This is a genomic window from Ruegeria sp. PrR005 (genome assembly GCF_010500245.1).
GTDB classification, from domain to species: domain Bacteria; phylum Pseudomonadota; class Alphaproteobacteria; order Rhodobacterales; family Rhodobacteraceae; genus Ruegeria_B; species Ruegeria_B marisflavi.
Map to the genome: position 1 here is coordinate 458,440 of NZ_JAAGOX010000011.1, position 113,441 is coordinate 571,880.

At 63.3% G+C, this 113,441-nt stretch carries 103 protein-coding genes and 1 pseudogene (2 of these 104 only partly in view); 54 read left to right on the forward strand and 50 right to left on the reverse strand.

What is annotated here, in order from left to right:
* From G0P99_RS08680 to G0P99_RS08710, 7 genes are all read left to right on the forward strand, one after another.
* Positions 1 to 108: the 3' portion of an amino acid synthesis family protein gene (locus tag G0P99_RS08680; RefSeq protein WP_164128981.1), read on the forward strand. The gene continues 474 nt to the left of window position 1, outside the view; 108 of the gene's 582 nt are visible here — the last part of the coding sequence; the start codon falls outside the window, past its left edge; its stop codon occupies positions 106 to 108.
* Positions 105 to 686, forward strand: a complete 582-nt coding sequence (locus tag G0P99_RS08685; protein ID WP_164128982.1) for an amino acid synthesis family protein — start codon at positions 105 to 107, stop codon at positions 684 to 686. The genes G0P99_RS08680 and G0P99_RS08685 overlap by 4 nt, the downstream gene beginning before the upstream one ends.
* A gap of 87 nt (positions 687 to 773) precedes the next feature.
* Positions 774 to 1,988 carry an ABC transporter substrate-binding protein gene (locus tag G0P99_RS08690; RefSeq protein WP_164128983.1) on the forward strand — a complete coding sequence of 405 codons (1,215 nt, stop codon included), beginning with the start codon at positions 774 to 776 and terminating at the stop codon, positions 1,986 to 1,988.
* Between the two features lie 66 nt (positions 1,989 to 2,054).
* A complete protein-coding gene (locus G0P99_RS08695) occupies positions 2,055 to 3,899 on the forward strand; it encodes an ABC transporter permease (protein ID WP_164128984.1) in 1,845 nt (614 codons plus the stop codon).
* A complete protein-coding gene (locus tag G0P99_RS08700; RefSeq protein ID WP_164128985.1) occupies positions 3,896 to 4,669 on the forward strand; it encodes an ABC transporter ATP-binding protein in 774 nt (257 codons plus the stop codon). Before G0P99_RS08695 ends, G0P99_RS08700 begins: the two co-directional genes overlap by 4 nt.
* A complete protein-coding gene (locus G0P99_RS08705) occupies positions 4,662 to 5,363 on the forward strand; it encodes an ABC transporter ATP-binding protein (protein WP_164128986.1) in 702 nt (233 codons plus the stop codon). The genes G0P99_RS08700 and G0P99_RS08705 overlap by 8 nt, the downstream gene beginning before the upstream one ends.
* A 62-nt stretch (positions 5,364 to 5,425) precedes the next feature.
* Positions 5,426 to 5,863, forward strand: a complete 438-nt coding sequence (locus G0P99_RS08710) for a MarR family winged helix-turn-helix transcriptional regulator (protein ID WP_164128987.1) — start codon at positions 5,426 to 5,428, stop codon at positions 5,861 to 5,863.
* Here the strand turns inward: G0P99_RS08710 and G0P99_RS08715 are convergent.
* From G0P99_RS08715 to ychF, 3 genes are all read right to left on the reverse strand, one after another.
* Positions 5,858 to 6,970, reverse strand: a complete 1,113-nt coding sequence (locus tag G0P99_RS08715; protein ID WP_203583024.1) for a CaiB/BaiF CoA-transferase family protein — start codon at positions 6,968 to 6,970, stop codon at positions 5,858 to 5,860. The two genes, G0P99_RS08710 and G0P99_RS08715, sit on opposite strands and share 6 nt — an antisense overlap.
* Before the next feature lie 45 nt (positions 6,971 to 7,015).
* Complete coding sequence (locus G0P99_RS08720; protein WP_164128988.1) at positions 7,016 to 8,182, reverse strand: amidohydrolase family protein; 1,167 nt, start codon at positions 8,180 to 8,182, stop codon at positions 7,016 to 7,018.
* Between the two features lie 84 nt (positions 8,183 to 8,266).
* Positions 8,267 to 9,364, reverse strand: a complete 1,098-nt coding sequence (ychF, locus tag G0P99_RS08725; RefSeq protein ID WP_164128989.1) for a redox-regulated ATPase YchF — start codon at positions 9,362 to 9,364, stop codon at positions 8,267 to 8,269.
* 188 nt (positions 9,365 to 9,552) lie between these two features.
* Between ychF and G0P99_RS08730 the strand changes: the two genes are divergently transcribed.
* Positions 9,553 to 10,041: an acyloxyacyl hydrolase gene (locus G0P99_RS08730; RefSeq protein WP_164128990.1), complete on the forward strand. Its 489-nt coding sequence runs from the start codon at positions 9,553 to 9,555 to the stop codon at positions 10,039 to 10,041.
* Positions 10,042 to 10,119: 78 nt separating this feature from the next.
* Entirely contained in the window at positions 10,120 to 10,911 is a 792-nt protein-coding gene (gene trpA, locus G0P99_RS08735) for a tryptophan synthase subunit alpha (protein ID WP_164128991.1), read from the forward strand.
* A gap of 3 nt (positions 10,912 to 10,914) precedes the next feature.
* Here the strand turns inward: trpA and G0P99_RS08740 are convergent, their stop codons facing one another.
* Positions 10,915 to 11,358, reverse strand: a complete 444-nt coding sequence (locus G0P99_RS08740) for a MaoC family dehydratase (protein ID WP_164128992.1) — start codon at positions 11,356 to 11,358, stop codon at positions 10,915 to 10,917.
* A gap of 108 nt (positions 11,359 to 11,466) precedes the next feature.
* Here G0P99_RS08740 and G0P99_RS08745 point away from each other — a divergent pair, with 108 nt between their 5' ends.
* The 5 genes from G0P99_RS08745 (at position 11,467) to G0P99_RS08765 (ending at position 15,833) form a co-directional block, all read left to right on the forward strand.
* Positions 11,467 to 12,630, forward strand: a complete 1,164-nt coding sequence (locus tag G0P99_RS08745; protein ID WP_164128993.1) for an alpha-hydroxy acid oxidase — start codon at positions 11,467 to 11,469, stop codon at positions 12,628 to 12,630.
* Between the two features lie 124 nt (positions 12,631 to 12,754).
* A complete protein-coding gene (locus G0P99_RS08750; protein WP_164128994.1) occupies positions 12,755 to 13,378 on the forward strand; it encodes a 50S ribosomal protein L25/general stress protein Ctc in 624 nt (207 codons plus the stop codon).
* Between the two features lie 138 nt (positions 13,379 to 13,516).
* Entirely contained in the window at positions 13,517 to 14,206 is a 690-nt protein-coding gene (pth, locus tag G0P99_RS08755; RefSeq protein ID WP_164128995.1) for an aminoacyl-tRNA hydrolase, read from the forward strand.
* Positions 14,207 to 14,282: 76 nt separating this feature from the next.
* Positions 14,283 to 15,446 carry a serine hydrolase gene (locus G0P99_RS08760; RefSeq protein WP_164128996.1) on the forward strand — a complete coding sequence of 388 codons (1,164 nt, stop codon included), beginning with the start codon at positions 14,283 to 14,285 and terminating at the stop codon, positions 15,444 to 15,446.
* A gap of 9 nt (positions 15,447 to 15,455) precedes the next feature.
* Positions 15,456 to 15,833, forward strand: a complete 378-nt coding sequence (locus G0P99_RS08765) for a DUF2237 family protein (protein ID WP_164128997.1) — start codon at positions 15,456 to 15,458, stop codon at positions 15,831 to 15,833.
* On the opposite strand, the gene G0P99_RS08770 is transcribed toward G0P99_RS08765, so the two are convergent.
* From G0P99_RS08770 to ihfB, 8 genes are all read right to left on the reverse strand, one after another.
* On the reverse strand, positions 15,812 to 16,339 hold the full coding sequence (locus tag G0P99_RS08770; protein WP_164128998.1) for a helix-turn-helix transcriptional regulator: 528 nt from the start codon (positions 16,337 to 16,339) through the stop codon (positions 15,812 to 15,814). The genes G0P99_RS08765 and G0P99_RS08770 overlap by 22 nt on opposite strands.
* 36 nt (positions 16,340 to 16,375) lie before the next feature.
* The gene (locus G0P99_RS08775) at positions 16,376 to 16,831 is read right to left on the reverse strand and encodes a hypothetical protein (RefSeq protein WP_203583025.1); all 456 of its coding nucleotides are present in this window, start codon (positions 16,829 to 16,831) and stop codon (positions 16,376 to 16,378) included.
* Between the two features lie 25 nt (positions 16,832 to 16,856).
* Entirely contained in the window at positions 16,857 to 17,234 is a 378-nt protein-coding gene (locus G0P99_RS08780) for a hypothetical protein (RefSeq protein ID WP_164128999.1), read from the reverse strand.
* Between the two features lie 455 nt (positions 17,235 to 17,689).
* Positions 17,690 to 18,940 carry a tryptophan synthase subunit beta gene (gene trpB, locus G0P99_RS08785; RefSeq protein ID WP_164129000.1) on the reverse strand — a complete coding sequence of 417 codons (1,251 nt, stop codon included), beginning with the start codon at positions 18,938 to 18,940 and terminating at the stop codon, positions 17,690 to 17,692.
* 105 nt (positions 18,941 to 19,045) lie between these two features.
* The gene (locus G0P99_RS08790) at positions 19,046 to 19,294 is read right to left on the reverse strand and encodes a hypothetical protein (protein WP_370462735.1); all 249 of its coding nucleotides are present in this window, start codon (positions 19,292 to 19,294) and stop codon (positions 19,046 to 19,048) included.
* A 47-nt stretch (positions 19,295 to 19,341) separates the two neighbouring features.
* On the reverse strand, positions 19,342 to 19,992 hold the full coding sequence (locus tag G0P99_RS08795) for a phosphoribosylanthranilate isomerase (RefSeq protein WP_164129002.1): 651 nt from the start codon (positions 19,990 to 19,992) through the stop codon (positions 19,342 to 19,344).
* A gap of 6 nt (positions 19,993 to 19,998) precedes the next feature.
* Complete coding sequence (locus G0P99_RS08800) at positions 19,999 to 20,349, reverse strand: lipopolysaccharide assembly protein LapA domain-containing protein (RefSeq protein WP_203583050.1); 351 nt, start codon at positions 20,347 to 20,349, stop codon at positions 19,999 to 20,001.
* A 7-nt stretch (positions 20,350 to 20,356) separates the two neighbouring features.
* Positions 20,357 to 20,641, reverse strand: coding sequence for an integration host factor subunit beta (ihfB, locus tag G0P99_RS08805; protein ID WP_011046553.1), 285 nt, complete (start codon positions 20,639 to 20,641; stop codon positions 20,357 to 20,359).
* Positions 20,642 to 21,040: 399 nt separating this feature from the next.
* On the opposite strand from ihfB, the pseudogene G0P99_RS25035 reads away from it, so the two are divergent.
* Positions 21,041 to 21,364 (forward strand): annotated as a pseudogene (locus tag G0P99_RS25035) (glutaminase); the annotation flags it as partial.
* Positions 21,365 to 21,479: 115 nt separating this feature from the next.
* The gene (locus G0P99_RS25040) at positions 21,480 to 21,650 is read left to right on the forward strand and encodes a glutaminase (RefSeq protein ID WP_370462736.1); all 171 of its coding nucleotides are present in this window, start codon (positions 21,480 to 21,482) and stop codon (positions 21,648 to 21,650) included.
* An 86-nt stretch (positions 21,651 to 21,736) separates the two neighbouring features.
* Here the strand turns inward: G0P99_RS25040 and rpsA are convergent, their stop codons facing one another.
* Positions 21,737 to 23,410, reverse strand: coding sequence for a 30S ribosomal protein S1 (rpsA, locus tag G0P99_RS08815; RefSeq protein ID WP_164129004.1), 1,674 nt, complete (start codon positions 23,408 to 23,410; stop codon positions 21,737 to 21,739).
* Positions 23,411 to 23,650: 240 nt separating this feature from the next.
* Complete coding sequence (locus G0P99_RS08820) at positions 23,651 to 24,649, reverse strand: aldo/keto reductase (protein WP_164129005.1); 999 nt, start codon at positions 24,647 to 24,649, stop codon at positions 23,651 to 23,653.
* A 149-nt stretch (positions 24,650 to 24,798) separates the two neighbouring features.
* Between G0P99_RS08820 and G0P99_RS08825 the strand changes: the two genes are divergently transcribed.
* Positions 24,799 to 26,274, forward strand: a complete 1,476-nt coding sequence (locus tag G0P99_RS08825; protein WP_164129006.1) for a sulfatase-like hydrolase/transferase — start codon at positions 24,799 to 24,801, stop codon at positions 26,272 to 26,274.
* Positions 26,275 to 26,284: 10 nt separating this feature from the next.
* Here G0P99_RS08825 and G0P99_RS08830 read toward each other — a convergent pair whose 3' ends face one another.
* Positions 26,285 to 26,890 carry a TetR/AcrR family transcriptional regulator gene (locus G0P99_RS08830; RefSeq protein ID WP_239059732.1) on the reverse strand — a complete coding sequence of 202 codons (606 nt, stop codon included), beginning with the start codon at positions 26,888 to 26,890 and terminating at the stop codon, positions 26,285 to 26,287.
* Positions 26,891 to 27,005: 115 nt separating this feature from the next.
* On the opposite strand from G0P99_RS08830, the gene G0P99_RS08835 reads away from it, so the two are divergent.
* The 8 genes from G0P99_RS08835 (at position 27,006) to G0P99_RS08870 (ending at position 38,006) form a co-directional block, all read left to right on the forward strand.
* Positions 27,006 to 28,322: an NAD(P)/FAD-dependent oxidoreductase gene (locus tag G0P99_RS08835; protein ID WP_164129008.1), complete on the forward strand. Its 1,317-nt coding sequence runs from the start codon at positions 27,006 to 27,008 to the stop codon at positions 28,320 to 28,322.
* Positions 28,319 to 29,221, forward strand: coding sequence for a bile acid:sodium symporter family protein (locus G0P99_RS08840; RefSeq protein ID WP_164129009.1), 903 nt, complete (start codon positions 28,319 to 28,321; stop codon positions 29,219 to 29,221). Before G0P99_RS08835 ends, G0P99_RS08840 begins: the two co-directional genes overlap by 4 nt.
* Positions 29,218 to 30,141, forward strand: a complete 924-nt coding sequence (locus G0P99_RS08845; protein ID WP_164129010.1) for an SDR family oxidoreductase — start codon at positions 29,218 to 29,220, stop codon at positions 30,139 to 30,141. Before G0P99_RS08840 ends, G0P99_RS08845 begins: the two co-directional genes overlap by 4 nt.
* Positions 30,138 to 30,893: an SDR family NAD(P)-dependent oxidoreductase gene (locus G0P99_RS08850; protein WP_164129011.1), complete on the forward strand. Its 756-nt coding sequence runs from the start codon at positions 30,138 to 30,140 to the stop codon at positions 30,891 to 30,893. The genes G0P99_RS08845 and G0P99_RS08850 overlap by 4 nt, the downstream gene beginning before the upstream one ends.
* Before the next feature lie 81 nt (positions 30,894 to 30,974).
* Positions 30,975 to 33,470 (forward strand): heavy metal translocating P-type ATPase, encoded by a 2,496-nt coding sequence (locus tag G0P99_RS08855; protein WP_239059733.1) that lies wholly within the window; start codon positions 30,975 to 30,977, stop codon positions 33,468 to 33,470.
* A 10-nt stretch (positions 33,471 to 33,480) separates the two neighbouring features.
* On the forward strand, positions 33,481 to 33,870 hold the full coding sequence (gene cueR / locus G0P99_RS08860; protein WP_164129012.1) for a Cu(I)-responsive transcriptional regulator: 390 nt from the start codon (positions 33,481 to 33,483) through the stop codon (positions 33,868 to 33,870).
* A 92-nt stretch (positions 33,871 to 33,962) separates the two neighbouring features.
* On the forward strand, positions 33,963 to 34,835 hold the full coding sequence (locus tag G0P99_RS08865; protein ID WP_164129013.1) for an NAD(P)-dependent oxidoreductase: 873 nt from the start codon (positions 33,963 to 33,965) through the stop codon (positions 34,833 to 34,835).
* Positions 34,836 to 34,949: 114 nt separating this feature from the next.
* Positions 34,950 to 38,006 (forward strand): aminotransferase class III-fold pyridoxal phosphate-dependent enzyme, encoded by a 3,057-nt coding sequence (locus tag G0P99_RS08870; protein ID WP_164129014.1) that lies wholly within the window; start codon positions 34,950 to 34,952, stop codon positions 38,004 to 38,006.
* Positions 38,007 to 38,013: 7 nt separating this feature from the next.
* Here the strand turns inward: G0P99_RS08870 and G0P99_RS08875 are convergent, their stop codons facing one another.
* Both G0P99_RS08875 and hemP read right to left on the reverse strand, forming a co-directional pair.
* Positions 38,014 to 38,457, reverse strand: a complete 444-nt coding sequence (locus G0P99_RS08875; RefSeq protein ID WP_164129015.1) for a hypothetical protein — start codon at positions 38,455 to 38,457, stop codon at positions 38,014 to 38,016.
* The gene (gene hemP / locus G0P99_RS08880) at positions 38,454 to 38,621 is read right to left on the reverse strand and encodes a hemin uptake protein HemP (protein WP_164129016.1); all 168 of its coding nucleotides are present in this window, start codon (positions 38,619 to 38,621) and stop codon (positions 38,454 to 38,456) included. Before hemP ends, G0P99_RS08875 begins: the two co-directional genes overlap by 4 nt.
* 176 nt (positions 38,622 to 38,797) lie before the next feature.
* On the opposite strand from hemP, the gene G0P99_RS08885 reads away from it, so the two are divergent.
* Entirely contained in the window at positions 38,798 to 39,718 is a 921-nt protein-coding gene (locus G0P99_RS08885; protein ID WP_164129017.1) for an MBL fold metallo-hydrolase, read from the forward strand.
* Here G0P99_RS08885 and G0P99_RS08890 read toward each other — a convergent pair.
* The 4 genes from G0P99_RS08890 to G0P99_RS08905 are packed head-to-tail and all read right to left on the reverse strand — an operon-like array spanning position 39,715 to position 45,632.
* Positions 39,715 to 41,019 carry an FAD-binding oxidoreductase gene (locus G0P99_RS08890; protein ID WP_164129018.1) on the reverse strand — a complete coding sequence of 435 codons (1,305 nt, stop codon included), beginning with the start codon at positions 41,017 to 41,019 and terminating at the stop codon, positions 39,715 to 39,717. The two genes, G0P99_RS08885 and G0P99_RS08890, sit on opposite strands and share 4 nt — an antisense overlap.
* Positions 41,016 to 41,690 carry a TetR/AcrR family transcriptional regulator gene (locus G0P99_RS08895; RefSeq protein ID WP_164129019.1) on the reverse strand — a complete coding sequence of 225 codons (675 nt, stop codon included), beginning with the start codon at positions 41,688 to 41,690 and terminating at the stop codon, positions 41,016 to 41,018. The genes G0P99_RS08890 and G0P99_RS08895 overlap by 4 nt, the downstream gene beginning before the upstream one ends.
* A 13-nt stretch (positions 41,691 to 41,703) precedes the next feature.
* A complete protein-coding gene (locus tag G0P99_RS08900; RefSeq protein WP_164129020.1) occupies positions 41,704 to 43,227 on the reverse strand; it encodes a trimethylamine methyltransferase family protein in 1,524 nt (507 codons plus the stop codon).
* Positions 43,224 to 45,632 (reverse strand): FAD-dependent oxidoreductase, encoded by a 2,409-nt coding sequence (locus G0P99_RS08905; protein WP_164129021.1) that lies wholly within the window; start codon positions 45,630 to 45,632, stop codon positions 43,224 to 43,226. Before G0P99_RS08905 ends, G0P99_RS08900 begins: the two co-directional genes overlap by 4 nt.
* Before the next feature lie 149 nt (positions 45,633 to 45,781).
* Between G0P99_RS08905 and G0P99_RS08910 the strand changes: the two genes are divergently transcribed.
* Positions 45,782 to 46,387: a M23 family metallopeptidase gene (locus G0P99_RS08910; protein ID WP_164129022.1), complete on the forward strand. Its 606-nt coding sequence runs from the start codon at positions 45,782 to 45,784 to the stop codon at positions 46,385 to 46,387.
* Between the two features lie 79 nt (positions 46,388 to 46,466).
* A complete protein-coding gene (locus G0P99_RS08915) occupies positions 46,467 to 47,108 on the forward strand; it encodes a phosphoribosyltransferase (protein ID WP_164129023.1) in 642 nt (213 codons plus the stop codon).
* Positions 47,109 to 47,115: 7 nt separating this feature from the next.
* Here G0P99_RS08915 and G0P99_RS08920 read toward each other — a convergent pair whose 3' ends face one another.
* Together G0P99_RS08920 and G0P99_RS08925 are read right to left on the reverse strand one after the other, a co-directional pair.
* A complete protein-coding gene (locus G0P99_RS08920) occupies positions 47,116 to 47,745 on the reverse strand; it encodes a glutathione S-transferase family protein (protein ID WP_164129024.1) in 630 nt (209 codons plus the stop codon).
* 97 nt (positions 47,746 to 47,842) lie between these two features.
* Positions 47,843 to 48,346: a class I SAM-dependent methyltransferase gene (locus G0P99_RS08925; protein WP_370462740.1), complete on the reverse strand. Its 504-nt coding sequence runs from the start codon at positions 48,344 to 48,346 to the stop codon at positions 47,843 to 47,845.
* A 235-nt stretch (positions 48,347 to 48,581) separates the two neighbouring features.
* Here G0P99_RS08925 and G0P99_RS08930 point away from each other — a divergent pair, with 235 nt between their 5' ends.
* The 4 genes from G0P99_RS08930 to G0P99_RS08945 are packed head-to-tail and all read left to right on the forward strand — an operon-like array spanning position 48,582 to position 54,453.
* A complete protein-coding gene (locus G0P99_RS08930) occupies positions 48,582 to 50,354 on the forward strand; it encodes an ABC transporter ATP-binding protein (RefSeq protein ID WP_164129026.1) in 1,773 nt (590 codons plus the stop codon).
* Positions 50,347 to 52,263: an ABC transporter substrate-binding protein gene (locus G0P99_RS08935; RefSeq protein ID WP_164129027.1), complete on the forward strand. Its 1,917-nt coding sequence runs from the start codon at positions 50,347 to 50,349 to the stop codon at positions 52,261 to 52,263. The genes G0P99_RS08930 and G0P99_RS08935 overlap by 8 nt, the downstream gene beginning before the upstream one ends.
* A gap of 13 nt (positions 52,264 to 52,276) precedes the next feature.
* Positions 52,277 to 53,305, forward strand: a complete 1,029-nt coding sequence (locus G0P99_RS08940; protein ID WP_164129028.1) for an ABC transporter permease — start codon at positions 52,277 to 52,279, stop codon at positions 53,303 to 53,305.
* On the forward strand, positions 53,302 to 54,453 hold the full coding sequence (locus G0P99_RS08945) for an ABC transporter permease (RefSeq protein ID WP_164129029.1): 1,152 nt from the start codon (positions 53,302 to 53,304) through the stop codon (positions 54,451 to 54,453). Before G0P99_RS08940 ends, G0P99_RS08945 begins: the two co-directional genes overlap by 4 nt.
* A gap of 63 nt (positions 54,454 to 54,516) precedes the next feature.
* On the opposite strand, the gene G0P99_RS08950 is transcribed toward G0P99_RS08945, so the two are convergent.
* Positions 54,517 to 56,862 carry a mechanosensitive ion channel family protein gene (locus tag G0P99_RS08950; RefSeq protein WP_164129030.1) on the reverse strand — a complete coding sequence of 782 codons (2,346 nt, stop codon included), beginning with the start codon at positions 56,860 to 56,862 and terminating at the stop codon, positions 54,517 to 54,519.
* 253 nt (positions 56,863 to 57,115) lie between these two features.
* On the opposite strand from G0P99_RS08950, the gene G0P99_RS08955 reads away from it, so the two are divergent.
* Genes G0P99_RS08955 through G0P99_RS08990 form a run of 8 tightly spaced genes read left to right on the forward strand, consistent with a single transcriptional unit; the run spans position 57,116 to position 64,893 of the window.
* A complete protein-coding gene (locus G0P99_RS08955; RefSeq protein ID WP_164129031.1) occupies positions 57,116 to 58,396 on the forward strand; it encodes a nucleotide sugar dehydrogenase in 1,281 nt (426 codons plus the stop codon).
* 9 nt (positions 58,397 to 58,405) lie between these two features.
* Positions 58,406 to 59,620, forward strand: coding sequence for a glycosyltransferase family protein (locus tag G0P99_RS08960; RefSeq protein ID WP_164129032.1), 1,215 nt, complete (start codon positions 58,406 to 58,408; stop codon positions 59,618 to 59,620).
* The gene (locus G0P99_RS08965) at positions 59,617 to 60,861 is read left to right on the forward strand and encodes a glycosyltransferase (RefSeq protein WP_164129033.1); all 1,245 of its coding nucleotides are present in this window, start codon (positions 59,617 to 59,619) and stop codon (positions 60,859 to 60,861) included. Before G0P99_RS08960 ends, G0P99_RS08965 begins: the two co-directional genes overlap by 4 nt.
* Before the next feature lies 1 nt (position 60,862).
* Positions 60,863 to 61,942, forward strand: a complete 1,080-nt coding sequence (locus G0P99_RS08970) for a glycosyltransferase family 4 protein (protein WP_164129034.1) — start codon at positions 60,863 to 60,865, stop codon at positions 61,940 to 61,942.
* On the forward strand, positions 61,939 to 62,523 hold the full coding sequence (locus tag G0P99_RS08975; protein ID WP_164129035.1) for a histidine phosphatase family protein: 585 nt from the start codon (positions 61,939 to 61,941) through the stop codon (positions 62,521 to 62,523). Before G0P99_RS08970 ends, G0P99_RS08975 begins: the two co-directional genes overlap by 4 nt.
* Positions 62,520 to 63,659 (forward strand): glycosyltransferase family protein, encoded by a 1,140-nt coding sequence (locus G0P99_RS08980; RefSeq protein WP_164129036.1) that lies wholly within the window; start codon positions 62,520 to 62,522, stop codon positions 63,657 to 63,659. Before G0P99_RS08975 ends, G0P99_RS08980 begins: the two co-directional genes overlap by 4 nt.
* The gene (locus G0P99_RS08985; RefSeq protein ID WP_164129037.1) at positions 63,656 to 64,420 is read left to right on the forward strand and encodes a polysaccharide deacetylase family protein; all 765 of its coding nucleotides are present in this window, start codon (positions 63,656 to 63,658) and stop codon (positions 64,418 to 64,420) included. Before G0P99_RS08980 ends, G0P99_RS08985 begins: the two co-directional genes overlap by 4 nt.
* Entirely contained in the window at positions 64,417 to 64,893 is a 477-nt protein-coding gene (locus G0P99_RS08990) for a class I SAM-dependent methyltransferase (RefSeq protein ID WP_164129038.1), read from the forward strand. The genes G0P99_RS08985 and G0P99_RS08990 overlap by 4 nt, the downstream gene beginning before the upstream one ends.
* 146 nt (positions 64,894 to 65,039) lie before the next feature.
* Here G0P99_RS08990 and G0P99_RS08995 read toward each other — a convergent pair whose 3' ends face one another.
* The 10 genes from G0P99_RS08995 to G0P99_RS09040 form a co-directional block, all read right to left on the reverse strand.
* A complete protein-coding gene (locus tag G0P99_RS08995; RefSeq protein WP_164129039.1) occupies positions 65,040 to 66,851 on the reverse strand; it encodes a calcium-binding protein in 1,812 nt (603 codons plus the stop codon).
* A 92-nt stretch (positions 66,852 to 66,943) separates the two neighbouring features.
* Positions 66,944 to 68,893 carry a calcium-binding protein gene (locus G0P99_RS09000; RefSeq protein ID WP_164129040.1) on the reverse strand — a complete coding sequence of 650 codons (1,950 nt, stop codon included), beginning with the start codon at positions 68,891 to 68,893 and terminating at the stop codon, positions 66,944 to 66,946.
* Between the two features lie 218 nt (positions 68,894 to 69,111).
* On the reverse strand, positions 69,112 to 70,296 hold the full coding sequence (locus G0P99_RS09005; RefSeq protein ID WP_164129041.1) for a calcium-binding protein: 1,185 nt from the start codon (positions 70,294 to 70,296) through the stop codon (positions 69,112 to 69,114).
* Between the two features lie 185 nt (positions 70,297 to 70,481).
* Entirely contained in the window at positions 70,482 to 72,197 is a 1,716-nt protein-coding gene (locus G0P99_RS09010; protein WP_164129042.1) for a calcium-binding protein, read from the reverse strand.
* 81 nt (positions 72,198 to 72,278) lie between these two features.
* Entirely contained in the window at positions 72,279 to 73,208 is a 930-nt protein-coding gene (locus G0P99_RS09015; RefSeq protein ID WP_164129043.1) for a calcium-binding protein, read from the reverse strand.
* A gap of 33 nt (positions 73,209 to 73,241) precedes the next feature.
* The gene (locus tag G0P99_RS09020; RefSeq protein WP_164129044.1) at positions 73,242 to 75,641 is read right to left on the reverse strand and encodes a hypothetical protein; all 2,400 of its coding nucleotides are present in this window, start codon (positions 75,639 to 75,641) and stop codon (positions 73,242 to 73,244) included.
* A 65-nt stretch (positions 75,642 to 75,706) separates the two neighbouring features.
* Entirely contained in the window at positions 75,707 to 77,683 is a 1,977-nt protein-coding gene (locus G0P99_RS09025) for a calcium-binding protein (protein ID WP_164129045.1), read from the reverse strand.
* 46 nt (positions 77,684 to 77,729) lie between these two features.
* Positions 77,730 to 77,954, reverse strand: coding sequence for a hypothetical protein (locus G0P99_RS09030; RefSeq protein WP_164129046.1), 225 nt, complete (start codon positions 77,952 to 77,954; stop codon positions 77,730 to 77,732).
* 389 nt (positions 77,955 to 78,343) lie between these two features.
* On the reverse strand, positions 78,344 to 83,404 hold the full coding sequence (locus G0P99_RS09035) for a pre-peptidase C-terminal domain-containing protein (protein ID WP_164129047.1): 5,061 nt from the start codon (positions 83,402 to 83,404) through the stop codon (positions 78,344 to 78,346).
* A gap of 90 nt (positions 83,405 to 83,494) precedes the next feature.
* On the reverse strand, positions 83,495 to 83,746 hold the full coding sequence (locus tag G0P99_RS09040; protein WP_164129048.1) for a peptidoglycan-binding protein: 252 nt from the start codon (positions 83,744 to 83,746) through the stop codon (positions 83,495 to 83,497).
* A gap of 908 nt (positions 83,747 to 84,654) precedes the next feature.
* Between G0P99_RS09040 and G0P99_RS09045 the strand changes: the two genes are divergently transcribed.
* Positions 84,655 to 84,870: a hypothetical protein gene (locus G0P99_RS09045; protein ID WP_164129049.1), complete on the forward strand. Its 216-nt coding sequence runs from the start codon at positions 84,655 to 84,657 to the stop codon at positions 84,868 to 84,870.
* 17 nt (positions 84,871 to 84,887) lie between these two features.
* On the opposite strand, the gene G0P99_RS09050 is transcribed toward G0P99_RS09045, so the two are convergent.
* The 4 genes from G0P99_RS09050 to G0P99_RS09065 all read right to left on the reverse strand — a co-directional run bounded on the left by G0P99_RS09050 (position 84,888) and on the right by G0P99_RS09065 (position 86,592).
* Complete coding sequence (locus G0P99_RS09050) at positions 84,888 to 85,088, reverse strand: DUF2892 domain-containing protein (protein ID WP_164129050.1); 201 nt, start codon at positions 85,086 to 85,088, stop codon at positions 84,888 to 84,890.
* Between the two features lie 93 nt (positions 85,089 to 85,181).
* Entirely contained in the window at positions 85,182 to 85,607 is a 426-nt protein-coding gene (trxC, locus tag G0P99_RS09055; protein WP_164129051.1) for a thioredoxin TrxC, read from the reverse strand.
* Between the two features lie 80 nt (positions 85,608 to 85,687).
* Entirely contained in the window at positions 85,688 to 86,056 is a 369-nt protein-coding gene (locus G0P99_RS09060; protein WP_164129052.1) for a hypothetical protein, read from the reverse strand.
* A gap of 155 nt (positions 86,057 to 86,211) precedes the next feature.
* Positions 86,212 to 86,592, reverse strand: a complete 381-nt coding sequence (locus G0P99_RS09065) for an acyl-CoA thioesterase (RefSeq protein WP_164129053.1) — start codon at positions 86,590 to 86,592, stop codon at positions 86,212 to 86,214.
* Positions 86,593 to 86,721: 129 nt separating this feature from the next.
* Here G0P99_RS09065 and G0P99_RS09070 point away from each other — a divergent pair, with 129 nt between their 5' ends.
* The 3 genes from G0P99_RS09070 (at position 86,722) to G0P99_RS09080 (ending at position 88,147) form a co-directional block, all read left to right on the forward strand.
* A complete protein-coding gene (locus tag G0P99_RS09070) occupies positions 86,722 to 87,105 on the forward strand; it encodes a hypothetical protein (protein ID WP_164129054.1) in 384 nt (127 codons plus the stop codon).
* A 56-nt stretch (positions 87,106 to 87,161) separates the two neighbouring features.
* Positions 87,162 to 87,719, forward strand: coding sequence for a L,D-transpeptidase (locus G0P99_RS09075; RefSeq protein WP_164129055.1), 558 nt, complete (start codon positions 87,162 to 87,164; stop codon positions 87,717 to 87,719).
* 221 nt (positions 87,720 to 87,940) lie between these two features.
* Complete coding sequence (locus G0P99_RS09080) at positions 87,941 to 88,147, forward strand: cold-shock protein (protein ID WP_164129056.1); 207 nt, start codon at positions 87,941 to 87,943, stop codon at positions 88,145 to 88,147.
* Between the two features lie 106 nt (positions 88,148 to 88,253).
* Here the strand turns inward: G0P99_RS09080 and G0P99_RS09085 are convergent, their stop codons facing one another.
* On the reverse strand, positions 88,254 to 88,883 hold the full coding sequence (locus G0P99_RS09085) for an arylesterase (RefSeq protein WP_164129057.1): 630 nt from the start codon (positions 88,881 to 88,883) through the stop codon (positions 88,254 to 88,256).
* A 49-nt stretch (positions 88,884 to 88,932) separates the two neighbouring features.
* Between G0P99_RS09085 and G0P99_RS09090 the strand changes: the two genes are divergently transcribed.
* On the forward strand, positions 88,933 to 89,628 hold the full coding sequence (locus G0P99_RS09090; RefSeq protein WP_164129058.1) for an ABC transporter ATP-binding protein: 696 nt from the start codon (positions 88,933 to 88,935) through the stop codon (positions 89,626 to 89,628).
* Positions 89,625 to 92,153, forward strand: coding sequence for an ABC transporter permease (locus tag G0P99_RS09095; RefSeq protein WP_164129059.1), 2,529 nt, complete (start codon positions 89,625 to 89,627; stop codon positions 92,151 to 92,153). Before G0P99_RS09090 ends, G0P99_RS09095 begins: the two co-directional genes overlap by 4 nt.
* Here G0P99_RS09095 and G0P99_RS09100 read toward each other — a convergent pair whose 3' ends face one another.
* Complete coding sequence (locus tag G0P99_RS09100) at positions 92,154 to 92,600, reverse strand: Rrf2 family transcriptional regulator (RefSeq protein WP_164129060.1); 447 nt, start codon at positions 92,598 to 92,600, stop codon at positions 92,154 to 92,156.
* Positions 92,601 to 92,700: 100 nt separating this feature from the next.
* Here G0P99_RS09100 and G0P99_RS09105 point away from each other — a divergent pair, with 100 nt between their 5' ends.
* Positions 92,701 to 93,270: a gamma-glutamylcyclotransferase family protein gene (locus G0P99_RS09105; RefSeq protein WP_164129061.1), complete on the forward strand. Its 570-nt coding sequence runs from the start codon at positions 92,701 to 92,703 to the stop codon at positions 93,268 to 93,270.
* A gap of 46 nt (positions 93,271 to 93,316) precedes the next feature.
* On the opposite strand, the gene gltX is transcribed toward G0P99_RS09105, so the two are convergent.
* Both gltX and G0P99_RS09115 read right to left on the reverse strand, forming a co-directional pair.
* Complete coding sequence (gene gltX, locus G0P99_RS09110) at positions 93,317 to 94,642, reverse strand: glutamate--tRNA ligase (RefSeq protein WP_164129062.1); 1,326 nt, start codon at positions 94,640 to 94,642, stop codon at positions 93,317 to 93,319.
* Between the two features lie 63 nt (positions 94,643 to 94,705).
* Positions 94,706 to 95,134 carry a DUF1801 domain-containing protein gene (locus G0P99_RS09115; protein ID WP_164129063.1) on the reverse strand — a complete coding sequence of 143 codons (429 nt, stop codon included), beginning with the start codon at positions 95,132 to 95,134 and terminating at the stop codon, positions 94,706 to 94,708.
* A 118-nt stretch (positions 95,135 to 95,252) separates the two neighbouring features.
* Here G0P99_RS09115 and G0P99_RS09120 point away from each other — a divergent pair, with 118 nt between their 5' ends.
* A complete protein-coding gene (locus G0P99_RS09120) occupies positions 95,253 to 96,185 on the forward strand; it encodes an MBL fold metallo-hydrolase (protein WP_164129064.1) in 933 nt (310 codons plus the stop codon).
* Here the strand turns inward: G0P99_RS09120 and G0P99_RS09125 are convergent.
* From G0P99_RS09125 to G0P99_RS09140, 4 genes are all read right to left on the reverse strand, one after another.
* Positions 96,182 to 97,513 carry an FAD-binding oxidoreductase gene (locus tag G0P99_RS09125; RefSeq protein ID WP_164129065.1) on the reverse strand — a complete coding sequence of 444 codons (1,332 nt, stop codon included), beginning with the start codon at positions 97,511 to 97,513 and terminating at the stop codon, positions 96,182 to 96,184. The genes G0P99_RS09120 and G0P99_RS09125 overlap by 4 nt on opposite strands.
* A 114-nt stretch (positions 97,514 to 97,627) precedes the next feature.
* A complete protein-coding gene (locus tag G0P99_RS09130; protein ID WP_164129066.1) occupies positions 97,628 to 98,284 on the reverse strand; it encodes a hypothetical protein in 657 nt (218 codons plus the stop codon).
* Between the two features lie 150 nt (positions 98,285 to 98,434).
* Entirely contained in the window at positions 98,435 to 98,926 is a 492-nt protein-coding gene (locus G0P99_RS09135) for a hypothetical protein (RefSeq protein WP_164129067.1), read from the reverse strand.
* Positions 98,927 to 99,226: 300 nt separating this feature from the next.
* Positions 99,227 to 100,885 carry an NAD+ synthase gene (locus G0P99_RS09140; protein ID WP_164129068.1) on the reverse strand — a complete coding sequence of 553 codons (1,659 nt, stop codon included), beginning with the start codon at positions 100,883 to 100,885 and terminating at the stop codon, positions 99,227 to 99,229.
* 159 nt (positions 100,886 to 101,044) lie between these two features.
* On the opposite strand from G0P99_RS09140, the gene G0P99_RS09145 reads away from it, so the two are divergent.
* Positions 101,045 to 102,466, forward strand: coding sequence for a 2-isopropylmalate synthase (locus G0P99_RS09145; protein WP_164129069.1), 1,422 nt, complete (start codon positions 101,045 to 101,047; stop codon positions 102,464 to 102,466).
* On the opposite strand, the gene G0P99_RS09150 is transcribed toward G0P99_RS09145, so the two are convergent.
* A complete protein-coding gene (locus tag G0P99_RS09150; RefSeq protein ID WP_370462741.1) occupies positions 102,463 to 103,989 on the reverse strand; it encodes a cryptochrome/photolyase family protein in 1,527 nt (508 codons plus the stop codon). The genes G0P99_RS09145 and G0P99_RS09150 overlap by 4 nt on opposite strands.
* Positions 103,986 to 104,651, reverse strand: coding sequence for an SDR family NAD(P)-dependent oxidoreductase (locus G0P99_RS09155; RefSeq protein WP_164129071.1), 666 nt, complete (start codon positions 104,649 to 104,651; stop codon positions 103,986 to 103,988). Before G0P99_RS09155 ends, G0P99_RS09150 begins: the two co-directional genes overlap by 4 nt.
* Before the next feature lie 276 nt (positions 104,652 to 104,927).
* Here G0P99_RS09155 and G0P99_RS09160 point away from each other — a divergent pair, with 276 nt between their 5' ends.
* Entirely contained in the window at positions 104,928 to 106,502 is a 1,575-nt protein-coding gene (locus G0P99_RS09160) for a 2-isopropylmalate synthase (protein ID WP_164129072.1), read from the forward strand.
* A 30-nt stretch (positions 106,503 to 106,532) separates the two neighbouring features.
* Here G0P99_RS09160 and G0P99_RS09165 read toward each other — a convergent pair whose 3' ends face one another.
* Both G0P99_RS09165 and G0P99_RS09170 read right to left on the reverse strand, forming a co-directional pair.
* Entirely contained in the window at positions 106,533 to 108,275 is a 1,743-nt protein-coding gene (locus G0P99_RS09165; protein WP_164129073.1) for an adenylate/guanylate cyclase domain-containing protein, read from the reverse strand.
* Between the two features lie 256 nt (positions 108,276 to 108,531).
* Positions 108,532 to 109,317 carry a 23S rRNA (adenine(2030)-N(6))-methyltransferase RlmJ gene (locus tag G0P99_RS09170; protein ID WP_164129074.1) on the reverse strand — a complete coding sequence of 262 codons (786 nt, stop codon included), beginning with the start codon at positions 109,315 to 109,317 and terminating at the stop codon, positions 108,532 to 108,534.
* Positions 109,318 to 109,481: 164 nt separating this feature from the next.
* On the opposite strand from G0P99_RS09170, the gene G0P99_RS09175 reads away from it, so the two are divergent.
* The 4 genes from G0P99_RS09175 to mrdA form a co-directional block, all read left to right on the forward strand.
* The gene (locus G0P99_RS09175; RefSeq protein ID WP_011046181.1) at positions 109,482 to 110,528 is read left to right on the forward strand and encodes a rod shape-determining protein; all 1,047 of its coding nucleotides are present in this window, start codon (positions 109,482 to 109,484) and stop codon (positions 110,526 to 110,528) included.
* 77 nt (positions 110,529 to 110,605) lie between these two features.
* Complete coding sequence (gene mreC, locus G0P99_RS09180; protein WP_164129286.1) at positions 110,606 to 111,514, forward strand: rod shape-determining protein MreC; 909 nt, start codon at positions 110,606 to 110,608, stop codon at positions 111,512 to 111,514.
* Positions 111,507 to 112,043: a rod shape-determining protein MreD gene (locus G0P99_RS09185; protein WP_164129075.1), complete on the forward strand. Its 537-nt coding sequence runs from the start codon at positions 111,507 to 111,509 to the stop codon at positions 112,041 to 112,043. Before mreC ends, G0P99_RS09185 begins: the two co-directional genes overlap by 8 nt.
* A gap of 1 nt (position 112,044) precedes the next feature.
* On the forward strand, positions 112,045 to 113,441 hold the 5' portion of the coding sequence (mrdA, locus tag G0P99_RS09190) for a penicillin-binding protein 2 (protein ID WP_164129076.1). 550 nt of this gene lie beyond the right edge of the window; 1,397 of the gene's 1,947 nt are visible here — the first part of the coding sequence; it begins with the start codon at positions 112,045 to 112,047; the stop codon falls past the right edge of the window.

The window sequence follows — 113,441 nt, forward strand, 5'->3', positions numbered from 1 at the left end:
GCCGACGAGATGGCGCTGATGCTGGTCATGACCACCGGCCCGCGGGTGCATTCACGCTCAGGCGGGCTGGAGGCATGGCAGATCAAGGGAGAGGACGGACTGAGATGACCAAGATCCGCAAGATCGCTGTAATCATTGAAGAAACCCGCATCGAAGCAGGCCGCGAGATCGACCCGCCCACCCGCAAGGCGGTGGCCGTGGCGGTGATCGAGAACCCGTTTGCCGGACGCTATGTCGATGACCTGACCGAGCTGATGGACAGCGGCGCGGAACTGGGCGCGCTCTTGGGCGAGCGCTGTGTGCAGGCGCTCGGCATCACGCCGCAACAGGCTGAAAGTTATGGAAAATCCGCTATGGTGGGCGAGAATGGCGAGCTGGAACACGCCGCCGCCATCCTGCACCCCAAGCTGGGCGCCCCCCTGCGCAAGGCGGTGGAAAAAGGCGCGGCACTGGTGCCCTCGTCCAAGAAGATGGGCAGCCCGGGACAGGTGCTGGATGTGCCGCTGGGCCACAAGGACGCGGCCTATGTCCGCAGCCATTTCGACGGGATCGAAGTGCGGCTGAACGATGCGCCACGCGCCAATGAAATCATGGTCGCGGTGGCCGTCACCGACAGCGGCCGTCCGCTTCCGCGCGTCGGCGGGCTGACCCACGCCGAGGCCGAAGGCAAGGACGGGTTGCGCTAACATACTGAAACCAATTTACTTTCATCGATCAAACTTGCAGAAGTCGGAGCAACCGGCCGCACTTATCAGATCAACAGGAGGACTGAAATGACACTGATCAGACGTACCGTTCTGGGCGCTCTGGCCGCATTGCCGCTGGCGGCACTGTCGCCACAACTGGCCCGCGCCGCCGAAACCATCGTGCTGGGCGAGGTGAACAGCTATACCCGCCTGCCCGCCTTTACCGAGCCCTACAAGAAGGGCTGGGAACTGGCCATCGAACAGATCAACGCCGGAGGCGGCGTGCTGGGCAAGGAGCTGGTCGTGGTCAGCCGCGACGACACCGGCGACCCGGCCACTGCCATCCGCATCGCCGAGGAGCTGATCGCCAAAGAAGGCGCGGTGATGATCTTTGGCACCTTCCTGTCCAATATCGGGCTGGCGGTGTCGGATTTCGCCAAGCAGAAACAGGTGCTGTTCCTGGCCTCGGAACCGCTGTCCGATGCCATCGTCTGGTCCAAGGGCAACAAGTACACCTATCGCCTGCGGCCCTCGACCCATATGCAGGCCGCGATGCTGGCCGAACAGGCGGCCAAGCTGGATGCGGTGAAATGGGCCACCGTGGCGCCCAACTATGCCTATGGTCAGGACGCGGTCGCGGCCTTCAAGGCGGAATTGACGCGCCTGCGCCCCGATGTGGAGTTTGTAGAGGAACAGTGGCCGCCTGTCTTCAAGATCGACGCCGGCCCCACCGTGCGCGCGCTGGAGGCGGCCAAGCCCGACGCGATCTATAACGTGACCTTTGGTGGCGACCTGGCAAAGTTCGTGCGCGAAGGCTCGTTGCGCTATCTCTTCGACGACCGCCCGGTCGTGTCGCTCTTGACCGGCGAGCCGGAATATCTGGAGCCGCTTCAAGGTGAGACGCCGAATGGCTGGATCGTGACCGGCTATCCCTCGACCGATATCGACACGCCCGAGCACAAGGCATTCGCCGAGGCCTATATGGCCAAGTTCGGCGAGGCGCCAAAGACCGGCTCGATCGTGGGCTATAACTCGGTCCTGTCGATTGCGGCGGCGATCACCAAGGCAGGCTCGACCGACACCGACGCCCTGCTGGCCGCGATGGAAGGTCTGGAAGTGACCAGCAGCCCGACCGGCCCGTTCATTTTCCGCGCCGCCGACCACCAATCGACCATGGGCGCCTATGTGGGCAAGACCGCGCTGGTCGATGGCCAGCCCAAGATGGTGGATTGGACCTATGCAGATGGCGCGGCCTATCTGCCGTCGGAGGAAGAGGCAGCCAAGCTGCGCCCGGCGGAATAACGCCCTGAAACCCGAGGGGCCACGCGCCCCTCGGGACCCTGACCTGACCAGAGGAAGACCGGCCTGATGGGCTTTTATCTCGCACAATTGCTGACGGGACTGGCGAACGCGTCCTCGCTGTTCCTGATCGCGTCGGGCTTGTCGATCATCTTCGGCGTGACCCGGATCGTGAATTTCGCCCATGGCTCGTTCTACATGCTGGGGGCCTATCTGGCCTATACGCTGGTCACCACGTTACAAGGCGGCATACCGGGCTACTGGTTCAGCGTGCTGGCGGCGGCGGTGCTGGTGGGCGGCATCGGGCTGGTGGTCGAGATGACCATCCTGCGCCGCATCTACCGGGCGCCGGAACTGTTCCAGTTGGTCGCCACGTTTGGCGTGGTGCTGATTGTACAAGACGCAACGCTGGCGATCTGGGGGGCCGAGGATCTGTTGGGCCCGCGCGCGCCCGGCCTCGACCGCGCCGTGCGCCTCATGGGCGAGCCGATCCCCGAATACGACCTGGCCCTGATCGCCATCGGCCCCGCCGTGCTGGCCGCGATCTGGCTGGTGTTCCATCGCACCCGCTGGGGCATTCTGGTGCGCGCCGCAACGCAAGACCGCGAGATGGTGGGCGCCCTGGGCGTCAATCAGGCCTGGCTGTTCTCGGCCGCCTTCGTGCTGGGCTCGGCGCTCGCCGGGTTGGGCGGCGCATTGCAAATCCCGCGCGAGGCGGTGTCGCTGCAAATGGATCTGTCGATTATCGGCGAAGCCTTTGTCGTGGTGGTGATCGGCGGCATGGGCAGCGTCACCGGCGCCTTTGTCGCCGCGGTTCTGATCTCGGTCCTGAACGCATTCGCCATCCTGATCTTTCCGCAGATTTCCATCGTGCTGCCCTTTGTCGTGATGGCGGCGGTGCTGATCGTGCGGCCCTATGGGCTGTTCGGCCGCCCCGGCAGCGAGCATGGCGGCACCGAAGAGCCGGAACAGCCGCTGCGCCTGCTCGATCAGAGATCGACCATGGTGCTGCTGGCGCTGGTGGCGATGCTGGCATTCAGCCCGGCGGTGGTGTCGGATTTCACCACCATCCTGCTGGTCGACGTCATGGTGGCGACACTCTTTGCCGTATCGCTGCATTTCATGATGGGTGTGGGGGGCATGGTCAGTTTCGGGCACGCCGCCTATTTCGGGGTCGGCGCCTATGCGGCGGCGATGGCGGTCAAGGTGCTGGGCTGGGGCATGTTGCCCGCCATGGCGCTGGGGCCGGTGGCGGCAGCGCTGGCGGCGCTGTTCTTTGGCTGGTTCTGCGTGCGCCTGTCCGGCGTCTATCTTGCCATGCTGACCATGGCGGCAGCGCAGATCCTGTGGGGTGTGACCTTCCAGTGGCAGGATGTCACCGGCGGCGATGACGGCATTCTGGGGGTTTGGCCCGATGAATGGGCCTCGTCCGACCGGGTCTATTTCTATCTGGCGCTGGTCCTGTGCCTGGGTGGCATCTGGCTGCTCAGGCGGGTGGCGCATTCGCCCTTTGGCTATACCCTGCGCGGGGTGCGCGACAGCCGCATCCGGGCCGAAGCCATTGGCATCGACACAAGGTTCCATCAATGGATGGGCTTTACGCTGGCCGGAACGCTGGCGGGGCTGGCGGGCGTCGTGTTCGTGTTCTCCAAGGGCTCGGTCTTTCCGGACGCGCTCAGCATCGGGCACAGTATCGACGGGCTGATCATGGTCCTTCTGGGCGGCATCCATGCGCTGGCGGGGCCAGTCTATGGCGCCATGGCGATGGTGCTGATCGAGGATTGGGTCAGTCGGCTCGACTATTGGCGCTTCATCTTCGGCGGTATCATCCTGACCGTGGTTCTGCTGGCGCCTGACGGGCTGGCCGGTGGCGTCCGGCGGCTGATCCAACTGGTGCGGAGGGATGCGGCATGACCCCGGTTCTTGAGGTGCGCGGCCTCTCCAAGGCCTTTGGCGGGGTGCAGGCCGTCGACGATGTCAGCTTTGAGTTGCGACAGGGAGAGTTTCTGGCCCTGATCGGCCCCAATGGCGCGGGCAAGACCACCTGTTTCAACATGCTCAACGGCTATCTGCCGCCCAGTTCCGGTTCGGTCAAACTGAACGGGCGCGAGCTGATCGGGACGCCGCCGCGCCGGATCTGGCGGCTGGGGGTCGGGCGCACGTTTCAGATTACCGCGACCTTTCTGTCGATGACGGTGCTGGAAAATGTGCAGATGGCGCTGATCTCGCATCACCGCCGGGTCTATGACCTGTTTTCGCGGGCGACGCGGATGTATCTGGACGAGGCGATGGCGCTGCTGGATCTGGTATCGATGCGCGAACAGGCGGACCGGCCCTGTTCGGAACTGGCCTATGGCGACCTGAAGCGGCTGGAACTGGCGATTGCGCTGGCGCATGAACCGGCGCTCTTGTTGATGGACGAGCCCACCGCCGGGATGGCCCCGTCCGAGCGCGTGGCTCTGATGGGGCTGACGGCGGATATCGTGGCACGCGGCAAGGTCTCGGTGGTCTTTACCGAACATGACATGGACGTGGTGTTCGCCCATGCCCACCGGATCCTGGTGCTCAATCGCGGCCGATTGATCGCCGAAGGCACCGGCGCCGAGATCCGCACCAACCCGCTGGTGCAAGAGGTCTATCTGGGCGGTGGCCGCCTGTTCGAGAAGGAGCGCGGCAATGCTTGAGATCGACGGCCTGACCGCCCGCTACGGGCGCGCGCAGATTCTGAACGGCGTGTCGCTGACACTGGGCGACAACGAGGTGGTGGCGCTCTTGGGTCGCAACGGTGCGGGCAAGTCCACCACGATGAAATCGGTGATGGGTCTGGTGCGCCAGACCGGCGGCAGCATTCGCCACGACGGGCAAGAGATCAGAGGACGAGCGTCCCACACCATCTGCCGTGCGGGAATCGGATACGTACCCGAAGACAGGCGCATCTTTGGGGAACTGACGGTAGAGGAAAACCTGGAAGTGGGCCGCCGCCCCGCCCGCGAGGGTGCCCCGCAATGGACCACCGAACACCTGTTTCAACTGTTCCCGAACCTCGCGGAACGGCGGCGCAACCTGGGCAAGCAACTGTCGGGCGGGGAACAACAGATGCTGACCATCGCGCGGACGCTGATGGGCAACCCCTCGCTGGTGCTGCTGGATGAACCCAGCGAAGGCATCGCCCCGGTGATCGTCGAGCAGATGGCCAACGTGATTTCAGAGCTCAAGCGCGAGGGGCTGTCGGTGCTGATCTCGGAACAGAACCTGCATTTTGCGCGCGAGGTGTCGGACCGGGCCTATATCATCGAAAAGGGGACGATGCGGTACGAGGGGAAGTTTTCGGACCTGGATGCGAACCCAGAGATTTCAACCAAGTACCTTGCCGTGTGACTGGCCATTGGGCGAGAGACGCGCACCTTTGCGGGCGCGGTACTGACCGGAGAGAAGAACAGATGGACGACAAGGCAGACCATGACAGCGGACCCTACCTGCTTGACGATCAGGTGGGCTACATCCTGCGTCTGGCCAGCCAGCGCCATGCAGCGATCTTTCAGGCCCATGCCGTCGAAGGGTTGACCGCCACCCAGTTCGCCGCGCTGGTGCGCCTGTCCGAGCATGGGAAGTGCTCACAAAACCGGCTTGGACGACTGGCGGCGATGGACGTCGCCACCATCAAGGGCGTAGTCGACCGGCTACGGCAGAAGGGGTTCACGCTGACCGAACCCGACCCCGACGACAAGCGCCGGACGCTGATTTCGCTGTCGCCTGAGGGCGAGGCGCTTGTCGCGCGCATGAAAGAGGTGGGCGCGCGGATCACCGAAGAGACGCTGGCGCCACTCAGCCCGGCCGAGCAGCGCAACCTGATCCGGCTCTTGCAGAAGATCTCATGACCGGGCGGGCTTCTTTGGCGAAGCCCTGTCGAGCACCAGTTCCGAACGCGAAAACCGGATCGGTGTGCGTAGGCCCGGCACGCCCTCGGGGTCGATCCGCATGCCGCGATGGGCGATCTGCGGGTCGTCCAGCGCCTCGGCCACCGAGTTGATCGGCCCACCCGGCACGCCACCCTTCTCCAACGCGGCCAGCAGATCCGCCTTGGTCCATTTCAGGCAGGCCGCCGTCAGCAGGTCGGTCATCTCGGCCCGGTGCGCGACCCGGTCGGGATTGGTGGCAAAGCGTGGGTCATTGATCAGCTCGGCCACACCAAGAATGGTGCAGAGCGTGCCATATTGCCGGTCATTGCCGCAGGCGATGATGATATGGCCATCGGCCACCGGAAACACCTGATAGGGCACGATATTGGGATGGGCATTGCCCAGACGTGTCGGGCATTGCCCCGAGGCAAGGAAGTTCATCGCCTGGTTGGCCAGCACCCCTGTCATGCAGTCGAGCAGGCTGAGATCCACATGCTGGCCCATCCCGGACCGTTCCCGTTCGGCCAATGCCGCCTGAATGCCGATGACGCCGTAAAGCCCGGTAAAGATATCAGCAAAGGCAACGCCGATCTTTTGCGGCTCGCCCGCCGGATCGCCAGTCAGGTCCATGATGCCGCTCATGCCCTGGATCAGAAAGTCATAGCCCGCCCGATGAGCATAGGGGCCATCCTGTCCGAACCCGGTGACCGAACAATAGACAAGGCGCGGATTGACCTCTTTGACGCTGTCATAGTCGAGGCCGAATTTCTTCAGCCCGCCGACCTTGAAATTCTCGATCAGCACATCCGCCTCGCGGATCAGGTCGAGCAGTTTGTCGCGGTCGCCCGCATCGCCGAAATCGAGCGCGATCGAGGTCTTGCCCCGGTTGGCACCGTGGAAATAGGCGGCCGAGCGGTCGCCCTCGCGCTCGATGAAAGGGGGGCCCCATTTGCGGGTGTCGTCGCCCTCGGGACTTTCGACCTTGAGCACCTCGGCGCCTAGATCGGCCAGGGTCTGGCCGATCCACGGCCCCGCCAGAATACGGGCCAGTTCGACCACTTTCAGCCCTTGCAACGGTGCGCTCATAATTCCTGCCCTTTCCCTGCCGGTGACGTCAGGGCAGGTTCTGCCCTAGCTGACGATCCGGGGCAAGCGGGTTGCGGGCGGCGTGTTGCGGCTGCGTTCACTGCGCACCACCCCGTCGATCACAGTCATGCCGACGCCGGGCAGGTTACCCAACTGCACCGATTCAAGAATGGTCTTGCCCGGCGCATGCTGCGCCTGATCCATCAGCACGAAATCGGCGGCATAGCCCCGTTCCAGCAGGCCGGTATCCAGCTCGCGCTGACGGGCGGTGTTGCCGTTGGCAAAGCAGAACGCGATCTCGGCCGGGACATTGCCCAGCGCCGACAGCATCGCCACCATCCGCAGGATGCCCAGCGGCTGCACGCCCGAGCCCGCAGGCCCATCGGTGCCCAGAATGATCCGGTCCATCTGCTTCAACTCGCGCGCGGTGTTCAGCGTCAAAAGCGCCGCGCGCTCGTTGCCGTTATGCACGATCTCAAGCCCGGCGGTGCAGCTTTCGCACAGGCACATGATCTGATCGTCCGGCAACGCCGAATGGCCGCCGTTGATATGGCCGATCACGTCAGTACCGGTTTCCAACACCATGTCGGCGTCTATCAGGCCCGATCCCGGGATCGAGGGGCCACCGGTATGAATGGTGGATTGGATGCCGTACTTACGCGCCCAATCGACCATCTGGCGGGCGGTCTTGCCGTCCTTGACTGTGCCCAATCCGACCTCGCCCAGCAGCTTGACCCCGGCATCGGCCAGTTCCTTGAAATCCTGCTCGACCATGCCGTGCTCGATCACCGGCGCGCCGGCCATCACCTTGACGCCGGAAGGGCGGAAGTTCTCGTACCAGCGCTGTGCCGCGATCGCCATCGCCTTGAGACCGACGATATCCTTGGGCCGCCCCGGCATATGCACCTCGCCCGCCGAAATCAGCGTGGTCACGCCGCCATGCAGGGTGCTGTCGATCCAGTGCAGCTGTTGCTGTCGCGGGGTATAGTCGCCCACCACCGGGTGGACATGGCTGTCGATCAGGCCGGGTGCCAGGGTGACGCCATTGGCGTCGATCAGCGTGTCGGCGCCTTCGGTGTCGAGATCACCCTCGTACCCCCAGTCAGATATCCGCCCGTCGATGGCAATGACGCAATCGCCGTCATAGATGGGCTCTTCCATCTTACCCGAGAGCAAAAGGCCAATATTGGTGATCACAAGCTTGCCCGACATGGCGCCCTCCGCGAAACTAGAAACTCGTTAGCACGCTAACATAGTCGCGGATTCGGTCAAGCGCCGGTTGGGCGGCCTCAAGGATCAGGTGTTGAACAGGAAGTGCAGAACATCGCCATCCTTGACGATGTAGCTTTTGCCTTCGGACCGCATCTTGCCAGCCTCTTTAGCGCCCTGCTCGCCGTTACAAGCGATATAGTCGTCGTAGGCGATGGTTTCGGCGCGGATGAAGCCCTTTTCGAAATCACCATGGATCACCCCCGCGGCCTGCGGCGCGGCGGTACCTTGGCGGATGGTCCAGGCGCGCGCCTCTTTCGGGCCGACGGTGAAATAGGTTTCCAGATGCAAAAGCGCGTAACCCGCCTTGATCAGCCGGTCGAGCCCGGCCTCTTCCAACCCCATCTCTTCCAGGAACATGGCGGCCTCGTCATCTTCGAGCTGGCTGATCTCTTCCTCGATCTGGGCCGAGATGATCACGTGGCTGTTGCCCTGCGCGGCGGCCATTTCAGCGACGCGGGCGGAATGGGCGTTGCCCTCGGCGGCCTCGGCCTCGCCCACGTTGCAGACATAGAGCACCGGCTTGGTGGTCAGGAGTTGCAGCATCTTCCACGCCTTTGCGTCTTCGTCGCTGACCTCGACCACGCGGGCGGGCTTGCCCTCTTCCAACGCGGTTTGCGCCATGGCCAGCAGCCGGTCCTGCTGTTGCGCGTCCTTGTCATTGCCCTTGAGCTTGCGCACCAGATTGGCGCGACGCTTCTCGATGCTTTCCAGATCGGCGAGCATCAACTCCGTCTCGATGGTTTCGGCATCGGCCACCGGGTCGACGCGGCCCTCGACATGGGTCACATCGCCATCCTCGAAACAGCGCAACACATGGGCGATGGCGTCGACCTCGCGGATGTTGGCCAGGAACTGGTTGCCCAGCCCCTCGCCCTTGGAGGCGCCTTTGACCAGACCGGCGATGTCCACAAAGGTCATGCGGGTCGGGATGATCTGTTTCGACTTGGCAATCGCGGCCAGCTTGTCCAGCCGGGCATCGGGCACGCCCACCTCGCCCACATTGGGCTCGATGGTGCAGAAGGGAAAGTTTGCCGCCTGCGCCGCCGCGGTGCGGGTCAATGCGTTGAACAGGGTCGATTTGCCCACATTCGGCAGACCCACGATACCCATTTTGAAACCCATGACCGTCTCCTGATGCCATCCGACGGGGCCTTCTAGGCGGGAGCGGGCAAATGCGCAAGCCATGTGACCAAACCACGCGGCGGCGCGCTCACGAAACGTCGAGCAATCGTGAAACCTGGATGCCTTGCGGGTTTACAGGTCGGTACACCATTTGAGGGCGGAAGCAACATTCCTGACCGAAGGCCGCCATGAAATTCTTCGCTTACATCGCTCTGCTGGCAACCTGCTGTGCCGCTCCGCTCCATGCGCAATCCCTGATCCTTGGGTCGGGATACGCCGATTTCCAATATGAACGCTCCGAAGATCAGGCCGTCTTGTCACTGGAGTACCAGCATACGCCGTTCTGGGAACGCGGCAGGTTGAGCGCCCGGCTGGCGGCGGCGGCCACGCTGCACAGCAACGGCGATTTTCACCTGGGCGCCGGGGTTGCAAGCGAATATGCGTTTGACCGCAACTGGTTCATCGAAGCCAGCGTTCTGCCCGGCGTCTATTTTGAAGGCGAGGACAGCAACACGCTGGGCAGCCGGTTCGAGGTCCGAAGCCTGCTGGGCGTGGGCTATCGGTTCGACAATGGTGATGCCGTGTCGCTGGCGATCACGCACAAGTCGAACGCCTCGGTGTCCGAGTTCAACCCCGGCGTCAACACGGTCCTGCTACGGTTTCACCGCTCTTTCTGATCCGTCTCGCGGGTGTGGGATTGATTTTCCGCGCGGTTTTCTGCACATCGGGCCGATAGCAGAACGCAAGGACGCCCGATGACCCGTATCGACGCCAAATTCGCCGAGTTGAATGCCCAAGGCAAGAAAGCCTTTGTCTCTTATGTGATGGCGGGGGATCCGGATTTCGACACTTCTCTGGAGTTGGTTAAAGGCCTGCCCGGCGCGGGTGTCGATGTCATCGAGCTGGGCCTGCCCTTTACCGACCCGATGGCAGACGGGCCGACCATCCAGCTGGCCGGTCAGCGGGCGCTTGACGGTGGCATGACCTTGCAGCGGACGCTGGATCTGGCGACCGAGTTCCGCAAGACCGATGGCATCACCCCCATCGTGATGATGGGCTATTACAACCCGATCTACAGCCGCGGCGTCGGCCGGTTCCTGGCAGATGCCAAGGCCGCCGGGATCGACGGGCTGATCGTGGTGGACCTGCCGCCCGAGGAAGACGCCGAGTTGTGTCTGCCCGCACAGGCGGCCGGGCTGAACTTTATCCGTCTGGCGACACCGACGACCGACGACAAGCGCCTGCCGCGCGTGCTGCAAAACACCTCGGGCTTTGTCTATTACGTGTCGATCACCGGGATCACCGGGTCGGCCGAGGCGCAGGCGACCGATGTCGGCCCCGAAGTAGCCCGGATCAAGGCTGCGACCGATCTGCCGGTGATCGTGGGGTTCGGCATCAACACGCCCGAGAAATCGCGCGCCATCGCCAGCGTCGCGGATGGCGCCGTTGTCGGCTCGGCCATCGTGGCCCAGATCGGCGCGGGCAAGCCGGTGGCCGAGGTTCTGGCCTTTGTCAAAACCCTGTCGGACGGCGCGCACAGCGCCTGACCGTCAGGGCCGACGCCGTAGGATGTTGACGCCCGAGTATTCGGCGACCTTCTGGCCATCCTGATTGTAGATCTCGCTGAGCACCGTGATCCGGCCCCGGTCGGGTCGCGATCGCGACGCCATGCTTTCGGTAACCGTCGCCACGACGCGCAGCATGTCGCCCGGGCGCACGGGCACCACCCACTTTACATCGGTCATACCCGGCGAACCCATCGAGGCCTCTGCCCAGAGGCCAGAGGCATACCAGCGCTCGAACGCGGTGACGAGCGTGTGCCAGCCGCTGGCGATGATGCCACCGAAGGGTCCGTCTTTGGCCGCCTCGGGGTCGATATGGAACGGCTGTGGGTCCCATTTGCGCGCGAAATCCATGATCTCTTCGCCGGTCATCTCCCAAGGCTCCGATTCGTAGCGGAAGCCAACGGGAAAATCCTCCCAATACTTTGTCATGCCACTTGCCCAAGCTTGATCGTCGGGGGCACAGTGTCGCGGTCGGGGCGGATTGCCAAGCGATGAAATGATTGGTAAATAAAACTAACCAATTTCGAGGGACTGCACATGGCCGTCATTACCAATATCGAAGACCTCAAGCGGATATACGAACGCCGCGTGCCGCGCATGTTCTACGACTATGCCGAGAGCGGCAGCTGGACCGAGCAGACCTTTCGCGAGAACTCTTCTGACTTCAACCTGATACGCCTGCGCCAGCGGGTGGCGGTGGACATGTCGGGCCGCTCGACCGCCAGCCAGATGGTAGGACAGGATGTGGCGATGCCGGTGGCGCTGGCGCCCGTGGGGCTGACGGGCATGCAGCATGCGGATGGTGAGATCAAGGCCGCCCGCGCCGCCAATGAATTCGGCGTGCCCTTTACGCTCTCGACCATGTCGATCAACTCGATCGAGGAAGTGGCCGAGGCCACCGGCCGCCCGTTCTGGTTCCAGCTCTACACCATGCGCGACACCGATTATACCAGCCGCCTGATTCAGCGCGCCAAGGCCGCCAAGTGTTCGGCGCTGGTGATCACGCTTGACCTGCAAATCCTGGGTCAGCGCCACAAGGACCTGAAGAACGGCCTGTCCGCTCCGCCGAAACTGACACCCAAGACCATCGCCAACCTGATGACGAAATGGGCCTGGGGGATCGAGATGCTGGGCGCCAAGCGGCGCAACTTCGGCAATATCGTGGGCCATGTGCAGGGTGTGTCCGACACCGCCAACCTGGGTGCCTGGACCGCCGAGCAGTTCGACCCGACGCTCGACTGGGGCAAGGTCGCCAAACTTATGGAGCAATGGGACGGCAAGGTGATCCTGAAAGGCATCCTGGATGCCGAGGATGCGAAGATGGCCGCCAAACTGGGCGCCGACGCCATCGTTGTCTCGAACCATGGTGGTCGTCAGCTTGACGGTGCGCTGAGCTCGATCCGGGTCCTGCCCGAGATCATGGACGCCGTGGGCGGCGATATCGAGGTGCATCTGGACAGCGGTATCCGCTCGGGCCAGGACGTGCTCAAGGCGCTGGCGCTGGGGGCCAAGGGGACCATGGTCGGCCGCGCCTTTGTCTATGGTCTGGGTGCCATGGGGCAAAAGGGCGTGACCACCGCGCTGGAGGTGATCCGCAAGGAACTGGACACCACCATGGCGCTGTGCGGCGAAAAGAATGTCGCCAATCTGGGCCGCCACAACCTGCTGGTACCCGAGGATTTCGGCGGTCGCTGGGCCTGATCCGATAATCAGGGGGAAATCGGGCAAATCCCCCTTTCCTTTGCAGCAGATCCGCTGTAAGAGCGCGGCTTCACGCGGGGCTACAGCCTTGGAGGAGCCCCGCCCTAACATTGGAGATACCAACATGGCTGGAGAGATTCCTGATCTCGTAGCTCTGGAACGGACGGGGACAGGCAAGGGCGCCGCTCGTCAGGCACGCCGCGACGGCATGGTTCCGGGGATCGTTTACGGTGGCGACAACGAGCCGCTGCCGATCAACGTCCCGTTCAACCGACTGCTCAAGATGCTGAAGGCGGGCCGGTTCAAATCGACGCTCTTCAACCTCAAGGTCGAAGGCCACGAAGACGTGCGCGTGATCTGCCGCAACGTGCAGCGCGATGTCGTCAAGGACCTGCCGACTCACCTGGACCTGATGCGCCTGCGCCGCACCAGCCGGATCAACCTGTTCATCCACGTTGATTTCGTCAACCACGCAGCAGCCCCCGGCATCAAGCGCGGCGGCGTTCTGACCGTGGTTCGTCCCGAGGTTGAACTGGAAGTCACCGCAGGCGAGATTCCGGAAAAGATCACCGTGGACCTGACCGGCCTGAACATCGGCGACGTGGTCACCATCTCGATGGTCGACCTGCCGGAAGGCGTGAAGCCGACGATCGACCGCGACTTCGTGATCGCCAACATCTCGGCCCCGTCGGGTCTGGCGGCCGCGTCGAATGACGCCGAAGACGAAGACGGCGAAGCCGAAGAGTAATCTTCGCATTCGTCGAAAAATCAGGGGCGGGGCACATGTGGCCCCGCCTTTCTCATTGTCCACGCCCCGGCAACATCTGGCCTTTTCGACCGGCAGGCGGCAAGAAGGACCGGCAACAGGCAAAGCAAGAGGCCCGACATGCGACTGTTCGTCGGACTGGGAAATCCGGGCGCAAAATATGCCCGCAACCGGCACAACATCGGCTTTATGGCCGTGGACCGGATTGCAGAGGACCATGGGTTCGCCCCCTGGAAAACAAAGTTCCAGGGGCAGATTTCCGAAGGTCGCCTGGGCACCGAGAAGGTTCTGCTTCTGAAGCCCGAGACATTCATGAACCGCTCCGGGCAGTCGGTGGGCGAGGCGATGCGGTTCTACAAGCTCGACAGCACCGATGTGACCGTGCTGCATGACGAACTGGACCTCGCACCGGGAAAGGTGCGGGTCAAGGCGGGCGGAGGTCATGCGGGCCACAACGGGCTGCGGTCGATCCACGACCATATCGGCGCGGCGTATGACCGTGTCAGGCTGGGTATCGGCCATCCCGGGCGCAAGGAAGCCGTCGCGGGCTACGTCCTGCACGATTTCGCCCGTGCCGACGAGGACTGGCTTGAAAACGTCCTGCGCGGCATTTCGGACGGGGCCGCCGCCCTTGCCGCCGGTGACGGCGCCCGGTTCATGAACGCCGTCGCCCTGCGCACCGCACCGCCCAGGTCCTCGACCGGGACAGCTCCGAGGCCAGAGGAGAACCCGGCCAAGGTGAAAGAGCCACAGCCAGCCCCCGAGGACAATCGCAGCCCGCTTCAGAAACTGGTCGACCGGTTCAAGTGACGGCTGCCGCCACGTAGGTGTTGCCGTATGGCGACGGCGTCGCCACTCTGTGCTGCAAAACGCGCGGGAGAAAACGATGAGAACATTCGGCAAATGGTTGGGGCGCATTCTGCTTGCACTGGTACTGGCGGCTGCCGTCGTCGGTTTCTGGAAGCGCGAAGAGATCACCCGGCTTCTGGCGGTGAACTCGCTGTTCTCCGCCGAAAAGATTGTCGATAACTTCTCGCACATGGACGCCGCGTTTCTGACCGCATCCGTACCGCGCGGACCGCTGCCAACCTCTGATCTGCCTTTCGGGGAACCCTTTGAACTGCCGTCAGGCGGAGCGGACTGGATTGAGGATCGCGCAGTGACCTCGCTGCTGATCCTCAAGGACGGCCAGATCCGCTATGAGGAGTATTTTCTGGGCACCGGGCCGGACGATCGCCGGATCTCCTGGTCGATTGCCAAGAGTTACATTTCGGCCCTGTTCGGTGTGCTGCTGGACGAGGGCGCCATCGCCTCGATCGACGATCCGGTTGTGAAATATGCCCCCCAGCTCAAGGGCAGCGCCTATGAGCCCGCCAGCATCCGCAACGTGCTGAACATGGCCAGCGGCGTCACCTTTGACGAGGATTATTTCGACAAGAATTCCGACATCAACCGGATGGGCCGGGTGGTGGCCTTGGGCAGCACGCTGGACGATTTCGCTGCCAGCTTTACCGAAAGTTTCGCCGCCCCGGGCGAGACCTGGCAATATGTCTCGATCGACACCCATGTGATCGGCATGGTGATCCGGGGCGCGACCGGGCGCAGCGTGACCGACCTGCTGGCGGAAAAGATCATCGCGCCGCTGGGGCTGGAACGCGACGGCTATTACATCACCGACGGTGCTGGCGTGGCGTTTGTGCTGGGCGGGCTCAATTTTACCACCCGTGACTATGCCCGGTTCGGCCAGATGATCATTCAGAACGGCGCTTATGGCGGCAAGCAGGTGGTGCCGGCGGATTGGCTCACCGCCTCGACCACCGCCAGCGCCCCGACGGCACCGGGCAAGATCGGCTATGGCTATCAATGGTGGATCCCGGTGGGTGCCGGTTCGGGCGAATTCCTGGCGCGCGGCGTTTATGGTCAATACATCTATTTCGACCAGCCGCGCGGGGTTGTGATCGTCACCACCGGTGCTGATCGCAGCTTTCGCGGCAAGGGCGTGAACGAGGCCAACATAGAAATGTTCCGCAAGATCGCGGAAAACCTCTAGGATCGGATCATGATACCCGACCCGAGTCTCAATGTTCTGGGCGGGGCGCTGGCGTCCTGCTCGACCGACCCTGTCACTGGATTCTTCCGTGACGGGTATTGCAACACCTGTACGCAGGATCAGGGCAGCCATACCGTCTGCGCGGTGATGACGGCCGAGTTCCTGGCCTATTCCAAATATGTGGGCAACGACCTGAGCACACCCCGGCCCGAGTTCGGCTTTGCCGGGCTGAAACCCGGCGATCGCTGGTGCCTGTGCGCGGCTCGTTTCATGCAGGCCGCAGACGAGGGCTGCGGCCCGCAGGTGCATCTGGAAGCGACCCACAGGCGCGCGCTGGAGGTGGTCCCGTTGGAGGTGCTTGAGCGTCACGCGGTGCGGCGCGACTGATCCTTGTCCTTCTGCTCCGGCATCAGGTCACCGGCCATCAGATCCTCGATAAACAGGCCCAGCAGTTGGGGCCGCCCCGACACGCCCGCCTTGCGATAGATCGCGTTGGTCTGCGCCTTGACCGTCCCTTCGGACGTATTGCGCAAAGCCGCGATTTCCTGAAGGCTGCACCCTTTTATTGCAAAGAGCGCCACATCCCGTTCGGCCGCCGTCAGGCCCCAGTCGTCGAACCTTTCGTCCAGCAACTCCATGAAAGCACCGGATGCCGCGCGCAGCTTTGCCTCGGCCCGGCGCGCCCGGCGCCAGGTCCGGCTGAGCGCCAGCCAGCCCAGGACTACTCCTAGAAGCAGGCCAACCGCCGCCCCTATTTCCAGCAACTCTCGGGTCTGCCAACTGATCGGGGTGGTACGCAGCCCGACCACCGTCAGCAGGATATCGGACACGAAGAAGATGGCACAGACCGTCTGGACGAGAGCAATCGCCAACAGGACCCCAGCGCCCTTCATGGGCTTTCCATCCTGCCTTCGAAAGCGTTTACCCGGTCAATCATCGCCGTCACTGCCCGAGCCGCTGTTGCCGTCATCACCACCGTGACCGCTGTTCCCGCCGTCGTCGCCTCCATCCTCGCCATCAGAGCCCGACCCGGAACTCGAATCCTCGCCGCCTCGGCCACGGCCACGCCCCCGACCCTGGCCCCCGTCATCCTCTGTCTCGGTCTCAGTCTCCGTCTCGGTTTCCGACGACCGGTCGAGCAAACCGCCACCAGTGGAGGATTTGCCACTCTGCCAGTAATCCCGCAAAATCTCGCCGGTGCGCGGATTGACGATGATCTCTCGTTGCTCGCCCGGCCGCCGCGCGACGATGCGCGCGCGTCCAAGTAGCGTCCGGGTGACCTCGATCGACCTGTAGCCCTGCGCCCTGAGCTGCCGGGTGATGGCATCCGTCGCCGATTGCGCCCAGGCCGCACCGGCCCCGAGAGACAACGCGAAAACCGACATGATAAAGCTTCTGCGGTGCATTTGCTTACCCGATCAACAAGGCTCCTGCCCGGGTCAGGGCAGGAGATGCGGCCAGTTTGCCGCTTCCAGGGGTCATGGCAACCCCCGGTCTGTCAATCATCGTCGCCAGGGCCGTCATCGCCATGCCCACCATGATCATCGCCCGCGTCATGGTCCGGGCCGTCATCAGCGCCACGCCCGCGCCCGCCATGGTCATCGCCCACATCGTGGTCGGGGCCGTCATCGGCACCGCGTCCGCGCCCGCCATGGTCATCGCCCGCATCGTGATCCGGACCATCGTCCGCTCCGCCTCCACCATGGTCGTCGCCGACATCGTGCCCCGGACCATCATCCGCACCACGTCCACGACCCCGGCCGCGCCCGTCGTCCTCACGACTTGCAAGCGCAAAGCTCCCGACCGCAGTTTCCGCAGCCGCGGCGGTCAGGCCAGTTTGGTTAGGTGCAATCATGTCGGTCTGCACCACACTTGCCTCGGCCAGGCCAACCAGCCCGCCGACAAGGATTGCTCCGGCCGTAATCGCAACCCTGGATGTCATCGTCTTTCGCATTTCATACCTCCGTCACCAATGCATGCCGTTGGAAACCAAGCGGCAGGGATCAGGCTGCACGGCTGGCGCGATGGGGGAATGGGTCTGCGGTTTAGGGCGGCGGCAACAAGATGAACGGCAGAAAATAAACAAATGTTTATTATTTTTATCAATATGTTAGGAGGAAATCCCCCTTAGATCGCCCGCCCCTGAACAAGAAAACAGCGGCCCCGTGAGCCGCTGTCTTTTGCTTTTGGTTTATCCCGACTGGGTCGAGAACGTTCGGCCGGAGCCATCCGGAACGGGCGACTCAGTCGTCCGCGTCGCGCCCTTCGGTGTCGGACATGTCAAAGCCCAGGAACTTCGCCACGGTAAAGATGTCTTTGTCGCCCCGGCCACACATGTTCATGATGATGATGTGATCCTTGGGCAATTCCGGTGCGATCTTCATCACGTGGGCCAATGCGTGGCTGGGTTCCAGCGCTGGGATGATCCCCTCGGTCGCGCAGCAAAGCTGGAACGCCTCCAGCGCCTCCTTGTCGGTGATCGATACATATTTGGCGCGCCCGACCTCATGCAACCAGGAGTGTTCCGGGCCGATGCCCGGATAGTCGAGCCCCGCAGAGATCGAATACCCTTCGAGGATTTGGCCATCATCGTCCTGAAGCAGATAGGTCCGGTTGCCATGCAGCACGCCCGGGCGCCCACCGGTCAGCGAGGCGCAATGCTCCATCTTCTCGTTGACGCCCTTGCCGCCGGCCTCGACCCCGATGATGTTGACCGATTTGTCGTCAAGGAAGGGGTAGAACAGACCCATGGCGTTCGATCCACCACCGATGGCGGCGATGATGGTGTCGGGCAGACGGCCTTCGGCCTTCATCATCTGTTCCTTGGCTTCCTTGCCGATGATCGACTGGAAATCACGCACCATCGCCGGATAGGGGTGCGGGCCCGCTACGGTGCCAATGCAATAGAAAGTGTCACGCACATTGGTCACCCAGTCGCGCAACGCGTCATTCATCGCGTCCTTGAGCGTGCCCCGGCCCGAGGTGACCGGGATCACCTCGGCACCGAGCAGACGCATGCGGAACACGTTTGGCGCCTGGCGGCGCACGTCATGGGCACCCATGTAGACCACACATTTCAGGCCGAACTTGGCGCAGACCGTCGCGGTCGCCACACCATGCTGTCCAGCACCGGTTTCGGCGATGATCCTAGTCTTGCCCATGCGGCGCGCCAGGATGATCTGGCCCAGCACGTTGTTGATCTTGTGTGCGCCGGTATGGTTCAGCTCGTCGCGTTTCATATAGACCTTGGCGCCGCCCAGATGCTCGGTCAGTCGCTCGGCGAAATACAGCGGCGAGGGGCGCCCCACGTAATTGGCCCAAAGATCGTCCATCTCCGCCCAGAAACTCGGGTCGGTCTTGGCCTTCTCATATTCCTCTTCCAGCGACAGGATCAGCGGCATCAGCGTTTCGCTGACGAAGCGCCCCCCGAAGATCCCGAACCGGCCCTGTTCGTCAGGCCCGGACATGAAGGAATTGAAAAGGTCGTTGGCCATGGCGTGCTCCCTTGTATCGCGGTTCAGCACTAGCTGGACATCGCGCAAAGGTAAAGCGGTCAGACTTTCGCGAAAGTCTGATAACAAATCCTGAACAGGATTTGTTTACAAACTTTCATCGGAAGTTTGTTCCGGCGCGGTGATCAGACGAACTGGCTCAGCATTGCAGAATACGATCACCTGCCCGGCATTCTCGACCGCGGTAAAGCCGCGGCGCCGGATCTCGGCCAGAAACGCGTCGCGCCCGACCCACCGTTCCATATCGCGCACTTTGCGGCGCACCACGCTGCCGGCGCGGGCCGATTTGGCAGTGAACAGATGGTCGAACCATTGTTCCGGGGTCTGGGGTGGCAAGGCGCAATTCATACCGCCACCCTGCCAGAATCTCGGTAAAGAAACGGTTACCCTGCTTTCACAGCCGCAAGAAACGCCTGGATCAACCCAGAATCCTTGATCCCCGGTGCTGTCTCGACGCCGGAAGAGACGTCAACCTGTCGCGCCCCGGTCAGACGTATCGCCTCCGCAATATTCTCCGGCGTCAAGCCTCCGGCCAGCATCCACGGCTTGCGCCAGTATTTCCGCCCCGCCAGCAAGCGCCAGTCAAAGGCCAGCCCGTTCCCGCCGGGCAACTCCGCCCCTCGGGGCGGTTTGGCGTCGATCAGCAACTGATCGGCAACATCGGAATAGAGGTCAATCTGCGCCAGGTCCGACGCCTCGGCAATTCCGATGGCTTTCATCACCGGCAGACCGTAACGCGTCTTGATTTCCGTCACCCTGCCGGGTGTCTCCTTGCCGTGCAGCTGCAACATGTCCAGCGGCACCGTATCGACGATGGCGTCCAGTTCCGCGTCCGAGGCGTTCACTGTCAGCGCCACCTTAGCCACGCCGCCAGGAACGCCGACCGCCAGGTCGGCCGCCTGGCGAAGATCCAGATGCCTCGGCGATTTGGAAAAAAACACAAATCCCACATAGCGCGCCCCGGCCTCCACCGCCGCGTCGACATGGGCGGGGTCGGACAACCCGCAGATCTTGACCGAGATGTCAGAAGGCATCCGTCGTCAGGCTACGTCATCAAGAAGCGCCAGAACGTCGTCCTTGTCGCCGCTCTGCTTCTGTTTCAGCGACTTCACCTCGCGCTCAAGCTTGCGCACTTCGCGATGTTTGACATCCGCCGTGCGCCGGTGCTTGTGCTCTCGCAGCCATTCCCACACAAACCCGATGACAACACCGGCCGCGATGCCGCCGAGCACCACCAGAAACAGCGGCAAGGTCAGTGCGAAGTTGAAGCCAAGCAAGTGGGCCAGATCCTCGGGCAACAGTTGCAAAGTTACCATCTGGCGATTGGCCAGCGACACAGAAACCAGGATTACTCCCAGCGTTCCGAGAAAGGCGTAGCGAATGTAGCGCATCATGAGTTCAGGCTTTTCCGTTCAGACGATCCCTGAGCAGCTTGCCGGTCTTGAAGAACGGCACGTGCTTTTCCTCTACATGGACTGTATCGCCGGTTCTGGGATTGCGACCAATGCGCGCGTCCCGCTTCTTGACCGAAAATGCGCCGAACCCGCGCAGCTCCACCCGGTCGCCGCGCGCCATCGCGTCGGTGACCTCCTCAAAAACGGTATTCACGATCCGCTCGACATCCCGCTGATAGAGATGCGGGTTTTCGTCGGCAATCTTCTGGATCAGTTCCGAACGGATCATGCGCCTGGCCCTCCCAACGCCAAAGGTCGTCTCTTTTCTTTTTGGAACTATAGGCAGAAAACCGTTCTGCGGAAACAGGTTACCGATCTCCGCAAAGCCATATTTCGACATTTGGACGAAAATAACCGGCAACAAGCCGGTCAACCACCAGGGCGTTTGGCCCAGAATGCGGAACGACAGCCCGCGTCAGCGTACTTCGGAGACCAATTGCCGCAAGCGCGAGAGCGCTTGATTCGGATCGCCCTGTGCACGCAACAGGGCACCCCGCCCAACCAGACCCGGGCAGGAATTTCCGTTTTACCACCGGAAGAGGACACCGCTATGACCTGTTTTTGAAACCAGCGGGAAACGCTCCTGGAAAAAGGAACTTATCACCCTTCTACGGGTATCGTGGCAAGGATGCGGACCGCTCCCGACAAAGGTCGGGTCACCGATTACATCCCCGAACGCGCCTCGGTCGATCCAGATCGGTTTGGTTTTGTGTTGGCCTTGGCCGAGGGCTGCTGCTCCACCGTCGGGGGCGGGGATACGCCGTTCTTTTTCCAGTCGGTCTCCAAGATCTTTGCGCTCGCGCTGGCGCTTGGCCGGTTGGGTGACGGGCTTTGGCATCGAGTTGGGCAGGAACCATTCGGCCTGCCGTTCTATTCCATCCTACAGTTGGAACACGAAGGTGGGATTCCGCGCAATCCCTTCATCAATGCTGGTGTGCTGGTGGTCAGTGACACCATTCTTGCCCCTCATCAGCCGTGGAAAGTCCTGAGAGAGGTTTTGCGTTTCTGGCGCGTTCCCGGAGCGGACCTGCGGGCACTGCGACGGGGCCGGCGATTTCGCCTATCGCGTGGGTCTTCCCGGTCAGAGCGGTGTTGGCGTCGGTATTCTGGTCATCGCGCCGGGCCGGGTGTCGGTTGCGGTCTGGTCACCGGGGTTGAACCAGCACAGAGACTCTGCCCGCGGCTCCCTGGCCGTGGAACCTCTGGCGCAGGAGACGGGCTGGTTGATCCTTGGATAGGAGGGCGCCAAACGGCCACAGCGAAACGAAAAGCCCCGCAGGATCGCTCCTGCGGGGCTCTTTGTTGTTTGGCAGTCCGGGTGGACTTACTTGTCGCCCTTCAGCGCGGCACCCAGGATATCGCCCAGCGATGCGCCCGAATCGGACGAGCCGTACTGTTCCACGGCTTCCTTCTCTTCCGCGATCTCGCGGGCCTTGATCGACAGGCCCAGACGACGGGTCTTGCTGTCCACGTTGGTCACACGGACATCGACCTTGTCACCGACCGAGAAACGCTCGGGGCGCTGATCGGCACGGTCACGCGACAGATCCGAACGGCGGATGAAGGACTTCATGCCTTCGTATTCCACCTCGATGCCGCCATCTTCGATCGCGGTCACGTTCACGGTGATGACCGAGCCGCGCTTCACGCCGCCAACGGCCTCGGCGAACTTGTCGCCGCCCAGCGCCTTGATCGAGAGCGAGATACGCTCCTTGTCGATGTCGACTTCGGAAACCACGGCCTTGACCACATCGCCCTTGCGATAGTTCTGGATCGCGTCCTCGCCCCGCTCGTCCCAGCTGAGGTCCGAGAGGTGAACCATGCCGTCGATGTCGCCGGGAAGGCCGATGAACAGACCGAATTCGGTGATGTTCTTGACTTCGCCTTCGACCTCGGTGCCCTCGGGATGGGTCTCGGCAAAGACTTCCCACGGGTTGCGCATGGTCTGCTTGAGGCCCAGCGAAACGCGACGCTTGGCGCCGTCGATTTCCAGAACCATGACTTCCACTTCCTGGCTGGTCGAAACGATCTTGCCGGGGTGGACGTTCTTTTTGGTCCAAGACATTTCCGAAACGTGAACCAGACCTTCGACACCCGGCTCCAGTTCGACGAACGCACCGTAGTCGGTGATGTTGGTCACGCGGCCGGTGTGAACCGATTCCAGCGGGTACTTGGCGGCAACCAGATCCCACGGATCTTCTTGCAGCTGCTTCATGCCCAGGCTGATGCGGTGAGTGTCCTTGTTGATCTTGATCACCTGGACCTTGACGGTCTCGCCGATGTTCAGGATCTCGTTGGGGTGGTTCACCCGGCGCCATGCCATGTCGGTCACGTGCAGCAGGCCGTCCACACCGCCCAGGTCAACGAACGCACCGTATTCGGTGATGTTCTTGACCACGCCGTCGACGGTCTGACCTTCGGTCAGGTTGCCGATTACCTCGGCGCGCTGTTCGGCGCGGCTCTCTTCCAGGATGGCGCGGCGCGACACGACGATGTTGCCACGGCGACGGTCCATTTTCAGGATCTGGAAGGGCTGCTTGAGACCCATCAGCGGGCCGGCATCGCGCACGGGGCGCACATCGACCTGCGAACCCGGCAGGAAGGCCACGGCACCGCCCAGATCGACGGTAAAGCCACCTTTGACACGGCCAAAGATCGCGCCTTCGACGCGCTGATCGTCGGCATAGGCTTTTTCCAGACGGTCCCAGGCTTCTTCGCGGCGGGCCATCTCGCGCGAGATGACGGCTTCGCCACGAGCGTTCTCGGCGGCGCGCAGGTAAACTTCGACCTCGTCACCAACGGCAATCTCGGGAGCTTCGCCAGGGTTTGCGAATTCTTTCAGATCGACGCGGCCTTCCATCTTGTAGCCGACATCGATGATGGCCTGGCCCGCTTCGATCGCGATGACCTTGCCTTTGACAACCGAACCCTCTTCGGGGGTGTCCATCTCGAAGCTTTCGTTAAGGAGCGCTTCAAACTCTTCCATTGTGTTTGCCATGTGGCGTCGTTTTCCTAACTATCTACGTTTTTCTGGCCGAGCGGTTGTCTCCGCCGGTCTTGATTCATGCCCGCCTTGAGCGGAACGGATTGGTCAGGCGTCGCGCTGTTCTTGCCATAAAACAAAGAGGGCCGGTGTTCCCGACCCTGCTCGTCTCTTTTTTCTATGGCTCACTTCGCCTTGTCGACGTCGCGCGGTATATGCCGATGCAGCCCGAAAGGCAAGCCTGACTTGACCCGCTCAGCAATATCGCTCGGGTCCAACCCATTGTTCGTCGCTGTAACGGTCGCCATGGGCCCAGCCGACCGGCAGGACGGCCTCGATCCGGGCCATGTCTTCATCGCTGAGAACCCGTTCGGTGCCGGTCAAAAGCTCCTTGAAATGCTCAACCGACCGCGTGCCGGGGATCGGGATGACATGGTCGCCCCGGCGCAGGAGCCAGGCGATCGCCAACCCTGCCGCTGGCATGCCCATCTCGGCAGCAAGCGCCCGGAACCTGTCGGTCAGGGCGATGTTGGCCGAGTAATTCGGTTCGTTGAACCGGGGGTTCGGGCGCAGGAAGTCTAGCGATTGCACCGCGTCGAGCGACAGCGGCGTATCGGTGAGAAACGACCGCCCCACCGGCGAGAAGGCAACCATCGCCACCCCCAATTCGGCGGTGGTCTGAACCAGGCCAAGATCAGGAAACCGGGTCGAGAGCGAGTATTCCGATTGCACCGCCGCCACCGGATGCACCGCAACCGCCCGGCGCAACGAGGATGGCGCGATCTCGGAAAAGCCGATGGCGCGGGTCTTGCCCGCCTCGACCAGTCGCGACAGGTTTCCGGTGGCCTCTTCGATGCTCATCGACGGGTCGCGGCGATGTGCATAGAACAGATCGACACAGTCCACGCCCAGACGTTGCAGCGATTTGTCCAGTTCGGCTTCGAGATGGGCCTGCGAGTTGTCAAACCTGCGCTTGCCCTCCGCATCCCGGGTGATCGTCGCCTTGGTCGCGATCACGAAATGATCGCGCGCGCCCGGGTTTTTCTTGAAGTAATTGCCGATCACCTGTTCCGAGCGGCCCATGCCATAGACATTCGCCGTATCCAGATGGGTGACACCGGCCTCTATCGCCAGATCCAGAACGGCGTGACCGTCCTTCTCGGTCGTCGGCCCATAGAAATCGGTAAACGACATAGCCCCGAACCCTAGTGCCGAGACCTCGGGCCCGTTCCGCCCCAGTTTCCGTTTCTGCATCCGGCCTCTCCCCTTCCCGTCGCGCTTGGGAAGTTATGCCGGGTTTTGAATACGGCAACAACCGTCGCAACCGTCCGATGCGTCGCAAACGGGCCAGCGCAAGCCGTTCAGCCGGTCAAGGATAGGGCCCTAGCTGATGGAGCAAAGACATGTCCCCTGCCGTGAATTTCCTGGTTCTGATTTCCGACGAACACCGCAAGGATGCCATGGGCTGCGCCGGTCATCCGATCGTCAAGACACCAAACCTCGATACCCTGGCGGCGCGCGGAACGATGTTCACTGCGGCCTATACGCCCTCACCCATGTGCGTGCCGACCCGCGCCGCACTGGCGACCGGCGACTGGGTACACAAGACCGCTCATTGGGACAGCGCCACACCCTATGCAGGCCACCCCCGAAGCTGGATGCGCCAGTTGCGCGATACCGGGTGCGAGGTCGTATCCATCGGCAAGCTGCACTTCCGCTCGGCCCAGGATGACAACGGGTTTTCCGAGGAAATCCTGCCGATGCATGTCGTTGGCGGTGTCGGCTGGGCAGTCGGCCTGCTGCGGGACAATCCACCCCCCTATGACTCGGCGGCGGAACTGGCCGCCGATGTCGGTGTCGGGTCCAGTACATATACCGACTACGATCTGGACATAACCGCAGCGACTGAGGCCTGGCTTGCCGATCCGGCCCGCCGCGACCAACCCTGGGGGGCGTTCGTTTCGCTGGTCAGTCCGCATTATCCGCTGACCTGTCCGGCGGAATGGTACAATCTGTACGATCCCACCGCCATGGACCTGCCGGTGGGGTATGGCGCGGGCCTGCCCGACCATGCCGAGCTGCGCAACATCGGCGCATTTTACAATTACGACGACTATTTCGACGAACAGAAGATGCGCGAGGCCAAGGCCGCCTATTACGGCCTGACCTCCTTCATGGACCACTGCGTTGGCCGCGTGATCGCGGCGCTAAATGCCAGCGGGCAGCTAGAGAACACGGTCGTGATCTATGTCTCCGACCACGGCGACATGATGGGCGATCAGGGCTTCTGGACCAAGCAGGTGATGTACGAGGCCAGCGCCGGCGTGCCGATGATCGCAGCCGGACCGGGCATACCAAGCGGCCAAAAGGTGGCAACATGCAGCAACCTGACCGATATCGCCGCCACCGCGCGGGATGTGTGTGGTCTTGCCGATGACGCCGGAAATGCGGGCCAACCCGGCATGTCGCTGCGCAAGCTGGCCAATTCGCCCTATGACCCCGACCGGACCGGGTTCAGCGAATACCACGATGGCGGGTCAAGAACCGGATCCTTCATGGTCCGGTGGCGGGACTGGAAATATGTCCATTACGTTGGCCACCCGCCGCAGCTATTCGATCTGGCCTCGGACCCGCATGAACTGGTCAATCGCGCGACGGAGGGGGCAAACGACCACGCGATTGCGGCAGCCCTGGCCGAAGGCGAGCGGCGCCTGCAGGCGATCTGCGATCCGGACGCGGTCAATGCCCGCGCCTTTGCCGACCAGCGGCGCAGGATCGCCGAGCTGGGGGGCGAGGAGGCCTGTCGCACCGCCTTTGTCTTTAACCACACGCCAACGCCTTCGGAACAGGCGAAGATGCGCGAAGGCAGCCCTTTGTAATCGGGCGCGGTTAGGTGTCCGAGGTCAGGATCGCATAAACACCGGCCGTGCAGAATGCGATCAGCCGATCCAGTCCGACCGCATCGCTGCCGGGGCTGAGCGCTCCGATCCGCCAGGCCGAATGGACATGCGCCAGCATGGCCGATACCGCATAGACCTGACCTGCGGCGACGGTGCCCGGTGGAGCACCGGGAAACAGGGCCGCGATCTCGGCAATGAATCGCTGCGCGGTCGGGTCGAAGCATTCCGCCGCCAGGTCACGCCAACGCGGATCGGCCGAGACATGCGCCACCAACCGGCCATAAGCGACCCAACGCGGGTCGCCCCCCTGCGCCAGTTCCACATAGGGCCGGACAAAGCAGTCGAGGATCGTTCCCAGATTCAGTGGGGCGCAGGCGCGGGCGGTCTCCAGCGCCTCTATGCGCAGGCGTGACAATTCCCCCGCACGGCGCGCGACGATCAGGTGAAACAGCTCTTCCTTGCTGCCACCGTGATGGGCCACCAGCCCGCCCTGCACCCCCGCCGCTTTGGCGATGTCGCGAATCGACGCGCCCTCGAATCCACGTGCGGCAAAGAACTGCTCCGCCGCATCCAGAATACGCGCCCGTGTCTGCAAGGATCGCGCCGATGGCGCCCTTTGCCGTTGTTTTTCCAAAACAAACATCCCTTTTGCAAATTATCTTGCCTTATTTTGAACGGTCGTTCAACTTAAGAACAACGGGAGGATACAGATGACCGAAACGCGCTACAGATTTGCCCTGATCGGGGCAGGTCCGATGGGGCTGGCCATGGCAAAGGTGATGCTGGAACAGGGCATCGCCTTTGACGGGTTCGAGCTGCATTCGGATGTGGGCGGGCTTTGGGACATCGACGGGCCGCGCTCGACCATGTACGACACCGCGCATCTGATCTCCTCCAAGCGGATGACCGAATTCACCGATTTCCCGATGGAGGATGGGGTTGCCGAATACCCCTCGCACCGGGAGCTGAAACGGTACTTCAACGCCTTCGCCGACCATTTCGGGTTGCGCGAGCATTACCGGTTCGGGGCCGAGGTGCTGCGGTGTGAGCCGCTGGGCGGGCCGGGTGACGGATGGCGTGTCACATGGCGCGACGCAGAGGGGGAGCAGGCGAGCACCTATGCCGGGGTGATGATCGCCAATGGCACGCTGTCAGAACCCAACATGCCTGAATTCAAGGGAAAATTTGACGGCGAACTGATCCATTCCTCGGCCTACCGGCATCCCTCGCAATTCGACGGCAAGCGGGTGCTGATCGTGGGCGCGGGCAATTCCGGCTGTGACATCGCGGTGGATGCGATCCATCACGGGGTGATGTGCGACCTGTCGATGCGGCGCGGATACTATTTTGTACCGAAATATGTCTTTGGCAAACCAGCCGATACGCTGGGCGGCTTGATCAAGCTGCCGATGTGGCTGAAACGGCGGGTCGACGGGATGATCCTGAAATGGTTCGTGGGCGATCCGCAGAAATATGGATTTCCCAAGCCCCACTACCAGCTTTACGAAAGTCACCCGGTGGTCAACTCGCTGGTTTTGTACCACGCCGGACACGGAGATGTGCGGATTCGTACCGACATCGAGCGGCTGAATGACCGTTTTGTACACTTCACCGACGGCAGCAAGGAAGAGTACGACATGATCCTCGCCGCCACCGGATACAAGCTGTTTTACCCGTTCATCGACCGCGACCTGCTGAACTGGCAGGGCGATGCGCCGCATCTTTACCTCAACGCGATGCACCCCGAGCGCGACGACCTCTTTGTTCTGGGTATGGTCGAGGCCAGCGGGCTGGGCTGGCAGGGCCGCCATGAACAGGCCGAGATGGTGGCCCGCTATATAACCGGATTGCGCAGGGGCAGCGCGGCGGCGGCGGAGCTGAAGGCCGCCAAGGCGGCGGGGTTCGAACGGGCGACCGGCGGCATGAATTACCTCAAGCTGGCGCGCATGGCCTATTACGTGGACAAGGCCACCTATCGCGGCGCAGTCACCGGCTGGATCAAGCGGCTGAAGGGGGCGCGGGCATGACCGGCATCGACGATATCCTGCTGAATTTCTCGCCAGCCTCGCTGATGCTGCTGAACGCAATCCTGGCAGTGGTGATGTTTTCCATCGCCATCGACCTGACGGTCGAGGATTTCCGTCGCCTGTCGCGCGGGCCGAAACCGGTGCTGGTGGGGTTGTTCTCGCAATTCGTGGTGCTGCCGGTGCTGACGTTCGCGCTGGTCTGGGTGACCGCACCACGCCCCTCCATCGCACTGGGGCTTATTCTGGTGGCGGCCTGTCCGGGCGGCAATATCTCGAACTTCATCACCCATCGGGCGGGCGGAAATGCGGCGCTGTCGGTGTCGATGACAGCCTTCGCCACGGTGGGCGCCATCATCATGACCCCCGCCAATATCGCGCTGTGGGGGAGCCTGTATCCGCCCACCCGCGCCATCCTGCAAGAGACCCGTATCGACCCGGTGCAGATCGCCATCACCGTTGGGCTGATGCTGATCCTGCCGCTGATCCTGGGGGTTGTGCTGAACATGCGCCGCCCCTCGCTGACCGCGCGGCTAAGGCGGCCGCTGCAACTGGTCTCGATGGGGATATTCATCGCGTTCATCATACTCGCTCTGGCTGCGAACTGGGGGTTCTTCCTGAGTTTCGCCGGAGCTGTCGCCGGGCTTGTGATCCTTCACAATGCACTGGCCCTGGGGGGCGGCTGGGTTGTGGCCACTCTGACCCGGCTGTCCCCTTATGACCGGCGCGCGGTGACGTTCGAAACCGGCATCCAGAACTCGGGCCTTGGACTGGTGTTGATCTTTGCCTTTTTTCAGGGGCTGGGCGGAATGGCAGTGGCGGCGGCATTCTGGGGGATCTGGCACGCGATCTCGGGCCTTGGCCTGGCAATGATCATGTCGCGAACCGAGGCCAGGCGATGAGCCGCATCCTGATCACCGGCGCGGCGGGCATGGTGGGCCGGGCGCTGCTGGAAGAGTTGGACGGGCACGAGGTTTTTGCCACCGATCTTATCCCACCTAAAGCGACAGGCGCCGTGACTTGGCTTCCGATGGATGTCACTACCGATGATCCCGATCGGATCATCGGCCAGATCCGGCCGGAGGTAGTGATCCACCTCGCCTCGATCGTGACACCCGGCGTGGCGCGCGCGGTTGCGCATCGCGTCGATGTGGGCGGCACGCGCGCGGTGCTGGATGCTTGCCTTGCCTATAGGGTGCGGCGGCTGGTGGTGACCTCGTCGGGGGCGGCCTATGGCTATCACGCCGACAACCCGGTGCCGCTGCGCGAAAGCGATCCGCTGCGCGGCAATCCCGAGTTTGCCTATGCAGATCACAAACGGCAAGTCGAGGAGATGTTGGCCGAGACACGGCAGAGCACGCCCGAGTTGGAACAGGTGGTGCTGCGGGTGGGCACCGTGCTGGGCGCAGGAACCGAGAACCAGATCACAGCCCTGTTCCACAAGCCCCGCCTGCTGGCGCTGCGCGGCTCGGAAAGCCCGTTTGTGTTTATCTGGACCCGCGATCTGGCGCGCATCCTGGCGCGGGCGGCGGGCGACGGACCCGCAGGCATCTACAACGTATCGGGCGATGGCGCGATGGGGGTTTCGGACCTGGCCCGTGTTCTGGGAAAGCCGGTGCTGCGCCTGCCTGCGCAGGCGTTGAAAGCGGCGCTTGCGGTGGCGCGGCCATTCGGCCTGTCGCGCTATGGGCCGGAGCAGGTGCGGTTCCTGCAATATCGCCCGGTGCTGGCCAATGACGCGTTGAAAGAGGTGTTCGGCTATACGCCCGAGCTGACCAGCGCGCAGGTCTTCGACCTGTGGCGGCGGGAGTCGGGGTTGTGAAACGGGCCGTGATCTCGGGCGGCGCGGGGGGCCTGGGCCGGGCATTGTCCGATGGCTTGCAGGCGCGCGGCTGGCATGTGGTGCTGCTGGACCGCGATATCTCGGGCGTTGAAATCAGCGAGATGCAACAGGCGATCCAGTGCGATCTGACTGACCCAGAGCAGTTGACGGCGGCCTGTGCGGCGGCGGTTGGACCAAATGGCGTGGACCTTGCCATCTATAATGCGGGCATCACCCAGATCGGCCTGTTTGCCGACAGTGACGCGGCCAGTCACCGCCAAGTGTTCGAGATTAACTATTTCGCCGCCGTGAACATGGCCCGCGCGTTGCTGGCCCCTGTGCGGCAGGCGCGCGGCGCCCATCTGGCGATCTCTTCTGTGGCGGGGTTCGCGCCGCTTTACAGCCGCACGTCCTATGCCGCGTCGAAACACGCGCTCGAGGGGTTCTTCAAGTCGTTGCGGTCCGAGGAGCGCGCGCATGGGGTGCGGGTACAGATCGCGGCGCCCTCGTTCGTGGCCACGAACCTGGGCAATGCGCAGGCGCAGCCCGACGGCATCGCGCGTCCCGGATCGGCCACCGACGGGATGGATTACATGACGCCCGAGGCTGCGGCGGCCACCATCCTGCACGGCCTCGACCGCGGGCGTGACATGATCCCGGTGGGCCGGGTGGCGCGGCTGGCCTGGTGGATCAATCGGCTGTCGCCGGGCCTCTATCAACGGCTGATGGAGCGCAAAATCGGGCGCGGGTGAGATTTTTTCCGGCACACCCCTTGACCTTCCCGTGACTGGAAGCCCCATCTGGAGGGTGACCAGAGGACAAGGACGAGTCGCATGTCAGCACAAACCACATCGCTGAAGATCACCGGCATGAGCTGTGCCGGCTGCGTGGGCCGGGTGGAACGCGCCTTGCAGGCGGTTCCGGGCGTGGCCGAAGCGAGCGTCAATTTCGCCAACCGGACGGCGCAAATCACGCATGAGGGGCCGGTGGCCGATCTGACCCAGGCCGCCGCCAAGGCAGGCTATCCTGCGGAACTGACCGAGGCGGTTCTGGATGTCGAGGGGCTGAACTGCGCCTCGTGCGTGGGCCGGGTCGAGCGGGCGCTGAACGCGGCACCCGGCGTGGTCGAGGCGCAGGTGAACCTGGCCAATCGCAGCGCGCGGGTGACCTATGCCGTGGGCGCGACCGATCCGGTCGCGCTGGCCGCGGTATCGACAGCGGCGGGATATGCCGCGCGTCCGCATGCCGAGGCCGGGGATGATGCGCCGGCGCATGATCACGCACAGGCGGAAATCGCCGAGTTGCAGCGCAGTACGCTGTTTGCGGCCGCGCTGGCACTGCCGGTGTTCCTGCTGGAGATGGGCGGCCATGTGATCCCGGCCTTTCACCATTGGATCGCGGGAACGATCGGGATGTACACCAGCCAGCTGATCCAGTTCGCGCTGACCACCGTTCTGCTGTTCGGGCCGGGGCGCGTGTTCTATGCGCGGGGCATCCCCGCCCTGCTGCGCGGCGCACCCGACATGAACGCGCTGGTGGCTTTGGGCACGGGGGCCGCCTATGGCTTCTCGGTGGTGGCAACCTTTGCCCCCGGCCTGCTGCCTGCGGGAACCGCCAATGTCTATTTCGAGGCCGCCGCCGTCATCGTTGTGCTGATCCTGCTGGGCCGCTGGCTGGAGGCGCGGGCGCGCGGGCGCACTGGCGCCGCAATCGAGGCGCTGGTGGGGCTGCAACCGCGCCATGCGCGGGTCGAGCGTAATGGACAGGCGGTCGAGGTTGACATCGCCGACATTCAAACGGGCGACACACTGATCATCCGACCCGGTGAACGCATCCCGGCGGATGCGGTGGTGCAGGACGGACAAAGCCATGTTGACGAGAGCATGATTACCGGCGAGCCGGTGCCGGTCGCCAAGGCGGCGGGCGATACACTGGTGGGCGGCACCGTGAACACGGCAGGCGCCCTGCGGGCGCGGGCCGAAAAGGTGGGCGCCGACACGGTGCTGGCCCAGATCATCCGCATGGTGGAACAGGCACAGGGCGCCAAGCTGCCGATCCAGTCTATGGTGGACCGGATCACCCTGTGGTTTGTCCCCATCGTGATGGGGATCGCCGCGCTGACCGTGCTGGTCTGGCTGGCCTTTGGCCCCTCGCCCGCTTTGGGTCATGCCCTCGTCGCCGGTGTGGCGGTGCTGATCATCGCCTGCCCCTGCGCCATGGGATTGGCCACACCGACCTCGATCATGGTCGGCACGGGACGAGCTGCCGAGCTGGGCGTTCTGTTCCGCAAGGGCGACGCGCTGCAACGGCTGCAAGAGGCAAAGGTGATTGCCTTTGACAAGACCGGCACGCTGACGCTTGGACGGCCGGAACTGACCGACCTGACACCCACCCAAGGGTTTGACCGTGACACCGTTTTGCGGCTGGCGGCGGCGGTCGAGGCGCAGTCGGAACACCCGATCGCCTCGGCGATTGCCCGTGCGGCCAAGGGCGACGTGCCCGTGGTGGACGGGTTCCAGAGCCTGACCGGGCTGGGCGCCCGCGCCGTGGTCGAGGGCCAGGACGTGCTGGTCGGCGCCGACCGGCTGTTCGCCCGCGAAGGTATCGACCTGGGCCCGCTGGCCGAGATCGGGGCGGGTTGGGCCGCCGAGGGCAAGACGCCGCTTTATGCCTCGGTCGGGGGGCGTGCGGCGGCGGTGCTGGCGGTCTCGGACCCGGTAAAGCCCGGTACGTTCGAGGCCATCGAACGGTTTCATGACATGGGCCTGACGGTTGCCATGATCACCGGTGACAATACCCGCACGGCGCAGGCCCTGGCGGCGAAACTGGGGATAGACGCGGTCACCGCGGAGGTGATGCCCGAAGGCAAGGTCGCGGCGTTGGATGCGCTGCGGGCCGACCATGGCGCGCTGGCCTTTGTCGGTGACGGTATCAACGACGCCCCCGCGCTGGCCCATGCCGATACCGGCATCGCGGTGGGCACCGGTACCGATGTGGCCATCGAGGCTGCCGATGTGGTGCTGATGTCGGGCGATCTGCGCGGCGTGGCCAACGCGCTGGAGGTGAGCCGCGCCACCATGGGCAACATCCGCCAGAACCTGGGTTGGGCCTTTGGCTATAACGTGCTGCTGATCCCGGTGGCGGCGGGCGTGCTCTATCCGTTTGGCGGGCCGATGCTGTCACCGGTGCTGGCGGCGGGCGCGATGGCCTTGTCGAGCGTCTTTGTCGTCACCAACGCGCTACGGCTGCGGCGGGTGCGGGCCGCGTTGCCTGCCGCGCGGCAGGCTGCGACCCAGACCCCGGCAGCGGCCCCTGCCCCGGCGGAATGAGGAGACTGGCATGAATATCGGAGATGTTGCGACCCGCAGTGGCCTGCCGGCCAAGACCATCCGCTATTACGAGGATATCGGCCTGATCGCGCCGCAGCGGGACTTGAACGGTTACCGCAGGTTCCGTGAACGGGACCTGCACAAGCTGAATTTCCTGGGTCGGGCCCGGGCGCTGGGGTTCACCATCGAGGATTGCCGCACCCTGCTTGCACTGTACGAGGATCAGAGCCGCGCCAGCGCCGATGTGAAACAGGTGGCACGCGATCACCTAGTCCGGATCGAGACCAAACTCGCCGATCTGATCGCCATGCGCGAGACGCTGACGGAACTGGTTGATGCCTGCGCGGGCGATCAACGACCCGATTGCCCGATCCTGCGCGATCTGGGTGGCGAAAGCTGACGCGCGGGGTTGCCCTTTGACCTGCGTTTTGCTTTGTCTCTCGGGGATATCCCGGACGGGGGGAGCCGCCGGGCAACAGAGAGGATCCGGACATGGCAAAAGTTGCATTCCTTGGCCTGGGGGTTATGGGCTATCCGATGGCGGGGCACCTGAAGGCCGCCGGTCATGAGGTGACCGTATATAACCGCACCGCAGCGAAGTCGGAAAAATGGGTGACCCAGCATGGCGGAGCGATGGCCGCGACGCCGCGCGAGGCCGCCGAGGGCGCCGAATTCGTGATGGCCTGTGTCGGCAACGATGACGACCTGCGCGGCGTCTGCAACGGACCCGATGGCGCGCTGGCGGGCATGGCCGCGGGCAGCGTGTTTGTCGACCATACGACGGTGTCGGCCAAGGTCACCCGCGAGCTTTATGCCGCCGCCAAGGCGGGCGGTGCGGGCTTTGTGGACGCGCCCGTCTCGGGCGGTCAGGCCGGGGCTGAGAACGGGGTTCTTTCGGTGATGTGCGGCGGCGACCAGGCCGATTATGATCGCGCCGAACCGGTGATCGCCGTTTATGCCCGCATCTGCCGCCGCATCGGCGAGAGCGGTGCCGGACAAGTCACCAAGATGTGCAACCAAATCGCCATCGCGGGGCTGGTGCAGGGCCTCGCGGAATCGCTGCATTTCGCCGAGAAGGCCGGTTTGGACGGGCGCGCGGTGGTCGAGGTGATCAGCCAGGGCGCCGCTGGCAGCTGGCAGATGGCCAACCGGTACGAGACCATGCTGGACGACCACTGGACCCATGGCTTTGCGGTCGACTGGATGCGCAAGGATCTGGGCATCTGCCTGGACACCGCCGACGAGACCGGCGCCAGCCTGCCGGTCACGGCGCTGGTAGACCAGTTCTACAAGGACGTGCAGAAGATGGGCGGCGGGCGCTGGGACACCTCGAGCCTGCTGGCGCGGTTGCGCAAGCTGGGCTGAGGCAAAGGGGGCGCTGCCCCCGTCCCCTGCGGGGACTCCCCCGGAGTATTTTGAGCGAAATGAAGAACCGGGGGGCAATGGCCGCCTCGGCACGAAGGTGATGGGAGAGCGGCGGTGCTGACGGAGTTCTGGGCAGAGGCCCTGCGGACGCATTGGGGGATCGAGGCGGTCTTGGAACGGCTCGATGGCGAATATGACCTGAACTTTCTGGCCCGGGGCCGGAACGGGCGGGACTATGTGCTGAAGGTGATGCGGCCCGGATGCGAGGCCGGGCTGGTCGAGATGCAGGTGGCGGCGCTGGAGCATATCGCCGAGGCCGCGCCCGGCCTGCCCTTTCCCAAGGTCTTTGCCGCGCTCGATGGCGCGATGTTGCCCGAGATCGCAGATGAGGCGGGCGCGCCGCGTCTGGCCTGGCTGCTCGAGCGGCTGCCGGGGCGCTGTTACGCGCGGGCCTTGCCACATTCCGAGGATCTGATCCTCAAGCTGGGCCGCGTGCTGGGCGCCACCGACCGGGCGCTGGAGGGGTTCGCTCATGACGGTCTGGCGCGGGATTTCAAATGGAACCTGCTGCAGGGCGGTTGGATCGACTCTGAGCTGGCGGCGATTGCCGATCCTGCGCGGTGGGCGCTGCTGGAGGGGATCGCGGCGGAGTTTTCCGGGTTGCGCGACCAACTGGCCGCCCTGCCGGTTCAGGCGATCCACAATGATGTCAACGATTACAACATCCTGGTCGAGGGCGGGCTGGACGAGACCCGCAAGGTCTCGGGCCTGATCGACCTGGGCGACATGTGCGCGGCGCCACGCGTCTGCGATCTGGCGATTGCCGGGGCCTATGTGGTGCTGGACCATCCAAGGCCCGAGCGGGCGCTGGCGGCGCTGGTGCGCGGCTATCACGCGGCCAACCGGCTGAGCGCGGCAGAGGTGGACCTCATCTGGCCGCTTCTCAGGATGCGGCTGGCGGTGTCGGTGGTGAACTCGACCTTGATGGCGGTCGAGAACCCGGACGACCCCTATGTGACGATCAGCCAGGCCCCTGCCTGGCGGTTCCTTGAAAACACCTCGGTCAATGGCGGGCTGATGGCGGCGCGGCTGCGAGTAGCCTGTGGCTTGCCGGTGACCGATGGGGCCGAGCGGGTGCAGGCCTATCTGAACCAGAACCGGGGCCGTTTCGCGCAGATGTTCGGCACCGATCTGGGCGCGGCGCCGATGGGCTCTCTCTCGGTCGAGAATTCGACCTGGCCGCAGAACCCGTTTCACATGCCACTGGAAGAGGCCGCACGCGTTGGTGAGGAGTTCGGCACCGACCTGTGGCTGGGCTATTACAACGAGCCACGCCTGATCTATGCCGAGCCGGGTTTCCGCAAGGGGCCGTGGAAGGCCAGCGACCGGCGCACCGTGCATCTGGCGGTGGATGTGTTTGCGCCTGCCGGAACCGTGCTCTACGCGCCGCTCAGCGGGCGGGTCGAGGTGGTGGAGAACCGGACCGGGCATCTGGATTATGGTGGCGTCGTGATCCTGCATCACGAGACACCGCAGGGCGATGCCTTCTATACGCTTTACGGGCACCTGGACCCCGAAGTCTGCGACCGGCTGAAACCGGGTGATCCGGTGGCACAGGGCGCGGGTTTTGCGCGGCTGGGCGATGCAAGTCAGAACGGTGGCTGGGCGCCGCATGTGCATTTCCAGCTGGCGCTGACGACGCAAGGCATGGAGGCCGACTGGCCCGGTGTCGGCGACCCGGACGAGATGGACCTGTGGCACGCGGTCTGCCCCAACCCGGCGGCGCTGCTGAACCTGCCCGATGACAAGGTGTTCTATCGCCCCACCGACAAGGCCACCGTGCTGGCCGGGCGGCGGGCACATTTCGGCGGCAACCTGAGCCTCACCTATGACGATCCGGTGATGCTGGTACGTGGCTGGAAACATCACCTGTTCGACGAATGGGGCCGCCCCTATCTGGACGCCTATAACAACGTGCCGCATGTGGGCCATGCGCATCCGCGTATTCAGGCGGTGGCGGCGGATCAGCTGAAGCGGATGAATTCAAACACCCGCTATCTGCATCCGGCGCAACTGGCATTCGCCGAAAAGGTCCTGTCGAAACTGCCCAAGCGGTTCGAGGTTTGTTTCTTCGTTAACTCGGGGACCGAAGCCAACGAACTGGCGCTGCGCCTGGCGCGGGCGCATACGGGCAACATCGGCATGGTGACGCCCGATCACGGTTATCACGGCAATACCACCGGCGCGATTGCCATCTCGGCCTACAAGTTCAACAAGCCGGGCGGCGTGGGTCAGGCCGATTGGGTCGAACTGGTCGAGGTGGCCGACGACTATCGCGGCCGTTTCAAGCGCGACGATGCGGAGCGCGCCCGGAAATTCGCCGATCTCGTCGATCCCGCCATCGCGCGGTTACAGGACAAGGGCCATGGCGTGGCCGGTTTCATCGCCGAGACCTTTCCCAGCGTCGGCGGCCAGATCATCCCGCCCAAGGGCTATCTGGCGGCGGTCTATGACAAGATCCGCGCGGCGGGCGGGGTGTGTATCGCTGATGAGGTGCAGACCGGGCTGGGGCGGCTGGGTGACTACTATTTCGGCTTTGAACATCAGGGCGCCGAGCCAGATATCGTGGTGATGGGCAAGCCCATCGGCAACGGCCATCCGCTGGGCGTGCTGGTGACGACGAAAAAGATCGCCGAGAGTTTCGACAACGGGATCGAGTTCTTCTCGACCTTTGGCGGCTCCACCCTGTCCTGCCGGATCGGCAAGGAGGTGCTGGATATCGTCGATGACGAGGGCCTGCAGGAAAACGCGCGCCTGATGGGCGCGCGGCTGATGACCGGGCTGCGCGCGCTAGAGCGGGAAACCCCCTGCGTCGGCGATGTACGGGGCATGGGTCTGTTCCTGGGGGTCGAGTTGATCAACCCGGACGGGTCCGAGGGGACCGAGATTTGCCGATACGTCAAGAACCGGATGCGCGACCACCGCATCCTGATCGGCAGCGAGGGGCCCAAGGACAACATCCTGAAGATTCGCCCGCCCCTGACCATCGAGGCCGAGGATGTGGACATGATCCTGTGGGCGCTGCGCACGGTGCTGGCCGAGGTCGGCGACTGGGCGCCTGCCCCGGTCTGCGATCACGATCACCATCACGCGGGCTGCAACTGCTGCTGAAGCGGGCTTAGTGCAGGAACCCCGCCCGGTCTTCTGCCCTTCGGCCCGGTGCCGTCGGGATCACCGGGCGGCGGTTCAACGCCAGTCCCAGCTGTTCGCTCAACGCCACCAGTGCGGGGGCCAGATCGGGCCGGACGATCAGTGCCGCCAGCATCAGCGCATCCTCGCGCGCGCCGGTGGCGGCGGCGGCCACCATATGGGCAAAGCAGGCCTCGTCCGCGCCCAGACAGGCGCAACCAAGACCATGCCGCATCAAAGGGCGACGCCCGTAAGAGGCGCAAAGGCCGCAGATCTGCTTCAACACCTCGGCAGAGCGTCCTTTGGGCAGGGCCGCGCGCCCTTCGGCCGCGTCGCTCCACAAGCGCAGGCAATGCACGGCCGAGGCCTCGAGCGCGGGCAGGTCGGCCAGATGGCCGACGGCGGCGGCCCCCCGGTGAATCTCGGAACTCATTTGGTCAGGATCAGCTTGCCCGCGCGGGTGATGCGCAGGGTGTAGAGCTGATCTCCCAGCCGGATATGGGCAAGGTTGCCACCCTTTGTCAGGTCTTCGGCCGAGTATGACGGCAGGACCGGCGTGGCGTATCCGGCAAGGGTCGGTGGGGTCTGAATGGTCATCTGGCGGTCTCCCGAACTGCGGAACGAGCTTTTGGCTGCCGGGAGATCCGGTGGCTTGCCTCTTATATCTGACTTTTTAACTCAGGTATGTCAATTGCTTTCTGCCGGAGCTGGAAATCTATCGCCGGGCCCTAAAATTCATGTTACTGAATGCGAGAATATCTGAGGAGCCTGCCATGACACTGACCCGCCGCACCCTGATGTCCCGCCTTGGCGCTGGCCTGGCGCTGAGCGCCGCGGCCCCGCTGCGGGTGTGGTCCGCTGTCGAAACGCAATTGGGGACGGCGCGCATCACCAGCCTATCGGACGGTTATCTGACCCTGCCCGCCTCTTTCATGTTCGGGCCAATGCCGCAGGCCGACCTGCCCCCCTTGCTGGAGCGCTTCGGTTTGCAGGGCGACATTCTGAAACCGGACTGCAATGTGACGCTGTTGCAGGTCGAGGGCCGCAATGTGCTGTTCGACGCAGGATCTGGCAGCGCGTTTCAGGACAGCGTGGGACAGCTGGTCGATGCGCTGGATGCGGTCGGACTGGCCCCCGACGACATCACCGACGTGATCTTTACCCATGCCCACCCGGACCATCTGTGGGGCGTGCTGGACGATTTCGACGATCCGCTCTTTGCCAATGCCCGTCACATGATCGGGCGGGCGGAACGGGATTACTGGCTGGACCCGGCGACGGTCGACGCGATCGGGGCCGATCGCGCCGCGTTTGCCGTGGGCGCCGCGCGCCGGCTGGAAGCACTGGAAGACCTCGAGACCTTTGAGGATGGCGACGAGATCCTGCCCGGGGTCGCTGCGGTGGCCACCCATGGCCATACACCGGGGCATATGTCGTTCGAGATCCGCTCCGGCTCCGAGGCGCTGATGGTGGTGGGGGATGCCATCGGCAACCACCACCTGGCCTTTGCCCGGCCCGACTGGCCTTCGGGCGCCGACCAGGATCTCACGGCGGGCGCCGCGACACGCGTCGCCTTGATGGACCGGCTGGCAAGCGAGCAGATGACGATGATCGGCTATCACCTGCCCGATGGCGGCATGGGCCGGGTCGAGCGCGGCGAAGACGGCTATCGCTTTGTCCCGCTGGGGGGTTAACCCAGCACCGAAAAGCTGCTTTCGTCGTTGATGGGCCGCTTGCGCGAGTAGAAGCCCACGTCGATGCTGCGCCCGATATAGGGCAGGTCAAATTGCAACGGCGCGGTGTCGTGATCGCCGCCCTCCTCGCAATAACGCACCAGCGCGGCCATCATCTTGCCCGCGATGGGCGCGTTCTTGTACTGGTTGCCGCTGGTGCCGCAGGCCATGTAGAACCCGGGCAGAGACGACTTGTCGTAGATCGGGATCCAGTCGGTCGAGGCATCGTAAAGGTCGACCACACCGCGCGTTTTAGAGGGGATGCCGAGGCTGGGCACCCTTTGGGCATAGCGCATCGCCTGGGTGGTCCATTGGTCGGTGAAATCGCGGTTATAATGCACATCGTCCTCGCACCACTGATGCGGGTCGCATTCCGGATCCTCTGACCCGATCAGGATGTGGTTGCCGTGTTCGGGACGGCAATAGCAGGCGATATCGCTGTCCGAAACGATGGTACCCTGCCGTTCGAAATCGAATCCTTCGGGCGCGGGCACATGCACCACCTCTTGCCGCAGGGGGCGGGTCTGGATGGTCATGTCCCCGGTCACACCCGCCATGTGATTGATGATCGACGAGCCCGGCCCGGCGACGTTGATCACAACCGGCGCATGGATCTCTTCGCCCGAGGCCAGCCGGACACCGGATACCCGGCCGCCCGCTTGCAGGATCGCAGCCACCTCGGCCCCTGTGCGGACCCTTGCGCCATGCCGTTCCGCCGCCGCCATCAGGTTCTGCGCGCTGAGCGCGGGATCGGTGACATAGCCGCCGTTCGGCCAAAAGACCGCGCCACCCATGCGGTCGCCATTGGGTTTGCCGAACTCCGGATCGTCGAGGCGCCGGGCGGGCGCGAAACTGTCGAGCGCGTAGATCGGCAGGCGGGTGAGCACCTGATCGGCGGTCCATTCCTCGAACGGGATACCCAGATCGGCCGAATTACGGATGTGCTTTTCCAGGTTGCCATTGGCCTCTGTCTTCATCACCAGACAGCCGGTCTGGCGGAACTGCGCCAGCGGCACATCCGACGGCAGGCCCAGATAGACCGCCCAATCGCGCCAGTAGTGATAGCCCTCCCAGGCAAAGGCGGTACCGTCGAAGGTCGAGTAATGCATCCTGATGATGGCGCAGGACCCGGCGGTCGAGCCATGCCCCACCTGTGCGTTGCGGTCCAGGGACAGGGTTTTCCACCCGGCCTTGGCCATCTCGAATGCAATGGCCGCGCCGATCACGCCGGTGCCGATGATGATCGCGTCGGGATTGCTCATCTCTGTCTTCCTTCCCAGAAACCGCGTGCAAAGGACTGGAACGCTTCGACCTCCTCTTCGCGCGGATGCACGCCGGTGAACACGAACAGGTAGTGCCGCACAAAGGACAGCCGCTGGTTGATCGGCTCGTAGAGCTGCGCCAGATCATAGCCGATCTGCATGTAATAGAGCACGCGGGCGCGGGTTTCGGCCTCGACCTGCGCATAACCATAGCGCAGGAACATGTCGGTCAACGCGTTCAACCGCTGGGTATCCGACTGGTCCAGTAATCGCCGCACCTTGCCCGACCGGCGTGCCCAGTCGCGCACCGCGAAATCAAGCGCGGTGTCGAACAGGGCCGGGTCGACCACGCAGTGAAACAGGTTGCAGACCGCGCCGGTGATGGTTTCTGCCGGAAGCTCGGTCTGGGCGATCAGGCCAGCTGTGTTGGTGGCCTGCCATTTCGCCAGCAGCGCATCCAGAAGGTCCTGTCGCGACTTGAAATACCAATAGAACGAGGAGCGAGACACCGCCATTCGTTCCGCCAGGTTCAGAACCTTGACCTGTTCCACCCCGTCCGTCACCAGCACATCCATCGCCACGTTCAACCAGTCGTCGCGGGTCACCTTGATATTGCCCACAAGGGGTTCGGCGGTCGGGTTGTCGCGATGCAGGATGGGTTTGGTGTTCATTGCGGGTCCGGTCTCAGCTTTCAGGGGGCGCGCCCCCTGCGGCGGTGCGGCGCGCGATGAAGTCTTGCAGCGCCGCCACCCTGTCGGGATCCTGCGCCGGTGGCTGGAAGTTATCCACGATCCCGCGCCAGATGCCAGTGGCGCGATGATTGGCATCGACCGCCCCACGCTCGGTCCAGGCGCCGTAATTCGACCAGTCTCCCACCAGCGGCTCGTAGAACTGGGTCTGGTAGCGGGCCATCGTGTGTGCAGCGCCAAAGAAATGGCCCATCGGTGGCACCTCGCGCAGGGCATCCAGCGCGATATCGGCATCGGTGGAGGGCGTGCCCGCGCACAGCTCGGCCACCATTTGCAGCACCTCCAGATCGGTGATGATCTTTTCGTATGAGACGGTCAGTCCACCTTCGAGCCAGCCTGCCGAATGGATCGTCACCGTGGCCCCGGCGAGGAGACAGCCCCAGAGGCCGAACTGCGTCTCGTTGGCGGCCTGGGCGTCGTTGATATTGGCGGCACTTCCCCCGGCGCAGCGCCAAGGCAGGCCGATGCGCCGCGCCAGTTGCCCGGCCACTAGCGAGGCTGTGAAATGCTCGGGCGTGCCAAAGGCAGGGGCGCCCGATTTCATGTCCACATTGCTGGTAAAGGTGCCATAGCAGACCGGCGCGCCGGACTGCGCCAGTTGGCTGAGCGTGATGGCGGCCAGCGCCTCGGCATGGCTGAGCGTCATGGCGCCCGCCACCGTCACCGGCGCCATCGCCCCCATCAGGGTAAAGGGGGTGATGATCGCCATCTGACCATGCCGGGCAAAGTCGATCAGCCCCTGCGCCATCGGCAGGTCGATGGTGCGCGGTGAATTGGTGTTGATGATCGTGTAACACCAGCTTTGCGCCCGGAAATCGGCGTCGGACAGGGCGCGAAAGTCGCGGATCATCTCGAACCCGTCCATCACCTGCGGCGTGCCGCGGGCGTAAAGAAAGGGCACCTTGTCGGACTGGGTCAGCTCGACCTCGGTCATTGCCATGTGGCGCAGATGCATCGGCACGTCCTGCGCCTCGACCAAAGGCGGCACCATGTGCAGCACGTCGAAACTCTGGGTGATCTGCACCAGTTCGCGGAAATCGGCGATGGTGCCGGGGCGGCGGCCGCGCGCCAGGTCGGTGGCATGCGGGCACCCGGCACCGGGCTGGAACATCATCCGGCCCAGTTCCATCGTCAGATCCCGTTCAGGTACCGCGCCTTTCAACGCAAAGGAACGCGGCGCGCTGGCCAGCGCTGCGGCCACCATGTCACGGCCTATGTAAGCCATCTCGCCGTCGATGCGGGCACCGCCCTGCCGGTAGAGATCACGCGCGCCGGGGTGCAGCACCTTGATGCCGAGCTCTTCGAGAACCGTCAGCGACGCCTCGTGCAGCGCCTCGATCCGGTCATCGGAAAAGGCCGCCATCGGCGGGAACGGGTTGCGCAGGTTGCGGTAATCGACTTTGCGGGCGGGGGCCGAGACATCGGCCCGCGCCCGCCTGCCCCGCCGCCCCGCGCTCATCCGCGCATCGCCTTGCCCTCGGGGTCATAGGGCGACGGCGCGATAATCTTGGCAGGCCGTTCGACACCCACGACATGCACGCTGACCTGAGTGCCCGGCTGTGCCCGTTCCCGGTCCACCAGCGCCATGGCGAGCGACTTGCCGGTGTAATGGCCATAGGCACCCGAGGTGACAAAGCCGATCTGCTTGCCATCGGCCCAGACCGGTTCATAGCCCGAGGCATCGGCGTCGGCCGCGTCAACCTCCAGCGTGACCTGCACCCGTGCAGGGCCATTGCCGTCGCGCTCGGCGATGGCCGCGTCGCGGCCGATGAAATCGCCCTTGTCCCAGGCGATCCAGCGGTCCATGGCGGTCATGCCGGGGGTGCGGTCCTGGGTGAACTCCGCCGACCAGATGCCAAAGCTCTTTTCGATCCGGGTCGAGAGCAGGGCGTTGAAACCGACCTCGCGGATGCCCTCGCCCGCCCCGGCCTCCAGCAGCATCCGGCGCAGCGCGATATGCTCGCCATAGCGGCAGTTGATCTCGTATCCCATCTCGCCGGTGACCGACATGCGGGCGACGCGGGCGCGCACCAGACCGATGTCAAAGGTACCGCAGCCCATGAATTTCAGCCCCGAGATGTCCTGTTCGGCCAGCTTCTCGATCACCACGCGGGATTTCGGGCCGACAAGACCGAAACCGCAGATCTCTTCGCCCAGATCGCGGACCGAGACACCATCTTCGAGGTGATCGTTGAACCAGCGCATGTGCCAGGCCCGCAGATAGTAGGACCCCATGATCCACCATGTTCCGTCGCCCCAGTTGAGCAGCGTCAGGTCGCCCTTGAGGCGGCCCGTCTCGCTGAGCATCACGGCAAGACGCGCGCGGCCCGGAGCGGGCAGCTTGGTGGCAAAAAGCTTATCCAGCCAAGCTTCGGCGTTGGGTCCCGAGACCTCGAACCGGGAAAAGCCGGTGATGTCCAAAAGACCCACGCCCTCGCGGATTACACGGCATTCCTCGGCCACTATCGGATGCGCGTTCGAGCGTTTCAGGGTCAGGTTCTCGACAAAATCCTTGGACGGTGCAAAGTAGAGCGGCACCTCGAGATCCCAGCTCACGCCCCACCGGCAGCCCGCGGCCGTCATCGCGTCATGCGCCGGGGCCATTTTCAGAGGGCGGCCTGCCGGAAGCTGCTCATTCGGGTAAGACATGACGAAGCGGCGCGAATAGAACTGGCCGGTGGTTTCGCGAATGTAGCGTTTGTTCTGGGCATAATCGCCATAGCGCGCCACATCCATCGACATGGCATCCGCCTCGGGCTCGCCATGGATCATCCATTCGGCCAGCGTCTTGCCGACGCCGCCGCCCTGAAGGAAGCCAGCCATGACCGCGCAGGCCGACCAATAGCCGCGCTTGCCCGGTACCGGGCCGACCAGCGGGTTCCCGTCGGGCGAAAAGGTGAAGGCGCCGTTGACCCAAGTCTTGATGCCGACATCCTGGATCGAGGGATAGCGGGCAAAGCCCAGCATCAGCTCGTTCTCGATCCTGTCGAGCTGTTCCTGGAACAGCTCCTCGCCATAGTTCCACGGCGCGCCGTCCATTGCCCAGTGTTCATGGTTGATCTCGTATATACCGACCAGAATGCCCTTCTGGTCCTGCCGCATATAGGTGAAGCCTTCGAGGTCGACGGTCATCGGCATTTCGAAATCTGCCGCTGCGACCTCGGGCACCGTATCGGTGATCAGATAGTGGTGTTTCAGCGGCGACACCGGCAGTTCGACGCCCGCCATGCGGCCCACCTGTTTGGCCCAGAGACCGGCCGCATTGACCACGTGTTCGCAGGTAATCGTGCCCTTGTCGGTGACCACCTGCCAGCCATCGGCGGTCTGGACCAGACGCTCGACCTTGGTGTCCTCGTAATACTCCGCGCCGCGCTTGCGGGCAGCGGTGGCATAGGCCTGCACCGTGCCGGTGGTGTCGATATAGCCTTCTCGGTCGGCCCACATCGCGCCCAGAACGCCGTCGGTCGACATGATCGGGCAACGCCGTTGCGCCTCTTGCGGCGTCAGAAGTTCGCAATCGTCGATGCCGATGGACTGAAAGATGCGATAGTTCGCCTGCAACCATTCCCAGCGTTCCGGCGTGCCCGCCAGTGTCAGGCCGCCAGTCATGTGCAGCCCGATGTTCTGGCCCGATTCCTTTTCGATCTCGGATAGCAGGTCGATGGTATAGGCCTGCAAGGCCGCCATATTGGGATCGGCGTTCAGCGCATGGATGCCGCCCGCCGCGTGCCATGAGGAGCCGGACGCCAGGCGCCGCCGCTCCAGCATCACCACATCGGTCCAGCCGAACTTGGCCAGATGATAGAGAACCGAGGCGCCCACCACGCCGCCCCCGATGACCACAACGCGATACTGAGACTTCATCCGGACTCTCCTGACTGGATATCAGCAGGCTAGTGGCAAGGGGAAAATCTGTCTAGACATTTATGTACAGTACTGGAAATCCCGTTCCAACTTGCCCGAAAACGCCGGATATGTTGAGATTTGCAGGTATTTTCTGTTCTGGAATTGTGATGACCAAATCCGCGCAACTACTGGGTACCCTGATGCTGTTGTTGACAATGACCGCCTGCATCGGGATCGAGAAATACGGCAGCGCGGACTATTACGACCACCTTGTTCCCGAGGAAATCGAGGTGATCATGCCGCCAAACGCCCCCTATATCTCGGAGCAATTCCGCTATGACGGCGAAAAGATCCATCAGGGCATCGATATCTGGGGCAAGCGGGGAACGCCGGTTCTGGCGGCGGCGCCAGGCAAGGTCAGCAAGAGCTTTTACGAGCCGGCCTATGGGCATCGCATCGTCATAGACCATGGCCTGGCGCCAAATGGCGAGCGGCTTTTTACCGTGTACAAGCATCTGGACCAGCGCCTGGCGCAAGAGGGCGAAGCCGTGGCACGGGGTCAGCAGATCGCCACCATGGGCGATACTGGCGCTCTGGGCATGCTGGTGCATCTGCATTTCGAGACCATGCGCTGGTCAAGAACCAAGGGTGAAATCTATTACGATCCGCATCTGGTGTGGATGGACGGGGTCGGCCGGGTGACCTGTTTCGAAACCGGCAAGCGTTATGCGGATGAACCGTTCCGCACGACCTATCCGGTGCGGTGCAAGTGACGGCCCCCAGCTGTATCCCGCATGTCCGTTTGGGTGTATTCTGGCGGCAGCATTCCGCATCCTGAAACTGGGGGGCTTGATGTTTCGCGACCGGAACGATGCCGGGCGGCAACTGTTACACCGCCTGCCACCGCTCGACCCGGCCGAGACGGTGGTGATCGCCCTGCCCCGGGGCGGCGTGCCGGTGGCCGAGGTCATCGCACAGGGGATCACTGCGCCGCTTGATGTTGTTTTTGTGCGCAAGGTCGGACTGCCGGGCCAACGGGAATTGGCGGTGGCAGCGGTCACCAATGGGGATAGTCCCGTACTTACGGTCAACGAAGAGGTTGCCCGGCACGCGGGGTTGGATAGCGAACGGATCTGGGTTCTGGCACAAGCGGAGCTGGAGACAATCGCCCGGCGGCGCGCGCAGTATCTTGGTACGCGCGTGCCCGTGCCGGTGAAAGACAAGACCGTTGTCGTCGTTGACGATGGCATCGCCACCGGCGCGACGATGCGCGCGTCGCTCAGGTCTCTGCGCAAACGCGGGGCGGCGCGGCTGATCGTGGCGGTTCCAGTCGGACCTGAGGAAACGCTGGTGGAATTGCACGGCGAGGCAGACGAGATCATCTGCCTTGCAACACCGCGCCCGTTTCGGGCGGTCGGCCTTCATTACCAGAGGTTCGATCAGGTGACGGATGAGGAGGTAATTGCCGCCTTGTCCCGCGCGACGGCGCGTTAGGCGGGGCCTACTTCTGCGCCGAAGGGCGTGCCTTGATCGCCTCATACCAGGCCTGCGTGGCTGCATGCCCCTCGGGAACGCGCATTTTCACCACTCGCGCGAAATCGACAAAGACAAAGGTCGAGATATCGGCCAGCGTGAAGTGGTCGCAGGCGATGTAGGCGCTATCGGACAGGCGCTCTTCCAGCAGGTCGAAAAACCGTCCGATCCGATCAAGTCCGCGCTGCGCCAGTTCCGGGATCTGGGCATAATTCGCCGGCCCGGGAATGGCACGGTCCGCGAAGGCGGGGTGCGAGTTGCGCAGCGCCTCGGCGACGGGCATCCCGCCCTGCTGCTCGGCAATCGCGTTCCACATCATCACCAGACCCTTTTCATCGGCCGTGCGCCCCATCAAAGGCGGCTCGGGAAACTGCGCCTCGAGATAGGCGGCAATTCCCAGATTCTCGGTCAGGACCGTGCCTTCGTCAGTCACCAGAACGGGGATCGTGGCGCGCGGGTTGACGGCCTTGAACGCGGGCAACAACTGTTCGCCCTTGGCGATCGAGATGTCGCGGGTTTCGATCGTCAGCCCTTTTTCGGCGATGAACATGCGGGCGCGGCGCGGGTTCGGCGCGGTGGAGCAATCGTAGAACAGCATGGCGTGCGTCTCCTTCTGGCTTGCGGCAGAATAGGCACGGCGCCGCGCCCGCGCCTAGGGATACGCGCGCGTGACCCTACGGCAGATCACCCCGGCGTTATCCGCGCCGGTAGATGAAACAGCGCCCTTCGACCGCGCCGGGCGGCAGCGGCAGTTCCTCCAGCCCTTCGAAATACATCCGGTCGCTCGACACCATCAGCCCGCCCGGCGCCAGATGCGGTTCGACAAGGGGCGAGATCATGCGCGCGAACTTGTCGTTCTTTTCGCGGTTATGGCCGCCCAGATCGGCGTGGATCAGGCTGGCGACCGGACCCGAGCGGGTCAGCGTGGCGGGAAGTGTTTCCCGGATATCGCCCAGAACCAGCCGGTCATCGGGCGGGGTGGAATCGGGATGCGAGGCGACGGCGCGTTCAAAGACAAAGACATCGCGCCCGGATATGTGCTGGGCCAGGTGGTGATAGGTCCGGCCGTTGCCCAGCCCCAGCTCGTAAACCGGGCCCTCCATCGCGGCGGTCAGCGCGATGGCGTGATCCAGGCAGGCCCGCTGCGACACCATCCGGTCGATGAAAAGGTCCAGGCGGCTTTGTTCTGTCCGGGTCACGTCGGCTTTCTCCACTGTGGCACGGGCCTGTGGTACCCGTGCGCCCCTCATGCCAAATTGCTTGGGCCAATGGTAGCCGAAGATACACACATTCTCCCTTTTTCGTGAGGTCAGTCTTGAAATTGAGGTTTGACGAACCGGCTCCGGTCGCGCGACAGTGCTGTTATAAAAAGAAGATCGCTGGGGGTACTGAAGAGATTATGTCGTTTTCTGGCCAGTCGGGTGGGACACCTGAATGACCCCTTTGTTGTCTGTTGAAAACCTCAGCATCGGCTTTGGCGCTGCGGAACCGGCTGTCCGGGGCGTCAGTTTCGAAGTCATGCCCGGTGAAACCCTGGCCCTTGTCGGGGAATCCGGGTCCGGCAAGACAATCTCGTGTCGCGCGATTTTGCGCATCCTGCCCAAGGCGGCCCAGATTCGCACAGGCCGTGTCATCCTGAATGGCGAGGACGGGACGACGATACTGTCGGACCTCAGCGAGCGGCAGATGCGCCGCATTCGCGGCAATCGCATCTCGATGATCTTTCAGGAACCGATGCGCTCGCTGTCACCGCTGCACAAGATCGGCAACCAGGTGAGCGAGGTGCTGTGGCTGCATCGCGGCGCCAGCGAGCGGCAGGCGCGGCGGACCGTCATGGAACAGTTCGAGCGCGTGGGCTTTCCCGACCCCGAACGCGCCTATAACTCCTACCCTTTCGAGCTGTCGGGCGGCATGCGGCAGCGGGCGATGATCGCCATGGCGATGGTTGCCAAACCCGATCTGCTGATCGCGGACGAGCCCACAACGGCGCTGGATGTGACCACCCAGGCGCAGGTGCTGGGCCTGATCAAGGATCTTCAGCGCGAAACCGGAATGGCGCTTATCCTGGTCACCCATGACCTCGGCGTAGTGGCGAATATGGCCGAAAAGGTCGTGGTCATGCACAAGGGGCGCGTCATGGAAAGCGGCACCGCCGCCGCGATCCTGCGGGCGCCCGCGCACCCCTATACGCAACAGCTGTTCGATGCGGCCCCTGCCATTCCGGATGAACAGATCGTTGGCTTGCCCCCGTCGCAAGAGGATCTGATCCTCGAGATGAAGGCCGTGTCCAAGACCTATACCATGCGGTCGGGCCGCGGCTGGAAAGGCGAAAAGCTTATCTATGCCTGTCGCGGGGTGGATTTCAAACTGCCGCGTGGCCGGACATTGGCCATCGTCGGTGAAAGCGGCTCGGGCAAGACCACCGCGGCGCGGATCGCGCTGGGGGCGGAACCGCCGGACCCGGGCGGAGAGGTGCTGTTTCGCACCCGGGCCGGGGCCGACCCGCTGACCGTGCACAAGATGGACCGCACCCAGCGCACCGCGTTCCAGCGTCAGGCACAGATGGTGTTCCAGGACCCGTTCAGCTCGCTCAGCCCGCGCATGCGCATCCAGGATGCGATGACCGAACCGCTGGAAATTCACCAGATCGGTACCCGCGCCGAGCAACGCGAGCGGGCCTCGGAAATGCTGTCGCGGGTGGGACTGAACCCCGACATGCTGAAACGCTATCCGCACGCGTTTTCCGGCGGCCAGCGTCAACGCCTGTCCATCGCTCGGGCCATGATGCTCGATCCGTCGATGATCGTCTGCGACGAGCCGACCTCGGCGCTGGATGTGTCGGTGCAGGACCAGATCCTGTACTTGCTGGAAGAATTGCAAGAGACACTGAAGCTGTCTTATCTGTTCATCAGCCATGACCTGGCCGTGGTGGCCCGCATCGCGGACGAAGTGGCCGTCATGCGCCAGGGGCTGGTGGTCGAACAAGCCCCGCCCGAAACGCTGTTCCACAATCCGCAGCATCCCTATACCAAGGCGCTGATCGCAGCGCAGCCCGAACCGGATATCGACCGCCCCATCAACCTGAAACTGGTCGCGCTTGGCGCAGGGTCCCCGGATACCTGGGCCGAAGCCTTCCGTTTCACCGACTCCGTGATACCCTCGCTGGTGGAACTGGAGCCAGGACACAAGGTACGTTGCCATGTTTGAATTGCCCCGACGATCCTTTTCGCTTGCGTTGACACTGGTGCTTGCCGGGCTGTCATCGGCAGGCGCCCAGTCGCTGCCGCCGTTGCAGGAGACAACGTTTTGGGAGCCCGAAGTGCAGGCCGGAGATCTGCCGCCGATCGACCGGCGTATCCCCGAGGAACCCTTGATCGTAGATCTCGAAGCCAAGGGGCGGGAATTCGGCACGCAGGGCGGTGTGATGCGCACCATGATCACCCGCTCCAAGGACGTGCGCCAGATGGTGGTCTATGGCTATGCCCGCCTGGTCGGCTACAACGAGAAGTACGAACTGGTGCCGGACATTCTCAACGCGTTCGAAAACGAAGGGAACCGCAAGTTCACCCTGCGTCTGCGCAAGGGCCACAAATGGTCGGATGGCAGTGCCTTTACCTCGGCCGATTTCGAATACTGGTGGAAGGACGTCGCCAACAATCCGCTTCTAAGCCCCGCAGGCCCGCCCGATTTCCTGCTGGTGAACGGCAAGCCGCCGCGCGTGAGCTTTCCCGACGAAACCACGGTGGTCTACGAGTGGGACGACCAGAACCCCAGTTTCCTGCAATCGCTCGCACAGGCAAGCCCGCCGTTCATCTATCGGCCCGCCGAGTTTCTGAAACAGTATCACGAAGACTATGCCGACCCGGCCAAGCTGGCCGCCGAGGTCGAGGACCACAGGGTCAAGAGCTGGGCCGCGCTGCACAACAAGCTGGACAATATGTACCAGTTCGACAATGCGCAGTTGCCGACGCTACAACCCTGGATCAACGCCAGCGAAGGCAAGAAGATCCGCCACAACTTTGTGCGCAATCCTTATTATCACCGCATCGACGCACGAGGGGTGCAGCTCCCGTATATCGACATCGTCGAGATGGAGATCGTGGCCCCCGGCCTGGTCGCCGCGAAATCCAACGCTGGCGAGGTCGACCTTCAGGGGCGCGGGCTGGACTTCCGCGATGCCTCGATCCTGAAAAAGGGCGAAGCGACGGGGAACTACAAGACCGTTTTGTGGCAAACCGGGGTCGCCTCGCAGATCGCCATCTACCCAAACCTGAACTATGAGGATGACGCCTGGCGCGCGATTTTGCGCGATGTGCGGCTGCGGCGCGCCCTGTCGCTGGCGATCGACCGGGCGTCGATCAACCAGGCCCTGTTTTTCAAGCTGGCCAAACCGGGCGCGATGACGGTGCTGCCCGCCTCACCCTTCTACAAGGAAGAGAACCGCAATGCATGGGCCGCGTTTGATCCGGCGCAGGCCAACGCGCTGCTGGATGAAATGGGTCTGGACAAGCGGGACGGCAACGGCACCCGCCTGTTGCCCGACGGCCGCCCGATGGAGCTGGTGATCGAAACCGCGGGCGAGCGGCAGGAGGTGGAGAACGCCCTTCAGATCGTGACCGACACGTGGCGTGAGATTGGCGTGAAGCTGATCATGCGGCCACTGGACCGGGACATCCTGCGCAACCGTGTCTTTGCCGGAACCACCATGGCGTCGGTCTGGTTCGGCTGGGACAACGGCATTCCGCAGGCCTATACCTCGCCCGCCTATCTTGCGCCGACCGACCAGGTGTTCCTGGCCTGGCCGAAATGGGGCCAGTATTACCAGACGGCAGGCCAGGTCGGAGAACCGCCCGACCTGCCGGCAGCCCAACGCCTGATGGAGCTGCTGGCGATGTGGGATACCGCGGCCGATGATGCGCAGCGCGCGGCCGCCTGGACCGAAATGCTGGCCATTCACGCCAGCGAAGTCTACGGTATCGGCATACTGGCCGAAGCGCCGCAGCCTATCGTCGTATCCAACCGGATGCGCAACGTGCCCAAGAAGGGCATGTGGGCCTGGGACCCCGGTGCGCATTTTGGCGTGCACCGGATGGATGAATTTTTTGTCGTGGACTGACGGAACCGGCTGAATGGCAATCCTGCGCTACTCGTTTTACCGGTTTGGAACCATGCTGCTGACGCTGTTGGTGGTGTCGGTTCTGGTTTTTGTCATCATCAACCTGCCGCCGGGCGACTATCTGTCGAACCAGATCAACGAGCTCAAGGCATCGGGGCAATCCGCCGGTGTGGCCAAGGCCGAGTTTCTCAGGAAGGAATACGCGCTCGACCGCGCCCTGTGGGAACAATACATGATCTGGATGGGCTTCATGCCCGGCCCGCACGGGTTTTCCGGGATGATCCAGGGCAATTTCGGCTGGTCCTTCGAGTTCGACCGGCCGGTGTCGGATATCGTTGGCGACAGCCTGTGGCTGACGGTGCTGGTCAACATGGCCGCGGTCGTCTTTGTCTATGCCACAGCGCTGCCCCTGGGGGTGATCGCCGCCGCCAAGGCGCGGACCTGGGCCGACTATACATCGGCTTTCGTCGGCTATCTGGGGCTTGCCACGCCGAACTTCCTACTGGCACTCATCCTCTACTACTACGGCCGCAAATACCTCGACATTCCCATCGGCGGTCTGATGGACCCCGCCTTCGAGGGCCAGCCGATGAGCTGGGCCAAGATCCAGTCGGTGCTGGTGCACCTGATCGTGCCGACCATCGTGATCGGCACCGCCGGCGCCTCGGCGATGATGCAGCGGCTGCGCGCCAATATGCTGGACGAGCTGGGCAAACCCTATGTCGAAACCGCCATCGCCAAGGGCATGTCGCCCAGCCGCATGCTGGCCAAGTACCCCCTGCGGGTCGCCTTCAACCCGTTCGTGGCCGATATCGGCAACCTGTTGCCCTCGATGGTCTCGGGCTCGGTTCTGGTCTCGGTGGTGATGGGCTTGCAGACCATCGGCCCGACCCTGCTGACCGCGCTGAAAACCCAGGATATGTTCCTGTCCGGCTTCGTGCTGATGTTCGTGGCCTTGCTGACCCTGATCGGCACCATGATTTCCGATATCCTGCTGGTCATGCTTGACCCGCGCATTCGATACGAGGGGCGCGACGCATGACCCATCTGCCTGACGGGCGCTTTGTCGATGACGAGCCGTATGACCCGCAACAGTCGATCCTGGAGCTGGAACGGCGCGACCTGGACGCGCCCAACTGGCTCTTGGTCTGGCGCAAGTTCCGCACCCACAAGCTGGGTCTGGTCTCGGGCGTCTTTCTGCTGCTGAGCTACCTTTTGCTGCCCTTCATGGGCTTCATCGCGCCCTATTCACCGAACTACCGGAATGCCGACCATCTCTATGCGCCGCCACAGTCCGTCCGCTGGGTACATGAGGGCGAATTCATCGGCCCGTTCATCTATCCGATCACCGCCGAGGCGGACCTGGAGACCTTTCAGTGGAAGTTCATCCCGGACGAAAGCAACCCGCTTCGCATTCCGTTCCTATGCAAGGGCGACAGCTATAAACTCTTTGGCCTGATCGAAAGCGAAACGCACCTGTTCTGCGCCCCCGAAGGCGCGACCCTGTTCCTGTGGGGGTCCGACCGGCTGGGCCGCGACGTGTTCAGCCGCATCCTTTATGGCGCGCAATTGTCGCTAACGGTGGGCCTGATCGGGATTTCGGTGTCGTTCTTTCTGGGCATCCTGTTCGGCTCGATCGCGGGGTATCTGGGCGGCAAGACCGACTGGCTGATCAACCGGATGATCGAGATCCTGCGCTCGCTGCCGGAATTGCCGCTGTGGCTGGCACTGTCGGCGGCGGTGCCATCGAACTGGTCGCCGGTGGCCGTGTTCTTCATCATCTCGGTGATCCTGGGCATCCTCGACTGGCCGGGACTGGCCCGCTCGGTCCGGGCCAAGTTCCTGTCCCTACGCGAAGAGGAGTACGTGCGCGCCGCCGAGATGATGGGTGCCAGTTCGGCCCGCGTGATCCGGCGGCACCTGCTGCCCAACTTCATGTCGCATCTGATCGCCAGCGCCACCCTGTCGATCCCGGCGATGATTCTGGGCGAAACCGCGCTCAGCTTCCTCGGGCTTGGCCTGCGAGCGCCTGCGGTAAGCTGGGGGGTGATGCTGAACGACGCACAGAACCTGGCAAGTATCGAGCTTTATCCCTGGACCGCGATCCCGATGCTGCCCATCGTCGTGGTGGTGCTGGCCTTCAACTTCCTGGGCGACGGGTTGCGCGACAGTCTCGACCCCTACAGCTGATCAAGAAACGGACGGGCACGGGGGCCCAAGATTTTTCGCCGAAGAATCTTGGGCCCGTCGGGATCAGCGATCGTCTTCCATCATGTCGTCCAGCACATCCTCGTCGATGGCGGCCTGAACCGCCCCGGCAACGGCCTCTTTCTGCGACGGCGTCAGGTTCTGGGCCTGTTCATCCGCCAGTCGCACGGTGACTTCGCGATGGGCGAACTTCACGCCTTCGCGGGCGAACAGGCGGCGGATTTCCTCGTAGACCTTCTTGCGCACCAGCCATTGATCGCCGGGCTTGGTCATGAACTTGACCCGGATGATCATCGCGGAATCCTGCATCTCGATCACGCCCTGTGACTTGAGCGGCTGGATGAAATTCTCGCCGATCACCGGATCCCTGAGCAATTCCTGCCCGAGATTCTTGATCAGCTTGCGCACCTTTTCCACGTCGGTGTCATAGGTCACACGCAGCGGCAGCTTCATGATCACCCAGTCGCGCGAGAAATTAGTCAGCACCTTGATCTCGCCAAAGGGGATCGTATGCAGCGCGCCCAGATGGTGGCGCAACTGGAAGGACCGGACAGAGATCTTCTCGACCGTCCCCTTGACGTCGCCTATGTCGATGTATTCGCCCTTGCGGAACGCATCGTCGAGCAGAAAGAACGCACCCGAGAAAATGTCGCGGACCAGCGTTTGCGAGCCGAAACCTACCGCCAGACCAACCACACCGGCACCGGCAAAAAGCGGGCTGACGTTGATGCCGATCTCCATCAGCGCGATCAGCGCGATGGAGACCACCACCACGGCCAGGATTGCGCCACGGAACAGCGGCAACAGGGTCGCCAGCCGGCTGGCGCTGGACACACCGCCCTCGTCACCCAGTTCACCCTCGGGAATGTCCACGGTTTCCTCGGCGATCTTGCTGTCGATCCAGATGCGGAAGAAGTGAAAGACGATATAGCCAAGAAAGATGATGACCATCACATCCAGCGCCCGGTCCAGCGGCAGGTCGCCGGTCCAATCCATGTCCGGGTTCCAGATCAGTACCAGCGCATAGGTGCCGACCACGAATGCAAGGATCCCGGCGACCCGACGCGCCAGGTCTTCGAAGCTGGCAATCGGATGGTTGCGGTGGGCCGCGATACCCCCTGGCGAAGCCTCGTCCGCCTCGGCCTGCGCCAGGGCTTCGTTCATCTGTTGTACTTTCCGGGTACGGTCGAAGTACCTTTCAAGCAGATAGTTCATCGCCCCATAGGCGATGACCACCGACATGAAGATCCCGTAGGTACCCGCCATCAGCGGCACCGGAATGGGGCGCTCCAGCACCAGGTCAAAGGCCAGCCGCAACCAGCTGTAGCTGACGTAGACGATCACCACCGGCGCCCAGCTGACCGAGACAAGCCGCAACAGCCAGGATACCTCTTCCTTGCTCCGGTTGCCGCGGATCGCATTGGAAATCGCCCGGCCATTGAACAGGACCATCAGCAGGTTGCCCAGGGCGCCCACAGCGGTAAGCGAGCCGTAGACCATCGCATAAACGTTGTAGTTCAGCCCGAAATCCGCGACCCAGGTGGAAAACATGACCGTGGAAATGTCATAGGCCGCCAGGACCGCCGCCCAGACATAAAGCCGTTTGGCATCGCGATCGGAAAACGGCGGCAGCCGGTATTGGCTGAGATAGGGCGACAGCACCATGCGCCACAGATCCGACGCCGTACGGATCAGGAAAAACGCGGTAAAGATGGCGGTGGTGGTGAACTGGATGGACAGGTCTTCCATCCGGCCAAAGACCAGATACCCGATGATAAAGGCAAAGATCATCGCGAACAGGGTTCCGCCGACCCCCATCACGAACCGGAAGACGAGGAACGGCATCTTCTCGCGATAGCCGCGGGGCGCCTCCTTGATGCGCGACACCACATAGTTCCGCGCGATCCGCTTGCCATAGATCTCGACCGACAACCAACGCCCGATGAGCAGCAGCACCAGGTTGATGCCCAGAACCTCGAGATAGGTCACGATCCGGCCATCCGGGCTGGTCTGGCGCAGGATGTACTGCACCTCGAAAACCGAATAGGGCATCGCGGCAAGGCGCGATTCCAGCGCCGCTACAAACTCCGACACCCGCGACTGCGCCTTCATCAGCTGCGAGCCGTCGCCCATCGGGTTGGCACTCGCTGCGCTGCCCTCGTCAGGCTGCGCCGCGCCGCTGGCACCGGCCACCCGCCCGGCGCTGTCGATCACGATGACCGAGGCCCCCGCCTCACTCGCCGATCGGATCGCATCGGCCAGCGCCTGCTCGGACGCGGCAGCTTCGCCTTTGGACGAGGTATAAAGCGAAACCTGCGCTGCCGCCGGCGCGGAGATCACGCCCAGGACACAAAAGCACAACAGGCACAGTCGGAAGATCAGGGATTTCATCAGGCAGGTTCCGGTCTTGGGATTGCCGGAGAGCCTATATAACTGTGGAACCGCGTTCAAACGGCAAGTTTCGGGCAATGATCGTCGCGTCGCGCCCTCTTCGACACCGTCAGACATCAGAATCGTGTTTTCAAGACAGTTTGATTTGACTAGTACGGTGCTGCCTGCGGACCGAGGGAAACCAGAGGGCAGCGACGACCGGAAGCGCCCGGCCGCCGGAATGACAGAAAACGAAAAAACCGGGTAGTCACGCATGGCGCGCCATATCACACAGGACCGCATCGCCGTGCTTGGGTTGGGCTATGTCGGCCTGCCCCTGGCTCTGGGGCTGGCGCGTGCCGGATATCCGACCCTGGGGTTTGACACGGACGCCGCCCATGTGGCCGCCCTGCGGCGTGGCCATGATCGCAACGGCGAGGTATCAGAGGCCTCGCTGGCCGCGACGACCGCGACATTTTCGTGTGACGCATCCGATCTGGGCGACTGCACGGTTTACATCATCGGGGTGCCGACACCGATCACCGATGCCAAGACCCCCGATCTGGACCCGCTGCGGGGCGCCTGCCGGATGATCGCACCACATCTCGCCCCGGGCGATCTGGTGATCGTCGAAAGCACAGTCTATCCCGGCGTCACCGAAGAGGTCTGCGGCCCGGAACTGGCCCGGGGCAGCGGGCTGGAGCTCTATTCCCAGATCAAGCTGGGCTATTCGCCCGAGCGGGTGAACCCCGGCGATGCCGAACATTCGATGGAAAACGTGGTCAAGATCATCTCGGCCCAGGATGCCGAGACGCTGGACCGGGTCGAGGCGATCTATGCCCCGGTGGTCAAGGCAGGCGTGCACCGCGCCAGTTCCATCCGCACCGCCGAGGCCGCCAAGGTGATCGAGAACACTCAGCGCGACCTGAACATCGCGCTGGTCAACGAATTCTCGCTGATCTTCTCGCGCCTCGGCCTCGACACGCTTGAAGTGCTGGAGGCGGCGGGAACCAAGTGGAATTTCCTGCCGTTCAAGCCCGGTCTCGTTGGCGGTCATTGCATCGGGGTCGACCCCTATTACCTGACCTATCGCGCCGAACAGGCGGGTTATCACCCCGAGGTGATCCTGGCCGGGCGCCGCATCAACGACAACATGGGCCGGCATGTGGCGCAGCAGCTGATCAAGGCACTGATCGCGCGCCGGATCGACCCGGGCCGCGCGCGCGTGCTGGTTCTGGGATTCACCTTCAAGGAAAACTGCGCCGACATCCGAAACACCCGCGTCGCCGACATCGTTTCCGAGCTTACGGAATACTCTGTTTCGACAGAAGTGTTTGACCCATGGGTCGATGCAGGTACTGTGCGCAAAGAGTACGGATTGACCCCTGTGACCGCGCCCGGCAATGGTGTCTACGACGCCATTATTGTGGCCGTGGCGCATCGGGAATTCCGTGAAATGGGAGCCGCGACCATTCGGGCCTTTGGCCGCCCGGGCGCTGTTTTGTACGATATCAAGGGCGTTTTCCCAAAATCCGACGCTGATCTGAGGCTGTAGACGAAAGCAATGCAGGGCGAGAGCAGAACACATCAGACCGTTCGTGCACCGCGGGTGATGCTCTACAGTCACGACACGTTCGGGCTGGGCCACCTGCGGCGCTGCCGGGCGTTGGCCGCAGCCATCACCAGCGCCGATCCTTCGGCCTCGGCGCTGATCCTGACCGGTTCTCCTGTCGCCGGGCGGTTTACCTTTCCCCGGCGCGTCGACCATGTGCGACTGCCCGGCGTGACCAAACGCTCGGACGGCTCCTATGTTTCGCAGACCATGGGCATGGGAATTGACGATGTGACCAACCTGCGCAGCGACCTGATTTGCAGCGCAGCCAAACGGTATGACCCCGATATCCTGATCGTCGACAAGGAACCGACCGGGTTTCGCGGCGAATTGCGCCCGACGCTGGAGATGCTCCAGGCCAAGGGGCGCGCACGCCTCGTCCTTGGCCTGCGCGACGTACTGGACGAACCCGAGGTTCTGGCCGCCGAATGGGCCCGCAAGGACGCAGTGACAGCCACCGAACGGTTCTATGACGAGATCTGGGTATACGGCTTGCGCTCGGTCTACGATCCCACTGCCGGGCTGCCGCTGAGCCAGGCGGCACAGGCCCGGATGCATTGGACAGGTTACCTGCGGCGCGACCTTGGACCGGTGGGCACCCCGCCTAAACAACCCTATGTGCTGATCACCCCCGGCGGCGGCGGCGACGGCGAAGCGATGGTCAACCTGGTCATGTCGGCCTATGAGCAGGACCCGGACCTGTCGCCGCGCGCGGTTCTGGTCTATGGCCCGTTCCTGTCCGGCGACACCCGGGCCGAGTTCGAACGGCGTGTCGCGGCCCTCAATGGCCGGGTGACGGCGGTCGGCTTCGAAAGCCAGATCGAGACTCTGTTCGCAGGTGCCGATGGGGTCATCTGCATGGGTGGCTACAACACGTTTTGCGAGGTCCTGTCCTTTGACAAGCGGGCGGTGATCGTGCCGCGCACGGTGCCGCGCCTGGAACAGTGGATCAGGGCCAGCCGGGCCGAGGAGCTGGGTCTGGTGCGCATGCTGGACGAAAGCCGCGACGGGCTGACGACCGAAGCGATGATCCGCGCCATCCGTAACCTGCCCAACCAGCCCTTGCCGAGCCAGGCGATCGGAGACGGGCTGTTGGACGGGCTGGACTATGTGACACGCAGGGTCGATGCCCTGTTGCGCGGGGCCAAGGACCAAGCCGCGGAATGACCGCCGATACCCCGAAACTGGCCGTGCTGGTCAAGGGCTGGCCGCGGCTGTCCGAAACTTTCATCGCGCAGGAACTGGTAGCGCTGGAAGAGGCCGGGCACGCGTTCGAAATCTGGTCGCTGCGCCATCCGACCGATGTGAAACGCCATCCCCTGCACGAGCGGTTGCAGGCCAAGGTGCGCTATCTGCCCGAGTACCTGTATCAGGAGCCCGAGCGGGTCTGGCGCGGGCGCGCCGCTGCCCAGGCCCTGCCCGGCTATGCCGAGGCTTACCGCATGTGGCGGGCCGATCTGGCCCGCGACCGCACGCCCAACCGTATCCGCCGGTTCGGGCAGGCCTGCGTTCTGGCCGCCGAACTGCCGCCCTCGACACGCGGGCTATACGCGCATTTCATGCATACCCCCTCGTCCGTCGCGCGCTATGCGGCGATCATGCGCGGCCTGCCCTGGAGCTTCTCGGCCCATGCCAAGGACATCTGGACCTCACCCGACTGGGAAAAGGCCGAGAAGCTGAGCGCCGACAGCCACGGCGCCGCCTTTGGCGCGACCTGCACCGCGGTCGGGGCCGAACATCTGCGGGCGCTGGCCGACGACCCGAACCGGGTCGATCTGGTCTATCACGGGCTTGACCTGACACGGTTTCCGGCCCCGCCCGAACGGGGCGCACGCGCGGATGGAGAGCCGTTCAAGATGCTGTCTGTTGGCCGGCTGGTGGAAAAAAAGGGCTTTGACCGGCTGATCGCCGCCTTTGCCCTGTTGCCCGCCGGGCTGGACTGGCGCTGGGTTCATATCGGGGGGGGCGGCGACAAGGCCGCGCTGGAGGGTCAGGCGCGCGCGGCAGGTGTGGCGGACCGCATCACCTGGCGCGGCGCCTGTGACCAGCCCGAGGTGATCGCGGCCATGCGCACCGCCGACCTCTTCGTGCTGCCCAGCCGCATCGCCGCCGACGGCGACCGTGACGGGCTGCCCAACGTGCTGATGGAAGCCGCCTCGCAACGGCTGCCGATCCTGACTACACCGGTTTCGGCGATCCCCGAATTCATCACCGACGGCGTACATGGCACCCTGACACCGGACACGCCTGAGGCACTGGCCCAGGCGATTGCGACGCTGGCCGCCAATCCGGACCGGGCCGCAGGCATGGCCGGGGCCGCCCTCGCCCGGCTGCTTTCCGATTTCACCATGCCGCCCGGGATTGCCCACCTGTCCCGGCGCCTGACCGCGCTTTGCGACGCAGGCTGACATGGCCCGCATCGCCTTTTACGCCCCGATGAAATCGCCACTCAGCCCGATTCCTTCGGGCGACCGGGAAATGGCGCGCAACCTGATGCGCATGATCGGGGCACGCGGGGATCGGGTCGATCTGGTGTCGGAGTTCCGCAGCCATGACAAGACTGGCGATGCGGAGGTGCAGACACGCCTGCGGATCGAAGCGAAGACCGAGATCGCGCGCCTGACAGGCGCGTTGCCCGGGGATTGCGCGCTCTGGGTGACCTATCACAACTACTACAAGGCGCCGGATCTGATCGGCCCGGCGGTCTGCGCCGCGCGCGGACTGCCCTATGTGCAGATCGAAAGCACAAGAGCGACTAGCCGCCTGACCGGCCCCTGGGCCGGGTTTGCGCAGGCGGCGCATGACGCCTGTGATGCGGCGCAGGTCATCTGTTACCTCACCGCCAACGACCTGATCACCCTGGAGCGCGAGCGGTTCGGAACGCAGGCACTGGTCGAACTGCCGCCGTTCCTGCCGCTGGACGATTTGCCGCCGAATGGCCCGCATGACGGGCCGATCCTGACGGTGGGGATGATGCGCACGGGCGACAAGCTGGCGTCTTACCGGCTGATCGCCGAAACACTGCCCTATCTCGACGCGGGCTGGAGCCTGGAGATCGCGGGCGATGGCCCGGCGCGGGCCGAAGTCGAAGCACTGATGGCCCCGTTCGGATCCCGTGTCCGGTTTCTGGGTCAGCTTGACAGGGAAGCGCTGCAATCGGCCTATGACCGCGCCTCGGTGTTTTTCTGGCCGGGCGTCAACGAGGCATTCGGCATGGTCTATCTGGAGGCGCAGGCCGCGGGTCTGCCGGTGGTGGCCCAGGACCGGCCCGGCGTGCGCGACGTACTTCTGCCCGGCCCGGCCTATCCCGCCCCCACAGAGGGCGCCCAGGCGCTCGCCATGATGCTGAACCGGCTGTTACAGGATACCGCGCGGCGACGGGAAACCGGCGCGCAGGCCCGCGACCGGGTCGCTGACCGTCACCTTGCCAAAGCGGCCAGCGATATCTTCTGGCGGGCCGCCGGCCCCTTGCTGGAGCGCAGCCGATGACCCGTCTTGCCCTGCTTCGCCATGGTCACACCGAATGGAACCGCGCCGGCCGAATTCAGGGCCGCAGCGATATTCCATTGGACGATCAGGCGCGACAGGACCTCTCGGAGCTTTGCCTGCCCGCGCCCTGGGACAAGGCCACTCTTTGGTCCAGCCCGCTTCTTCGCGCCGCCGAGACCGCGCGCCTTGTCGCGGGGGGCGCACCGCGCTGTGACGATGCCCTGATCGAGATGGACTGGGGCGAGTGGGAAGGTCAGCGCGGCCGCGATCTGCTGGAGATCCCCGGCAGCGGGTTCCGCCATATCGAGGATTGGGGCTGGGACTATCGCCCGCCCGGCGGGGAAAGCCCGGCAGACCTGCGGGCCCGCTTGCAGAGCTGGCTTGATACCCTGAGCGGCGACAATGTCGCGGTATGCCATATCGGCATCATGCGGGTCATCCTGGCCATGGCATGTGGCTGGGATTTTGCCGGACAGGCCCCGTTCAAGATCAAGCGCAACCGGCTGTTCGTGGTCGAGCTTGACCCGATGCGCGCTTGGGACGACCCGGTTCGCCTGATACCGCGAGAGGCGCGTGCATGAAGGTCATGTTCGTGGTCACGCATCTCTTGGGGACCGGGCATCTGAGCCGGGCGCTGACGCTTGGCCGCGCCTTTGCCGGCGCCGGGCACCGGGTTTGCGTGGTCTCGGGCGGGATGCCCGCGCCGCAACTGGATCACGCGGGCATGGACCTGTGCCAATTGCCGCCGCTGCGGTCCGATGGGGTGGATTTTACCCGACTGCTGACCGAAGGCGGAGTGCCTGCCGACGCGTCCTTTCTTGCCGCCCGGCAGGCCGCGCTGCTGGAAGAATTCCGGCGGTTCTGCCCTGACGTTCTGATCACCGAACTCTACCCCTTTGGCCGCCGCAGCCTGAAGGCGGAATTCCTGAACTTGGTGACGACCGCAAAGGCGCAACAGGCGCCGCCGGTGGTCTTGAGCTCGATCCGCGATATCCTTGCGCCACCCTCCAAACCCGCCAAGGCCGAGGAGGCCGAGGCGGTGGTCGAACGCTATTTCGACGCGGTGCTTGTGCATTCCGACCCCTCCGCCACGCGACTGGACGTCAGTTGGCCGGTGACACCGCAACTGGCGGGCAAGCTGCGCTATACAGGCTATGTCGCGCCGCCTGCTGCGGGTCCGCATCCTGTGGGTGAAGGCAAGGGCGAGATCATTGTCAGCGCCGGGGGCGGGCCGGTGGGGCAGCCCATCTTTCACGCGGCCATCGAGACCGCGCGAAAGATGACCAACAGGCGCTGGCGTCTGTTGGTTGGCGGCGCGGACGCGCCTGCGCGCGCGGCTGAGTTGCAGGCGTTGGCGGCGAATGCGCCGGTTCTTGCAGAACCGGCCCGGCCCGATTTCCGGGCCATGCTGTATCAGGCCGCGGCCTCGGTCAGCATGTGCGGCTACAACACTGCGCTGGATCTGATGCAGGCGGGCACGCCTTCAGTGATCGTCCCGTTTGACGACGGCAAGGAGGTCGAACAGGGCCTGCGCGCCCGCGCCCTGTCCGGGATGCCCGGCTTTGCCGTTGTGGAAAGCGTTGATCTGACAGCGGAAAACCTGGAGCGCGCCTTGTCGAAAGTGATGCGCGACCCGCCGCGAGACAGTGGCGGTTTGCAGTTCAACGGCGCCGCTGAAAGCGTGCGGATCGCCGAAGAGTTGGAGGCCCTACGATGAAGCCCGACTGGTCACCGCTGGATACCGAACTGAACCGCTGGCGGGACGCCGGCCTGATCCTGCCGCTTTGGTGGCGGGACGATGACGCGGTGGAGGTCACGCCCGAGCTGGAGCGCCTGATCGCGCTTTCGGAAGGTCTGGGGCTGCCGGTTCATCTCGCGGTGATCCCGGAACGGGCGAAACTGGCGCTGGCCGAAATGGTGGAGAAGCGCCCGACCCTGATCCCTGTCGTGCATGGCTGGGCCCATCGCAACCATGCGCCCTTTGGTAAAAAAAAGGCTGAATTTCAGCTAGATAGACCTCTCTCAACGATCCTGTCAGAGGCCCGCCAAGGCCTGAACAGGCTGCGTGATCTTTTTGGTCCGGCCCTGCGTCCGATGTTCGTGCCGCCCTGGAACCGGATTGCGCCGGAAATCGTGGAGGGGCTGCCGGGCCTCGGATATCGGGTGATTTCAACCGCCACCCCGCGCAGGCGCGCCGCGCCGGTGGCGGGGTTGTGTCAGGTGAACACACATCTTGACCCGATCGACTGGCGCGGCAGCCGCTCTGTGGTCGATCCGCAAAGGCTGATCTCACAGGCCGCTGACCAGTTGCGCGACCGCCGCGAGGGGCGCGCTGACAATGACGAACCCTATGGTATCCTGACCCATCACCTGGTGCATGACGCCGCGATCTGGGCCTTTACCGAAGCCCTGCTGAGCCGCTTGCTGAGCGGACCCACGCGCCCATGGGTCATGGAAAAAGACGAGGAAAAACAATGAGTAGACTGGATTCCATGTTGCGTCGGCTGACCGCGCAACGGGACGGGCTGAACTGGGCCGCGGCCCAGATCGAGACCCTTTCCGGCGAGGTTCTGGACATGGGTCTGGGCAATGGGCGGACCTATGATCACTTGCGCGAGGTGTTGCCGGGGCGGCGGATCTGGGTGATGGACCGGGTGCTGCAATGCCATCCCTCCTGCACGCCGCCCGAGGCGGATTTCCTGATGGGCGAGGCCGAACCGATGCTGGAAAAACTGGCCTCTCAGGGTGCCCCGATCGTGCTGGCGCACTACGATTTTGGTATGGGAATCAAGGCGGAAGACGTGGCGGAGGCGGCCGGGCTGTCGCCGCTGATCGCCCGGGTGATGGTACCCGGCGGGCTGATCATCTCGGGCCAGCCGCTGGTCGGGTTCACCGAGATCAAGGGGCCGGACAGCATTCCGCCGGAACGCTACCTGTTCTACCGGGCCTGAGGCCCCAGCCCCCGAATTGACCGTTTTGTACATGGCTTTGACCCCGGATTGACCGTTTTGTACACCCTCTCGGAGCGTATCCCGCCCTTCGGGACGGGCGGGAAAGGCGAACATTGTCCGCCCTCCCCGAGCGCCGGAGCCAGACTTCAGGCCAAGAGGTCGAACACGTCAGCGCCGATTTGCAGGTTGATCTCGGATTGCCCCTCGCCATCCACCAGCGCCCAAATAATCTGCCCGGTCGGGCGGTAGATCACAAACGCCTCTTGCACATCGTCGTCGCCTGCGCGTTCGCCGGCGGCGTTCTCAGTATGGGCGAAGTTGACCTGGAACTGTGACCGGGTCGCCGACGTCGTGCCGAATTGCAGGATATCGCCTTCGGCCGCGCTGTAATCCTGCACCCAGTCCGAGCCGTGGCCCGCGACCCCTTCATGGAAGAACCTGTCGGCGCCCGACCCGCCATTCACCCGGTCGTGACCGAACCCGCCGTTGAGGAAATCGTTGCCCTCGCCGCCAAAGAGGAGGTCAGAGAATGCGTTACCGGTGATCACGTCGTCGCCGGCCTGGCCGACGATCATGTCCACCCCGTTGCCGCCATTGATCGTGTCGTTGCCGTCCTGGCCATAGGCCAGATCGTTGCCGTCGCCGAGGAAGATTATGTCGTCGCCGGTGCCGCCCGTCACCTCGTCACGGAGCGCGCCGCCGTTGATGGTATCGTTGCCATCTTCCCCGTGCAGTTTGTTGTAGCCGTTGCCTGCCCTCAGGTCGTCATCACCCTCGCCGCCGCGCAGGGTGTCGCCACTGTCGGACCCGAGAAGCGTGTCATTGCCTGCCCCGCCCAACAGCAAGCTGTTGCCCGTGTGGAGATCGGCGCGCAGCAGGTCATTGCCCGCGCCGCCGTCGAGCGTGTCGGCCCCGGGCCCGGCGATCAGCAGGTCCTGCCCGTCATTGCCCAGGATAAGGTCGTCGCCGCCCGCGCCCAGCAACGAGTCGTTGCCGGCACCGCCGGTCATCGTATCGTTGCCCTCGGTCCCGGTTTCGGCCAGCGACATGACGCCAAAGACAATCTGGGAAGTCAGCAGAACCGTGTTCGGCATGAACCAGTGAGATATCTGAACCTGCTCGACATCGCGCAGATGAACCTCTTCCTCGCCGATGCTGAGGACGATCAGATCATCCATCTGTTCGAACATGTAGGGCAGCGACAGATGGCTGGGGCTGGCGGTCTGGCCTAAGATCGTGACGACATCGTAGCCTGCCCCGCCGTCGATCGTATCAGAGCCGGTTTGGCCAAGGTGACTACCGATCCGATCGTCTCCATCGCCGCCGAAAATCAGGCTGCCCTGGAGTGCCCTGTAGGCGTTCGAAGTGATGAAGTCGTCACCGGCCCCGCCGTCGATCGTGTCGTTGCCGTTACCGCCATGCAGCTGGTCGTTTCCGGTGCCTCCAGACAGACTGTCGTTACCGGTTGCGCCAAAGGCGAAATCGTTGCCCGGCGACCCGATCAGGGTCAGGCCGCCGGTTGCCGCCGCCGCCAGGTCGGGCCAGAAAGATGCCCCATAGGTCTCCATGATGAAAGACGAACTCCCCGAGGCGTCAATGCTGAGGTCAGGGCCGAGAAGCGCGGCCAGTTCGGTAAACCTGCTCCCTCGGCTTTCCTCCTGTGCGCTCAGGAACTCGGCCACGGTCCATGCGATATCGGTGATCTCGACCTCGGCTCCGGGCGGGCCAAAGGCCGTGTCCACGATCAGCACCCGCGTGATCGTGCCCCCGGTCAGGGCCCCTTCGGTGTCATAGGTAAAGCCGGTGCCGGAGAGGGTCACGCTTTCGCCGCTCTCCGCATCCGGCCGGGCGACAAGTTCGGTTGCGGTGCCGGTGCCGGAGGTCCGGTTTATCTCGGTCCGGTTCAAAACATCCCAGATAGCGCCGAAGTATGCAGAGTTGTAGAGAATATGGGCCATGGTCAAATACTTCTAAAAGAGGGTCCCCCACCCTGTGAGAGGTGGGGGAGCAAGAAGAAGCATAGGACATTCACACGAAAAATATCAGCCCCTTATGCCAGCAGGTCGAACACGTCGCTGCCAATTTGCAGGTTGATACTCTCCTGCCCCGCGCCATCCACCAGCGCCCACATGATCTGGCCCGTGGGACGATAGATGACAAACGCCTCCTGCACCGCGTCGTCGCCCGCGCGTTCGCCCTCGGCGTTCTGGGTATGCGCGAAGTTCACCTGAAAGTCGGCACGGGTGGCGGACGCATTGCCGAACAGCAGCACGTCTCCCTCGGCCGCATTGTAATCCTGCACCCAGTCCGAACCGTGACCGCTGGCACCCACATGGAAGAACTTGTCCGCCCCGTCGCCGCCATTGATCCGGTCATGCCCGAAACCGCCGTTGACGAAGTCATTCCCGGCGCCGCCGAAGACGAGGTCACTGAACGCAGAACCGGTGATGACGTCATCCCCGTCCTGCCCCTGGATTTCATCCACACCAAAGCCGCCCGCAATGGTGTCGTTGCCGCCCTGGCCGAAGATCTGATCATTGCCTGCACCGGCATCGACGCTGTCATTGCCTTCGCCCGCAAAGATCACATCGCGCAGGTCACCCTCACCCGGACCGCCGATGATGATGTCATCGCCATCGCCGCCGTTGAGCGTATCGGCGCCCAGACCTCCGTTCATGGTGTCATCGCCCTCAAATCCGCGCAGCAGGTCGTTGCCTGCCAGACCCTCGAGTGAATCGTTTGCCGCTCCGCCATCAAGCGTATCGGCACCAGGTGTTCCCACGAGGAAAACCGGTTCGGGCCCATCCGATACTTCGACCGATGTGAGAAGCTGGGCTGACACCTCGTTCCAAACCGGGCCGCTTCCGGAGGACGTGGTCCAGGTGGCAAGAGCCGATCCGTCGGGCAATGCGGTCAGGTAGAATCCAAAACTGTCGAGCAGAACCTCATCGCTGACGAGAACTTCGCCGCCGATCCTTTCTCCGGTAGGGGAGAACCGTTGAACGTAAAGGCCGGGCGGATGCGCGCTTCCACGTATGCCGGACGAGTGCCACATGACCAGAACGTCACCATTCGAAAGCTGGGTCGCGGAGGGATATTGCACCGAGAGGCCATCGATGCTGTCAACACGTACTTGGCTGCCGACAAGCGCACCGTCGGATGCGTAAAAGCGCCCGGCGATTTCCGCAGTGAACCCAAGGCCGGGGGTATTTTCTGATTGTTCGAAGAACACCGCAAATCCGCCACCCGGAAGGCCGACAACCTCGGGTGTCGCCGCGCCGGCATTCCCGGGCTCGGCGCTGACCAGGAACTCTGCCCCGACCTTGGCACCGGACGAGTCGAACCGTTGGGCGTAAATCCCGTCAACGCCCGCATTCTGGCCGGCGGACACCCAGGCCACTACAAAACCGCCGGTTGTCAGGGCCGCGATGCAGGCATCGGTCTGCCCGTTTTCGGTGGTCGTGTTGACCACGATGTCCGGATCGCTGCCGGGACCGGTGGCCGGCAGAACCTGCGCCGCAATGCCATAGCTGAACCTGTCGTCAAAAACGAAACTGTCCCAGACAACCGCGAGGTTGCCGCTGCTGAGCAAAACGGCGTCCGGGTATTGTTGCAGGCTGTTGGTGGTCGCGTTGACCGTGAACGGATCGCCCTGAAGCGTGCCGCTGGCATCCACGCGCTGACCTTCGATGCCAGTGACAGAGCCGTCAACGCCGAAACTGGTCTGAAACAGCACGAACCCGCCGTCGGACAAGGCGACGATAGACATTTCCGGGACAAGGCCGCTGGTGTCGTCGAGGACCTCGAATGCCGGGCCGGGCGTCCCGTCGGCGTCGTACATCCGCGCCAGAATGCGATGATTGCTGAGCGTGTCATCGACGTCGCGCCAGGCGATGACGTAACCGTTTGTCAGGCTGGCCGATTTCGCGTGTTCCTGAAATCCCGCAGGGTCCGGATTGACAATGAACGGGTCGCCGCTGGGCTGCGAAATGATGGCCATGCTCACTCCTGTTGGTTTCTTGGTGCGAATTTCCCTTTGAAATTTTTATTCAACGCGAATGTGCGGGGTCGCCCCCTGACCGCGCACCGCAAATCATACCACTTTTTTCATCATTTCCAAAGCGGGAGGTCCGGTATGACACCTTCGGGCACAAGAGCGGGTCGGGACGCCTGAGGCGTCCCGACGGAGATTTTCCTGAAATTTGTTGTGCGAAACCGTCAGGCCAAGAGGTCGAACACGTCCGCGCCGATCTGGAGGTTGATGCTGGACTGCCCCTCGCCATCGACCAGAGCCCACATGATCTGGCCCGTCGGGCGGTAAATCACAAAGGCCTCTTGCACCGCATCGTCACCGGCACGCTCGCCCGCGGCATTCTGGGTGTGGTTGAAGTTGACCTGGAACTGGTCGCGGGTGGCGGACCCGATGCCGAACAGCAGCACATCGCCCTCGGCGGCACTATAGTCCTGCACCCAGTCCGAGCCGTGACCGCTGGCGCCCACGTGGAAGAATTTGTCGGCACCCGTGCCGCCGTTGATCCGGTCGTGGCCGTAGCCACCGTTGACGAAGTCGTCGCCCGCGCCGCCATAGACGAGGTCGGAGAAGGCCGAACCGGTGATCACGTCGTCGCCGTCCTGGCCTTGCAGCTCGTCGACGCCAAAGCCGCCCGCGATCGTGTCGTTGCCGCCCATCCCGTAAACAAGATCGTTTCCATAGCCGGCATCGACACTGTCATTCCCCTCTCCGGCAAAGATGACATCACGCAGATCGGCCTCGGTATCTCCTCCGAAAAGGAAATCATCACCATCACCGCCATTTATGGTATCGGACCCGTCACCGCCGCGGATCGTATCGGCCGAAGGGGTGCCGTCCAGCCGGTCGTTACCGTCTGTTCCCAGGATTTCAGAGGGAATATCGAAATCAGCCCAGCCCGCTGTCTCGCCACCCGCAAACGGCCCGGATGTCGGTGCCGTCCACCAGCCTGTCGCACTTGTCCGCCAGGCATCGAACTCTTCCGGTGTGGCAAAGACGGGCAACGGGTCCCCTGCAAGCGCTATGTAGATCGTATCAAAGCCAAGCACCGTGCCATCCGAAGTTCTGACGTGAATGTCGAATTGCAGAATGTCGGTTGTCAGATCTGAACCATGGGTGACACGGCTGATCGAAGCGGGATTGTCATTGCCAAGGAAAACCGACTGGCTGCCCGTCAAACCGAGATAGTGCATTTCATGGTCTTCCAAGGCTGTCCCGTCCAGTTGCCCGTCAGCCGGTATGAAAAACCTGGGCTCGGCCTCGGGAACCGTGATCGTGATGTCCTGAAAGCTGTAGGTATTCGTGGTCACGCTCCAGTCGTCATTGAAACGCGCCGTATAGAGGTGGGCGTGAAAAGAGAATTCCAAGGTCATTTAAGACTCCGTTTTCGTTGCTTGGGGTCTGCCGCCTCGCCGGCGCATTGCGTCGGCAAGGCGGCAGGCGACCCCGGTCTCGCCATGGGTTGGAAATGGTTCACGCGGCTCTGGGCATGGGTCATCCCGATGACAGACGCGCGGCAGTTATCAGCGCCGTGACCGTGTTTCGTCCCGTCAGCCGATCAGGCCAGCAGATCGAACACGTCGCTGCCGATCTGGAGGTTGATGCTCTCCTGCCCCTCGCCATCGACCAGCGCCCACATGATCTGCCCGGTCGGCCGATAGATCACAAAGGCCTCCTGCACCGCGTCGTCGCCTGCGCGTTCGCCCTCGGCGTTTTCGGTGTGAGCGAAGTTCACCTGGAACTGGTCGCGGGTGGCCGATCCGATGCCAAAGAGCAGCACATCGCCCTCGGCCGAACTGTAATCCTGCACCCAGTCCGAGCCGTGACCGCTGGCGCCCACGTGGAAGAACTTATCCGCGCCCGTGCCGCCATTGATCCGGTCGTGGCCGAACCCGCCGTTGACGAAGTCGTCGCCCGCGCCGCCGAACACCAGATCGGAGAAGGCCGAGCCGGTGATGACGTCATTGCCGTCCTGGCCTTGCAGATCGTCGACGCCAAAGCCGCCCGCGATCGTGTCGTTGCCGCCCTGGCCGAAGACCTGGTCGTTTCCGGCTCCGGCATCGACCGAGTCGTTGCCCTCGCCCGCATAGATCACGTCGCGCAGGTCATCCTCGGACGGGCCGCCGATGATGGTGTCGTCGCCATCGCCGCCGTTCAGCGTATCGGCGCCGAGCCCGCCGTCGATACGGTCGTTGCCCTCGTCACCCAGCAGTCGGTCGTTGCCACCCTCGCCGCGCAGGTCGTCATCGCCCGCCATCCCGGCGGCAAAGTCACTTTCGCCCAGCCCGATCACGGTATCGTTGCCGATGCCGCCGGTCAGGCGATCCAATCCCGCCGTTCCGATCAGCAGCGAGCCGGTATCGGTCGCGGTCAGTTCCACATCGACGCCTGCGATGTTGAAGAGCATCGGCGTCCCTTCGGGCAGGGTAATCCCGTCGATTTCCAGAACAAGATCGCCAAGGTCGCCGAGGCTGCCCTCGATCTCGGCCAGGATCGCGCCGGTGGCATCGCTCAACGTCATGTCAGAGGGGTTCAGCACGGTCAGCAGGGCAGTGATCAGATCCGCACCGCCATCCATCTGCTCGAACAGCGCCTCGACCATGGCGCCAAGGCTGGCCGGAACGGCGGCCGAGGCTTCGAGCCGCAGGCCCGCCAGCGTCAGGACCATACCGGTCGGCGACAGGGTGAGCGACGCGATGGTGTCCGTGCCGTCGACCAGCGTGAGCCCGTCGAGCGTGATGCCGGAAAGCCCCGAGATCAGCGCCGAGCGCTCTGCCGGGGTCAGTTCGGCCAGCGCATCGGGGTCGAGCACATCCAGAACGCCCAGCACACCGGACATGCTGGCCAGGGTATTGGGCAGGTTGCCGTCGACGGATAGAACCATCGTGCCCGAGCGGATCTCCAGCCCTTCGGACGAATGAGTCAGCGACAGCAGCTCGGTCGCGCCTTCGCGCAGCACAAGGCCGCTGAAGCTGCCGGTCGCGGTGCCGTCGCCCAACGCCGTCATGAAGGCCTCGAGGCTGGTCAGCGGCCCCATGCCCGAACCGGTCACGACCAGGCTGAAGGTCTGGCCATCCGGCCCGGGATGCGAAACCTCGACCCGAGAGGGGTTGGCGGAAACAACACTGAAGGCATCGCCGGTGATCCCGGAAAGCGCGGTCAGCCCGTCCATGGAATCGATTGAAATCCCCAACACGTCGCCCAGTGGATCCGACGATGTCATCAGTCGGTTGAGCAGTTCGAGAAACTCGGAAGTAAGTGCTGCGGTGGCCATGGATTTCCCCCTTTTGCCGTTGCAGCAGTATTTTACGCCCGGAAGCTGCGACGAACATTGACGTGGATCAGACTCAGCCGCTCAGGTCAGCAGGTCGTGGTCCTGCCCGTCGATGCGCAGCAAGATACTGTCCTGCGCCGCCCCGTCGGCAATCGCCCAGAGGATCTGGCCGGTCGGGCGCCAGATGACAAAGGCCTCGGCGGTGGCGTCATCGCCCGCGCCCGGTGTGGTGGCGAAGTTGACCTGGAACTGGTCGCTCGTGGCGGGGCCGCCGAAGAGCAGCCGGTCGTCTTCGCTCTGATCGAAATCCAGCACCCAGTCGCTGCCATGCCCGGCGTGGCCGTCGTGAAAGAACCGGTCCTGCCCGCTGCCGCCCGTCAGCCGGTCGTGGCCCCAGCCGCCGTTCAGGAAATCGTCGCCCTCGCCACCCGTCAGGCCGTCGCTGCCGGCGCGTCCGGCCAGCACATCCGCGCCACCGCCGCCGGAAAGGCGGTCATGACGCGCGCCACCGTGGAGCGTGTCGTCCCTCTCGGTTCCCGAAAGCACGAAGTCGAAACTGTCGACGATCGAACCGAGGCCCGTCAGGGCGGTTTCGCTGACCGGCGGATAGGGCAGAGTGTCGGCCAGCGGGATGCCGACCACGTGCAGCAGCGAGGCGATCACCGAGTTCGAATTGACCTCGAACAGGTTATAGGGGACTTCGGCGGCTTCTATCGCGCGCGCCTGCTGGCGCATGATGTCCCAGATGTCTTCGGCCGCGCGGCCGTCGAGATCGAGCACCCGGCTGCCGTAAAGCGCACGGTCCGAGACCGGTCGATAGTCGCGGCTGCTGGCCATGGCGACCGAATCCTCGATCACCAGCGGCCCGGTGCCCAGCGCGCCCTCGGGATAGCCGCGCAACACCTGTTCCTCTCCGTCCGGCGTCACAAGCACCAGATACAGGTGGTCGTAGCCGGTATCTCCGAAGAAAAAGACCGGCTGCGCCTCGATCCGAATCTCCGTCTCGCTCATGCTCTTCCTTTTGGGGCTGCACCGGTTGATGTTCTATGCCAGCAGGTCGTACACATCCACTCCGATTTGCAGGTTGATGCTGGACTGCCCTTCGCCATCGACCAGCGCCCACATGATCTGGCCGGTGGGTCGGTAGATCACAAACGCCTCCTGCACCGCATCGTCGCCTGCGCGTTCGCCCTCGGCGTTTTCGGTGTGAGCGAAGTTCACCTGGAACTGGTCGCGGGTGGCCGATCCGATGCCAAAGAGCAGCACATCGCCCTCGGCCGAACTGTAATCCTGCACCCAGTCCGAGCCGTGACCGCTGGCGCCCACGTGGAAGAACTTATCCGCGCCCGTGCCGCCATTGATCCGGTCGTGGCCGAACCCGCCGTTGACGAAGTCGTCGCCCGCGCCGCCGAACACCAGATCGGAGAAGGCCGAGCCGGTGATGACGTCATTGCCGTCCTGGCCTTGCAGATCGTCGACGCCAAAGCCGCCCGCGATCGTGTCGTTGCCGCCCTGACCGAAGATCTGGTCGTTGCCGGCGCCTGCATCGACAGAGTCGTTGCCTTCACCTGCAAAGATCACGTCGCGCAGATCGCCCTCGCCCGGCCCGCCGATGATCGTATCATCCCCGTCACCGCCGTTGAGTGTATCCGCGCCGAGACCGCCGTCGAGACTGTCGTGGCCGCCATTTCCAAGTACCCGGTCCGCACCATCGAGGCCGCGCACCGTATCGTTGCCGTCGCGGCCCGACAGCAGGTTGCCGTCGGCATCGCCCACAAGGGTCAGCGGTGTCAGCGCCGCACCGGGGACCGTGGTGATCGTGGTGTTGCCGTCCTCGACGGTAAAGTGCAGGTCGACACCGGAGAAATCACCCTCGAACGTGATCTCGGTGTCGAAGGCGCCATCGAGATTGGTGTCGAGCGACAAGGAGGCGGAGCTGACCAGCGTGACCAGAAGCGATGCAAGCAGGTCGGGTCTTTCCGATGGGCCGTAAATGTAACCCAGCAGGATGATCGCCGAGGAATTGCCCGTCAGATCCCAGTTCGTCAGCCGGTCGTCGGCCAGGTCCGCGGGTCTGCCGCGCACGCCGGTGACGCCGGGCGCGCCGAGGTCATGGACCTCTTCGGCCTCGGTCGCCTCGATGAACCCGGCGGGCGGAGGGGTGTCGCCGGTGTCGAGTACGGTGAACCTGTCGAGCGGGGTATCCCCCGCACCCGGTGTCATGTCCTGGATCATGCGTGTGCCCTCTGCGGTGCCATCGGTGATCCATAGCTCGTTTCCATGCACGCCGTCATCTGCGGCGAAATAGACATGCGGGCCGACCGGGGTCGGCGCGTTGAATTCCCCGCCGGATACGTCCAGACCCGAAGCGATCCGTTCGGTTCCGCCGCTGGTGCCGTCTGTCACCCACAGCGCGTCGCGGGTGCGGAACACAAGGCGGCTGCCATCGCCCACCGGGGCGAAGTTGGGAAATTGCACGTTGCCGTCCATGGTTCCGATCCGGGTCGTGCCACCAAAGGTGCCGTCAGAGACCCAGAGCCCCCGGCCATCGCCATCATTGGCGGTGAACACCACCCGGTCCGGTAACTGCCCGAACGGCGACATGAGCGAGCCGCTGAGGCCGGGATTGATGTCGCGCACCATGAACGTCCCCGCGCCGGTCCCGTCCGAGGCCCAGAGCTCGGTCCCGTGTTCGTCGTCGCGGGCGGTGAACAGCACATGGTTGCCGACGGTGACGAGATCCTGCGGAAAGGAAGACCTGTCACCGGGAAAGATATCGACCACCAGAAAGGTTCTATCCTCTGTCCCGTTCGTGCGCCACAACTCGTTGCCGGTCGCCGGGTCGTCGCCCATGAAATAGAGGACATCGTTCAGGATCGCGCCTTCGCCCGGGTGGTTGCCGATCGCGGCCAGCATCCGGGTGCCGCCCGAGGTGCCATCGGTCACCCAGAGCGACTCGCCCACCGGGGGCAGATAGGCCCGGAACACGACATGACCGTTGACCTCGGTATAGCCGCTGGTGCCAGTATCGCCCGCGCCCGCGTTCAGATCGGCGACCAGCCGGGTGCCCGCCGCGGTTCCATCCGTCACGTGAAGTTCCAGCCCGGTTTCCGGCGTGCCGCCGTTGAACCAGACCCGGCCCCCGGCCAGAACCGGACCGCGGATATCGGGCTGCAATTCGCCCGGCACAAAATCGACCAGCAGGCGGGTGCCCTCGGGCGTGCCGTCGGTGGTCCAGAACTCGGCCCCGTACACCCCGTCATCCGCCACGAAGAGAACCGAGTTTCCGAACGACAGCGCGTGTCCGATGTTCGAGCCGCCGGGATTGGAGCCCGCAGCGCCCGGGTTGATGTCGCCCAGAGACTGGATCGTGGTGCCATCGGTCACATAGGGCTCGCGCCCGGTCGCTCCGTCATCGGCGATGAAGAAGAGGCGTTTCGGCATATGTATCACTCCTGCAAATCGTTCATTCAAATTCCGTTGGGGCCAGACCCAGGCCCCTGCCCCGATCAACGCAGCAGGTCGAAGACCTCTGATCCGATCTGGAGGTTGATGCTCTCCTGCCCCTCGCCATCCACCAGCGCCCAAAGGATCTGACCCGTCGGGCGGTGGATCACGAAGGCTTCGCGGACATCGTCGTCACCGGCCCGCTCGCCTGCGGCGTTTTCGGTATGGGCAAAGTTCACCTGGAAATCGGCCTGTGTCGCGGAGGTATTGCCGAAGAGCAGCACATCGCCCTCGGCCGAACTGTAATCCTGCACCCAGTCCGATCCATGCCCTGCGACACCGACATGAAAGAACTTGTCGGCACCCGAGCCACCGTTGATCCGGTCGTGCCCGAACCCGCCGTTGACGAAGTCGTCGCCAGCGCCGCCGAAGACCAGATCGGAAAACGCCGAGCCGGTGATCACGTCGTCGCCGTCCTGGCCTTGCAGCTCGTCCACACCGAAACCGCCGGCGATAGTGTCATTGCCGCCCTGGCCATAGACGAGGTCATTGCCCGCGCCTGCATCGACGCTGTCGTTGCCCTCGCCCGCAAAGATCACGTCGCGCAGGTCGTCCGAATCCGGGCCGCCGATCAGGATGTCGTCTCCAGCGCCGCCATTGAGCGTGTCAGCGCCCGCGCCGCCGTTCAGCGTGTCATTGCCGCCCAGACCGATCAGCGTGTCACTGCCGGTGCCCCCGGTCAGGCTGTCGTTACCTTCGGTGCCTTCGATGCGCCTGTCCGGCTCTGGCGCGGCCCCCAGCCGGAAATGCGCTGAGGTCAATGGTGTGCTCAGGGTTGTTTCATGCGGAATTTCGACCGAGGTTCCGTCGGCGAAAGTCAGTTTCGAGAGGCCGGAAAAGGGCATGGTGATCGCGGCCACGGCCTCGGCGGTGCTGGCAAAGCCCGACCCGACCAGATAGATCACCTCGCTGCCGAGGTCGAAATCGCTGATCCGCACCTCTCCGCCCCCGGCAGAGATCTGGAACGTGTCGGTGCCGTCATTGCCGAGCAGCAGGTCGAGGCCGCTGCCGGCCAGCAGCGTGTCGTCGCCGGGTCCGGCCTGAAGCGTATCGTCACCGGGCCCACCGTTCATCCGGTCGTCGCCCTCGTCGCCAAACAGCGAGTCGCCGCCGGCGCCGCCGCTGAGCGTATCGTTGCCGGCTCCGCCAACGACAACATCCGCCCCGCCCAGCGCGTCGATGACATCGCCCAGGATGGTTCCGTAGACCGGGTCGTCATCGCCTTCGGTCACGATGGGCGGTATACTGCCCTGTTTCGTATAGCCGGTAATCTCGTAGCCGATATCGGCCAGCATCGCGAGGTCGATATCGGTCGGGGTCAGGCGGAAGCCGTTTCTGGCAGTTGGATCCATCAGCACGGTGTTGCCGTCAAACCCCTCGATCACATGGTTCAGGTCGGCTTCCAGCGGGATGGGATCGCCGCCATTGACGCTGCGCGCATTGGGGCCGTCGAACTGGCCACCGGCGCTCAGCATGTCGAAGATCGGCGAGGCGCCGATGCCCAGGATATGTCCGATTTCGTGCAGGGCGAGCGAAATGAAATCCGACTTGCCCTCCACGGCGGTGGTGAGATCGAAATTCCAGTCCTCGGCGGGTTCCACACGCAAGGTGCCGACCCAGGGTTCGAAATCGGTCACCGGCCCGGTACCGCGAAAGTCCGCTCCGATACGGGCGCTGAATATGTCGCCCTCGGCATCGAACCCGGTCGCGCCGCCGCGCCCCAGCGGGCCGCCCAGAGACCCGGCGCCGACAAAGATCAGCAGGTCGTCGATGGGCGCGTCCAGCGTGATGGTTTCCAGAACGCTGGAATCCGACGGGTTGCGGATCGTGAACACGGTACCGGCGGGGACGTCATCGAATTCGTCATCGATGAAGGATTCCCAGATCCGGGCCGCCTCTTCGAGCGCGGCGCGGCGCGCCGGATCTTCGAAGAACCCCGTTGTGTCGAACCTGTAGTCAAACGCGATGTCAAAGTTCACGCCAAATCCCCCTTACAATGTCCCGGGCATTGGGCTGGAATGCCGGTCACATGTTCAGCAAATCAAACTCGCCCCCCGATCTGGAGGTTTTCGCGCTCTGGCCTTCTCCGTCCACCAGCGCCCTCATGATCTGTCCTGTCGGGCGATAGATCACAAACGCCTCTTGCAACCAGTCGTCGCCGGACGCATTGGTGCCTTTGGTGATCGTGTCGCCCAGTCCGGCGGCGATTGCTTCTTCGGAAACGGTGACGTCGGAAATCTGGCCCGTCATGAATACCTCCTTGAATTGCTGCGACAGCGACAGGCGGAGGCAAGATTACCACCGCTACTGTCAGCCCAGGCACAGCGTCGGTGTTCGAATTTTTGTCCGGCCAGCATAGCCGAGAACGCGGTTTTAATAAACCTTCTGGGTGACGCCACGGCAGGTTGTCCCTTGCGGATGGTCTAGCACGGGCGCTGCTGGTTCACGGGCTTTGCCGGCTCAGGCGCTTGAACACCGGCCCGTTTTTGAGGCAAGCGATTGAGATCGAAAAATTTTGGCGCAAGAAAAAACAGCGCGCCGTGGCGGCGCGCTGCGGGGTGGCTGTGAGAGGCCAATAGCGTGAACAGGTTCTGACACCTGGTTGTCCGAGGGCCGGAACACCGGCCCTCGTGGTGGAGTTACGACAGCAGGTCGAACACGTCGCTGCCGATCTGGAGGTTGATGCTGGACTGGCCCTCGCCATCGACCAGCGCCCACATGATCTGGCCTGTCGGGCGGTAGATCACGAATGCCTCCTGCACCGCGTCATCTCCGGCGCGTTCGCCCTCGGCATTCTGGGTGTGGTTGAAGTTGACCTGGAACTGGCTGCGGGTGGCCGATCCGATGCCGAACAGCAGAACGTCCCCCTCGGCGGCGTTATAGTCCTGTACCCAGTCGGATCCGTGACCGCTGGCACCGACATGGAAGAACTTGTCGGCACCGGTTCCGCCGTTGATGCGGTCGTGGCCGAACCCGCCGTTGACAAAATCGTCGCCCGCACCGCCGAAGACGAGGTCGCTGAACGCCGAGCCGGTGATCACATCGTCGCCGTCCTGGCCTTGCAGATCGTCGACGCCAAAGCCGCCCGCGATCGTGTCGTTGCCGCCCTGGCCAAAGACCTGGTCGTTTCCGGCGCCCGCGTCGACGCTGTCGTTGCCTTCACCGGCAAAGATGATGTCGCGCAGGTCGTCCGAACCCGGGCCGCCGATGATGATGTCATCCCCATCGCCGCCGTTCAGCGTGTCGGCGCCGAGACCACCATCCATGCTGTCATCGCCCGCGTTGCCCAGAAGGCGGTCGTTGCCAGCGAGGCCGATGATGGTGTCGTTACCGGCATCGCCCACCAGAACATCCGCCCCCGGTGTGCCGGTCAGCGACCTGCCCCCCGAACCGCCATCCGCCAGAGCCGTCATCTCGGCCAGAGTCAGGGTGCGGTCGGCGAATTGGTAGGCCTCGAACCCGGTGGCCTGATCGTTGCCTTGCGACGAAGCGATGGTGAACGTGTCGCCAGAGCGGGTGACCGTGGCATCCCCGACATCGACGTCGAACCCGGCGGTGTCGTTGCCGACACCCCCATCCATCGTGTCATCACCCAGACCGCCGATGATGAAGTCATCACCTGCAAGCCCGTTGATCAGGTCGTTTTCGGCCGTGGCCGAGCGGTTTTCCAGCAGGTTGTTACCGGAAAGATCGAAATCGCGCCATGCATCCAGCGCGGTTTCAACATCAACAGGCGTGTCGAAGTCGTAGCGCGCGACCAAGCTCCCCGAAGCGTACATCGACAACTGCGTCAGCGTACCTTTGACATCTGCCGCGTTGGTGGGGTTGTTCTTGTCAAAGTTGCCGGTCAGTTCCACGACAAAGCCGCTGCCGGTGGTGTTCTCAAAGAACAACACGGTCGATTCATTGGCCGAGGTGACGGGACCATCAAGCTTGATGGGATCCGGGGTGGCCGTGATCGACAGCGGCTTTTCCTGGAAGTTGACATACCGGTTGCCACTGAAGCCGGTCGGGTCGATGGCCGCCGAAAGGCCCGACGACACGACGGTCTCGGCCAGGCTGTCGCTGCCCTCGCTCCCCGCCAGAACCGCCGCGCCGCCGGTCGGCAGGCTGTAGGGTTCCGCACTGGCATAGTTGACGGTATAGCCCATGTCCTCCAGCGAGCCGATGGTGAGCCGGCTGAGCGGCATCGGTGGGGCGTTCTCGGCATAGCCGGTCATCAGTTCGGTTCTGAACAGGGATTCCAGCCAATGGCCCCCTGCGGTGCCGGGACCGCCGGTGTTTTCCAGCGGGACGCGCGACTGGGTCGTACCGGTCAGCGTGCCGTATTCGCGCACCGCATTCGTGCCAGTGTAGTCGAAGCCGGATTTCAGGCCCAGCCGCGACCACAGGGTGCCAAGACCCAGAACGTGGCCCATCTCGTGTTCGATCACGTCCTGAAGGATGCCCTTGGCCTCCATCCCGGCAAGGTCGGCGGAGTCGAACTGCATCATGCCGTTGTAGGTGAGACCGGAGCCCGCCCGCAGATCGCGCGGCCCGGCCTGGCCCAGGATGCGGCCCGGCCCGTCGATCGCGACCACCGAGGCGTCGATGCGGAGATCGTCGACAAGGCCGAAGCGGGGGTCGTTCACATCGGGCAGATCGCCGGTGATCACCGATTCCCAGGTGGCCGCCGCATTCTCGAAGACCGCGCGATAGCGCTCGTCACCCGTAAACACGATGTCGATGTCGAAACCCGACGTCGGCGGCGGTGTTGTGGCAGCCCCGCTCACCGAAACCTTGTAGGTCCCGGTTCCCGAATATGCGCCCGCCGAAATGAAGTAGGTGCCGGTCGTCGTCGGGGTGAACTCCAGCTGGGCGTTGCGGCCAGTGCCGCCATCATCGTTGAAGGCGCCGGGGATGGCTGATCCGGAGGCATTGAAGATGCCCCGGATATAGGGGTCGGCCAGAGTGCCGCCGCCGGTTGGGGTGCCTTCCAGGTCGATGGTATAGGTCTGCCCGGCATTCAGGGTGACCGAGAACCAGTCGTTGTCGCCGATGGTCTCGATATTGCCGGTAGACGAGCCGCCGACCGTGACCCGGCCCGCCGTCGCGGTGGTTTCGCTAAAGTCATCCGCCGGTCCGCCGGTGCCGCCGGTGCTGGTCTGGGTGACCGACAGCTTGTAGGTACCGGTGTTGGACCCATAGGCGGATGCGCCGATGAAGTAGTTGCCCGAGGTTGTCGGCGTGAACTCGACCAGGCTGTTCAGGCCGGTGCCGCCATCGTCGTTGCGGGTGCCTGCAACCAGGTTCCCCGCACTGTCGAACAGCCCTGCCAGCAGCGGATCGCGCAGTGTTTCCGAGGTCGTGGCCGAGCCTTCCAGATCGATCTGATAGGTATTGCCCGCCGTCAGGCTGACGCGGAACCAGTCCTGATCTCCGGCCGATTCGATATTGCCGGTGACCGCCCCACCCACAGGCGCATTGCCCGTGGTGCTGGTATCTCCGGCAAAGTCGTCGGTGCCGCCGAGATCGGCAAGCGAGATCTTGTAAGTCCCGGTGTTGGACCCGAAAGCCCCCGCCGCAAGGAAGAAGTTTCCGGTGCTGGCCGCGGTAAAGGTGATCTGGCTGTTCAGCCCGGTGCCGCCGTCATCGTTGGCCGTACCCGATACAAGCGCGCCCGAGGAGGTATAGAGACCCCGGAAGAACGGATCCGACAGGGTGCCGCCCGAGGTCGGGCTGCCTTCGAGGTCGACCTGATAGGTATGCCCGGCCACCAGCGAGACGCGGAACCAGTCCTGGTCGCTCGACGTCTCGATATTGCCGGTCCGGCTGCCCCCGACCGAGACGGTGCCGGTGGTATCGGTGCCAGCAGAGAAATCGTCGCTGATCGTGCGTTCGGCCGCGATCGACAGGGTATAGGTGCCCTCGTTCGCGCCATAGGCCCCGACATCGACAAAGTAGATGCCCGACGAGGTGGCCGTGAATTCGACATGGCTGTTCAGCCCGGTGCCGCCATCATCGTTGGTGGTGCCGGCGATCAGGTTGCCCGACGCGTCGCGCAGACCATAGAGAAGCGTGTCGGGCAAAGTCCCCTTGCCGGTCGGCGCCCCTTCGAGGTCGATGTTATAGGTGGTGCCCGCCGCAAGGCTGACGCGGAACCAGTCGTGGTCGCCGCCGGTCTCGATCGCGCCGGTGACCGAGCCATCGACAACCGCCGTTCCGGTGGTGCCGGTGTCCGCCGAAAAATCATCGGCGGCGCCAAGGTCCTGCACCTCGAGCGTGTAGGTGCCGGTATGCGTCGAGAAGGCCCCCGCCGCGATGAAGTAACGGCCCGAGCTGGCGGGCGTGAATTCCAGCAGGCTGTCCAGGCCGCCGCCGCCATCGTCATTGGTGGTGCCCGGGATCAGGGTGCCGCCTGAATCGTGGATGCCGCGCAGGAACGGATCCTGCAAGGTGCCGCCACCGCCATATGCGCCGTTCAGGGCGATGCGATAGGTATGGCCGGCCATCATGTCGATGCCGAACCAGTCGGTATCGTTGGCCTCGTTGATTTCACCGGTGACAACGCCGCTTGACGGGATGCTGCCCGCCGTCGCCGTGTCGGACCCGAAGTCATCGGCGCTGCCTTCGTCCTGGACGGCCAGGGTATAGGTGCCGGTCGAACTGCCAAAGGCCCCGGCCGCGATGAAGAAGGTGCCGCCGGTCGTGGCGGTAAAGGTCAGCAGGCTGTTCAGCCCGGTGCCGCCATCGTCGTTGGTGGTCCCGGCGATCGAATTCCCATCGGCGTCGAAAACGCCGCGCAGATAGGGGTCGCTCAGCGTGCCGTCCGATGTCGGGGTGCCGCGCAGCTCGATGGTGTATTCGTGCCCGGCCTCAAGCGTGACGCGGAACCAGTCGATGTCGCCGCCTTCCTCAATCTCGCCGGTGACCGATCCGTCGACTGCGACCTCTCCGGTCGTTGCCACGCCATCCGGGTGATCATCGAGACTGCCCAGGTCGGTGACGGCCACCTGGTAGGTGCCGGTATGCGACGAGTAGGCCCCCGCCGAAATGAAGAAGTTGCCCGAGGTTGTGGGCGTGAACTCGAGCAGGCTGTTCAGCCCGGTGCCGCCATCATCGTTGGTAGTCCCGGGAATCGTATTGCCATCCGCATCGAAAATGCCGCGCAGGTAAGGGTCGCTCAGGGTGCCGTCCGATGTCGGATTGCCGCGCACCTCGATCCGGTATGTCCGCCCGGCCTGAAGTTCGGTCCGGAACCAGTCCTGGTCCGACGCCTCCTCGATGTCACCTGTGGCGGTTTCTCCGGGGAAAACAAACCCGGTGGTGGCGGAGTTGTCCGGAAAATCGTCAAGCGCGCCGATGTCCTCGAGCCGCATGATGTAGTCGCCGGTATTGCCGGAAAACGCACCGGCAGACAGGTAATACCGCCCCGTGCTGGGCGCGGTAAATTCAAGCAGGCTGTTGAGCCCGGGGCCACCGTCGTCATTTGTCGTTCCGATCAGAAGCGCGCCGGAACTGTTGTAGATGCCCCTGAAATAGGGATCGCTCAGGCCAAATGACGTACCGCTGTTGTCCAGCGAGATCCGGTAGGTGTGTCCGCCGACAAGATCGGTGGCGAACCAGTCCTGATCACCCGCTTCCTCGATCCGGCCGGTGGCCGACCCTCCGATGGCAATGGTGCCACTTGTGCCGAGACCGGCTGCAAAATCGTCAGGCATGTTGTTTCCCCTCTTTCAACAATATCTCTCGAACAACCGGGCAAATCTCGCCCGAATTGGCGGAATGCGGCATTCGGCCGACCGGCCCCATCAATAGATTCCGATCGCGAGCAACCGGACAAAGGTGACCTCGTCCAGGTAGCCCGTTTCAACAAAGTGCCATTCTTTCTGGAAACCGCGGATGGCCGTGCGTGTCCGGTCATCGAACACGCCGTCAGACGGCCCGGCATCATAGCCCAGCCGGGTCAGGGTCTCTTCGACACGCTGACGGGTCGGCTGATCCAGTTGCAGGCCGACTTCCTCGTTCCGGGCCTTGTCCTCGGCGGCGGTACGCTTGGTCATGATGAGGACCTGACAGTTTGCAATACAAGACTGCGGCTCTGCCTTCGGAAGCCGAAGATCATCGGAAAAAATGGAAAGAAAACCCAGTGAAACCGCAAAAATCATGCTCCCCCACGATCATGACGAATGCAACATATTCCAGAATTCAGATTAACGTTAGCAGGATGCGCCTTGGCTGTCACCGTGTATCTCAGATATAAGTTTCTTCGGTCAGGGTGACCGAAGCGCCAAGGCTCGGACGAATGCAACATATTCCAGAATTCAGATTAACGTTAGCAGGATGCGCCTTGGCTGTCACCGTGTATCTCAGATATAAGTTTCTTCGGTCAGGGTGACCGAAGCGCCAAGGCTCGCACTTCAAAAAAGGGTCCTGTCCGGATAAGGTCGCTTTGAGACTGATGGGCGGGGCCGCAGGGGCCAGATATGCTCCGCTCTCTTCGATTGAAGGCAGACAGTCCGCGCCCTGATCGCTGCCTTGGGGATCAAGCGCCGCCATTCGCAATCTCCGGACCGGGCGCAGGTAAACGCCCGAGCAACCCGGGCCACACGCGAGAAGCCAGTGTTCGCGTGCGTGATCGTGAAGGGGTTGTTTGGCCGGGCATCCCGGGCCCGATTCGGCCTGTCATTGCCAGGCGATACCGCGCGGGGGTTAACAACCGTTCACATCGGCCCGTGACGCGGCGGTCCTTTTGCACCGCGCTCCGGCTACCGTACGGGAATCCTGTACAAATCGGTCAATCCGCCCTCTGACCTGTGTACATAACGGCCATTTCGCGGGTCATCCCGCACCGGCAGGGTCTTGCCGAATTCCCGGCGATTAACACATTTTGAACACATTCCCGCGTAAACTGCTAAAGCATCTGGCAACTGACAACAGACTGTTTCACGATGTTGTTACGGGAGGTCGAATGGCTTGGATCGGCATAATACTGGGAACGATTGCGGGTCTTGTCACCAGCATTTCCGCCTGTGTTCTCTGGGATCTGCCGCTTTGGGCCGCGTTGCTGCTTTATCCAGCCATCGGCTCCGTCGTTGCCATCTCTATCATTTTACTGCTGTTTTTCCGTGGCGAACATACCCCTGACGCCGACCCGATGGGCGACGTCAGGACAGTTGCGGGCTAGCAGAGCCAGCGCCCGGATCAGAACGCGGTTCCGGCCTTGAATCCAAGCTTTTTCAACACCATGGCCGCGGGGCAAAAGCCCGTGATCGAGGATTGAATCAAGTTCACGCCGATAAAGACGGTGAACCACATCCACAGCGGCGAAACCAGCGTGGTCAGCAATACGCTGAGCAGAACCATGAAGCCGGCAAACATCATCACTGCACGATCGAGGGTCATTCTTGCAACTCCTGAATACCGCCGGACACCCTGCCCGGCCTTGACCCCAATATAATCCGAAATCGTATCACATTCAAGGATAAGAATGTAATATCAGCTCTGGACCCAACTGACGATCTGCCCTGCCCGCATCGCGCCGGACTGCCTCTTCTTTTCCTTGCCGCGTTCAAAGGCGACCATGGTCGGAATTCCCCGGATCGCATATCGACCACCGGTCGACTGGTGTTTTTGGGTGTCAAGCTTGACCAGCCGTGCCTGCCCGGCAAGGGTGCCTGCCGCCTTGGCATATTCGGGGCCCATCATCTTGCACGGCCCGCACCACGGCGCCCAGAAATCGACGACCAGCGGCAAGTCATCATTTTTCTTTGCTTTTTCCAGGATCGCGGGATCAACATCCACTGCTTGCCCGGTCACCAGACCCTGGCCGCATTTGCCGCATTTGGCCCCGGCCGTCAGCCGTTCCTCGGGCACCCGGTTCAATTGCCCGCAGGCCAGGCAGGTCAAAGTCTTGTCACCCATGTCGCGCCTCCGACGTTCACATTCGAAAATTGACATAGGTTTTGAAAGGTGAGGCCGCAAGACCTCACCCTTCTTGCGCGTTACGCCGCCAGACGCCGTGCCGCCGATGGGACGACGGGTTTTCCCGGACCACCGGGTAAGGGTACGATCTCGGCGCCGGGTTTCCTTGCCCGCTGCAACAGGCGCCGGGAAAGAACCCAGACCACGGGCACCATGACCGCCCCGACTGTCAGCCCCAGACCCGTCCCCAGAGCATCCGGCCACAACAGACCGGCTGTCAGATAGCCCGCTCCGACCGGGGCGAGAGAGGTCGAGAGCAGCGACGCGGCCGAGGCGAACAACTGCCTGTGCGCCCAGTTGGGCCCGTCCGGATCGTGCGCAAGACCGTATGCCCAGGCATAGACAAGCACCGCCAGCGACAAACCGGCAACGCCCACCAGAATCTGCATGATATTCTCCAAGCTCAGGGCGCCGGATACCCGTCGGGTCCACTCTGGCCCGTCACACTGAGTCGGGCGCCCGAGTGTGAAGCATATCGCTTTCCCACCCTTGGAAAAGTGGGATCTTGCACGGAGTCAAAGGCTGGCAAATTTCGGCCGCGGCCTCATGCATCGACCTGTCTCGGGCGCCCCTGCTCGTCGATCGCGACAAAGGTGAACATGGCCTCGGTCACCTTCTCCCGAACCCCATAACGATCGCGCAAGACCCAGGCTTCGATCTCGATGGCCAGGGACGTGCGCCCGATACGCGCAACCTGACAGTAGATGCACAGGACATCCCCGACCCGCACCGGGCGGATGAATTTCATCGCATCCACCGCGACGGTCGTCACCCGCCCCGCAGCCCGGGCGCCTGCGGTAATTCCGGCAGCAATGTCCATCTGGCTGAGCACCCAGCCGCCAAAAATGTCGCCATTCACGTTGACATCGCGTGGCATTGCCAAGGTTCGCAGTGTCAGGTCTCCGTTGGGTTGATTTTCCGACATGCTCCGTCCCTCCAGATGCTGCGATGCGGCTACAGACAATCTAAACCGATTTGTCGGATCCTGCACAATGAAGATCACGAAGCCGAGACAAGGACTTTCAAAACACAGGTCAGGTATCAGATGAGCAACATGACACCTTTTGTTCGTATCCTTCTCCCAGGGCTCATGCTGGTTGGTGCCGCCTTTGCGATCCAGCTGACCGGGCTGGCACAGCGGCTGGGCGCGCATCCCTGGTGGGCGCACAAGGTGATCTGGGCCGGGATCCCCTTGGGAATTGGCCTTGCGATGACGGCCTGGGTGCTGCGGATCCCACGAAACACCCGGTTCATCGGCTTCACCCTGTTTGCCTTCTTTGCCTTTGCCGTGGCCAAGGCGGGAAAACTGCGGTTTGCCGCATCCTTCGCCGAAGACGCGCTGGCCGGACAGGCCTGGTATCTTGGCTGGCTGGCAACCTGTGCCCTGACCGCAGCCGCTGTTGCATCACTTTTTAGATACGACCGTCAAACACATTGACCCAGTCGCGTCATCGCCCGAAAATACCCCAGAACTTGGCAAACAGGAGGGTATTGATGTTCACGCGACGCGATTTCCTTGCGACAGCAACGGCGGCAGCCGGAGTGCACTGGGCCATTCAGGCTGATGCGCAAGCGGCATTCGATCCGACCCCACAGGAAGTGCGCATCAAGAAAGAGTTCGAACCAGGGCTTTTGATGATCCTGCCGCGATCGTTCTACCTGTATCTCGTGACCGAACCGCGAAAGGCGATCCGGTACGGGTGCGGCGTTGGAAAGGCCGGGCTGGAGTTCACTGGCAGCGCCACGATCGACGTGAAAAAAGAATGGCCGACCTGGCGCCCAACCCAAGAGATGATCGAACGCGATCCGCGGACATATGCGAAGTTTGTCGACAACGACTATGTACAACCCGGAGGGCCGGGAAACCCGCTGGGCGCCCGCGCGCTCTATCTCTTCCAGAATGGCGTCGACACCTATTTCCGTATCCATGGCACCACCCAGCCGGAAACCATCGGTCAGGCCGCGTCGAACGGTTGTATCCGGATGCTGAACGAACACGTGATCGACCTGTACGCCCGGGTGCCGCTTGGAACCAAGGTGAACGTGCTGTGACTGGATATGGCAGCGGCCGCCGGGCAGTGCCGGGTTACCGCGTATCTTGAGGGGACTGTGCGATTTTTCTTGAAAAATGAGGAATCCGGCTGCATTTCTTATTTCTGCAAAGTTACGCTATCGACCTCACTGCTCCCTGACAGGCTCAGTTTTCGATGTTGCACTGACCGAGCCAACCTGCCGCACGTCGCGGGCAGAATAGACTACAGGAGATGAGGACGATGGCCACCGGCACCGTCAAATGGTTCAACACCACCAAGGGCTTTGGGTTCATTGCCCCCGAAGGCGGCGGAAAGGACGTATTCGTCCATATCTCGGCCGTAGAACGTTCGGGGCTTACCGGGCTCGCAGACAATCAGAAGGTCAGCTATGAGCTGAAACCTGGCCGGGACGGCCGGGAATCAGCGGTTGACCTGAAACTGCTCTAAGCAGAACGCACGACCAAGGGTCCGCCTGACCGGGCCCTTGGCAACATCTTGTTGCCGCTCTTGCCGTTTGCACGTGTCCCCCATGGTGCGGGCGCAGGCGGCTTGGTCAGTTCTCCGCCCGTTCGATGAGTTCCAGCACCGCAGGCCCTATGGCCTCGACGATCCGGCTGACCCCTTCGGCGTTCGGGTGAATGCCGTCACCCTGCATCAGCGCGACAAAACTGGCCGGATCCTCGCCCAGAGCCGAAAAGAAACTGGGCACGTACAGCGTATCGAACTGATCTGCGAGATCGGGGTAGATCGCATCGAACGTGGTCTTGTACTCCACCCCGTAATTGCCCGGCGCTTGCATTCCGATCAACAACACGGCAACGCCAGCCGATTGCGCGGTGTTCAGAATTTCGGTCAGATTTCGACGGGTCATGTCCGGTGCAAGACCGCGCAACAGGTCATTGCCGCCCAAGGTAACGATCAGCCCGTCGACCTCTGGCGTCAGCGTCCAGCCGATGCGGGCAGCGCCGCCTGCCGAGGTATCGCCGGATACGCCGGCATTTATCAGGGTGACATCCGCCCCCTTGGCGCGTGCCCAGTTCTGCAATTGGGGGACAAAACCGTCATCGACTGGCAGTCCGTAACCCTGGGTCAGGCTGTCGCCCAATGCCGCGATCACGACCGGTTCGGCGGCGACTGGGACAGCCCCAACACCCAACATAAGCCCAAAAAGAACCTTGCGCATGCCAGCCTGTACTCCATATCCCATTGTGATCCTTAATGAAGGCCTGCCCATGAATGACCACGCCATATCCCTAGAAGATGCCCGTTTGTCGTTCGATGGCAATGCAGGTCACGTGGATATTCTCCATGGCATCACGCTGAGCGTGCCAAAAGGGCAGACTTTGGGTCTCGTCGGCCCATCCGGATCCGGCAAATCCTCGATCCTGATGCTGATGGGGGGCTTGGAGCGGGCAACCGGCGGGCGCGTCCGGGCCTTGGGCAAGGATCTGAACGATACGGACGAGGACGAGCTGGCGCGTTTTCGCCGGGGGTCGATGGGGATCGTGTTTCAGAACTTTCACCTGATTCCGACGATGACCGCGCTGGAAAACATTGCCACGCCGCTTGAACTGGCAGGCCGGAGCGATGCGTTTTCGCGGGCAGAGGCCGAGTTGGAGGCGGTGGGGCTCAAGCACCGGGCGGGGCACTATCCGGCTCAGCTCTCGGGCGGCGAGCAGCAGCGCGTGGCCCTGGCGCGGGCCGCGGCCCCTCGGCCCGCGATCCTGCTGGCCGACGAACCGACAGGCAACCTGGACGAGACCAACAGCACCGCGATCATCGAGATGCTCTTTGGCCTGCGCGACAGGCATGGATCGACCTTGGTTCTGGTCACGCATAGCGATGCACTCGCCCGCCGGTGCGACCGGATCGTGCGCATACGCGATGGCCGTATTGTTGCGGATTCCACCACCGAGGCGGGCGTATGAGCCTGCGCCTTGCGGCTCGGCTGGCGCGGCGGGACCTGCGTGGCGGCGTGCGCGGATTCCGCATCTTTCTGGCCTGCCTTGTTCTGGGTGTGGCCACCATCGCCATCGTCGGTTCGGTGCGCAGTGCGATTCAGACCGGCCTTGCGCGCGAGGGGGCAGCCCTGCTGGGTGGCGATTCAGAGATGCGGTTCACCTATCGCTTTGCCACCGATGCGGAACGGGACTGGATGGCAGGCACGCGCGCCGAGATATCGGAACTGGTGGATTTCCGGTCGATGGCCGTTGTCGGATCGGGCGATGCGGCAGACCGAGCCCTGACCCAGGTCAAGGCGGTTGACGCGGCCTATCCTTTGTTGGGGCAAGTGGTTCTGGATCCGCCCATGCCGCTCGCCGATGCATTCGCTACGGTCGACGGGCTGCCTGGCGCGGCGATGGAACGCGCGCTGTCTGACCGGCTGAACCTGAACCCGGGCGACAGGTTCCGGTTGGGCGAGCAGGAGTTTGTCCTGCGCGCAACAATCCGCAGTATTCCCGACGGACTGGCGGACGGGTTCGCGCTGGGCCCGCGCACGCTGGTCCTGTCGGGTGATCTTGGCAGTTCGGGCCTGCTGCAACCGGGCACGTTGTTCACGACAAAATATCGGCTGAACTTGCCTGAGGGGGCCGATCTGCGCCAGACCGCCGATGAGGCCAAGGGCCGGTTCACCGAAACCGGTATGCGGTGGACCGACGCCCGGAACGGAGCCCCGGGGATTGCCGATTTCACACGGCGGCTGAGCGCCTTTCTGATCCTCGTGGGCCTGTCCGGCCTTGCAGTCGGCGGCGTCGGGGTGTCGGTTGCCGTGCGCACCTATCTTGCCGACAAGACCGCCACCATCGCGACCTTGCGGACATTGGGGGCGGACAGGCGGACGATCTTTCAGCTCTATTTCCTGCAAATCGGCGCGCTTTCGCTGTTGGGGATTGTTCTGGGTCTGGTGCTTGGCGGGCTGATGCCGGTGCTGCTGGCGCCGTTGATCACGGCGCAGCTACCGGTACCGGCCGTTTTTGCGATCTACCCCGCCCCGCTGGGAGAGGCCGCGATCTATGGTCTGCTGACGGCTTTCATCTTTACGCTCTGGCCCCTGGCCCGGACAGAGGACATTCGCGCCGCTACCCTTTTTCGCGAGGCGCTCAGCCAGGCGTCGTGGTTTCCACGCTGGCCGTATCTGCTGACTATTCTGGCGGCACTGGGTCTGCTCGTCGGATTGGCGATGTGGTTCAGCGGGTCGGCGCGGCTGACGCTCTGGACCATTGGCGGCTTGTGCGGCGCCTTGGTCCTGTTGTCGCTGGCGGCCGGCGCCGCGCGGTTCCTGGCGCGGGTTTCAGCCCCGATGGTGCGCGGAAAACCGGCGATGCGCTGGGCTCTGGCGGCCATTTCAACCGGGCGTGGCGGCGCGTTCCCGGTCATGCTGTCGCTAGGTCTGGGGCTGTCGGTTCTGTCCGCCGTCGGCCAGATCGACGGCAACCTGCGCGTTGCCATTTCCGGCAACCTGCCGGATGTGGCGCCATCGTACTTTTTTGTCGATATCCAGAAGGACCAGATCGACGGGTTCAACGCGCGGCTGGACGAGGATCCGTCTGTGACCCGCGTAGAGAGCGCACCCATGCTGCGCGGCGTCATCACGCGGATCAACGGCCAACCGGCGCAAGAGGTCGCGGGAAACCACTGGGTGGTGCGCGGCGACCGGGGGATAACCTATGCCGAAGCGCTGCCCAAAACCACCCGGTTGACCGCCGGGGAGTGGTGGCCCGCCGGATACACAGGCCCATCCTTGATCAGCTTTGCCACCGAAGAGGCAGAAGAACTGGGGCTGAGCCTGGGGGACACGCTGACGGTCAACATCCTGGGCCGGGATATCGAGGCCACGATCGCGTCATTCCGCGAGGTTGATTTCTCGACCGCCGGTATGGGGTTTGTCATGACCATGAACCCCGCCTCGGTCGCCGGTGCCCCACACAGCTATATCGCCACGGTCTATGCCGAGGAGCGGGCCGAAGCCGCGATCCTGCGGGATCTGGCATCGGCCTATCCCAACATCACCGCAATCCGCGTCCGCGATGCCATCGACCGGGCATCGGACGTGTTGGCGGGGCTGGCGACAGCGACCTCTTACGGGGCCGGCACGTCGCTGCTGACCGGGTTCCTGGTCCTGATCGGCGCGGCCGCCGCTGGCCAGGGGGCGCGGCTCTACGAGGCCGCGGTCCTGCGGACCCTGGGGGCGACGCGCGGGCTCATCCTGTGGAGCTTCCTGCTGCGCAGCGCCCTGCTGGGGGCAGTCGCGGGCGCGATTGCCCTGTCGGCCGGGCTTCTGGGCGCCTGGGCGGTTGGTACGTTTGTCTTTGAAACTGGCTTTACGATCATATGGTCTTCGGCCCTGATGATCGTGGCTGGTGGAGTCATCGTGACAACGGCTGCCGGGCTCATCTTTGCCTGGCGGCCGCTGGCAGCCCGTTCTGCGGCAGTATTGCGGGCGCGCGAGTGATTACCGGGCGCACACGACGGGATTGAGGATCTTCAGCAAGTCGGTGTTGTCACAGACCAGCGCATCCAGGGTGATCTCGTCCAGCGAGGCATAGAACGCCTGTGCCGCATCCCTGAGCGCCAGTTTCAGGCGGCAGGCATCGGTCAGCGGACAGCTGTTGTCGGCATCGGCAAAACATTCGACCATCGGCAGGTTGCCTTCGACATGGCGAAAGACCTCGCCAATGCGGATCGCGTCCGAAGGCATGCCCAGGCACATCCCGCCGTTGCGGCCACGCTGCGTGTTCAGATAGCCAAGCTGGCTGAGCTGGTTGATGACCTGTGCCAGATGGTTTTCGGAGATGTTGCAGACATCGGCGATTTCAGACTTGGTGACGAGCCGCCCCTGATGGGCGGCGCAATACATCAACAGCCTGACGGCGATGTTGGTCCGCTTGGTGATGCGCATGTGGGTTCCTCCCCAATGGGATATTCGATGCAGGTTTATTGCACATCCCCGGAAAAACCTGTTTGACATACATCAATTGCTTGTTTTTCCGGAATGGACGATGCCAGATCCCTATTTCTTTGGCTACGGCAGCCTGGTGAACCTTACGACGCATGATTTTCCCGACCCGCGACCGGCGCGGCTGAAGGGGTGGCGGCGGGTCTGGCGGCACACCGATCTGCGCCAGGTGGCGTTTCTGACTGCTACCCCCGATCCCGATTGCGAGATCGAAGGTATGATCGCGCATGTCCCAAATGACGACTGGGCGGCGCTGGATGCGCGCGAATGGGCCTATGACCGGGTTCCGGTGACCGGCGCGGTGTCACATGACCTGACCCGACCGGTCGACATCGCCGTCTATGCGGTGGCCACCGAAAAACAGAGCCTACCCAGCACGCGGCACCCCATTCTGCTGAGTTACATCGACGTGGTGGTCCAAGGGTACCTGCGCCATTTCGGCGAGGCGGGGGTGGAGCGTTTCTTTGCCACGACAGACGGTTGGGAGGCGCCGATCATCAACGACCGCGCGGCGCCCCGCTATCCCCGGCATCAGGTCTTGAAGCCGTCCGAGACGGCGCTTGTCGACAGCCATCTGGCGGCGGTTTCGGCGACCATCGAAACCATGGCCTGAACGCGGCGGGCATAACAGCCCACCGCTTTTTTTCTTCGCCCCTGGCTTAGCCGCGGGCGCGGATGACTTGCAGCAAGGGCAGCAGCGTTGCCATTTCCGGGCCCCGCTCCATCCCGGTCAGTGCCTTGCGCAGGGGCATGAACAGGGATTTCCCCTTGCGGCCCGTGGCCTCTTTCACGGCCTGTGTCCAGGCCGCCCAGGTCCCGCCGTCGAACGGACCCTCGGGCAGCAGCGCCATGGCCTCGGCGATGAAGGCGCGGTCCTCGTCCTCGATCAGAGGTTCGGCGCCGTCGCGGCACAGGATCCACCAGCCTTCGAGATCGTTCAGCGTCGTGATGTTCTCGCGCGCCATGGACCAGAACGCCTCGGCCAGATCCGAGGGAACACCGGCAGCGGCCACGGCATCGGCGACCGATGACAAAGGCAGCCCCTGAAGGTAGCGGGCGGTCAGCGGGAACAGGTCCTGCACATCGAACTTGGTTGGCGCGGCCCCGAACCGGGTCACGTCGAACCCTTCGATGAGCTCGGCCATGTCGTTCCGCATCTCGACCGGATCGGCCGATCCGAGCCGCGCCATCAGGCTGAGCAGGGCCATCGGCTGCACCCCCTGTTCGCGCAGGTCGCGCAGGGCCAGCGTGCCAAGGCGCTTGGACAGCGCCTCGCCCTGCGGGCCGGTCAACAGCGAGTGATGGGCGAAACGCGGGTGATCGAACCCAAGCGCCGCCATGATCTGGATCTGGGTGGCGGTATTGGTCACGTGGTCGGCGCCGCGCACCACGTCGGTGACGCCCATATCGGTGTCGTCGACCACCGAGGCGAGCGTATAGAGCACCTGGCCATCGCCACGGATCAGCACCGGGTCGGACACGCTGGCCGCATCGATCGAGATGTCGCCCAGGATACCGTCGGTCCACTCGATCCGCTGCTGGTCCAGCTTGAACCGCCAGACGCCATTGCCCCGCTCGGCGCGCAATGCATCTTTCTGCGCCTCGGTCAGGTCCAGCGCGGCCCGGTCATAGACCGGCGGCTTGCCCATGTTGAGCTGCTTCTTGCGCTTGAGGTCCAGTTCGGTCGGCGTTTCGAACGCCTCATAGAACCGGCCCATCTGGCGCAGCTTGTCAGCCGCATCGGCATAGCGGTCCAGCCGCTCGGACTGGCGCTCGACCCGGTCCCAGTGCAGGCCCAGCCATTCCAGGTCCTGCTTGATCGCGTCGACATATTCCTCTTTCGACCGCTCGGGATCGGTATCGTCGATCCGCAGGATGAAGGTGCCGCCCGACTTGCGGGCGATCAGGTAATTCATCAGCGCGGTGCGCAGATTGCCGACATGGATATAGCCGGTGGGCGACGGGGCAAAACGGGTGGTGGTCATGGACATCTCCTGTTGCCGCGTCCCTTGTCACAGAGGCGGCATTTTGTCCAGCGGCGCGGGTATTCAGGCCGGAAAGACCGGCCAGTGGCGGGCGAGATCTTCGAGCCCCGCCTCGATCAGCTCGGCCAGGACATCGAGGTCGATATCCGACAGTCTTGTGACGTAGAGGCAGGATTTGCCGGTCCTGTGTTTTCCCAACCGTGCAAGGATGTCGGAGAAATCCGCATAACCCGGCATGATATAGATGCTGAACGCCGCCTTGCGGGGCGAGAACCCGGTGGCCAGGAAATCGCCTTCGCGCCCCGACGCATAGCGATAGTGATATCGCCCGTAACCCACCATCGACGGCCCCCACATCACCGGCGGAAAACCTGTCACCTCGCGAAACAGGGCGTCCAGACGCACGCCATCCGCAAGCCTCGCCTCCGGACTAATCGCGGACAGGAAAAGATCGACGTCCGCGCCTGTGGGAACCGTCTTGTTCGTCACCATGACATCACCTTAGGGGCCATTGCGATTCTTGCACAGGTCTCCGCGCGTTTTCCCACATTGCCGAACCGGGTGTTCGACCTAAGCTTTCCTGTGTTCGTTCAACCCTGGGAGTGTTTCGATGACTATCAAGTTCACGCGCCGCGCCGCCTTGGCGGGGGCATCCGCTCTTCCATTGGCGGCCGCCGCCAGACCGGCGCTTGCTGCCGCGCATGGCGGCAAGGCAGCGGCGCCGATTGCCCGTTCGTTCAAACTGGGCGGGTTCGGGATCACCACCTTGCTGGATGGCAGCCTGCCCCGGGACAATCCCAAAGGCATCTTTGGCGGTGGCGCAAGTGATGAGGATTTCGCCCAGGTATCGGCAGAGAATTTTATTCCTGCGGACATGGCTCAGTTCTTTTTCACCCCGACGCTGGTCGATACCGGAGCGGAACTGGTGCTGTTCGATACCGGCCTCGGCCAGGGCGGTATCGTCAAGGCGCTGGATGCGGCTGGCGTGTCCCCAGATGCCATTGATGTGGTCGTGATCACCCATATGCACCCCGACCATATCGGCGGCATGATGACCGATGGCGCGCCGACCTTTGCGAATGCCCGCTATGTCACCGGCACCACGGAATACGATTTCTGGTCAAAGGCAGAGGCCGGCAATCGGGTTGGCGATCTGGTGAAATCCAACGTGACGCCGCTGGCCGAGAAGATGACCTTTGTCGAGCCGGGCGGCTCGGTTGTTTCCGGCGTTACAGCAGTGGACGCCCGTGGCCACACCCCCGGCCACATGGGGTACATGCTGGAGAGCGACGGGCAGCGGCTGATGCTGACGGCGGACCTGGCCAACCATTATGTCTGGTCGTTCGCGCATCCCGAATGGGAGGTCATGTTCGACATGGACAAGGCCCAGGCCACCGCCTCGCGGCGCGATATCCTGGGCATGCTGGCCGCGGACCGGGTTCCGATGATCGGATACCATATGCCGTTCCCGGCGGTCGGCTATGTCGAGACCCGCGGCGAAGGCTTCCGCTTTGTTCCGGTCAGCTATCAGTTGATGGGCTAATAGCCCGGGTCGGGCGCAATGCGGCTGCCATCGGTGAAGCGCGACAGGCGAAACTCCCACGGGTCAACCACCGGAGTTTCACCCGTCGCCAGATCGGCGATCAGCCGCCCTGCGCCCGGCCCTATGCCAAATCCGTGTCCGGAGAAGCCTGTCGCGATGTAGAGGCCCGGCAGCTGCTCGACATCCGAGATGACCGGAATGGCATCCGGCGTCACGTCGATCATCCCGGCCCAGCTCTGCATGATTTCTGCGCCTTCCAGCGCCGGAAAGGCGTGCCGGGCCGCCGCCCAGGCATGGCGGATGTGTTTCTGCGACGGTTCGGGGTCGAGAATCCGGGTCAGTTCGAACTGGGTCACGTCGGAGGGCGACCAGTGGCGGGCATAGTGCACCTCCTCCAGCCAGCGGCGCGAAACGCGGAAACGCAGCGAGCGCCACTCCTGCCGGAATGCGGGCAAGAAGCGGGTCGCCAGTCGAAAGCTGTCGGGCACCAGGTCAACCGTATTCTGCGTCCCGTCGGCAATGGTAAAGCCGCCATCGGCACGGCGGCGGATGGCGAAGCGGTCCGACCAGTACGCCGTGTCAGGCAAACCGTTGACCGGTGAGCTGCGAAGGACCGTGTTCAGCACCTTGAGTTGCGGCAGGGAAATGTCGGCGTTGCCGGCAAAAAGGCGGGACCAGGCGCCGCCCGCCAGGATGACGCCGGAACAGGCCACCCGGCCCCGTTCGGTGTAGACACCCGTGATGCGTCCCGCTTCGACATCCAGAGATCGCACCGCACAGGCGGTGAGAATCTGCGCGCCCCGCTCGCGCGCGCCCTCGGCAATCGCCGGGGCCGCCCATTGCGGCTCGGCCCGGCCGTCCTGTGGCATCAGCAGCGCCATGCGCGGCGGTTTTCGGTGGCCCGGCAGGCAGGCGGCAATCTCGCCGCCCTCGATTATCCGCGCTTGCGTCTGCAACCCGTCCACATGCCGCGCCCAGCGCTCCAGGTTTCCCGCGTCACGCCGTCCCGAGGCGGCAAACAGGATGCCCGAGCGGACAAAACCGGTGCTGCGGCCCAGCCGGGCGTCCAGCCCGCCCCAGATCTCCATAGCCGCCTGCATCAACGGGATCTCGCGCGGGTCGCGCATGCCCAACCGCACCCACCCCCAGTTGCGCGAGCTCTGCTCGGCACCGATCTGACCCTTTTCGCAGAGCAGAACCGATACGCCCCGCTCGGCCAGTTCCAGCGCCGCTGACACCCCGATGATGCCGCCCCCAATCACAACGACATCGACCTGCTTGGGCAGGGCGAGGTCAGAATAGAAATCGGTTGGGCGGGGTCCGGGCATGGGGCTCAATCAGATGGCGCGATCTGTGCCAGTGATGTATCCCGCCCTGCCCGGACGGAAGGGTCAAAAACGACGCGCCGGATCACATCCCGGGCAGTTGTGGCAAAACTGCACTCACAGCTCGGCATCCGGGTTGCGCAGGCGTTCGTACAGCCTGTCAAACGGGTCCATTTGCATCTTTTCGGGCATTCCGGTTTCGGCCTCGAAATCTGGCAGGTACAACCCCGAAACCCAGCTTTCCGGCAAATATGACAGCCAACGCTCCATCGCCGTGGTTTGCCGTGCGGCCCAGTCTTTCAAATACTCGGCATGTCTTGGGCTAAAGCGGGAAAGCAGGCCAAATCCCTGAAGACCAATCTCGACCGAACGATCATGGCCAAGCGTGAAATACGAGATCGCGAGGATTGCCATGAACAATCCGAGGGAGCCCAGCAACAAGAGCGGCCAACCGACCAAAATGGCCAAAACGAGAATGACCAGCGAAACCCGCCATCCCGGCGGATTGTCCAGAAAATAGCGCCACGCCGGGCCGGAAGCAGGGCGGACGGGCTGCTCCTGTTCCGGGGCCTGCTGCTCTTCACGAAGGGTCTCCCGGACGGGGTCCAGCCGCGGGCCTAAAACGTCGCTGTCCAAGAGGGCTCGAATGGTTGCGTCGATCGTCTGATCATCGACGTCAAGTCCCTCGGACCGGATCATGTTGTCAGTGGACAGGTGCAGCGAATGAGGCGCTTTCATTTGACTGTTCCCAAGCGAGTTCGGCTTCTTCCCCATGTCCGCCTGTTCCAGACGGCCTTCACTGCTCGGGCAAAACCGCCATTTTTATGGTCTTCGCTTGCCTATATGGACTTTAAAAAGGCAAATCGGGCACCATTCGGGCTGAATTATGGCAGCAAAGGGAATTGTTCCGATATTGCGCCTGGGTCAGATTTCGGCCTGGTCCATGCGAATTCTTTCGAACGGATCCTGCTGCATCCTGTCGGACCTGTCTGGTGTGGGTCCAAAATCCGGCAGATAGAGCCCGGCGGTCCAACGATCCGGCAGACGCGCCAGCAGCCGCTCCAATCCGGCGACACGGCGCATTGCCCAGCGGCGCAACGCCTCTGCCTGAGCCGGGCTGAACCGGTAAAACCGGGCGAAGGCAGCCACGACGGCCCTGCAAATGCGATCATACCCCAGCGTCAGACAGGCAATCACCGGCAGCAGAATCGCAAGCCCCAACAAGGTCGGCAGCACCCAGGGCCAACCGATCATCAGCGCCAGGGCCAGAATCGCGGCCGAGTGGCGGAACTTTGGCTGATAGCGTGGTTTGCGTTTGGTGCCGCCCTCGCCCTGTTCCCGCATTGGCACGGCGGGCGCAATCTCTGGCAGGGTCTTGCGCGGCTTGACCTTGGGCTTGGCTGCTTCTTCGCGCATAACTTCTTGAACTACCTGATCTATTTTGGCTTCGTCGAATTCGCGCGGAGGCGATTTGAGCATTTCCACCCTTTGCGGGGGGGCATTCAGAGGATTCAACATGGCACACATCCCAGATACGAGTATCCATCGCCCTGATTTGCGCCCGGCTTGCGGGCAAAGGGCGGTAACTTTGGCGATTTTGCCATCATCACGCACCCGACGCCCAGAAAATGTCACATTTGGGTCAAATTCGCCGCAAATCGAGTTGAGACCGGGGATAATCCCGTCTGCCCCGGCTCCATTGTTCGCATGACGGCATCAACTCGGGTCGCGCCAGCGATTCACGATGGGATAGCGCCGGTCCAGCCAGAAGGCGCGCGGGGTCAGCCGGGCACCGGGGGCCGATTGGAACCGCTTGTACTCGCTGATATAGATCAGATGCTCGACCCGGCGGGCGACATCGCGGTCGAACCCTGCGGCCACGCAATCGGCAATCGAGCCGTCCTGATCGACCAGAATGTTGAGGATCGCGTCCAGCTCGGGATAATCCGGCAGGCTGTCGCTGTCCTTCTGATCCGCGCGCAACTCGGCGCTGGGGGGCTTGTCGATGACCGAAGGCCGGATCACCTCGCCCGCCGGTCCCATCATCCAGGGCCGGTGGTTGGCGTTACGCCAGCGGCAGGTCTCGAACACCCGCGTCTTGTAGAGATCCTTGATCGGGTTGTAGCCGCCCGCCATGTCGCCATAGATGGTGGCATAGCCCACCGCCACCTCGGACTTGTTGCCGGTGGTCAGCAGCATCTCGCCAAACTTGTTGCTGAGCGCCATCAGCAAGAGGCCGCGCAGGCGGGACTGGATGTTCTCTTCGGTCAGGCCCGGCTCGGTCCCGGCAAAGAGCGGCGCCAGCGTATTGGTCACTGCCGCCTGGCTTTCCGAGATCGCCACATAGTCGTAGCGCACGCCCAGCGCCTGCGCCACGGCCTCGGCATCCGCCAGCGACTCGGCACTGGTGTATTCCGATGGCAGCATCACGCAGCGCACGTTTTCGGCCCCCAGCGCATCGGTGGCGATCGCCGCCACCAGCGCGGAATCGACGCCGCCTGAGAGGCCCATCAAAACCTTAGAAAAACCGGTCTTGCGCATGTAGTCGCGCAGGCTTTCGACCATCACGCGGTAATCCTGCTCCCAGGCATCGGGCAGCGGCGCGATCTCGCCCTTGGCGATGCGCCAGCCTTCGGGCCCGCGTTCCAGATCGACATGGGCCACGGTCTCGTCAAAGACCGGCATGCGGAACGCCAGCGCGCCGCCGGGGTTGAGGCCAAAGGTGCCGCCATCGAACACCTGATCGTCCTGACCGCCCACCATGTTGAGATAAATGAGCGGCAGCCCGGTCTCGACCACCCGCGCCACCATTTGATTGACCCGGACGTCGTATTTGTCGCGGAAGTAGGGCGAGCCATTGGGGACCAGCAGGAACTCGGCCCCGGTCTCGGCCAGGGTCTCGGCCACATCCTCGTGCCAGGCATCCTCGCAGATCGGGCTGCCGATGCGGGTGTTGCCCACCGAATAGGGTCCGCCCAACGGACCGGCGTCGAAGATGCGCACCTCGTCGAACACGGTTTCATTGGGCAGGTGGGTCTTGAGCGAGCGGCTGGCGATCTTGCCACCCTTGAGGATCAGGTAGGCGTTATAGAGCTTGCCGTCCTCGACCCAGGGGCCGCCGATGGCCAGGGCCGGGCCGTCGGCGCATTCCTTGGCCAGCGCCTCGATCATCTCGATCGCGGCATCGTGAAAGACCGGTTTCAGCACCAGATCCTGGGTGTTGTACCCGGTGATGAACATTTCAGGCAGCGCAATCAGGTCCGCCCCCGCATCGCGCCCCTGCGCCCAGGCCTGTCTGGCCTTGGCCGCATTGCCGGCCAGATCACCGACCGTCGGATTGAGTTGCGCCAAAGTTATTCGGAAACGCCCGGCCATCTTGCCCTCTCAGCCTGTCCCTCGGATAGCCGATTTACCAGATCGACGCGCGAGGGAAAGCCAAATGCGCCAAAAGACATTGCTCCTGCCCTAAGCCTGCCGTAATTTTGCCGTGCCGCACAGCATCAGACGGCCGACAAGGCAGACAGAGGCACAGGAATGACCAAGATCCCCAGACGTATCGCTTTCGTTACGGCAATGGCTGTCTCACAGGTTGCAGTTGCGCAGGACGTGCAGGTCCTGACGACGCAGGATGATATCGGGGGCGTCTACGAGGGTACGTTCCGGGGTGGGCTTCAGCATGGCACCGGCACATACCGTTTGCCCAACGGCTATGAATACGCGGGCGAGTGGGTCGATGGAGAAATCCGCGGCCGGGGTGTCGCGCGGTTTCCGAACGGGTCCGTCTATGAGGGGCAGTTCGTCAAGGGTAAACCCGAGGGTATGGGCAAGATCACTTTTTCCGATGGCGGCACCTATGAGGGTGAGTGGAGCGACGGCGTCATCAATGGCCAGGGTGTCGCCACCTATGCCAACGGTGTCCGCTACGAAGGCGGATTTCGCGATGCGAAACACCACGGCAAAGGCGTGATGCAAAGCCCCGGCGGCTATGTCTATGACGGCGACTGGGTGGATGGCGAAAAAGAGGGGATCGGCAAGATCACCTATCCCGACGGCGCGATCTACGAAGGTCAGATCCTGGCGGGTCAGCGTCATGGAGAGGGCAAGCTGACCCTGCCCGACGGGCTGGTCTATGTCGGGCTCTGGGCCGATGGCCAGATCAACGGGACCGGAACGCTGACGCAGGCCAATGGCGACGTCTACGAAGGCGAGTTGGTGGCCGGGCGCCGTCAGGGGATGGGCAAGGTCATCTATGCCAACGGCGATATCTATGAAGGCCAGTTCGCCGATGACCGGCGCCAAGGACAGGGCACCTTTACCGGCACCGACGGCTACGTCTACACCGGTGCCTGGGTTGCCGGACAGATCGAAGGTCAGGGGCGTGTGACCTATCCCGACGGCTCGGTCTACGAAGGCAATTTCCGCGCCGACCTGGCCGATGGCCAGGGCAAGATCACCTATCCCGACGGATCGAGCTATGAGGGCGATTGGGTCGCGGGCGTGATCGAAGGCACGGGCACGGCCACCTATGCCAATGGAATTGTCTATCAGGGCGAGTTCAAGAACGCGCGCAACCATGGCCAGGGTGTCATGACCTATGCCGATGGATATCGCTATGAAGGCGGCTGGCAGGATGGCGTTCGCCATGGCCAGGGCAAGGCGACCTATCCGGATGGTTCGGTCTATACCGGCCAATATGTGAACGGGCAGCGAGAAGGCGATGGCGAGATCGTGATGGCCGATGGCTTCCGCTACAAGGGCCAGTGGGAAGGCGGCAAGATCAGCGGGTTGGGCGTGGCCACCTATGCCAATGGCGATGTCTACGAGGGCCATTTCCGCAATGGCAAGCGTCAGGGCGAAGGCACCATGAAATACGCCAGCGGCCAGGAAGAGACCGGCAACTGGGACAATGGCGCCCTGAACCGCAAAGAGGCGGCACCGGCCGCATCAGGCGGCTAGACCGTTTCACCCGCATCCAGTCTCGAGAGAAACGTATCGGCGTCGGCAAGAACCGTTTGCCGGTGCGTATCCTCCATGCGGTCCCATGTCCGATACATGTTGCCCATTCTGGGATTATCGGAGAACCGGTCGCGATGCCTGTCAAGGAAATGCCAGTAAAGCAGGTTGAAAGGACACGCCTGCACGCCCGTTCTGGCCTTTACGTCATAGGAACATTGACCGCAGTAGTCTGACATCCTGTTGATGTAAGACCCGCTCGACACATAGGGTTTGGAGGCAACGACACCGCCATCTGCATACTGGCTCATGCCCAGCGTATTGGGGGCCTCGACCCATTCGCAAGCATCGGCATAGACCGCCAGATACCATTCGTGAACTTTCTGCGGGTCCACGCCCGCAAGCAGGGCAAAGTTCCCCGTGACCATCAGGCGCTGGATGTGATGGGCATAGGCTTCCTCCCGTGTCTGTGAAATAGCCTCGGCCATGCAATGCATGCGCGTTTCCGCCCCCCAATAAAGTGGCGACAAATCGCGATGATGGTCCAGTAGGTTGCGCGAGGTGTACTCCGGGCCTTCGAGAAAGTAGATGCCGCGCACGAATTCCCGCCAGCCGATAATCTGCCTGATGAAACCCTCGGCGCAGTTCAGCGGAACCTTGCCCTGCTGCCAGGCCGCCTCGGCGGCCTGGCAAACCTCCAATGGCTCCAGCAGGCCGATGTTCAGATAGTGTGAAATGGCAGCATGGTAGAGAAACCGCTGCCCCGACAACATTGCATCCTGGTAGTCGCCGAACAGCGGCAGGGCCTGTGATATGAAATGATCCAGCGCCACGCGTGCCTGAGCGTGATCGGTTGCAAACCAGAAAGGATGCAAGGTGCCGAAGTTCTGGCCAAACCTGTCTGCGACGAGGGCCAGAACCTCTTGGGTTATTGCGTCGGGTTCAAACCGCATGGGGTCCGGGAAAGCCAGGTCTTTCGGTGCTTGTTTGCGGTTTTCCGCGTCATAGTTCCATTTTCCGCCGGCGGGCTGGTCCCCGTCCATCAACAGGCCGGTCTTGCGCCTCATGTCGCGATAGAACCACTCCATGCGCAACTGTTTTCGCCCCTTGGCCCAGCGCCGGAAGTCGGAACCGCGGGACACAAAACGTTCATCCGGCAGGAACTGCACCGTCAGGGGCAAATCGCGTAGTGCCGTGATCAGACGCCACTCCCCCGGCGTGGTCACAAGAACCTCTCTCGAACCGGTCTCGTCGGCCCGTCGCAAGAGTTCCGCGGGTATCGACCCACCGTTTTCCCGATCATCCAGTCGCGTATAGGCCACGGTCCATCCCAAGGCGCGCAGCCTGTCGGCGAATTTGCGCATGGCGGCCAGCACCAAAGCGATTTTCTTGGGGTGATGGCGGACATACTCTGTCTCGGCGGTCACCTCGGCCATGACAACAAGATCTTTGGCCTTGTCCCCCGACGCAAGCGCCGACAGGCTTTCGCTCAGTTGATCTCCCAAAACCAGGATAAGACGGTTCACCACGGGATTTCCTTTCCCGCCCAATCGAAGAATCCGCCCGTCTGTTCGGGCGTCAGGCCATCAATCACTCTCAAAAGGTTCGATGCCGCCTGATCTGGCGGGACAGCGGGATGACGGCCCAGATAACGCTCGGTAAACGCGGTCGCCACAGTGCCGGGATGCAATGCGACGCATATGGCCTGCTTGTGGCTGCGCGCCAGCTCGATGGCGCCGGTACGAACGATCTGGTTCAGTGCTGCCTTTGCCGCCCGGTAACTGACCCAGCCACCCAGACGGTTGTCCTCAATGGACCCAACCCGGGCCGACAGAACAGCAAAGACGGCGCGGCGATCTCGTGGCAAGAGCCGTGACGCCTCGCGCAGCACCAGGGCCGGACCAACCGCGTTCAGCGCGAACTGATCGAGCATGGCGCGCGCCGAAATCGCGCGCAGCGATTTTTCGGGCCGATTTTCGCCGATTTCCAATGCCCCCGTGGCCACGAAAACCAGATCGAACGGACCATCCAGCCCCTTCAATCGCGTTGCAACGGCATGGTCGTCGGTGAGGTCGAACCCATCGGCTGACCGGGATACCCGGGTGACCATGACCCCCAGCCGATCGAGTTGAGCCGCAACCGCAGCACCGATCCCGCCCGAGGCCCCTATGACAAGCGCTTTTTCCATGCTTCGTCAGCTAGCGGGAAACGAATGGCGATCAACATGATCGGCCAGAGTTTCCGCCCGGACATTTTCACCCTTTCCATTCGCGATGCGGCCTGTATAACCTCTCGTCATGATCAACCGCGCAGATATCCTTTTGACCAGCACCGCCATTCGTGGCGCTGCTCTGCGTGGTCTACTGATCCTAATCCGCCTCTGAGCGTGCCCATCGGCGCGCCCGCTCAGAGGAGGAGGCTTGCGCGCCATCAGGCTTAGGACAGATACGGAAAGACACATCCCATGACACATGCGACCGACCAAGACCGCGTCTTGATTTTCGACACCACGCTCCGCGACGGCGAACAGAGCCCCGGTGCCACCATGACCCATACCGAAAAGCTCGAGATCGCCGAGATGCTCGACGAGATGGGCGTGGACATTATCGAGGCCGGATTCCCCATCGCCTCGGAAGGCGATTTCAAGGCGGTGAGCGAGATCGCCCGCCGCGCCAAGAATGCCCGCATCTGCGGGCTGGCGCGGGCCAATTTTGCCGATATCGACCGCTGCTGGGAGGCGGTGAAACACGCCGAGAAGAACCGCATTCATACGTTCATCGGCACCTCGCCTCTGCACCGGGCCATTCCCAACCTGACCATGGATGAAATGGCCGAGAAGATCCATGAAACGGTCAGCCACGCCCGCAACCTCTGCGAAAACGTGCAGTGGTCGCCGATGGATGCGACCCGGACGGAATGGGATTACCTGTGCCGGGTGGTCGAGATCGCCATCAAGGCGGGTGCCAGCACCATCAACATCCCCGATACCGTCGGCTATACCGCGCCCGAGGAGTCGGCGAGCCTGATCCGCCGCCTGATCGAGACAGTGCCCGGCGCCGACCAGGTTATCTTTGCCACCCATTGCCACAACGACCTGGGCATGGCGACGGCCAACAGCCTGGCCGCCGTGGCCGGTGGTGCCCGGCAGATCGAATGCACGATCAACGGGTTGGGCGAACGCGCCGGTAACACGGCGTTGGAGGAAGTGGTCATGGCGATGAAGACCCGCCACGACATCATGCCATGGCACACAGGCATCGACACCACCAAGATCATGGCGATCTCGCGCCGGGTGGCAACCGTTTCGGGCTTTCCGGTACAGTTCAACAAGGCCATCGTGGGCAAGAACGCATTCGCCCACGAAAGCGGCATCCATCAGGACGGGATGCTGAAGAACCGCGAGAATTTCGAGATCATGCGGCCCGAGGATATCGGCCTTTCCGGCACCTCGCTGCCATTGGGCAAGCATTCGGGGCGCGCCGCGCTGCGCGACAAGCTGGAACACCTTGGGTACGAGGTGGGCGATAACCAGCTCAAGGACATCTTCGTGCGGTTCAAGGAATTGGCCGACCGCAAGAAAGAGGTGTTCGACGACGATGTGATCGCGCTGATGCGGTCGGGCGAGAATGCCGAACAGGACCATCTGCAACTGGTGTCGATGAAAGTGATCTGCGGCACTGGCGGCCCGGCCGAAGCCACGGTCGAGATGGAGATCGACGGCAAGGATGTCAGCGCCACCGCGCATGGCGACGGGCCGGTGGACGCCAGCTTCAAGGCGATCCGCGCGTTGCATCCCAACGAGGCGCATCTGCAACTCTATCAGGTGCATGCGGTGACCGAGGGCACGGATGCCCAGGCGACCGTGAGCGTGCGTCTGGAAGAGGACGGCATGATCGCCACCGGCGAGTCGGCCAATACCGACACCGTGGTGGCCAGCGCCAAGGCCTATATCAACGCGCTCAACCGCTTGATGGTGCGCCGGGAAAAGGCCGGCCCCGGCGCGGATACGCGGGAAATCAGCTACAAGGATCTGACCTGAAGCGCCGGGCCCGCCCTGCGGGCCCGCGCCTTATGGCAGTCCGGCGCGCGCCATTCCCTCGCGCAGATGGTCGCGATCTTCGTCGCGGCCATAATGGGTCATGGACAGAAATTCCCCGGCGCTGAATTGCGGTTGAGAGGCCAGGACCAGATCGGCATGGCGGCGGGCCTCGGCCTCGTCGCCGCGCCACCCATGGCATGCGGCCAGGAATACATTCTGCAAGACGTCGAAGGCCCCCAGGTGATGGAATGCGTCGATCGCCTGATCATAGTTGCGGGCGCAGAAATGCGCCTTGCCCAAATGGCTCCAGAACCGGGCGGGATGGTGCGGATTGAGCCGCATGGCCTTTTCGATCCATTCGACACCCTCCTCGGGCTGGCCCATCCAGGTCAATAGCTCTCCCATCTGCACAACAACAAGGTCGTAATTGGGATTGAGCGACAAGGCGCGTTCCTGATGGTACCGGGCCTTGCCCAAATCGTTGCGCATGATCTGGATGGCGGCCATCAGGCGATGGACATCGGCATCGTTGTCGTCCAGCTCGGCCGCTTTCCTGATGGCGACTTCGGCTTGTGCCAGCATGTCGGCGGGATCGTCGCTCCATCCATAGCCCCAGGCCTGGCCCCGAATGCACCCGCTCCACGCATGCGCATGTGCGTATTCGGGATCAAGGCTGATGGCCCGGTCGATCAGGCGGATCGCCTCCTCGTTGTCGGTGGGCGTGCTGCGGTGGTGCAGCACCTTTGCGGCCAATACGCATTCATAGGCCGCCAGGTTCGATGGCTTCTTGCGCGCGATCTGATCCGTCTTCGACGCCTCGATCCGGCCCGGCAGTGTCGCAACCACCGCGGCTGTGATCTCGTCCTGAATGGCAAAGATATCGTCCATTTCCCGGTCATAGCGCTCGGCCCAGATATGGGTGTCACGGTCGCTGTCTATCAGCTGCACGGTGACTCTCAGGCGGTTTCCGGCCTTTCGGACACTGCCTTCGACGATGTATTGCGCACCCAGTTTTTCGGCCACTTCGCGCAGGTTCACCGCCTTTCCCTTGTAGACGAAGCTGGAGTTGCGGGAGATCACGAACAGCTCGTGTCGTCGGCTGAGCTCGGTCAGGACATCTTCGGTCAGCCCGTCGACAAAGAACTCCTGTTCCGGATCCCCGCTCATATTGGCAAAGGGCAGAACGGCGATCGTCGGCTTGACCACCTTGGTCTGTTCCGCGTCAGATCCCTGAGACATGGTTGACGGGATAGATGGCAGCTCCAGTGCGACGCGATAGGCGCGCACGGGATGGCTGAGATTCTTGAGGGACAATTCGCCCATATCCTGGAACTGAAGTTCCATCTGCCGGCAGACCTGATCATACACCGCCGAGGAGACCAGCACTTCGCCTACGCCTGCCATTTGCTCCAGACGGGCGGCGACGTTGACGCCGCTGCCAAAGATGTCTCCGTCCTCGCAGATGATATCGCCCAGATTGACGCCGATGCGAAACCGGATGCGCCGGTCCTCGGGGACATCCATGTTGCGTCGACACATGCGTGTCTGCACCTCGACCGCACAGGCAACCGCATCGCGGGCACTGGAAAACTCGACCAGCATCCCGTCGCCCGTCGTCTTGATGATCTTGCCCCGGTTAAGAGTAATTGACGGATCGATCAGTTCGATACGGTGGGTCCGCAACCGCGCAAGTGTGCCTTGTTCGTCGGTCTCCATGAGTCGGCTATAGCCCACCATGTCCGCCGCCAGAACAGCTGCCAGTTTTCGATCCATCGGGTCCCTCCCCGAAAATGATAGTAGACTAGAAGATGCCGCACTTCCAAACGTTTCCATTGCCTGGAATGCGCGGGGTCGACACAGAATAGAGGCATCCGAAGAAAGGTCGGCGGCGGTCAACCTTGTGTCGGCCTGACAGACACGGCGGTCGAGAATAGTAATGCATGTTGCCGTCGCGTGGTTTAACAGTGTCGGCCATCCGTGCGATGAGGTTATTGAGGCGCCCCTTGACCTCCTGCAAACCTGCGCCGTGTCACAGTCGCGAGAACAGCGCCGAAAGTCTTGCCGTTTCCTCTGTCAACCCAAAGGGCGCATTGACAAGAAACATGCCCGACCCGACCATCCTGTGCCCCTCGCGAACCGGCGGAAAACGGACCTCGTGACGCAGGGCGCCCGGCAGGCCCAGCCGTTCAAGCGCGGACAGCATCGGTTTGTGGCGACCATCGGCTAGAATCGGGTACCAAAGCGCGATAACGCCGACATTCCATTTGCGGTGCAGGCGGCCGATGATTCCGGGCATCCGCTCGTAATCGTTCTTAAGCTCATAACTTGGGTCAATCAGCAGCATTCCCCGCCTTGGGGTGGGCGGCAGCAGCGATTGGGCCATCTCGAACCCGTCCTGCGGATAGATGCGCGCCGGAAACTGGCCCATTGCGTGTTCAAGGGCCCTACGTTCCTGCGGGTGCAATTCGGCAAGGTGCAGCTTGTCGCCGGGACGCAGCAGATGCGCGGCGATCAATGGCGACCCGGGATATGCCTCGGCCCCATGGGCCTGATGCACCTTGTGCAGGACACGGGCCAAGGGATGTTCCGGCGCGAACCAGTTCTCATTTTGCACCCTGGCGATTCCGGCCGCCGCTTCGCCGGTCTTGACCGCCTCTTCCGCGTCCAGGTGGTAAAGCCCGCGGCCCGAATGGGATTCGAGATAGACCATCGGTTTGTCTTTGCGGGTCAGATAGTCGAGCGCCACCGCCAGAACAGAGTGTTTCTGCACATCGGCCAGGTTTCCGGCATGGTAAATGTGCTGATACGACAGCATTTCGTCCCTTTAATTGGTCTTGCCCGCCGTTCCGTGGCGGATTGGCGCTGATTGAGCCGGATTCGGCCCTTTTCCACATTGCGTCCGCGCCCTATAAGTCATTCGGCCCCGAGCCGTCGAGTCGCGGGCAATCGCAACAATCGAGAAGAGCAGGATCAACCGCAATGGGGTTCTTTGACAATTTGAGTGGTCTGTTCGCTGCGGACATGGCCATCGACCTGGGAACCGCCAATACGCTGGTCTACGTCAAGGGGCGTGGTATAATCCTGTCGGAACCTTCGGTGGTGGCCTATCACGTCAAGGACGGGGTCAAAAAGGTTCTCGCCGTGGGCGAGGATGCCAAACTGATGCTGGGCCGGACCCCGGGCAGCATCGAGGCGATCCGGCCGATGCGCGAAGGCGTGATTGCCGATTTCGACACCGCCGAGGAGATGATCAAGCATTTCATCCGCAAGGTGCACAAACGCTCGACCTTCTCGAAACCCAAGATCATCGTCTGCGTCCCCCATGGCGCCACCCCGGTGGAAAAACGCGCCATCCGTCAATCGGTGCTGAGCGCCGGCGCACGCCGCGCGGGCCTGATCGCAGAACCGATCGCAGCGGCCATCGGGGCCGGCATGCCGATCACCGACCCGACTGGCAACATGGTTGTCGATATCGGTGGCGGCACCACCGAGGTCGCGGTGCTGTCGCTGGGTGACATCGTGTACGCCCGCTCGGTCCGCGTCGGCGGAGACCGGATGGACGAGGCGATCATCAGCTATCTGCGCCGTCAGCAGAACCTGCTGGTGGGCGAAAGCACCGCCGAGCGCATCAAGACCTCGATCGGCACCGCGCGCATGCCCGATGACGGGCGCGGCCAGTCGATGCTGATCCGGGGTCGCGACCTGCTAAACGGCGTGCCCAAGGAGATCGAGATCAGCCAGGCCCAGGTGGCCGAGGCGCTGGCCGAACCGGTGCAGCAGATCTGCGAGGCGGTGATGACCGCGCTGGAAACCACGCCGCCCGATCTGGCCGCCGATATCGTCGACCGGGGCGTCATGCTGACAGGCGGCGGCGCGCTGCTTGGCGATCTGGATCTGGCCCTGCGTGAACAGACCGGGCTGGCGGTTTCGATCGCCGACGAAAGCCTGAATTGCGTCGCACTCGGCACCGGCAAGGCGCTGGAGTATGAAAAGCAACTGCGCCACGCGATTGACTACGACAGCTAAGGCGCGCAGATTCCGGGACACGATCCAGGGACATGGGTCGCCTTGAGGCGGCTGTTTACGCACCGGAGAAGAGCTTCGTGGCCAAGGACCGCTCACAGCGAGAGGATTATTTCGCCCCCCTGCGCCGCTTGTTTCTCGGGGTTATCTTGTTGTGCCTGATCGGGATCTTCCTGGTCTGGAGAATTGACAGCCCCCGGGTCGAGCGCTTTCGCGCACAGGTGGTCGATACGGTGGTTCCCTCGATGGACTGGGCCATGACCCCGGTTACCGGCCTGATCAATCTGGTTCGCGATTTCCAGAGCTATCAGCGGCTGAGCGAGCAGAACCGCGAACTGCGCAGCGAGCTGCGGCAGATGCGGGCCTGGAAAGAAGCCGCCCTGCAATTGGAGCAAGAGAACGCGCGGCTTCTGGATTTGAACAATGTCCGCCTTGATCCCCGGCTGACCTTTGTCACCGGCGTGGTCATGGCCGACAGCGGTTCGCCGTTTCGGCAATCGGTGCTGTTGAACGTGGGCGCGCGCGACGGGATCGTCGACGGCTGGGCCGCCATGGACGGGATCGGGCTGGTTGGCCGGATTTCCGGCGTCGGCCGGAACACCGCGCGTGTCATACTGTTGACCGATGCGGCAAGCGCGATCCCCGTCACGATCCAGCCATCCGGTCAGAGCGCGCTGGCCGTCGGCGACAACAGCCCGGCGCCGGTGGTCGATTTCCTGGAAAACCGAGAGATGGTGCGCCCCGGAGACCGGGTGGTCACATCCGGCGACGGAGGCGTTTTCCCTGCCGGGCTTCTTGTCGGACAGGTCGCCGAGGATCCTTCGGGGCGGCTCCGCGTCCGGTTGTCGGCCGATTACGAACGCCTGGAATTCCTGCGGGTTCTGCGCCATCACGGGACGGAAAAAGTGGAAGACCACGGCGGAATCGTTGGCCCGGAACTGCCGCCGCAACAGGCGCCCGAGGCCCCGAGGGAGGGGACCGATGGATAGCCTGTCGCCATCCCGGATCTGGACCATGCGCGTGGTCTACGTCGGTCTGAGCTTGACGATCCTGTTTTTTCAACTGTTGCCGCTCGATACATTACCCCGATTTTGGGCAGGTCCCGATCTTTTGATCGCATTGACGCTGGCCTGGGCGCTTAGACGCCCTGATTATGTGCCGGTATTCCTCATCGCGCTGGTCATGCTTTTGGCCGATCTGTTGCTGCTGCGCCCCCCAGGCTTGCTGTCCGCACTGAGCGTGGCGGCAACAGTGTTCCTGCGCGGGCGGCTGGCGGGACAGGGCGAAACCGGGTTTGTCGGGGAATGGATATCGGTCTCGATAATGTTGATCGGACTTGCATTGTCTTATCGCCTGGCCCTCACCTTGACAGCGGTAGAGCGCGCACCTTTCTTTCTGTCTACCACACAGGTGCTGCTGACCATCGGGGTTTATCCACTGGTCGTGGCCGCCAGCCAAACATTGTTTGGTGTGCGCCGACTGGCACCGGCAGATGCCGAAGCATTGGGAGCCCGTTAGGATGAGACGCTCGCCCCGCGATCTGGACAAGGTGCATCGCACCATGACCCGCCGAACGTTGCTGCTGGGCGGGCTTCAGGCGGCGTTTATCGGTGGGCTGGCCGCCCGAATGCGATACATGCAGGTGGATCAAGCCGATCAGTTCCGCCTGTTGGCCGAAGAAAACAGGATCAATATCCGCCTGATTCCACCGACCCGCGGCGAGCTTTTCGATCGTAATGGACGGATCATTGCGGAAAACACCCCCTCGTACCGGGTTGTCATCGTGCGCGAGGATGCGGGCGATGTCGAAAAGGTAATCGCCAATCTGCAACAGCTCATCCCGCTGGACCCCGAGGAACTGGAACGTGCGCGGACGGAAATGCGCCGCTCGCCTCCGTTTCTTCCGGTGACCCTTGCCGACCAGATCAGCTGGGAAGACATCTCGAAAGTTGCGGTCAACGCGCCGGCGTTGCCCGGAATCACGCCCGAGGTCGGATTGACCCGCGTCTATCCGCAAGGGGGCGATTTCGCCCATGTCGTCGGCTATGTCGGACCGGTCAGCGACTATGACCTGAGCCAGATGCAAGACCCGGAGCCGGTCTTGCGCATCCCCCGTTTCCAGATCGGCAAGGTCGGACTGGAAGCCAAGCAAGAGGACCTGCTGCGCGGAAAGGCCGGCGCCAAGCGGGTCGAGGTCAATGCCACCGGGCGCGTGATGCGGGAACTGGACCGGCGCGAGGGACAGCCCGGTGCGGACCTGCAATTGTCGGTGGATACCCGGTTGCAGGCCTATGTCCAGGCGCGCCTTGGCGGCGAAAGCGCCGCGGCAGTGGTCATTGATTGCGACACGGGCGACTTGCGCGCAATCGCCTCGGCCCCCAGTTTCGACCCGAATCTCTTCGTGCGCGGCATCTCGATCGCGGACTATCGTTCGCTGACCGAAAACCCGTATCGGCCTTTGGCCAACAAGGCGGTTCAGGGGACCTACCCGCCGGGTTCGACTTTCAAGATGATCACGGCGATGGCTGCGCTGGAGGCCGGTCTGCTGGGGCCCGAGGATACGGTGTACTGCCCGGGGTACCTTGAGGTCAGCGGTCGCAGGTTCCATTGCTGGAAACGTAGCGGTCACGGCCATGTGGACCTGGAAAACTCGCTCAAGCAGAGTTGTGACGTTTATTACTACGACGTTGCCCTCAAGGTGGGCATCGACAAGATCTCGGCCATGGCACAGGAGTTCGGTCTGGGGATCAAGCACGATATCCCGATGTCTGCGGTCGCGCGCGGCCTGACCCCGAACAAGGACTGGAAAACCCGGGTCCACAAGCAGGACTGGTTGATCGGCGACACCGCCAACTCTTCGATCGGTCAGGGCTATATGCTCGCCTCTCCGCTGCAACTGGCCGTAATGACCGCCCG

What these genes read in the sequence shown, in the direction of transcription:
- G0P99_RS09120 (WP_164129064.1), top strand. Translation starts at nt 95,253, where the DNA reads ATGACTATCAAGTTCACGCGCCGCGCCGCCTTGGCGGGGGCATCCGCT.
- G0P99_RS08910 (WP_164129022.1), top strand. Translation starts at nt 45,782, where the DNA reads ATGACCAAATCCGCGCAACTACTGGGTACCCTGATGCTGTTGTTGACA.
- G0P99_RS08980 (WP_164129036.1), top strand. Translation starts at nt 62,520, where the DNA reads ATGAAGGTCATGTTCGTGGTCACGCATCTCTTGGGGACCGGGCATCTG.
- G0P99_RS08890 (WP_164129018.1), bottom strand. Translation starts at nt 41,019, where the DNA reads ATGAGCAATCCCGACGCGATCATCATCGGCACCGGCGTGATCGGCGCG.
- G0P99_RS08900 (WP_164129020.1), bottom strand. Translation starts at nt 43,227, where the DNA reads ATGAGCGCGGGGCGGCGGGGCAGGCGGGCGCGGGCCGATGTCTCGGCC.
- G0P99_RS09080 (WP_164129056.1), top strand. Translation starts at nt 87,941, where the DNA reads ATGGCCACCGGCACCGTCAAATGGTTCAACACCACCAAGGGCTTTGGG.
- G0P99_RS08720 (WP_164128988.1), bottom strand. Translation starts at nt 8,182, where the DNA reads ATGTCGGGCAAGCTTGTGATCACCAATATTGGCCTTTTGCTCTCGGGT.
- ychF (WP_164128989.1), bottom strand. Translation starts at nt 9,364, where the DNA reads ATGGGTTTCAAAATGGGTATCGTGGGTCTGCCGAATGTGGGCAAATCG.
- G0P99_RS08895 (WP_164129019.1), bottom strand. Translation starts at nt 41,690, where the DNA reads ATGAACACCAAACCCATCCTGCATCGCGACAACCCGACCGCCGAACCC.
- G0P99_RS09090 (WP_164129058.1), top strand. Translation starts at nt 88,933, where the DNA reads ATGAATGACCACGCCATATCCCTAGAAGATGCCCGTTTGTCGTTCGAT.
- G0P99_RS09000 (WP_164129040.1), bottom strand. Translation starts at nt 68,893, where the DNA reads ATGGCCATCATTTCGCAGCCCAGCGGCGACCCGTTCATTGTCAATCCG.
- G0P99_RS08915 (WP_164129023.1), top strand. Translation starts at nt 46,467, where the DNA reads ATGTTTCGCGACCGGAACGATGCCGGGCGGCAACTGTTACACCGCCTG.
- G0P99_RS08950 (WP_164129030.1), bottom strand. Translation starts at nt 56,862, where the DNA reads ATGAAATCCCTGATCTTCCGACTGTGCCTGTTGTGCTTTTGTGTCCTG.
- G0P99_RS09045 (WP_164129049.1), top strand. Translation starts at nt 84,655, where the DNA reads ATGGCTTGGATCGGCATAATACTGGGAACGATTGCGGGTCTTGTCACC.
- G0P99_RS09020 (WP_164129044.1), bottom strand. Translation starts at nt 75,641, where the DNA reads ATGCCGAAACGCCTCTTCTTCATCGCCGATGACGGAGCGACCGGGCGC.
- G0P99_RS08800 (WP_203583050.1), bottom strand. Translation starts at nt 20,349, where the DNA reads ATGCGCTACATTCGCTACGCCTTTCTCGGAACGCTGGGAGTAATCCTG.
- G0P99_RS08730 (WP_164128990.1), top strand. Translation starts at nt 9,553, where the DNA reads ATGAAATTCTTCGCTTACATCGCTCTGCTGGCAACCTGCTGTGCCGCT.
- hemP (WP_164129016.1), bottom strand. Translation starts at nt 38,621, where the DNA reads ATGACCATTCAGACCCCACCGACCCTTGCCGGATACGCCACGCCGGTC.
- G0P99_RS09005 (WP_164129041.1), bottom strand. Translation starts at nt 70,296, where the DNA reads ATGACCTTGGAATTCTCTTTTCACGCCCACCTCTATACGGCGCGTTTC.
- G0P99_RS08960 (WP_164129032.1), top strand. Translation starts at nt 58,406, where the DNA reads ATGCAGGGCGAGAGCAGAACACATCAGACCGTTCGTGCACCGCGGGTG.
- G0P99_RS08760 (WP_164128996.1), top strand. Translation starts at nt 14,283, where the DNA reads ATGAGAACATTCGGCAAATGGTTGGGGCGCATTCTGCTTGCACTGGTA.
- G0P99_RS09095 (WP_164129059.1), top strand. Translation starts at nt 89,625, where the DNA reads ATGAGCCTGCGCCTTGCGGCTCGGCTGGCGCGGCGGGACCTGCGTGGC.
- G0P99_RS08920 (WP_164129024.1), bottom strand. Translation starts at nt 47,745, where the DNA reads ATGCTGTTCTACGATTGCTCCACCGCGCCGAACCCGCGCCGCGCCCGC.
- G0P99_RS09130 (WP_164129066.1), bottom strand. Translation starts at nt 98,284, where the DNA reads ATGGGGAAGAAGCCGAACTCGCTTGGGAACAGTCAAATGAAAGCGCCT.
- G0P99_RS09015 (WP_164129043.1), bottom strand. Translation starts at nt 73,208, where the DNA reads ATGAGCGAGACGGAGATTCGGATCGAGGCGCAGCCGGTCTTTTTCTTC.
- G0P99_RS08945 (WP_164129029.1), top strand. Translation starts at nt 53,302, where the DNA reads ATGACCCATCTGCCTGACGGGCGCTTTGTCGATGACGAGCCGTATGAC.
- G0P99_RS08985 (WP_164129037.1), top strand. Translation starts at nt 63,656, where the DNA reads ATGAAGCCCGACTGGTCACCGCTGGATACCGAACTGAACCGCTGGCGG.
- G0P99_RS08705 (WP_164128986.1), top strand. Translation starts at nt 4,662, where the DNA reads ATGCTTGAGATCGACGGCCTGACCGCCCGCTACGGGCGCGCGCAGATT.
- G0P99_RS08690 (WP_164128983.1), top strand. Translation starts at nt 774, where the DNA reads ATGACACTGATCAGACGTACCGTTCTGGGCGCTCTGGCCGCATTGCCG.
- G0P99_RS09085 (WP_164129057.1), bottom strand. Translation starts at nt 88,883, where the DNA reads ATGCGCAAGGTTCTTTTTGGGCTTATGTTGGGTGTTGGGGCTGTCCCA.
- G0P99_RS09140 (WP_164129068.1), bottom strand. Translation starts at nt 100,885, where the DNA reads ATGGCCGGGCGTTTCCGAATAACTTTGGCGCAACTCAATCCGACGGTC.
- G0P99_RS08975 (WP_164129035.1), top strand. Translation starts at nt 61,939, where the DNA reads ATGACCCGTCTTGCCCTGCTTCGCCATGGTCACACCGAATGGAACCGC.
- G0P99_RS08845 (WP_164129010.1), top strand. Translation starts at nt 29,218, where the DNA reads ATGAGCCGCATCCTGATCACCGGCGCGGCGGGCATGGTGGGCCGGGCG.
- trxC (WP_164129051.1), bottom strand. Translation starts at nt 85,607, where the DNA reads ATGGGTGACAAGACTTTGACCTGCCTGGCCTGCGGGCAATTGAACCGG.
- G0P99_RS08955 (WP_164129031.1), top strand. Translation starts at nt 57,116, where the DNA reads ATGGCGCGCCATATCACACAGGACCGCATCGCCGTGCTTGGGTTGGGC.
- G0P99_RS08710 (WP_164128987.1), top strand. Translation starts at nt 5,426, where the DNA reads ATGGACGACAAGGCAGACCATGACAGCGGACCCTACCTGCTTGACGAT.
- G0P99_RS08940 (WP_164129028.1), top strand. Translation starts at nt 52,277, where the DNA reads ATGGCAATCCTGCGCTACTCGTTTTACCGGTTTGGAACCATGCTGCTG.
- G0P99_RS09010 (WP_164129042.1), bottom strand. Translation starts at nt 72,197, where the DNA reads ATGGCCACCGCAGCACTTACTTCCGAGTTTCTCGAACTGCTCAACCGA.
- G0P99_RS08700 (WP_164128985.1), top strand. Translation starts at nt 3,896, where the DNA reads ATGACCCCGGTTCTTGAGGTGCGCGGCCTCTCCAAGGCCTTTGGCGGG.
- gltX (WP_164129062.1), bottom strand. Translation starts at nt 94,642, where the DNA reads ATGACCACCACCCGTTTTGCCCCGTCGCCCACCGGCTATATCCATGTC.
- G0P99_RS09185 (WP_164129075.1), top strand. Translation starts at nt 111,507, where the DNA reads ATGGATAGCCTGTCGCCATCCCGGATCTGGACCATGCGCGTGGTCTAC.
- G0P99_RS09165 (WP_164129073.1), bottom strand. Translation starts at nt 108,275, where the DNA reads ATGGATCGAAAACTGGCAGCTGTTCTGGCGGCGGACATGGTGGGCTAT.
- G0P99_RS08775 (WP_203583025.1), bottom strand. Translation starts at nt 16,831, where the DNA reads ATGTCGGTTTTCGCGTTGTCTCTCGGGGCCGGTGCGGCCTGGGCGCAA.
- G0P99_RS09145 (WP_164129069.1), top strand. Translation starts at nt 101,045, where the DNA reads ATGACCAAGATCCCCAGACGTATCGCTTTCGTTACGGCAATGGCTGTC.
- G0P99_RS09125 (WP_164129065.1), bottom strand. Translation starts at nt 97,513, where the DNA reads ATGCCCGGACCCCGCCCAACCGATTTCTATTCTGACCTCGCCCTGCCC.
- G0P99_RS08965 (WP_164129033.1), top strand. Translation starts at nt 59,617, where the DNA reads ATGACCGCCGATACCCCGAAACTGGCCGTGCTGGTCAAGGGCTGGCCG.
- G0P99_RS08695 (WP_164128984.1), top strand. Translation starts at nt 2,055, where the DNA reads ATGGGCTTTTATCTCGCACAATTGCTGACGGGACTGGCGAACGCGTCC.
- G0P99_RS09065 (WP_164129053.1), bottom strand. Translation starts at nt 86,592, where the DNA reads ATGTCGGAAAATCAACCCAACGGAGACCTGACACTGCGAACCTTGGCA.
- G0P99_RS08740 (WP_164128992.1), bottom strand. Translation starts at nt 11,358, where the DNA reads ATGACAAAGTATTGGGAGGATTTTCCCGTTGGCTTCCGCTACGAATCG.
- G0P99_RS09075 (WP_164129055.1), top strand. Translation starts at nt 87,162, where the DNA reads ATGTTCACGCGACGCGATTTCCTTGCGACAGCAACGGCGGCAGCCGGA.
- G0P99_RS08855 (WP_239059733.1), top strand. Translation starts at nt 30,975, where the DNA reads ATGTCAGCACAAACCACATCGCTGAAGATCACCGGCATGAGCTGTGCC.
- G0P99_RS08840 (WP_164129009.1), top strand. Translation starts at nt 28,319, where the DNA reads ATGACCGGCATCGACGATATCCTGCTGAATTTCTCGCCAGCCTCGCTG.
- G0P99_RS09135 (WP_164129067.1), bottom strand. Translation starts at nt 98,926, where the DNA reads ATGCGCGAAGAAGCAGCCAAGCCCAAGGTCAAGCCGCGCAAGACCCTG.
- G0P99_RS08865 (WP_164129013.1), top strand. Translation starts at nt 33,963, where the DNA reads ATGGCAAAAGTTGCATTCCTTGGCCTGGGGGTTATGGGCTATCCGATG.
- trpA (WP_164128991.1), top strand. Translation starts at nt 10,120, where the DNA reads ATGACCCGTATCGACGCCAAATTCGCCGAGTTGAATGCCCAAGGCAAG.
- G0P99_RS08935 (WP_164129027.1), top strand. Translation starts at nt 50,347, where the DNA reads ATGTTTGAATTGCCCCGACGATCCTTTTCGCTTGCGTTGACACTGGTG.
- G0P99_RS09050 (WP_164129050.1), bottom strand. Translation starts at nt 85,088, where the DNA reads ATGACCCTCGATCGTGCAGTGATGATGTTTGCCGGCTTCATGGTTCTG.
- G0P99_RS08795 (WP_164129002.1), bottom strand. Translation starts at nt 19,992, where the DNA reads ATGCCTTCTGACATCTCGGTCAAGATCTGCGGGTTGTCCGACCCCGCC.
- G0P99_RS08905 (WP_164129021.1), bottom strand. Translation starts at nt 45,632, where the DNA reads ATGAAGTCTCAGTATCGCGTTGTGGTCATCGGGGGCGGCGTGGTGGGC.
- G0P99_RS09105 (WP_164129061.1), top strand. Translation starts at nt 92,701, where the DNA reads ATGCCAGATCCCTATTTCTTTGGCTACGGCAGCCTGGTGAACCTTACG.
- G0P99_RS08715 (WP_203583024.1), bottom strand. Translation starts at nt 6,970, where the DNA reads ATGAGCGCACCGTTGCAAGGGCTGAAAGTGGTCGAACTGGCCCGTATT.
- G0P99_RS08770 (WP_164128998.1), bottom strand. Translation starts at nt 16,339, where the DNA reads ATGAAGGGCGCTGGGGTCCTGTTGGCGATTGCTCTCGTCCAGACGGTC.
- G0P99_RS09040 (WP_164129048.1), bottom strand. Translation starts at nt 83,746, where the DNA reads ATGACCAAGCGTACCGCCGCCGAGGACAAGGCCCGGAACGAGGAAGTC.
- G0P99_RS08825 (WP_164129006.1), top strand. Translation starts at nt 24,799, where the DNA reads ATGTCCCCTGCCGTGAATTTCCTGGTTCTGATTTCCGACGAACACCGC.
- G0P99_RS08885 (WP_164129017.1), top strand. Translation starts at nt 38,798, where the DNA reads ATGACACTGACCCGCCGCACCCTGATGTCCCGCCTTGGCGCTGGCCTG.
- G0P99_RS08750 (WP_164128994.1), top strand. Translation starts at nt 12,755, where the DNA reads ATGGCTGGAGAGATTCCTGATCTCGTAGCTCTGGAACGGACGGGGACA.
- G0P99_RS09160 (WP_164129072.1), top strand. Translation starts at nt 104,928, where the DNA reads ATGACACATGCGACCGACCAAGACCGCGTCTTGATTTTCGACACCACG.
- G0P99_RS09155 (WP_164129071.1), bottom strand. Translation starts at nt 104,651, where the DNA reads ATGGAAAAAGCGCTTGTCATAGGGGCCTCGGGCGGGATCGGTGCTGCG.
- G0P99_RS09060 (WP_164129052.1), bottom strand. Translation starts at nt 86,056, where the DNA reads ATGCAGATTCTGGTGGGCGTTGCCGGTTTGTCGCTGGCGGTGCTTGTC.
- G0P99_RS09100 (WP_164129060.1), bottom strand. Translation starts at nt 92,600, where the DNA reads ATGCGCATCACCAAGCGGACCAACATCGCCGTCAGGCTGTTGATGTAT.
- trpB (WP_164129000.1), bottom strand. Translation starts at nt 18,940, where the DNA reads ATGGCCAACGACCTTTTCAATTCCTTCATGTCCGGGCCTGACGAACAG.
- G0P99_RS08995 (WP_164129039.1), bottom strand. Translation starts at nt 66,851, where the DNA reads ATGGCCCATATTCTCTACAACTCTGCATACTTCGGCGCTATCTGGGAT.
- rpsA (WP_164129004.1), bottom strand. Translation starts at nt 23,410, where the DNA reads ATGGCAAACACAATGGAAGAGTTTGAAGCGCTCCTTAACGAAAGCTTC.
- G0P99_RS08930 (WP_164129026.1), top strand. Translation starts at nt 48,582, where the DNA reads ATGACCCCTTTGTTGTCTGTTGAAAACCTCAGCATCGGCTTTGGCGCT.
- G0P99_RS09115 (WP_164129063.1), bottom strand. Translation starts at nt 95,134, where the DNA reads ATGGTGACGAACAAGACGGTTCCCACAGGCGCGGACGTCGATCTTTTC.
- G0P99_RS08685 (WP_164128982.1), top strand. Translation starts at nt 105, where the DNA reads ATGACCAAGATCCGCAAGATCGCTGTAATCATTGAAGAAACCCGCATC.
- G0P99_RS08970 (WP_164129034.1), top strand. Translation starts at nt 60,863, where the DNA reads ATGGCCCGCATCGCCTTTTACGCCCCGATGAAATCGCCACTCAGCCCG.
- G0P99_RS08835 (WP_164129008.1), top strand. Translation starts at nt 27,006, where the DNA reads ATGACCGAAACGCGCTACAGATTTGCCCTGATCGGGGCAGGTCCGATG.
- G0P99_RS09175 (WP_011046181.1), top strand. Translation starts at nt 109,482, where the DNA reads ATGGGGTTCTTTGACAATTTGAGTGGTCTGTTCGCTGCGGACATGGCC.
- G0P99_RS08820 (WP_164129005.1), bottom strand. Translation starts at nt 24,649, where the DNA reads ATGCAGAAACGGAAACTGGGGCGGAACGGGCCCGAGGTCTCGGCACTA.
- ihfB (WP_011046553.1), bottom strand. Translation starts at nt 20,641, where the DNA reads ATGATCCGTTCGGAACTGATCCAGAAGATTGCCGACGAAAACCCGCAT.
- G0P99_RS09030 (WP_164129046.1), bottom strand. Translation starts at nt 77,954, where the DNA reads ATGACGGGCCAGATTTCCGACGTCACCGTTTCCGAAGAAGCAATCGCC.
- pth (WP_164128995.1), top strand. Translation starts at nt 13,517, where the DNA reads ATGCGACTGTTCGTCGGACTGGGAAATCCGGGCGCAAAATATGCCCGC.
- cueR (WP_164129012.1), top strand. Translation starts at nt 33,481, where the DNA reads ATGAATATCGGAGATGTTGCGACCCGCAGTGGCCTGCCGGCCAAGACC.
- G0P99_RS09170 (WP_164129074.1), bottom strand. Translation starts at nt 109,317, where the DNA reads ATGCTGTCGTATCAGCACATTTACCATGCCGGAAACCTGGCCGATGTG.
- G0P99_RS09035 (WP_164129047.1), bottom strand. Translation starts at nt 83,404, where the DNA reads ATGCCTGACGATTTTGCAGCCGGTCTCGGCACAAGTGGCACCATTGCC.
- G0P99_RS09070 (WP_164129054.1), top strand. Translation starts at nt 86,722, where the DNA reads ATGACACCTTTTGTTCGTATCCTTCTCCCAGGGCTCATGCTGGTTGGT.
- G0P99_RS08990 (WP_164129038.1), top strand. Translation starts at nt 64,417, where the DNA reads ATGAGTAGACTGGATTCCATGTTGCGTCGGCTGACCGCGCAACGGGAC.
- G0P99_RS08875 (WP_164129015.1), bottom strand. Translation starts at nt 38,457, where the DNA reads ATGAGTTCCGAGATTCACCGGGGGGCCGCCGCCGTCGGCCATCTGGCC.
- G0P99_RS08745 (WP_164128993.1), top strand. Translation starts at nt 11,467, where the DNA reads ATGGCCGTCATTACCAATATCGAAGACCTCAAGCGGATATACGAACGC.
- G0P99_RS08765 (WP_164128997.1), top strand. Translation starts at nt 15,456, where the DNA reads ATGATACCCGACCCGAGTCTCAATGTTCTGGGCGGGGCGCTGGCGTCC.